Origin of the sequence: Pseudomonas sp. SMV71, from assembly GCF_052042015.1 — a bacterium.
GTDB lineage: Bacteria > Pseudomonadota > Gammaproteobacteria > Pseudomonadales > Pseudomonadaceae > Aquipseudomonas.
Map to the genome: position 1 here is coordinate 53,884 of NZ_JBKGGU010000015.1, position 113,842 is coordinate 167,725.

The 113,842-nt window shown below is 61.9% G+C and carries 100 protein-coding genes (2 of these 100 running past the window's edge); 50 read left to right on the plus strand and 50 right to left on the minus strand.

Annotated features, from left to right (window positions below):
• The 6 genes from ACLEJQ_RS16905 to ACLEJQ_RS16930 all read right to left on the minus strand — a co-directional run.
• Positions 1-64 carry the beginning of a GNAT family N-acetyltransferase gene (locus ACLEJQ_RS16905; RefSeq protein ID WP_440796682.1) on the minus strand. The gene continues 374 nt to the left of window position 1, outside the view, so the window shows 64 of its 438 coding nt (coding positions 1-64); it begins with the start codon at positions 62-64; its stop codon lies off the left edge, out of view.
• Between the two features lie 13 nt (positions 65-77).
• Positions 78-824, minus strand: a complete 747-nt coding sequence (locus ACLEJQ_RS16910; protein ID WP_440796683.1) for a 2OG-Fe dioxygenase family protein — start codon at positions 822-824, stop codon at positions 78-80.
• A 361-nt stretch (positions 825-1,185) separates the two neighbouring features.
• Positions 1,186-2,472: an OprD family porin gene (locus ACLEJQ_RS16915; protein WP_440796684.1), complete on the minus strand. Its 1,287-nt coding sequence runs from the start codon at positions 2,470-2,472 to the stop codon at positions 1,186-1,188.
• Positions 2,473-2,949: 477 nt separating this feature from the next.
• Positions 2,950-3,150, minus strand: coding sequence for a hypothetical protein (locus ACLEJQ_RS16920; protein WP_440796685.1), 201 nt, complete (start codon positions 3,148-3,150; stop codon positions 2,950-2,952).
• Positions 3,151-3,386: 236 nt separating this feature from the next.
• Complete coding sequence (gene aguA, locus ACLEJQ_RS16925) at positions 3,387-4,493, minus strand: agmatine deiminase (RefSeq protein ID WP_440796686.1); 1,107 nt, start codon at positions 4,491-4,493, stop codon at positions 3,387-3,389.
• Positions 4,494-4,759: 266 nt separating this feature from the next.
• Positions 4,760-7,672, minus strand: a complete 2,913-nt coding sequence (locus ACLEJQ_RS16930; RefSeq protein ID WP_440796687.1) for an aminotransferase — start codon at positions 7,670-7,672, stop codon at positions 4,760-4,762.
• Between the two features lie 154 nt (positions 7,673-7,826).
• Between ACLEJQ_RS16930 and rfbC the strand changes: the two genes are divergently transcribed.
• From rfbC to ACLEJQ_RS16950, 4 genes are read left to right on the plus strand one after another with little or no spacing between them, the layout of a single operon-like run.
• A complete protein-coding gene (rfbC, locus tag ACLEJQ_RS16935; RefSeq protein ID WP_440796688.1) occupies positions 7,827-8,375 on the plus strand; it encodes a dTDP-4-dehydrorhamnose 3,5-epimerase in 549 nt (182 codons plus the stop codon).
• A gap of 58 nt (positions 8,376-8,433) precedes the next feature.
• Complete coding sequence (locus ACLEJQ_RS16940; RefSeq protein ID WP_440796689.1) at positions 8,434-10,248, plus strand: sensor histidine kinase; 1,815 nt, start codon at positions 8,434-8,436, stop codon at positions 10,246-10,248.
• On the plus strand, positions 10,245-11,636 hold the full coding sequence (locus tag ACLEJQ_RS16945; protein WP_440796690.1) for a sigma-54-dependent transcriptional regulator: 1,392 nt from the start codon (positions 10,245-10,247) through the stop codon (positions 11,634-11,636). Before ACLEJQ_RS16940 ends, ACLEJQ_RS16945 begins: the two co-directional genes overlap by 4 nt.
• A gap of 37 nt (positions 11,637-11,673) precedes the next feature.
• Positions 11,674-12,129: a thioesterase domain-containing protein gene (locus ACLEJQ_RS16950; RefSeq protein WP_440796691.1), complete on the plus strand. Its 456-nt coding sequence runs from the start codon at positions 11,674-11,676 to the stop codon at positions 12,127-12,129.
• A 123-nt stretch (positions 12,130-12,252) separates the two neighbouring features.
• Here the strand turns inward: ACLEJQ_RS16950 and cysQ are convergent, their stop codons facing one another.
• Entirely contained in the window at positions 12,253-13,080 is an 828-nt protein-coding gene (cysQ, locus tag ACLEJQ_RS16955; protein WP_440796692.1) for a 3'(2'),5'-bisphosphate nucleotidase CysQ, read from the minus strand.
• Positions 13,077-13,643 (minus strand): ADP compounds hydrolase NudE, encoded by a 567-nt coding sequence (gene nudE / locus ACLEJQ_RS16960; RefSeq protein ID WP_440796693.1) that lies wholly within the window; start codon positions 13,641-13,643, stop codon positions 13,077-13,079. Before nudE ends, cysQ begins: the two co-directional genes overlap by 4 nt.
• An 89-nt stretch (positions 13,644-13,732) precedes the next feature.
• On the opposite strand from nudE, the gene yrfG reads away from it, so the two are divergent.
• The gene (yrfG, locus tag ACLEJQ_RS16965; RefSeq protein ID WP_440796694.1) at positions 13,733-14,395 is read left to right on the plus strand and encodes a GMP/IMP nucleotidase; all 663 of its coding nucleotides are present in this window, start codon (positions 13,733-13,735) and stop codon (positions 14,393-14,395) included.
• A gap of 127 nt (positions 14,396-14,522) precedes the next feature.
• On the opposite strand, the gene lysM is transcribed toward yrfG, so the two are convergent.
• Positions 14,523-14,963 (minus strand): peptidoglycan-binding protein LysM, encoded by a 441-nt coding sequence (gene lysM, locus ACLEJQ_RS16970; RefSeq protein WP_440796695.1) that lies wholly within the window; start codon positions 14,961-14,963, stop codon positions 14,523-14,525.
• A 134-nt stretch (positions 14,964-15,097) separates the two neighbouring features.
• On the opposite strand from lysM, the gene ACLEJQ_RS16975 reads away from it, so the two are divergent.
• The 4 genes from ACLEJQ_RS16975 to ACLEJQ_RS16990 all read left to right on the plus strand — a co-directional run bounded on the left by ACLEJQ_RS16975 (position 15,098) and on the right by ACLEJQ_RS16990 (position 20,169).
• A complete protein-coding gene (locus ACLEJQ_RS16975) occupies positions 15,098-15,985 on the plus strand; it encodes a LysR family transcriptional regulator (RefSeq protein ID WP_440796696.1) in 888 nt (295 codons plus the stop codon).
• Between the two features lie 93 nt (positions 15,986-16,078).
• Positions 16,079-16,918, plus strand: coding sequence for a formate dehydrogenase accessory sulfurtransferase FdhD (fdhD, locus tag ACLEJQ_RS16980; RefSeq protein ID WP_440796697.1), 840 nt, complete (start codon positions 16,079-16,081; stop codon positions 16,916-16,918).
• Complete coding sequence (locus ACLEJQ_RS16985; protein ID WP_440796698.1) at positions 16,915-19,263, plus strand: FdhF/YdeP family oxidoreductase; 2,349 nt, start codon at positions 16,915-16,917, stop codon at positions 19,261-19,263. The genes fdhD and ACLEJQ_RS16985 overlap by 4 nt, the downstream gene beginning before the upstream one ends.
• A gap of 426 nt (positions 19,264-19,689) precedes the next feature.
• Complete coding sequence (locus ACLEJQ_RS16990; RefSeq protein WP_440796699.1) at positions 19,690-20,169, plus strand: glycine zipper domain-containing protein; 480 nt, start codon at positions 19,690-19,692, stop codon at positions 20,167-20,169.
• 76 nt (positions 20,170-20,245) lie between these two features.
• Here the strand turns inward: ACLEJQ_RS16990 and ACLEJQ_RS16995 are convergent, their stop codons facing one another.
• The 6 genes from ACLEJQ_RS16995 to ACLEJQ_RS17020 all read right to left on the minus strand — a co-directional run bounded on the left by ACLEJQ_RS16995 (position 20,246) and on the right by ACLEJQ_RS17020 (position 24,229).
• Entirely contained in the window at positions 20,246-20,665 is a 420-nt protein-coding gene (locus ACLEJQ_RS16995) for an acyl-CoA thioesterase (protein WP_440796700.1), read from the minus strand.
• Between the two features lie 51 nt (positions 20,666-20,716).
• The gene (locus tag ACLEJQ_RS17000; protein ID WP_440796701.1) at positions 20,717-21,943 is read right to left on the minus strand and encodes a 3-hydroxyacyl-CoA dehydrogenase NAD-binding domain-containing protein; all 1,227 of its coding nucleotides are present in this window, start codon (positions 21,941-21,943) and stop codon (positions 20,717-20,719) included.
• A gap of 134 nt (positions 21,944-22,077) precedes the next feature.
• Positions 22,078-22,314 (minus strand): pyocin S6 family toxin immunity protein, encoded by a 237-nt coding sequence (locus ACLEJQ_RS17005; protein ID WP_440796702.1) that lies wholly within the window; start codon positions 22,312-22,314, stop codon positions 22,078-22,080.
• A 101-nt stretch (positions 22,315-22,415) separates the two neighbouring features.
• Positions 22,416-22,739: a DUF7683 domain-containing protein gene (locus tag ACLEJQ_RS17010; protein WP_440796703.1), complete on the minus strand. Its 324-nt coding sequence runs from the start codon at positions 22,737-22,739 to the stop codon at positions 22,416-22,418.
• Positions 22,717-22,971 (minus strand): colicin E3-like toxin immunity protein, encoded by a 255-nt coding sequence (locus ACLEJQ_RS17015; RefSeq protein WP_440796704.1) that lies wholly within the window; start codon positions 22,969-22,971, stop codon positions 22,717-22,719. Before ACLEJQ_RS17015 ends, ACLEJQ_RS17010 begins: the two co-directional genes overlap by 23 nt.
• Before the next feature lie 7 nt (positions 22,972-22,978).
• On the minus strand, positions 22,979-24,229 hold the full coding sequence (locus ACLEJQ_RS17020; RefSeq protein ID WP_440796705.1) for a colicin E3/pyocin S6 family cytotoxin: 1,251 nt from the start codon (positions 24,227-24,229) through the stop codon (positions 22,979-22,981).
• A 403-nt stretch (positions 24,230-24,632) separates the two neighbouring features.
• Here ACLEJQ_RS17020 and ACLEJQ_RS17025 point away from each other — a divergent pair, with 403 nt between their 5' ends.
• Both ACLEJQ_RS17025 and ACLEJQ_RS17030 read left to right on the plus strand, forming a co-directional pair.
• Positions 24,633-25,697, plus strand: a complete 1,065-nt coding sequence (locus ACLEJQ_RS17025) for a S8 family peptidase (RefSeq protein WP_440796706.1) — start codon at positions 24,633-24,635, stop codon at positions 25,695-25,697.
• Between the two features lie 83 nt (positions 25,698-25,780).
• Positions 25,781-25,912 (plus strand): hypothetical protein, encoded by a 132-nt coding sequence (locus ACLEJQ_RS17030; protein ID WP_440796707.1) that lies wholly within the window; start codon positions 25,781-25,783, stop codon positions 25,910-25,912.
• Positions 25,913-26,089: 177 nt separating this feature from the next.
• On the opposite strand, the gene ACLEJQ_RS17035 is transcribed toward ACLEJQ_RS17030, so the two are convergent.
• From ACLEJQ_RS17035 to ACLEJQ_RS17045, 3 genes are all read right to left on the minus strand, one after another.
• Entirely contained in the window at positions 26,090-27,634 is a 1,545-nt protein-coding gene (locus ACLEJQ_RS17035) for a phosphoenolpyruvate carboxykinase (RefSeq protein ID WP_440796708.1), read from the minus strand.
• A gap of 178 nt (positions 27,635-27,812) precedes the next feature.
• Positions 27,813-28,715, minus strand: a complete 903-nt coding sequence (gene hslO / locus ACLEJQ_RS17040; protein WP_440796709.1) for an Hsp33 family molecular chaperone HslO — start codon at positions 28,713-28,715, stop codon at positions 27,813-27,815.
• A 215-nt stretch (positions 28,716-28,930) separates the two neighbouring features.
• Positions 28,931-29,335 (minus strand): RNA-binding S4 domain-containing protein, encoded by a 405-nt coding sequence (locus ACLEJQ_RS17045; protein WP_440796710.1) that lies wholly within the window; start codon positions 29,333-29,335, stop codon positions 28,931-28,933.
• Between the two features lie 227 nt (positions 29,336-29,562).
• Between ACLEJQ_RS17045 and rimB the strand changes: the two genes are divergently transcribed.
• Together rimB and rimK are read left to right on the plus strand one after the other, a co-directional pair.
• Positions 29,563-30,045, plus strand: coding sequence for a retropepsin-like aspartic endopeptidase RimB (gene rimB / locus ACLEJQ_RS17050; protein ID WP_440796711.1), 483 nt, complete (start codon positions 29,563-29,565; stop codon positions 30,043-30,045).
• Positions 30,042-30,947, plus strand: a complete 906-nt coding sequence (gene rimK / locus ACLEJQ_RS17055; RefSeq protein ID WP_030141550.1) for a 30S ribosomal protein S6--L-glutamate ligase — start codon at positions 30,042-30,044, stop codon at positions 30,945-30,947. The genes rimB and rimK overlap by 4 nt, the downstream gene beginning before the upstream one ends.
• A 68-nt stretch (positions 30,948-31,015) precedes the next feature.
• Here rimK and ACLEJQ_RS17060 read toward each other — a convergent pair whose 3' ends face one another.
• Together ACLEJQ_RS17060 and ompR are read right to left on the minus strand one after the other, a co-directional pair.
• Complete coding sequence (locus ACLEJQ_RS17060) at positions 31,016-32,329, minus strand: ATP-binding protein (protein WP_440796712.1); 1,314 nt, start codon at positions 32,327-32,329, stop codon at positions 31,016-31,018.
• A 111-nt stretch (positions 32,330-32,440) separates the two neighbouring features.
• A complete protein-coding gene (gene ompR, locus ACLEJQ_RS17065) occupies positions 32,441-33,181 on the minus strand; it encodes an osmolarity response regulator transcription factor OmpR (RefSeq protein WP_260961483.1) in 741 nt (246 codons plus the stop codon).
• A 355-nt stretch (positions 33,182-33,536) separates the two neighbouring features.
• Here ompR and ACLEJQ_RS17070 point away from each other — a divergent pair, with 355 nt between their 5' ends.
• The 7 genes from ACLEJQ_RS17070 (at position 33,537) to tauD (ending at position 41,925) form a co-directional block, all read left to right on the plus strand.
• Complete coding sequence (locus tag ACLEJQ_RS17070) at positions 33,537-35,861, plus strand: Tex family protein (RefSeq protein ID WP_440796713.1); 2,325 nt, start codon at positions 33,537-33,539, stop codon at positions 35,859-35,861.
• Entirely contained in the window at positions 35,861-36,244 is a 384-nt protein-coding gene (locus ACLEJQ_RS17075; protein WP_440796714.1) for a PaaI family thioesterase, read from the plus strand. The genes ACLEJQ_RS17070 and ACLEJQ_RS17075 overlap by 1 nt, the downstream gene beginning before the upstream one ends.
• Positions 36,245-36,526: 282 nt before the next feature.
• A complete protein-coding gene (gene gshA / locus ACLEJQ_RS17080; protein WP_440796715.1) occupies positions 36,527-38,110 on the plus strand; it encodes a glutamate--cysteine ligase in 1,584 nt (527 codons plus the stop codon).
• Positions 38,111-38,407: 297 nt separating this feature from the next.
• The gene (gene tauA, locus ACLEJQ_RS17085) at positions 38,408-39,385 is read left to right on the plus strand and encodes a taurine ABC transporter substrate-binding protein (protein WP_440796716.1); all 978 of its coding nucleotides are present in this window, start codon (positions 38,408-38,410) and stop codon (positions 39,383-39,385) included.
• A gap of 21 nt (positions 39,386-39,406) precedes the next feature.
• A complete protein-coding gene (gene tauB, locus ACLEJQ_RS17090; RefSeq protein WP_440796717.1) occupies positions 39,407-40,201 on the plus strand; it encodes a taurine ABC transporter ATP-binding subunit in 795 nt (264 codons plus the stop codon).
• A complete protein-coding gene (tauC, locus tag ACLEJQ_RS17095) occupies positions 40,198-41,037 on the plus strand; it encodes a taurine ABC transporter permease TauC (protein ID WP_440796718.1) in 840 nt (279 codons plus the stop codon). The genes tauB and tauC overlap by 4 nt, the downstream gene beginning before the upstream one ends.
• A gap of 45 nt (positions 41,038-41,082) precedes the next feature.
• Entirely contained in the window at positions 41,083-41,925 is an 843-nt protein-coding gene (gene tauD / locus ACLEJQ_RS17100) for a taurine dioxygenase (RefSeq protein ID WP_440796719.1), read from the plus strand.
• Between the two features lie 175 nt (positions 41,926-42,100).
• Here the strand turns inward: tauD and mgrA are convergent, their stop codons facing one another.
• The 4 genes from mgrA to ACLEJQ_RS17120 all read right to left on the minus strand — a co-directional run bounded on the left by mgrA (position 42,101) and on the right by ACLEJQ_RS17120 (position 44,893).
• A complete protein-coding gene (mgrA, locus tag ACLEJQ_RS17105) occupies positions 42,101-43,138 on the minus strand; it encodes an L-glyceraldehyde 3-phosphate reductase (protein ID WP_440796720.1) in 1,038 nt (345 codons plus the stop codon).
• A gap of 61 nt (positions 43,139-43,199) precedes the next feature.
• Positions 43,200-43,601, minus strand: coding sequence for a type II toxin-antitoxin system HicB family antitoxin (locus tag ACLEJQ_RS17110; RefSeq protein WP_440796846.1), 402 nt, complete (start codon positions 43,599-43,601; stop codon positions 43,200-43,202).
• Positions 43,602-43,693: 92 nt separating this feature from the next.
• A complete protein-coding gene (locus ACLEJQ_RS17115) occupies positions 43,694-43,876 on the minus strand; it encodes a type II toxin-antitoxin system HicA family toxin (RefSeq protein WP_440796721.1) in 183 nt (60 codons plus the stop codon).
• Positions 43,877-44,002: 126 nt separating this feature from the next.
• Positions 44,003-44,893, minus strand: coding sequence for a LysR family transcriptional regulator (locus ACLEJQ_RS17120; RefSeq protein WP_440796722.1), 891 nt, complete (start codon positions 44,891-44,893; stop codon positions 44,003-44,005).
• Between the two features lie 126 nt (positions 44,894-45,019).
• On the opposite strand from ACLEJQ_RS17120, the gene ACLEJQ_RS17125 reads away from it, so the two are divergent.
• Complete coding sequence (locus tag ACLEJQ_RS17125) at positions 45,020-45,760, plus strand: SDR family oxidoreductase (RefSeq protein WP_440796723.1); 741 nt, start codon at positions 45,020-45,022, stop codon at positions 45,758-45,760.
• Positions 45,761-45,925: 165 nt separating this feature from the next.
• Here the strand turns inward: ACLEJQ_RS17125 and betT are convergent, their stop codons facing one another.
• Complete coding sequence (betT, locus tag ACLEJQ_RS17130) at positions 45,926-47,887, minus strand: choline transporter BetT (protein ID WP_440796848.1); 1,962 nt, start codon at positions 47,885-47,887, stop codon at positions 45,926-45,928.
• A gap of 493 nt (positions 47,888-48,380) precedes the next feature.
• On the opposite strand from betT, the gene ACLEJQ_RS17135 reads away from it, so the two are divergent.
• From ACLEJQ_RS17135 to ACLEJQ_RS17190, 12 genes are all read left to right on the plus strand, one after another.
• Positions 48,381-49,373: a D-cysteine desulfhydrase gene (locus ACLEJQ_RS17135; RefSeq protein WP_440796724.1), complete on the plus strand. Its 993-nt coding sequence runs from the start codon at positions 48,381-48,383 to the stop codon at positions 49,371-49,373.
• A 307-nt stretch (positions 49,374-49,680) separates the two neighbouring features.
• Complete coding sequence (gene tcyJ, locus ACLEJQ_RS17140) at positions 49,681-50,475, plus strand: cystine ABC transporter substrate-binding protein (protein WP_440796725.1); 795 nt, start codon at positions 49,681-49,683, stop codon at positions 50,473-50,475.
• Positions 50,475-51,140 (plus strand): cystine ABC transporter permease, encoded by a 666-nt coding sequence (gene tcyL, locus ACLEJQ_RS17145; RefSeq protein ID WP_144930408.1) that lies wholly within the window; start codon positions 50,475-50,477, stop codon positions 51,138-51,140. Before tcyJ ends, tcyL begins: the two co-directional genes overlap by 1 nt.
• Positions 51,141-51,143: 3 nt before the next feature.
• Complete coding sequence (gene tcyN / locus ACLEJQ_RS17150) at positions 51,144-51,902, plus strand: L-cystine ABC transporter ATP-binding protein TcyN (protein ID WP_440796727.1); 759 nt, start codon at positions 51,144-51,146, stop codon at positions 51,900-51,902.
• Positions 51,903-52,351: 449 nt separating this feature from the next.
• Complete coding sequence (locus ACLEJQ_RS17155) at positions 52,352-53,116, plus strand: hypothetical protein (RefSeq protein ID WP_440796729.1); 765 nt, start codon at positions 52,352-52,354, stop codon at positions 53,114-53,116.
• A gap of 384 nt (positions 53,117-53,500) precedes the next feature.
• Positions 53,501-54,742, plus strand: coding sequence for an SfnB family sulfur acquisition oxidoreductase (locus ACLEJQ_RS17160; RefSeq protein WP_440796730.1), 1,242 nt, complete (start codon positions 53,501-53,503; stop codon positions 54,740-54,742).
• 23 nt (positions 54,743-54,765) lie between these two features.
• Positions 54,766-55,959, plus strand: coding sequence for an SfnB family sulfur acquisition oxidoreductase (locus ACLEJQ_RS17165; RefSeq protein WP_440796732.1), 1,194 nt, complete (start codon positions 54,766-54,768; stop codon positions 55,957-55,959).
• Positions 55,959-57,317, plus strand: coding sequence for an LLM class flavin-dependent oxidoreductase (locus tag ACLEJQ_RS17170; protein WP_440796734.1), 1,359 nt, complete (start codon positions 55,959-55,961; stop codon positions 57,315-57,317). The genes ACLEJQ_RS17165 and ACLEJQ_RS17170 overlap by 1 nt, the downstream gene beginning before the upstream one ends.
• Positions 57,318-57,476: 159 nt before the next feature.
• Positions 57,477-58,286 (plus strand): MetQ/NlpA family ABC transporter substrate-binding protein, encoded by an 810-nt coding sequence (locus ACLEJQ_RS17175; RefSeq protein ID WP_440796736.1) that lies wholly within the window; start codon positions 57,477-57,479, stop codon positions 58,284-58,286.
• 2 nt (positions 58,287-58,288) lie between these two features.
• Positions 58,289-59,413 (plus strand): methionine ABC transporter ATP-binding protein, encoded by a 1,125-nt coding sequence (locus ACLEJQ_RS17180; protein ID WP_440796738.1) that lies wholly within the window; start codon positions 58,289-58,291, stop codon positions 59,411-59,413.
• Complete coding sequence (locus tag ACLEJQ_RS17185; RefSeq protein WP_440796740.1) at positions 59,403-60,047, plus strand: methionine ABC transporter permease; 645 nt, start codon at positions 59,403-59,405, stop codon at positions 60,045-60,047. Before ACLEJQ_RS17180 ends, ACLEJQ_RS17185 begins: the two co-directional genes overlap by 11 nt.
• A 170-nt stretch (positions 60,048-60,217) precedes the next feature.
• Positions 60,218-60,844, plus strand: a complete 627-nt coding sequence (locus tag ACLEJQ_RS17190; RefSeq protein ID WP_440796742.1) for a class I SAM-dependent methyltransferase — start codon at positions 60,218-60,220, stop codon at positions 60,842-60,844.
• A 155-nt stretch (positions 60,845-60,999) separates the two neighbouring features.
• Here ACLEJQ_RS17190 and ACLEJQ_RS17195 read toward each other — a convergent pair whose 3' ends face one another.
• Positions 61,000-61,566, minus strand: coding sequence for a transporter substrate-binding domain-containing protein (locus ACLEJQ_RS17195; protein ID WP_440796744.1), 567 nt, complete (start codon positions 61,564-61,566; stop codon positions 61,000-61,002).
• 133 nt (positions 61,567-61,699) lie between these two features.
• On the opposite strand from ACLEJQ_RS17195, the gene ACLEJQ_RS17200 reads away from it, so the two are divergent.
• On the plus strand, positions 61,700-62,125 hold the full coding sequence (locus tag ACLEJQ_RS17200) for a DUF4399 domain-containing protein (RefSeq protein ID WP_440796746.1): 426 nt from the start codon (positions 61,700-61,702) through the stop codon (positions 62,123-62,125).
• Between the two features lie 200 nt (positions 62,126-62,325).
• On the opposite strand, the gene serA is transcribed toward ACLEJQ_RS17200, so the two are convergent.
• Entirely contained in the window at positions 62,326-63,555 is a 1,230-nt protein-coding gene (gene serA, locus ACLEJQ_RS17205) for a phosphoglycerate dehydrogenase (RefSeq protein WP_440796748.1), read from the minus strand.
• A gap of 205 nt (positions 63,556-63,760) precedes the next feature.
• Here serA and ACLEJQ_RS17210 point away from each other — a divergent pair, with 205 nt between their 5' ends.
• The 4 genes from ACLEJQ_RS17210 (at position 63,761) to ACLEJQ_RS17225 (ending at position 67,958) form a co-directional block, all read left to right on the plus strand.
• Entirely contained in the window at positions 63,761-65,155 is a 1,395-nt protein-coding gene (locus ACLEJQ_RS17210) for an FAD-binding oxidoreductase (RefSeq protein WP_440796750.1), read from the plus strand.
• A gap of 41 nt (positions 65,156-65,196) precedes the next feature.
• A complete protein-coding gene (locus ACLEJQ_RS17215; protein ID WP_440796752.1) occupies positions 65,197-65,862 on the plus strand; it encodes a fumarylacetoacetate hydrolase family protein in 666 nt (221 codons plus the stop codon).
• A 127-nt stretch (positions 65,863-65,989) separates the two neighbouring features.
• Entirely contained in the window at positions 65,990-66,922 is a 933-nt protein-coding gene (locus ACLEJQ_RS17220) for an SdiA-regulated domain-containing protein (RefSeq protein WP_440796754.1), read from the plus strand.
• 118 nt (positions 66,923-67,040) lie between these two features.
• On the plus strand, positions 67,041-67,958 hold the full coding sequence (locus ACLEJQ_RS17225; protein WP_440796756.1) for an SdiA-regulated domain-containing protein: 918 nt from the start codon (positions 67,041-67,043) through the stop codon (positions 67,956-67,958).
• Positions 67,959-68,125: 167 nt separating this feature from the next.
• Here ACLEJQ_RS17225 and rpiA read toward each other — a convergent pair whose 3' ends face one another.
• Positions 68,126-68,797 (minus strand): ribose-5-phosphate isomerase RpiA, encoded by a 672-nt coding sequence (gene rpiA / locus ACLEJQ_RS17230; protein ID WP_440796758.1) that lies wholly within the window; start codon positions 68,795-68,797, stop codon positions 68,126-68,128.
• 283 nt (positions 68,798-69,080) lie between these two features.
• On the opposite strand from rpiA, the gene ilvA reads away from it, so the two are divergent.
• A complete protein-coding gene (ilvA, locus tag ACLEJQ_RS17235) occupies positions 69,081-70,595 on the plus strand; it encodes a threonine ammonia-lyase, biosynthetic (protein ID WP_440796760.1) in 1,515 nt (504 codons plus the stop codon).
• A gap of 176 nt (positions 70,596-70,771) precedes the next feature.
• A complete protein-coding gene (locus ACLEJQ_RS17240; RefSeq protein ID WP_440796762.1) occupies positions 70,772-71,200 on the plus strand; it encodes a DUF2269 domain-containing protein in 429 nt (142 codons plus the stop codon).
• A gap of 93 nt (positions 71,201-71,293) precedes the next feature.
• Here ACLEJQ_RS17240 and ACLEJQ_RS17245 read toward each other — a convergent pair whose 3' ends face one another.
• On the minus strand, positions 71,294-71,950 hold the full coding sequence (locus tag ACLEJQ_RS17245; RefSeq protein WP_440796764.1) for an HAD family hydrolase: 657 nt from the start codon (positions 71,948-71,950) through the stop codon (positions 71,294-71,296).
• A gap of 143 nt (positions 71,951-72,093) precedes the next feature.
• Between ACLEJQ_RS17245 and ACLEJQ_RS17250 the strand changes: the two genes are divergently transcribed.
• Both ACLEJQ_RS17250 and ptsP read left to right on the plus strand, forming a co-directional pair.
• Positions 72,094-72,573: an RNA pyrophosphohydrolase gene (locus ACLEJQ_RS17250; RefSeq protein WP_003186867.1), complete on the plus strand. Its 480-nt coding sequence runs from the start codon at positions 72,094-72,096 to the stop codon at positions 72,571-72,573.
• Between the two features lie 22 nt (positions 72,574-72,595).
• Positions 72,596-74,875, plus strand: a complete 2,280-nt coding sequence (gene ptsP, locus ACLEJQ_RS17255; protein WP_440796767.1) for a phosphoenolpyruvate--protein phosphotransferase — start codon at positions 72,596-72,598, stop codon at positions 74,873-74,875.
• Between the two features lie 129 nt (positions 74,876-75,004).
• Here ptsP and ACLEJQ_RS17260 read toward each other — a convergent pair whose 3' ends face one another.
• Positions 75,005-75,751: an NRDE family protein gene (locus ACLEJQ_RS17260; RefSeq protein WP_440796769.1), complete on the minus strand. Its 747-nt coding sequence runs from the start codon at positions 75,749-75,751 to the stop codon at positions 75,005-75,007.
• Between the two features lie 263 nt (positions 75,752-76,014).
• Between ACLEJQ_RS17260 and ACLEJQ_RS17265 the strand changes: the two genes are divergently transcribed.
• The 3 genes from ACLEJQ_RS17265 (at position 76,015) to ACLEJQ_RS17275 (ending at position 78,695) form a co-directional block, all read left to right on the plus strand.
• A complete protein-coding gene (locus ACLEJQ_RS17265) occupies positions 76,015-76,797 on the plus strand; it encodes a sulfite exporter TauE/SafE family protein (protein ID WP_440796771.1) in 783 nt (260 codons plus the stop codon).
• A gap of 68 nt (positions 76,798-76,865) precedes the next feature.
• Complete coding sequence (lgt, locus tag ACLEJQ_RS17270) at positions 76,866-77,675, plus strand: prolipoprotein diacylglyceryl transferase (RefSeq protein ID WP_440796773.1); 810 nt, start codon at positions 76,866-76,868, stop codon at positions 77,673-77,675.
• 48 nt (positions 77,676-77,723) lie between these two features.
• A complete protein-coding gene (locus ACLEJQ_RS17275) occupies positions 77,724-78,695 on the plus strand; it encodes a thymidylate synthase (protein ID WP_440796775.1) in 972 nt (323 codons plus the stop codon).
• 139 nt (positions 78,696-78,834) lie between these two features.
• On the opposite strand, the gene cadR is transcribed toward ACLEJQ_RS17275, so the two are convergent.
• A complete protein-coding gene (gene cadR / locus ACLEJQ_RS17280) occupies positions 78,835-79,281 on the minus strand; it encodes a Cd(II)/Pb(II)-responsive transcriptional regulator (RefSeq protein ID WP_440796777.1) in 447 nt (148 codons plus the stop codon).
• An 87-nt stretch (positions 79,282-79,368) separates the two neighbouring features.
• Between cadR and ACLEJQ_RS17285 the strand changes: the two genes are divergently transcribed.
• Positions 79,369-81,588 (plus strand): heavy metal translocating P-type ATPase, encoded by a 2,220-nt coding sequence (locus ACLEJQ_RS17285; protein WP_440796779.1) that lies wholly within the window; start codon positions 79,369-79,371, stop codon positions 81,586-81,588.
• 213 nt (positions 81,589-81,801) lie between these two features.
• Here the strand turns inward: ACLEJQ_RS17285 and ACLEJQ_RS17290 are convergent, their stop codons facing one another.
• The 12 genes from ACLEJQ_RS17290 to ACLEJQ_RS17345 all read right to left on the minus strand — a co-directional run bounded on the left by ACLEJQ_RS17290 (position 81,802) and on the right by ACLEJQ_RS17345 (position 102,147).
• Positions 81,802-84,849, minus strand: coding sequence for an efflux RND transporter permease subunit (locus ACLEJQ_RS17290; RefSeq protein ID WP_440796781.1), 3,048 nt, complete (start codon positions 84,847-84,849; stop codon positions 81,802-81,804).
• Entirely contained in the window at positions 84,846-85,910 is a 1,065-nt protein-coding gene (locus tag ACLEJQ_RS17295) for an efflux RND transporter periplasmic adaptor subunit (RefSeq protein WP_440796783.1), read from the minus strand. Before ACLEJQ_RS17295 ends, ACLEJQ_RS17290 begins: the two co-directional genes overlap by 4 nt.
• Positions 85,907-87,010 (minus strand): efflux RND transporter periplasmic adaptor subunit, encoded by a 1,104-nt coding sequence (locus ACLEJQ_RS17300; RefSeq protein ID WP_440796785.1) that lies wholly within the window; start codon positions 87,008-87,010, stop codon positions 85,907-85,909. The genes ACLEJQ_RS17295 and ACLEJQ_RS17300 overlap by 4 nt, the downstream gene beginning before the upstream one ends.
• Before the next feature lie 420 nt (positions 87,011-87,430).
• On the minus strand, positions 87,431-88,213 hold the full coding sequence (locus ACLEJQ_RS17305) for a MetQ/NlpA family ABC transporter substrate-binding protein (RefSeq protein WP_440796787.1): 783 nt from the start codon (positions 88,211-88,213) through the stop codon (positions 87,431-87,433).
• Between the two features lie 265 nt (positions 88,214-88,478).
• The gene (locus ACLEJQ_RS17310; protein WP_440796789.1) at positions 88,479-89,414 is read right to left on the minus strand and encodes a sigma 54-interacting transcriptional regulator; all 936 of its coding nucleotides are present in this window, start codon (positions 89,412-89,414) and stop codon (positions 88,479-88,481) included.
• Between the two features lie 48 nt (positions 89,415-89,462).
• Positions 89,463-90,044 (minus strand): alpha/beta hydrolase, encoded by a 582-nt coding sequence (locus tag ACLEJQ_RS17315; protein WP_440796791.1) that lies wholly within the window; start codon positions 90,042-90,044, stop codon positions 89,463-89,465.
• Between the two features lie 232 nt (positions 90,045-90,276).
• Entirely contained in the window at positions 90,277-90,525 is a 249-nt protein-coding gene (locus ACLEJQ_RS17320; RefSeq protein ID WP_440796793.1) for a DUF2789 domain-containing protein, read from the minus strand.
• Between the two features lie 205 nt (positions 90,526-90,730).
• Positions 90,731-91,675, minus strand: a complete 945-nt coding sequence (locus tag ACLEJQ_RS17325; RefSeq protein ID WP_440796795.1) for a sulfotransferase family protein — start codon at positions 91,673-91,675, stop codon at positions 90,731-90,733.
• Positions 91,663-92,451, minus strand: coding sequence for an aspartyl/asparaginyl beta-hydroxylase domain-containing protein (locus tag ACLEJQ_RS17330; RefSeq protein WP_440796797.1), 789 nt, complete (start codon positions 92,449-92,451; stop codon positions 91,663-91,665). The genes ACLEJQ_RS17325 and ACLEJQ_RS17330 overlap by 13 nt, the downstream gene beginning before the upstream one ends.
• 13 nt (positions 92,452-92,464) lie before the next feature.
• Positions 92,465-93,976, minus strand: coding sequence for a TolC family protein (locus tag ACLEJQ_RS17335; RefSeq protein WP_440796800.1), 1,512 nt, complete (start codon positions 93,974-93,976; stop codon positions 92,465-92,467).
• A 43-nt stretch (positions 93,977-94,019) separates the two neighbouring features.
• The gene (locus ACLEJQ_RS17340) at positions 94,020-101,249 is read right to left on the minus strand and encodes an Ig-like domain-containing protein (RefSeq protein WP_440796802.1); all 7,230 of its coding nucleotides are present in this window, start codon (positions 101,247-101,249) and stop codon (positions 94,020-94,022) included.
• Positions 101,250-101,301: 52 nt separating this feature from the next.
• Positions 101,302-102,147 (minus strand): sulfotransferase family protein, encoded by an 846-nt coding sequence (locus tag ACLEJQ_RS17345; RefSeq protein ID WP_440796804.1) that lies wholly within the window; start codon positions 102,145-102,147, stop codon positions 101,302-101,304.
• Positions 102,148-102,452: 305 nt separating this feature from the next.
• On the opposite strand from ACLEJQ_RS17345, the gene ACLEJQ_RS17350 reads away from it, so the two are divergent.
• From ACLEJQ_RS17350 to ACLEJQ_RS17360, 3 genes are read left to right on the plus strand one after another with little or no spacing between them, the layout of a single operon-like run.
• Positions 102,453-103,040, plus strand: coding sequence for a phage tail protein (locus ACLEJQ_RS17350; RefSeq protein ID WP_440796806.1), 588 nt, complete (start codon positions 102,453-102,455; stop codon positions 103,038-103,040).
• 46 nt (positions 103,041-103,086) lie between these two features.
• Positions 103,087-103,398: a DUF6916 family protein gene (locus tag ACLEJQ_RS17355; protein WP_440796808.1), complete on the plus strand. Its 312-nt coding sequence runs from the start codon at positions 103,087-103,089 to the stop codon at positions 103,396-103,398.
• Positions 103,399-103,437: 39 nt separating this feature from the next.
• On the plus strand, positions 103,438-104,025 hold the full coding sequence (locus ACLEJQ_RS17360; RefSeq protein ID WP_440796810.1) for a phage tail protein: 588 nt from the start codon (positions 103,438-103,440) through the stop codon (positions 104,023-104,025).
• A gap of 144 nt (positions 104,026-104,169) precedes the next feature.
• On the opposite strand, the gene ACLEJQ_RS17365 is transcribed toward ACLEJQ_RS17360, so the two are convergent.
• From ACLEJQ_RS17365 to ACLEJQ_RS17380, 4 genes are read right to left on the minus strand one after another with little or no spacing between them, the layout of a single operon-like run.
• Positions 104,170-104,661: a GNAT family N-acetyltransferase gene (locus ACLEJQ_RS17365; protein ID WP_440796812.1), complete on the minus strand. Its 492-nt coding sequence runs from the start codon at positions 104,659-104,661 to the stop codon at positions 104,170-104,172.
• Positions 104,662-104,669: 8 nt separating this feature from the next.
• Entirely contained in the window at positions 104,670-106,766 is a 2,097-nt protein-coding gene (locus ACLEJQ_RS17370; RefSeq protein ID WP_440796814.1) for a biotin/lipoyl-binding protein, read from the minus strand.
• A gap of 1 nt (position 106,767) precedes the next feature.
• On the minus strand, positions 106,768-108,087 hold the full coding sequence (locus ACLEJQ_RS17375) for an efflux RND transporter periplasmic adaptor subunit (protein WP_440796816.1): 1,320 nt from the start codon (positions 108,085-108,087) through the stop codon (positions 106,768-106,770).
• Positions 108,084-108,863: an efflux RND transporter periplasmic adaptor subunit gene (locus tag ACLEJQ_RS17380; RefSeq protein WP_440796818.1), complete on the minus strand. Its 780-nt coding sequence runs from the start codon at positions 108,861-108,863 to the stop codon at positions 108,084-108,086. Before ACLEJQ_RS17380 ends, ACLEJQ_RS17375 begins: the two co-directional genes overlap by 4 nt.
• Positions 108,864-109,340: 477 nt before the next feature.
• Between ACLEJQ_RS17380 and ACLEJQ_RS17385 the strand changes: the two genes are divergently transcribed.
• Positions 109,341-110,030 (plus strand): NYN domain-containing protein, encoded by a 690-nt coding sequence (locus tag ACLEJQ_RS17385; protein WP_440796820.1) that lies wholly within the window; start codon positions 109,341-109,343, stop codon positions 110,028-110,030.
• Here ACLEJQ_RS17385 and ACLEJQ_RS17390 read toward each other — a convergent pair.
• The 3 genes in view from ACLEJQ_RS17390 to ACLEJQ_RS17400 are tightly spaced (at most 16 nt apart) and all read right to left on the minus strand, a layout consistent with a single transcriptional unit that may run on beyond the window.
• Positions 110,011-111,597: an efflux transporter outer membrane subunit gene (locus ACLEJQ_RS17390; RefSeq protein ID WP_440796822.1), complete on the minus strand. Its 1,587-nt coding sequence runs from the start codon at positions 111,595-111,597 to the stop codon at positions 110,011-110,013. The genes ACLEJQ_RS17385 and ACLEJQ_RS17390 overlap by 20 nt on opposite strands.
• A complete protein-coding gene (locus ACLEJQ_RS17395) occupies positions 111,594-112,664 on the minus strand; it encodes an HlyD family secretion protein (RefSeq protein ID WP_440796824.1) in 1,071 nt (356 codons plus the stop codon). Before ACLEJQ_RS17395 ends, ACLEJQ_RS17390 begins: the two co-directional genes overlap by 4 nt.
• 16 nt (positions 112,665-112,680) lie before the next feature.
• A protein-coding gene (locus ACLEJQ_RS17400) for an MFS transporter (RefSeq protein WP_440796826.1) crosses the window boundary here: on the minus strand, positions 112,681-113,842 show its 3' portion. 362 nt of this gene lie beyond the right edge of the window; only the last 1,162 of its 1,524 coding nucleotides appear in the window; the start codon falls outside the window, past its right edge; the stop codon is at positions 112,681-112,683.

A 113,842-nucleotide genomic window follows, 5' to 3' on the forward strand; every position in this document is an offset into this window, starting at 1 on the left:
CCATTCGCTCGGCATCCCTGACCATGGCCCGACGCAACAGCACCTCCTGCGTCGGGTCGTCCATGGGTTCGAGCCATTCAGCGAACAATGTCGAAAGCGGTCCCGGGCCGCGAGAAGGAGATTGCCAGGATCTGCCGGTACGCCATTTCATGGCTATGGACATTGCGCGCCGGGGTCACATAGTGGCGCATGTCACGATCCAGGAAGAACGTGGTGTCGAGGATATCCTCGTAGGTGGTCGCCGCCAGTTGTTCTTCCTGGGCGCTGTACAAACGGCTCTCGGCGCCGGCCACGTTGTTGCGGCCCCAGAAGTGCACGCCGCTGAACGGATAGCCGTCGCAATGTATCCCTTCGGGCGTGATTTCCAGCTCCTTGCCCGGCTTGATCTCGATGCGGATCTGATGGATCTGGCACTGCCAGATTTCCTCGTGCAGTTCCGGCGGCAAGACGTGCTTGTACACCTCGAAGTCGGTGTCGATCAGGCTGCGCATCACCGGTGAGTTGATCACTTCGTTGGAGAAGTCCTGGAAGTGCCGTTCCAAGCCGCCGACATAGCTGTTGTTGGCCTTGGACTGGATGTAGGCCCGGTGTTCGAGCTGCTTGAGCTCGCGGGTGGTGGGGTTGTATTCGAAGTCACTGTAGCGGCGAAAACGCATGCCTGACTCGGCCTGGCCGTAATAACTGTCGGGCTCCATGTTCTCCCAGCTTTTGGTCAACCGGACAAAATCGCCGAAATGACCGTAGAGGTTGAAGTCTCCACCGCGAACGTTAACGTACTTGTCACGTCTTAGCGCTTCGCCCACTTCCCTGTTCAGAACGATCATTTTTATCAGGTCTCCACTGCATTGAGCGGCCTAATCTAGTGGGTGCAGAATTTACGTCCATGAGAAAGAATTTGAGGCATTTCAAGCCGTGCTTGAAACGAAGGCAGAAGTGAAATAAGTAGGACTTTTTCTCGGGTAAAAGAGGGGTTTCAAAGGGATTTTTGGCCCATTCGGGCGCAAGACACCCGAACTCGAAAACATTGCCAACAAACCGTGGCAAGGGAGCTTGCTCCCGCTGGACCGGGCTGGCGCTCCAGTGCGCAGCGCTCCCCAAAAAGGGGCTGCTACGCAACCCAGCGGGAGCAAGCTCCCTCGCCACGGGTCATTGCAGGCCCTGGACCACCAAGGCCTTCTTACACCATCAGAAGACGTTGATCGGGTAATCCACGAATACCCGCAGCTCGTTGCCGCTGACGTTGTACTCGCTGGACTTCTGCGACACGCGCAGCACCGAACTGCGCAACCGCACGCTCAGGTCCTTGGCCGGACCGCTCTGGACCACGTACTTGAACTGGTTGAAGATCTCGCGCTCGGTCCCGCCTTCGCTGGTGGAGGTAGTGATATTGTCGCCACGCACATAGGCAACGTTGTAGCTCAGGCCCGGTACGCCGAAGGTGGTGAAGTCCAGGCCGTAGCCCAACTGCCAACTGCGCTCGTCCTCAGCGTTGAAATCGGACCAGTAGGAGTTGGCGAGGTAAATGGTATTGCCACCGTCACCCACCCGATTCTGCCCGCGCTGATAGCCGCCATAGGCGTAGCCCAGGTTGCTGTCGCCCGTGCTGCGCTGGTGGGCGAGCGTGAAGCTGTGCGGGCCGGTGGCGAAGGTGGCCGCCAGGCTCCAGATCTTGTTGTCGTCGCCGGTGACGTTGTTCTCGCGAACGTAGCTGTTGTCCAGCTTGGTCCGGTAGCCGTTGAAGTCCAGGGTCAGGGACTGATCCTTGGCCAGCGGGAACACATAGTTGGCGTTCACGTACTGCTTCTTCAACACGTCTTCGACGTCCGACGCGTAAAGCGATGCCTTGAACTGCTCGGTGAACTGATAGCTGCCGCCCAATACATTGATCGACTTCAGGCCACCGCTGTCACGGCCTTCGGCGCTCTTGCGCGATTCGGCGGTGAAACGTCCGGCATTCAGTTCCAGGCCCTTGATCTCTTTGGACGTGATCAGTGTGCCGGTGTAGCTTTCCGGCAACAGGCGCGAGTTGTCATAGCTGAGCACCGGCAGGGCCGGCATCTGGTCACCGTAGGCCAGTACGGTATTGGAGACGCGGAACTTGACCGCTGCGCCGAACTTGGACAAATCATCGGCGGCGTTTCCGCTGTCGCCTTGCTTGAAGAAGTCGATGCCTTGGGCCCCGCTGCGCCCCTTGCCACCGTCCAGGCGCAAGGCATACAGGCCGAAGGCGTCCACACCCACGCCGACGGTGCCTTGGGTGAAACCGGACGAGAACGTACCGATGACCCCTTGGCCCCACTCGGCCTTGTCTCTATTGCCATCTTTGTAGTCGCGGTTGATGTAGGCGTTGCGCAGCAGCACTTTCAAGCTGCTGTCTTCAACGAACCCCTTGGACTCCGCCTGGTCGTTGGCCATGGCTTGTGTCGTGCTCAAAATCCCCAGTGCGATCAGACCGATGCGCTTGTTCAACATGATTATTTTCCTTATATGGGTTGATACGCACTGCAACCGGCAGCCGAAATGGCGCTTTTCGCGCTCTTTTTCGGACTCTTGCTCCTGAAATAATGAAAAGGCCCGCCCACGATCGTTCGTGTCGGGCCTTTTTATTATTTAAGAGTCATGGCTGTTAGCCACAGGCGTGGGCGAATCCTAGTCGCGCCCTCAATATCATGTCAATTTCATGAATCGTCTGTAATTAGGCGAAAAACGTCTAAGAATTGTCCTATTGGCTCACGGCGACCAAGCTGTTTAATCACCGTGGCGAGGGAGCTTGCTTCCGCAGGCTGCGTAGCGGCCCCATTTTGTGAGCGCTTCGCGCTCAAGCGCGAGCAAGCTCCCTCGCCATGGGTTCACGGCTACCCCCATTGGACGCGTTTAACCCCGGACGCCATTCGCACACAAAAAAAGCGCTGCCATCCCGGCCAGCGCTTTTTATCAATCCGTCGAATTCTATCCTTGCATGACATCCCACAACGCTTCCAGCTCCGCCTCGCTGAACAGCCCGGCAGGGTAGCGCTCAACGATCAACCGGCGTGGGTCAGGTTCCCGGACCTGACGCGTTCCGTTGGATTTCAACCACTGCGCCAAAGCTTGAAGCGACTCACCATTGACAGCCAAGGGATGGCATGTGCGCTCGCCTATCATATTCATTCCAGCGCCCTCTCCTGGTTGATGAGCGGCCAATGTATCCAAGGTTTATGACAGAACAACTCAGTCGCTGAACTGCCGGAACACTGATACAAGAGCTATGCCAAAGTGCCCACGCCGCTGATCGACAACCGCAAAAAAGCCCGCGTGCCAATCAGGCCGCGGGCTTGCAGGGATGGATCCAAAATGCCCGACCCAGAGCCGGCGCAGCGCCTGTCACCAGGCTGTTACAACCGCACTCATTTTGTCCGCGGGGCGGGCTGTTGTTGGGTAAGGCAATGGATGTTGCCACCACCCAGTAACAGTTCTCGCCCAGGCACCATGACCACTTCATGCTCCGGAAACAGCTTCTGCAGGATTTCCCGGGCCGGTGTATCCAGCGGGTCGTCAAAACTCGGGACAATGATGCCGCCGTTGACGATCAGGAAATTCACATAGGACCCGGCCAGGCGGACACTCGGGTTGCGTTCCTGGGAACCTTCCACCGCATCCACGCCGGCACACTCTTGCTCGGTGGCGAACAACGGCCCCGGAATCGGCATCTTATGCACGATGAAAGGACGACCCTTGGCGTCGGTGCTGCCCTGCAACACTTTCATGGCAGCCTGGCAGCGGCTGTAGTTCGGATCCTGAGGATCGTCGGTCCAGGCCAGGAGCACTTCGCCGGGGCGCACGTAGCAGCAGAAGTTATCCACATGCCCATCGGTCTCATCGTTAAACAGGCCGTCCGGCAGCCAGATGACCTTGTCCACCGACAAATGCGCGCTGAGCACCGCTTCGATTTCCTCGCGGCTCAGGTGCGGGTTGCGATTGCGATTGAGCAGGCATTCCTCGGTGGTGATCAGAGTGCCTTCACCGTCGACATGGATCGATCCGCCTTCAAGCACGAAACCTTCGGTGCGATACCGCGGGCTGCGTTCGATTTCCAGGACCTTGCCGGCCACCTGTGAATCGCGGTTCCACGGTGCGTACAGCCCGCCGTCGAAACCACCCCAGGCGTTGAAATCCCAGTCGACACCGCGAACCTCGCCGTTGTCGTTGATGACAAAGGTCGGACCGGTGTCGCGAACCCAGGCATCGTCGCTGGACATCTCCACCAGGCGGATATTCGGCACGTCGAGACGGGCCCGAGCGTTTTCGTACTGGGCGGCGGACACGGCCACGGTCACCGGTTCGAAACGCGCAATCGCCTTGGCCACCGCAACGTGGGCCGCCTGAGCCGGCTTGCCACCCAGGCGCCAGTTGTCCGGACGCTCGGGCCAGATCATCCAGACCTGAGTCTGCGTCGCCCACTCGGCAGGCATGTGAAAACCATCGGCGCGGGGAGTGCTGCGCAACGTTGTCATGAATCAGGACTCCAGTGAGCGATGTGAAAAAAGAATGCACGTAGTGCGTGCTGGGAAAGACTTTATAAGCGATAAAAATCGGCTTTAAAAGGACAAAAAAATAATCGGGAAGAAAAAAACGCCTAAAACACCGACAAAAATCGATATTTCAACACTATGGGGACGAGCCTGCTCGCGATAGCGGTCAGCCAGACGACTATGGCGTCGAATGGAAAATCGCATCGCGAGCAGGCTCGCTCCCACAGGAAAGGTCTACGTCCCGGCGGTTACAATCCCTCCTCCAACACCTTAGTCAACATATCCACAAAAAAGTCCACGCTCTGGCGAGACGTGACCATCGGCGGCTTGATCTTGAGGATGTTCAGGTAATCGCCCGTCGGTTGCATGAAGATCCCCAGTTCGCGCAGGCGGTTGCACAGCGCCATGGTTTCTTCAGTAGCCGGCTCCAGGGTGTCGCGGTTGCGGATCAGCTCGACGCCCAGGTAGAACCCGGAGCCATGCACTGCACCAACCAATGGAAACCGGTCGATCAAGGCTTCGAGCCGGGCCTTGAAATGTCCGCCCACCACTTTCGCGTTTTCCCAGAGTTTTTCTTCTTCCATGACGTCCAGCACGGCCATGCCGATCTGGCAACTGACCGGGCTGCCGCCGGCCGAGGAGAAGAAATAACCCTCGGCCTCCAGCGCCTCGGCGATTTCCCGTCGAGTGATGACCGCACCCAGCGGCTGGCCGTTGCCCATGCCCTTGGCCATGGTAATGATGTCCGGCACCACGCCTTGCTCTTCAAAGCCCCAGAAGAACTCACCCATGCGCCCATAGCCTACCTGCACTTCGTCGGCGATACACACGCCGCCGCGCTCACGGACCATGGCATAGACTTGCTTCAAGTAGCCGGGCGGCAGCGCAATCCCACCCGCGTTACCGTAGACCGGCTCGCAAATGAACCCGGCAAGCTGGCGCTTCTGCTCGGCAATTTTCGCCAGGTTGTGCTCGACACTGCGCACGTAGTCCGGGGCGCTGTCGCGGCCACGGAATTCGCCGCGGTAGGTATTGGGCGCAGTCACCGGATGCACCCAGTCCGGGCGACTGCTCAAGGCCTGGGGGTTGTCGGCGATGGACGTGGACACCGCATCGGCGGCCACGGACCAACCGTGGTAGGCCTCCAGCACGCTGAGCATGTCCCGCCCGCCGCTGTAGGCCCAGGCCAGGCGGATCGCCAGGTCATTGGCCTCGGTGCCGCTGTTGACCAGGAACACCCGGTCCATGTTGGAGGGTGCCAGCGCCAGCAGACGTTCGGAAAACTCGGCAATCGCCGCGTAGTGAAAGCGCGAATTGGTATTGAGCAGCGACCACTGCCGGGCGGCCACCGCCGCCATGCGCGGATGTCCATGCCCCAGCACCGCGACATTGTTGAGCATGTCGAGGTAGGAGCGGCCCTGCATGTCGATCAGATGATTGCGCCAGCCGCGCTCGATCCGTGGCGGATCGACATAGTAGTGCTTCTGGGAACGGGCAAAGCTCGCATCGCGACGAGCCAGCAGGGCTTGCGGATCGACCTCCGGCTCGGCGTCGCAAGCCAACCCCAGCAGCACCGCCGGCGAAGGGCAAAGCGCTTGCCAGGCCGGCGCCCTGGACGGCGTGCAGAACAACGGCGGATTCAGTTGCGCGCTCCGGCACAATTGGACCCGCAGCAACCCGCTCACTTCGCCCAGTATCTGGCCCTTGACCAGCGCCGCGCCCGCATGCAGCGGCGAGGCGACACCCCACAGCCGCACGCTCAACTGCGCGCTGTCCAGCTGCAGGCCACCATCGGCGGTCTTGTGCACCACACCGGCGAACGGTGACTCCAGCGGCGTCCCCTGAGGGACGCTCAATTCCACGTGCAATGCAAAGGTCTCGGGCTCCACGGCGCTGTCCGGCCGGGTGCGGGACAAGCGGTACTGCCCGTAGCGGCTGGCGGCCAGCCCATGAACGCCAGCGGCCTCGATCAACAAGCGCTGGTCGATGTCCGGCTGTTCCCAGTTACCGGCCTCGAAATGCGGGCTCAGCACGCCGAGGTCGATCAGTGCGAACTCACGCCCCACCAGCGTCGGCAGTAGCGGTGCGAAACCTGCACTGGCAATCGGTGGCAGGCTGTGACCGGCGGCGTTGAGGATCGCCGCTTCCATCAGCTCGAAGGGCACCGAGTGGGCCACCCGGAAAATCTCCCATTCGTGCTCCAGGTTGTCGCGACTGTATTGGTTGTCCGGATCGATGCCGACCTGCTGCTCGCCACTGAGCACCAGCACGGCGGCACGCGCCACGATCAGCGGCCAGAGCGCCAGCAGCTCTTCATGTTGCAACGGGTTGACCGCGTGATAGGCCTTGACGGCCGGCAGGATAAAGAACGGATCGCCGTCGGCATGGTGCAGCAGGGCCGCGCAGGTCACCGACAGGTCGGTGATGCGCCAGGTGCGGATCAGGTCGCCGAAATCGATGACACCCTGCAATTGCCACTGGCGCTGGGCATCGCGCTGCCAGACCACATTGTCATCGGTGATGTCCATGTGGATCGCCTGCACCGGCAACCGGGCCTTGAGCGGTTGCAAACGCCGCTCGGCCTGCTGCGCGATATCGGCGATCAGGTTGCGCTGCTGCTCGTCGTGGATCACCGGCAGCAGGTGGTCGATCAGGGTGGTGGCGTGGCGGGCGTCCCATTGCAACGTCCGCTCCAGCCCCGGATGTTCAAACGTTGCCAATGCCAGGTCGATCTGCGCGCACAATCGACCCAGGCCGGTCACCAGCTCTGGCCCCAGGTGATTGAGTTGGGTCAGGGACTGGCCGTCGATGTATTCAAGCAGACGGACATGGACCGCTTGCCCGTCGACGTCCAGGGTCAACAGATCCTGGCCGTTACCAGCCGGCATCACCTTCGGGACTTTTACCACGCCGTGCTCGGCCAGCCGCTTGAGCGCGGCATGTTGCGCTTCAAGCTCCTTGAGGGCGTAGTCGCCATGGCAAATCTTGAGCACGAACCGCCCGCGCTCGCTGTCGACGCGGTAATTGAGGTCCTGCTGGCTGCCAAGGGGTCGCAGGTCACCGCTGAGTCCGTAATTCGAGCGCAGCAGCACCAGGGCCTGTTCGGCGCTGATCTGTGGGCTTGGCAAACTGGCACGGTGAACCAACGTAGCGAGTGGCATACAACGACCCCTTTTGGGTGGTTTTATTGAATGCCTATCTCGCCATTGAGCAAGAGGATAAGCAACCCCCTGCTTACTGAGAACTCGCGCCGTCCGCCACTTTTGGGCAAGAATAGGCGCCATTGTCCTATTCGATCCGCCGGAGAAACGCCCGATGAACGTAATCGCCACCGACCTGCCTGATGTATTGATCATCGAACCGAAGGTATTTGGTGATGACCGCGGTTTTTTCTATGAAAGCTTCAACGCCAAGGCATTCAAAGAACTGACCGGAGTAGAGACCCAGTTCGTACAGGACAATCACTCCCGCTCGCAGAAGGGCGTCTTGCGTGGCCTGCATTATCAGTTGCAGAACACTCAGGGCAAACTGGTACGGGTCAGCGCAGGTGAAGTACTCGACGTGGCTGTCGACATTCGTCGCAGCTCGCCCAATTTCGGTAAGTGGGTGGCCGTGCGACTGTCCGCCGACAATCACCGTCAGCTCTGGGTGCCGCAAGGCTTTGCCCATGGTTTTGTCGTACTGAGCGAATATGCCGAGTTCCTCTACAAGACGACTGACTATTACGACCCGTCTTCAGAGCGCAGCCTGCTATGGAATGACCCACAGCTGAATATCGACTGGCAACTGGGCGATATCACGCCGCAATTGTCGGGCAAGGACCTGGCTGCGTCATTGCTTCAGGATGCCGACGTCTTCGCCTGATCGCAGACTCCAACGTTCGTCGTAGGCATAATGCGCTTGTCCCCACAGGCGCACGCTCATGAACTCCACCCTTCCCCGCAGACCCCGTTGGCGCAGCCTGGCCTGGCTTGCGCTGTGCCTCGCGCCGCTGTTATGGCCGCTGGAGCATCTGGCCGAACGTTATTACCGCAGTGAATTGGCGGGGCAGAACCGTCAGACGCTGGACCTGTATGTCGCCAACCTGCTCGGCACACTGCACCGCTACGAGGTGCTACCGCAGATCCTTGGCGACCTGCCGGCGCTGCGCGCGGCGTTGCAGTCCCCGGACGACGGCGTCACCCAGGATAACGCCAACCGGCTGCTGAAAAATATCAGCACCCAGACCGGTGCCGAGGTCATGTACCTGATGGACCCCACCGGCAAGACACTGGCGGCGTCGAACTGGGACAAACATGACAGTTTCGTCGGACGCAATTTCGCCTTTCGCCCCTATTTCATCGAAGCCATGGCCGGACGCCTGGGACGCTTCTTTGGCTTGGGCACCACCTCGGCCAAGCGCGGTTACTTCTTCGCTGCCGCTGTGCGCGAGCACGAGGGCGAGAAAGTCATCGGCGTGCTGGTGGTCAAGGTCGACCTGGACCACACCGAAAGCTTGTGGGGCAAGACCCCGGAGCAACTGCTGGTCACCGATCACAATGGGGTGGTCATCCTCACGTCGCGCCAGGATTGGCGATTTCGCGCAACCCGGCCCTTGAGCGACGACGAACGCAAGGCCATCAGTGCCGTTCAACCCTATCCGACCCGTGATCCCAAGCCGCTGAACCTGGAAAGCAAGGCCTGGCTGACCCAGACCCAGTCCATCGAAGAGACTGGCTGGAGCGTGAGCATCCTCGCGCCACGCACACTGATCGACCGTCCGGTACGCACGGTGGTCGCCACCGGTGGCGCGGCGTTGCTGGTGTTGATGCTGCTGCTCGGGTTGATGATGCAGCGCCGACGTCACTATCTGGACCGGATCGCCTTCGAAGCCAAAGCCCGTCACGAGCTGGAGGGCCGCGTGGCGGAGCGTACCAGCGACCTGGAAGGCCTGAACCGGCGACTGCGCCAGGAAGTCCTCGAGCGTGAGCAGGCCCAGCAGGAACTGGTCCGCGCCCAGGATGATCTGGTGCAGGCCGGCAAATTGTCCGCCCTGGGTACCATGTCGGCGAGCATCAGCCACGAGCTCAACCAGCCATTGGCGGCCATTCGCAGCTACGCCGAGAACGCCGAAATATTGCTCGACCACCAGCGCACCGAGGACGCCCGGGGCAATCTCAAGCTGATCAGCGAATTGACCGGGCGCATGGCGTCGATCATCGCTCACCTGCGCGCTTTCGCCCGCCGCGACCGCCACGCCCCGGAAAGCGTCGCCCTGCAACCGGCGCTGGACGATGCCCTGGCGCTGCTTGCCAAACGCCGCCGCAGCATGGAAGTGGAGCTGATCCGCGACCTGCCGGCCGCTACGCTGTGGGTCGAGGCCGGCGAGACCCGCTTGCGCCAGGTCCTGGGCAACCTGCTGGCCAATGCCCTCGACGCCCTGACCGAAAAAGGCCCGCCGCGCAAACTCTGGCTCAGTGCCCAGGCCCATGAAACCGGCGTCAACCTGTACATCCGCGATAACGGCCCGGGGTTCTGCATGGAAGCCCTCGGCCGCGCCGGGGAGCCGTTCTACACCACCAAGACCCGCACCCAGGGCCTTGGCCTGGGGCTGGCGATCTGCGACACCCTGATGCGCGCCTTCGGCGGCGAACTGTCATTCGCCAACCACAAGGAGGGCGGCGCCCTGATCACTCTGAAGCTGCGTCCCGGCGCGCCCGGGGTGAGCCTGCAACCTTCCGAGGACCGTAGTGTATGACCATCGACAACCGGATAGAGGTGGTGTTGATCGACGATGATCCCCACTTGCGTCAGGCCTTGAGCCAGACCCTCGACCTGGCCGGTCTGAAGATCCTGCCCCTGGCCGAGGCCAGGGGCGTGGCCGGACAACTGCCCCGCGACTGGCCAGGCGTGGTGGTCAGCGACATTCGCATGCCGGGCATGGACGGCCTGGAACTGCTCAGTGAACTTCACGCCCAGGACCCGGAGCTGCCGGTGCTGCTAATCACCGGCCACGGCGACGTGCCGCTGGCGGTGCAGGCGATGCGTGCCGGGGCCTATGATTTCCTGGAAAAACCGTTCGCCAGTGACCATCTGCTCGACAGCGTGCGCCGCGCCCTGGCCTTGCGCCGATTGGTGCTGGATAACCGCAGCCTGCGCCTGGCACTGAGCGATCGGCATGAACTCAGTGCCCGTCTGGTAGGCCAATCAACGCCGATGCTGCGCCTGCGCGAGCAGATCGGCGCACTGGCGGCGACCCGCGCCGACGTGCTGATCCTCGGGGAAACCGGTGCCGGCAAAGAAGTGGTCGCCCGGGCGCTGCATGACCTTTCAGGTCGGCGCAACGGGCCGTTCGTGGCGATCAATGCCGGCGCCCTGGCCGAGTCAGTGGTGGAGAGCGAGCTGTTCGGCCACGAGCCCGGCGCATTCACCGGCGCGCAGAAACGCCGCATCGGCAAGTTCGAGTTCGCCAACGGCGGCACGCTGTTTCTCGATGAAATCGAAAGCATGAGCCTGGACGTCCAGGTCAAGCTGCTGCGCCTGCTGCAAGAACGGATGGTGGAGCGGGTGGGTGGCAATCAACAGATCCCATTGGACATCCGCGTCATCGCCGCCACCAAGGAAGACCTGCGCCAGGCGGCCGATCAAGGGCGGTTCCGCGCCGACCTGTATTACCGCCTGAACGTCGCTCCGCTGCGCATACCGCCGCTGCGCGAACGGGGCGAGGATGCGCTGATGCTGTTCCAGCATTTCGCCAACGAAGCCGCCGCTCGCCACGGCCTGCCGCCCCATGAACTGCAACCGGCGCAACGGGCGTTGCTGTTGCGCCACAGCTGGCCGGGCAACGTACGGGAATTGCAGAATGCCGCTGAGCGCTTCGCCCTGGGCCTGGAACTGGCGCTGGATAACAGCGCACCCGATGGCAGCCCCGGCGCGCCGGTGGAGGTGATCAGCGGAGGTCTGAGCGAGCAGGTGGAAAACTACGAGAAAACCCTGATCGCCGCCGAACTGGCCCGTCCCCACAGCTCGGTACGCAGCCTCGCCGAAGCCCTGGGTATCCCGCGCAAGACCCTGCACGACAAGCTGCGCAAACACGGGCTGACCTTTGGCGACAGCAACCACGGCGCGTCCGATGAGCCCGATTGAGCGTTCTTCATTGTCCATTCAAGCAAGAGGCCCGGCCATGAACCGTGACAGCCGCTACCTGGAATCCGTCCTGCACCACGACATCCCGCTGACTCGGAACATGGGCCTGAAAGTGCTCGATTGGCAGGCCCGCCAGCTGCGCCTGTTTTTGCCGCTGGAGGCCAACGTCAACCACAAGAGCACCATGTTCGGCGGCAGCCTGTACTGCGGCGCCGTGCTCGGCGGCTGGGGCTGGCTGCACCTGGCGCTGCGCGAGGAGGGTATCGAGGATGGGCACATCGTGATTCAGGAAGGGCAGATCAGCTACCCGCTGCCGGTCACGGACGATGCCACCGTCGTCTGCGACGCGCCTGAGGAAAAGGTCTGGAAACGCTTTTTGGCGACCTACCGACGCTACGGACGGGCACGGCTGAGTTTGCAGACGCAGGTGCTCAATACAGGGAGTGACGAAGCGGCGGTGCGATTCGAGGGGCAGTATGTGCTGCACCGCTAGAGGCACCGCAATCGCTGTGGCGAGGGAGCTTGCTCCCGCTGGACTGCAAAGCAGTCCCGGTATTTGGCGGTTGCTGCGCAACCGAGCGGGAGCAAGCTCCCTGGCCACTGAGACAGGTGCGAATCAGGAACGCGCCAGTTCCAGTAGCTTCCCACGCCACGCGGCCTTCGCCGGCAACGCCAGAAACGACTCATTCAGCAGCGACTCTCGGGCCGGATAACAGAACGGCTCGCCACGCAGATCCAGCACCTCGCCACCGGCCCCTTCCAGCACGCCCTGGGCGGCGGCGGTGTCCCATTGAGAGGTCGGGGCCAGACGTGGGTAACAATCCGCCGCACCCTCGGCCAACAGGCAAAACTTCAACGAGCTACCGATATTGGTCAGTTGCAATTCACCCAAGATCGCGCTCAAGCCTTCCAATAGACGCTCCTGCTCCACACTCGTGTGACGGCGGCTGGCGACCACCGTGAAGGCCTCACCCGGCGCCAGCACATTGCGAACCGTAATCGGCAAAGGCTCGTCGTCCTTGTCGCCACGCCACGCCCCCAGCCCTCCGCCGCCGACATAAAAGCGTCCATTGGTGGGCATCGATACCACGCCAAACACCACGCGCCCCTGCTCCACCAGCGCGATATTGACGGTGAATTCCTCGCTGCCCGAAATGAATTCCTTGGTCCCATCCAGCGGGTCCACCAGCCACCAGCGTTGCCAGCCGGCACGCACGCTTTGCGCGATATCGGCGTCTTCTTCGGAAAGAATCGGGATATCCGGCGCGAGGGCCGTCAGCCCGGCCACGATCACGTCATGGGCGGCCATGTCGGCGGCGGTCACCGGCGATTCGTCGGCCTTGCGGTTGACCTGCACATCGGCGCGCCAGAACGGCAGGATCGCCTCGCCAGCCTTGAGCGCCAATTCGATGACCGGGGCAATCAGGGGATGGGAAAAATTCATGACAGCACCGCTGCGCGCTGGGCCAACACATCGCGGGCCAGGTATAACGCGGCCAGGGCCCGACCTTCGGTGAACTGAGGGTTCTGCGCCAAGATCGACAACTCTCGCAGGTTGACCTTGTCCACACGCATCGGCTCGGGCTCGTCACCCTCCAGCCGCTCTTCATACAAATCGGTCGCCAGCACTACCTGAATCTTCTGGCTCATGTAGCCGGGAGACAACGACAGTTCGGTCAGATGCTCCAATTGCCGCGCACCGAAACCCGCCTCCTCCTTGAGTTCCCGCTCGGCGGCCGCCAGCACGTCTTCACCCGGCTCGATCAGGCCTTTGGGCAAGGACAGCTCGTAGGCATCGGTGCCACCGCAATATTCTTCCACCAGTACCGCATGGTCGGCATCGAGCATCGCCACGATCATGACCGCGCCGTACCCCGCCCCCTTGCTCGCCAGACGTTCATAGGTACGCTCCACGCCGTTGGAAAAACGCAGTTTCAGTTCTTCCACGCAAAACAGGCGGCTGGTGGCGACGATCCGGCGATCGAGGATAGTGGGTTTCTGGCGCATAGACGGCTCCCTGGGCGATAGCAGGCTACTATACCCGGCCTATCCTGATTGTTTGTGTCGGATATCCGTTTACCGCTGGAGAAGTTTTTATGGCCTTGTTGCCCTGGCACGAGATCGATACGGTGCTGCTGGACATGGACGGCACTTTGCTGGACCTGCATTACGACAACCATTTCTGGATGGAACACCTGCCCCAGCGCTACGCCGAACTGCACGGCGTGAGCCGGGCGATGGCGGAGATGGAGTTGCAGCCGCTGTTCGAGCGCAACGCCGGGCAGTTGCAATGGTACTGCCTGGATTTCTGGACAGCCGAACTGAAGCTGCCGGTGCGCGAGCTGAAGCTGGAAACCGCGCACCTGATCGCCTTGCGCCCGGACGCCGACACCTTCCTGGCGGCGATCCAGCGGGCCGGCAAGCGCGTGGTGATGATCACCAACGCCCACCGCGACTCGCTGTCCCTGAAGCTGGAACGTATCGAACTGGCGCCCTACTTCGAACGCCTGATCAGCTCCCACGACTACGGTTTCCCCAAGGAGAACCGTCAATTCTGGGACGCCCTGCAAGCCGACCTGAATTTCGACCCGGCCCGCAGCCTGTTCATCGATGACACCCTGCCGGTGCTACGCAGCGCCCGGGACTTCGGCGTGGCGCACCTGCTGGCGGTCAGCGAGCCGGACAGCCGCAAGGGGCCGAAGGATACGGGGGAGTTTGCGGCGGTGACGGACTACCGGACGCTCATCGAAGGGCTCTGACGCGATCAGTGTGGCGAGGGAGCTTGCTCCCGCTGGACCGGGCTGGCGCTCCAGTGCGCGGCGCTCCTCCAAAAATGCGACTGCTACGCAGCCGAGCGGGAGCAAGCTCCCTCGCCACAGGTATCGGTTACTCAGGAATACGCAGCACCTGTCCCGGATAGATCTTGTCCGGGTGCGTGAGCATCGGCTTGTTGGCCTCGAAAATCTTGTTGTACTGGTTCGCGTCGCCGTATTCAGTCTTGGAGATGGCGCTGAGTGTGTCGCCCCTCTTCACGGTGACGAAACGCGCAGCTTTCGCCACTGGGCCGGTCACCGTGATCTGGTCATCCACACTGCCAACCCCTGCGATATTACCTACGGCCAACAGGATTTTTTCCTTTTCTTCCTGGCTGCTTACTTCACCGGTCACCGTGACTTTGTCACCTTCGATGGTTGCGTGAACATTCGGATTACCCAGCCCGACCTGCTTGATGTGCTCTTTCAACTGCTCGCTGGCATTGGCATTGCCAGGCGTCAGCAGGTCGATCAGTTTTTCGCCTGCTTCCTTCACAAAGTTAAAAAGACTCATGGTGCACACTCCTTGGATTTAAGTGTCCAAACGCCAAGACTAGACCAACCCAGACGAACCCGGTGCCCAGCCGACCAATGACCCCGTCACCCGCAAGCGCTAGAATCCGAAACTTCCTGCGCTCTGGAGCGAAGATGGACATCAAGCAGCTGAAATTTCTTATCGCACTGGATGAAACCCGCCACTTCGGCCAAGCCGCCGCCCGCTGTCACATCACCCAACCGACCCTGTCGATGCGCCTGCGCAGTCTCGAGGAAGAACTCGAGCTGCCATTGGTCAATCGCGGCCAGCGCTTTGAAGGGTTTACCGCGCCGGGAGAGCGGGTGCTGGCCTGGGCGCGCACGGTGCTGGCGGCCTATGACGGCCTGCAGGCCGAAGCGGCGGCCTGTCGCGGTAATCTGGTGGGCACGCTGCGCCTGGGTGTGGTGCCGCTGTCGGATTTCGATCCGCTGGCGATGATGCAGCGCTTGCACACCGAGCACCCCAACCTGCGTTTTGAACTGTCCTCCCTGAGCTCCGAGCAAATCCTCGAGCAATTGGCGAACAACCGCATCGACCTGGGCATTTCCTATCTCGAGCGCCTGGACAGCGAGCGTTTCGAGGCCCTTACGTTCAGCCATACCCGCATGGGCCTGCTGTACGACCAGCGATTTTTCTTTTTTGGCGAGCAGCCGCTGACCTGGCAGGCACTGATCGAATTGCCCTTGGGCATGCTCACCAGCGGCATGCATTTTCGTCAGTCCATCGACTACAACTTTCACAGCCGGGGCCTGACGCCTCAGCCGCTGTTGCAAACCGACGCCGTGCATCAATTGTTACAAGCTGTGCACGGCGGACTGTGTTGCGCAGTGATGCCCTTGGAAAACGGCCTGGATGTGCTGACCGAAGACCTGCGCATCCAGCCTATCGAAAGCGCACAGACGCTGGTCCCGCTGGGAATGATCATGCGGCGCGGCGCGCCACGTTCGGCGCTGGCGGAGGCCTGCTTCGCCCTCTACCAGAAATCAATGACAGGAAGTTGATCGACGTCATCTATTGAAAGATCAGTAATAGCGATTAGACGTGGCAGATTGCCGCATTTAGTCTTACCACTATTCCTACTTTCAGTGATGCCCATGAACGACAAGCCCCCTGCTTGCCCGGCACCCTCGGTGGAAACACCCGGGCCGGCCGCCAGCCAGAGCTATCGCTACTGCAATCTGGACCGCTCGCAATCGGACAGCACCGCGCTGGCCGAGGAAGTGGCGCTGGCGATTGCCTATAACGGCATCAGCCAGGCCGTCATGCTGGTCACCCCGACCGACCTTGAAGACTTCATCGTCGGCTTCAGCCTGGGCAGCGGCATCATTGAAGACGCGACGGACATCTATGACCTGCAACTGATCGGCGCAGGTTCCGCGCACCATGCCCAGGTGACCATCGCCAACCGTGCGTTCTGGAACCTCAAGCAACAACGCCGACAACTGGCTGGTACCAGCGGCTGTGGCCTGTGCGGCGTAGAAGCGGTGGAGCAGGCGTTGCCCAACCTCAAGGTCTTGCCAGGCGCGCCGCTCCCACCTGCGCAATGGCTCGATGGCCTGCGCCAGCGGATCAGTAAGTTCCAACCCCTGGGCCAGCACTGTGGGGCGGTCCACGCAGCGCTGTTCATGAACGCCCAGGGCGAGTTATTGCTGGGCCGCGAAGACATTGGCCGGCATAACGCCCTCGACAAGCTGATCGGCGCGCTGGTCCGGCAACAGATCCCGGTCGCCGGGGGCCTGGCCATCGTCACCAGCCGTTGCAGCCTGGAATTGATCCAGAAAGTGCTGCGCGCCGGTGTCCAGACCCTGGTCAGCCTGTCGTCGCCCACCGGTCTTGCCGTGCAGTGGGCCCGCCAACACAACCTCAACCTCATCCACCTGCCGCAAAAAAGTGCGCCGCGGGTCTACAGCCCTGCGATGGAGAATCAAGCGTGAGCAATCATCAACAAGCCGACCAGAAACCAGTACCGCGCTACAAGCCCTACAAGGGCCCGGCCGGCGGTTGGGGCGCGCTGATCAGCGTCGCCCAGGCCTGGCTGACCAGCGATAACGCGCTGAAAAACATCCGCATGATGCTCAAGACCAACCAGAACGGCGGGTTCGACTGCCCCGGCTGTGCCTGGGGCGACTCGCCGGAAAGCGGCATGGTCAAGTTCTGCGAAAACGGCGCCAAGGCCGTGAACTGGGAAGCCACCAAGCGTCGCGTCGATGCTGCCTTCTTTGCCCGTCACAGCGTGACCTCGTTGCTGGAACAGAGCGACTACTGGCTCGAATACCAGGGCCGCCTGACCGAGCCGATGAGCTATGACGCCGAAACCGACCGCTACAAGCCCATCAGTTGGGAAGCGGCGTTCGCACTGATTGGCAAGCACCTGCAAGGGCTGTCCAGTCCGAACCAGGCCGAGTTCTATACCTCCGGCCGGGCCAGCAACGAAGCGGCCTACCTGTACCAGCTGTTCGTACGCGCCTTCGGCACCAACAACTTCCCCGACTGCTCGAACATGTGTCACGAAGCCAGCGGCGTGGCGTTGTCCCAGAGCGTCGGCGTGGGCAAGGGCACGGTGACCTTCGACGACTTCGAGCATGCCGATGCCATTTTCGTCTGGGGTCAGAACCCCGGCACCAACCACCCACGGATGCTCGAGCCGCTGCGTGAAGCGGTGAAGCGCGGCGCCCAGGTGGTGTGCATCAACCCGCTCAAGGAGCGTGGCCTGGAGCGTTTCCAGCATCCGCAGCACCCGTTCGAAATGCTCACCAACGGCGATAAGCCGACCAACACCGCCTATTTCCGCCCAGCCCTGGGCGGCGACATGGCAATCCTGCGGGGCATGGCGAAGTTCCTGCTGCAATGGGAACGCGATGCGCAGAAGGCCGGCGAGCCGGCGGTGTTCGACCACGTATTCCTCAACGAACACAGCGCCAACGTGCTGGATTACCTGGCGGTGGTCGACGACACGCCGTGGGAGCAGATCGTCGCGCAATCGGGCATGAGCCTGGCTGAAATCGAACAAGCGGCGCGCATGTACGCCCGGAGCAAGAACGTGATCATGTGCTGGGCGATGGGGCTCACCCAGCATCGTCATTCGGTGGCGACCCTGCAGGAACTCGCCAACGTCATGCTGCTGCGCGGCAACATCGGCCGGCCAGGCGCCGGGCTGTGCCCGGTACGCGGTCACAGCAACGTCCAGGGCGACCGGACCATGGGCATCAACGAACGTCCACCGGTGGCGTTTCTCGACACCCTGGAGCGCCGCTTCCAGTTCAAGGTGCCGCGGGAAAACGGCCACAACGTGGTCGAGGCGATCCATGCCATGGCCGAAGGGCGGGCGAAGGTATTCATCGGCCTGGGCGGCAACTTCGCCCAAGCCACGCCGGACAGCCAGCGGACCTTCCAGGCCCTGACCAACTGCGACCTGACCGTGCAGATCAGCACCAAGCTCAACCGCAGCCACCTGGCCCACGGCAAGCAAGCGCTGATCCTGCCGTGCCTGGGGCGCACCGACATCGACCTGCAATCCGAAGGCGCGCAAGCGGTGACCGTGGAAGACTCGTTCAGCATGGTCCACGCCTCCAAGGGCCAGTTGCAACCGCTGTCGAACCAGATGCGCTCCGAACCCTGGATCATCGCCGGCATCGCGGCTGCCACCCTGGGCAGCCACCCGGTGGACTGGAACTGGCTGGCGGCCGACTACAGCCGCATCCGCGACCTGATCGCCGATACCGTCCCCGGCTTCAAGGATTTCAACGAAAAAATCCAGAACCCCGGTGGCTTCTACCTGGGCAACAGCGCCGGTTCGCGTCGCTGGAACACGGCGTCGGGCCGGGCCAACTTCAAGCCTAACCTGCTGCCGACCGACCTGGTGCACGAACGCACCCGTGCCACCGGCCAGTTGCCGGACCTGATCATGCAATCGATGCGCTCCCACGATCAGTACAACACCACCATCTACGGCCTCGATGACCGTTATCGCGGTGTTAAAGGCCAGCGCGACGTGTTGTTCGCCAACGAGGCCGACATCATTCGCCTGGGTTTCCGGCCGGGGCAGAAAGCCGACATCGTCTCGCTCTGGGATGATGGTCGCGAACGTCGGGTCAAGGGTTTCACCCTGCTGGCGTTCGACATTCCGGCCGGGCAGGCTGCTGCCTACTATCCTGAAGTGAACCCGTTGGTGCCCTTAGAGAGCATCGGCGACGGCAGCCACACGCCAACGTCGAAGTTCGTGGCGATTCGCCTGGAAGCGGCCAGTGAGGATGGCTTGATCCTGGCCAAGTCGGCCTGACGTTCCTGTGGGCAAGGGGCAAAAAACCTTGCCCACTACGCAATACTGTCCACTTAAGCACATCGCTGAACCGTGGTGAGGGAGCTTGCTCCCGCTTGACCGGCTGGCGTTCCAGTGCGAAGCGCGCACAAAAAAGGGCTGCTGCGCAGCCCAGCGGGAGCGAGCTCCCTCGCCACGATGAGTTCATACGCGTCAAGTGAACGGTATACGCCATCCATTGCACTTTTCGACCACCCACAAAAAAGGCCGCTTTCCCTAGAAAACGGCCTGTCCGAAGTAGCTAAAGACCGGGTAAAACGGCTTAAGTTCCAGACTAAAAACAATAACTTAGAGAATTGTGCACAAGTCGTGTTACTCGTCGGATTTCGATTGTCACGCAGCGAAGCCAGCCTCAGGATCGCGCCGTCATCCCTTTGAGGCTCCTCTATGAAGTTCTCCTCCATTCTCTTGTTGTCCCTTGGCCTGGTCAGCGGCATCGCCTCTGCGGGTGGTACTGCCGAAGCAGGCGTTGGCGGCGCATTGGGCGGGGTTTTGGGTTCGGTCGTCGGCCAGTCCCTGGGCGGCAACACCGGCTCCACTATCGGCGCGGCCCTGGGCGGCGCGGGCGGTAGTGCGGTCGGTGCAGACAAACACAGCCGCGGCGAAGCAGCCATCGGTGGTGCGCTGGGCGCAGCCGGCGGTAACGTGGTCGGCCGCAGCGTAGGCGGTACCACCGGCAGCCTGATCGGCGCGGCAGCGGGCGGCGGTGCCGGCGGCGCGCTGGGTAACTACATGGGCAAGGACGACGACGATGATCGTCGTTATGACGGCCGCCGCGGCGATCGACGCTACTACCGTGACGGCCATCCGGGTCGCGGCCATGCCTATGGGCATCGCAAGCATCACCATCGCCACTACCGCGACTAACGGCTGACTGATAACGCCGTTGACAATCGCAGCCTCCGACAGCGCCTGGCGCTGATCGCAGGCTGCGATTTTCGTTTCAGACCACCAGTCGCTGCAAAGCCCCGCGCAACCGATCCGGAATCGCCACCGGTCGATTCGACGCCCGATCCACGAACACATGGACAAACCGTCCCGCTGCGCACGCCTCCTCTTCACCTTCCTTGAACACCGCCAGCTCGTACTGCACCGAGCTACTGCCCAGCTTGGCAACGCGCAAGCCGACTTCAATTTTTTCCGGAAAAGCGATCGAGGCAAAGTAGTCGCAGGAGGAACTCACCACAAACCCCACCACCTCGCCGCCATGAATATCCAGGCCGCCGGTTTCGATCAGGTAGGTGTTCACCGCCGTATCGAAAAAGCTGTAGTAGGTGACGTTGTTGACGTGACCGTATACATCGTTGTCATGCCAGCGCGTAGTGAGCGGTTGCAAGTGCAGGTATTCGGAACGTTGGGGCATCAGTTGTCCTTGTGGGGGGCTCGTTGATGGGTTCGTGGCGCCGGGCCGGACCTAGCGCTGGGCGAAGCCCTTGCCCTGGGCTGCCAGTTCGCTGATCAGCCGTGCAGGCTTCCAATGATCGCCCTGCTTCGTTTCAAGCTCCAGCAGCCGCACGTGAATGTCATCCAGGCCCTGTTCATCGGCCCAGGCCATCGGGCCACCCTTGTCCGCCGGGAATCCATAGCCATTGAGGTAGACCAGGTCAATATCGTGGGCCGACTCGGCAATGCCTTCCTGCAGGATCTTCGCCCCTTCGTTGACCAACGCCAGCAGGCAGCGCTCGCGGACTTCTTCCGGTCCAATTTCGCGACGCTGAAAACCCAGCTCTTCACTGACCCGCAGCACCAACGCATCGACTTCAACATCATGCTCGGCCTGTCGGCTGCCAGGTTCGTAGTGATAGTAACCGTTGCCGCTCTTCTGCCCGAACCGCCCCAATTCGCACAAGCGATTATCCACTTGCACCTCGGGTGCATCCTGGCCTTTGCCCGCCAGCTCACGGGCGCGCCATTCCAGATCGATCCCAACGACGTCGTACATACGGAACGGGCCCATGGCGAAACCGAAAGCCTGCAATGCCGCATCCACCTGATGGGGAAATGCCCCCTCCAGCAGCATCTTGCGCGCCTCCAACACGTAGGGGTGCAACATGCGGTTGCCGATGAAACCGTGGCAATTGCCAGAAATCACGCTGACCTTGCCCATGCGCTTGCCCAACACCAGGGCCGCCTCCAGCACCGCCTTGGAAGTCTGCGCACCGCGTACGACTTCCAGCAATTTCATGATGTGCGCCGGGCTGAAAAAATGCAGGCCCAGTACCTGGGTGGGCCGCTGCGTGACTGCAGCAATGGCATCGATGTCCAGGGCCGACGTGTTGCTTGCCAGGATCGCCTCGTGCTTGAGCAGGCCATCGAGTTCGCGGAAAATTTTCTGCTTCAGTTCGAGGTTTTCATACACCGCCTCGATCACCAGGTCCACGTCGCGGATTGCCGTGTAGTCATCGGCGGGGGTCACCCGCGCGATCCGGGCATCGGCTTCGCCCTGGTCAATACGTCCCTGGCGCACGCTGTGGGCGTAGGTCTCAGCCACCGCGATCAGTGCCTGCTCAAGCATCTGTGGATTGTTGTCGACCCACTGCACCGCTACTCCGGCATTGGCCAGGCACATCACAATGCCCCGCCCCATAGTGCCTGCACCGACCACGGCGGCGCGCTGAATATCGAAGGGTGTCTGGCTCATGTTGGCTCTCTTGTTGGCGATCCAAAGACAGCCTTCACCTTAGCCAGCGTGAGATTTTTTTTGAAATTTATTCGTGTGATGGTGGGCATTCAGCGGATGGATACCCCCCCGCTTTTACCATAACCAGAAGACAGTCAACCATACGACGTTAAATACAGATCCAATTCTTTGCAGAAGGACATCCTTCCCAACCGTTCAATTTCCAACACTTGCTTCGCAGAAAGCTTAAAGTCCGCGCCAACGTGACTATCGACATTTTTCCATTGCATCACCGACATCAGCTGCTCCATCGGCAACTGGATGCATTGCTCAAATACCAGCCCATTCTTATCTGGAGAAAAGCCCAAAATATTAAAAGTCCCCCACTCCACAACTTTCTTCCATTTTCATCATCCACCTAATCTGCTAAAGCTGTTCAGCAGACACCTAAGTCCTTAAAAAAACACTAACCATGCAGTTTAATAATCATAAACTACAGCTGATTTGAAAAATAAGCAGGATCATGGATACTTTTCCCCAGTATAGTTTCCAAAATTTCAAGCTGATACCTTGATAAATCATAGCCCTCCCAACCCTGCTGTTCAGCAGCCCACCCCATAATTACTCTCAGAACCTCGTCATAACCCTCGGGGAGCCTTTCTTCAAAAGCGAGCAACCCAGTAGTATTGTAAAAAGCTTCAACTGTGTAGAGCATGGCCTGACGCTCAGATTTAATATGAGCTTGGTTTGTACGGTATGTGATATCAGAAGATTGAACAAATTTGAATTCATGCTCACCAAATATCCCGATAATCAAATGACACTTGATAGTCGTAGGCAGACAAATCAAGAACATGCACAAAATGGGGCTGTAATATGACGACCCACTCATCATTCACGTCAAAACCGCCTACATTTACATTGTCCTCAACCGGAACACCGAGAGCATCCATCACCCAAGGATCATCGCCAAAATCCTTGGTATACTCACGACCTTGACCAAGTTCTGTTTTCTTGTCGTACCAATCCAATTTGAGTTTTAAACCCATCATTCTCTCACAAATATTTTTTGATATTACGATCTGGTTTGGGACCATCAATTTGCTCGCCTGTTAAATAATCATAGGCCCCCAAATGACTTCCATCGCTTGCACGGTATGCCTCCAGCTCGCCGTGCATGAAATCCCACTCATAAATTATTCTGCCTTTTTTATCGGCCCACCGCTCTCGAAAGCCGCCGCCTCCCTGGCGAGGAGTCTTCTTTTTAACAACTCTTAAGTCAGGGAACCCTGCAATCTCCGTCACCTTGGGTGCGACATGGTATTCATGCCCTACGTCCGGCAACCCTTTACGCCGAATACTAAAAACTATGTATAGCGGCGAAACCCCGGAATCCGCCGGAAACACAAGAATGAAATCCTTGTACTCCGGTGGATAAATCGGATTGACGATAATGCTGTCCGCCGCGGGGGTTGGTGGAAAGATCCAGATATGAGGTGCCTGGGGAGCGGCCTCCAAGGCCGGAATTCCCAGCGTCGCCGAAGGATCTTGCGCTGGCGTCCAGATCAATTCGACCCCATCGCCAAAGTCCGCGACATAGAGGTCGCCGCGAACCTGGAAGGTCACCACTGGAATCATTTCCCAGTCAGGTCGTGCCTGGGTGTTGTAGCCATACCCTTTCAGCGTCCCGTCGGCTCGGGTTTCGATATGCAAGCGAACACGGGTGCGAGCGTGTGCCAGGGAGCGCAATTGATCTTCGGTATAGAGTGAGCCATCACCCAGGCTGGTAGGCGCCAACAAGCCCACCAGCCCCAGCAACGCACCCGCCGCCACAGGTGCGGAGATCGCGCCGACAGCGGCACTGGTGCCGGTACCCATGGCATTCAGTGCCGTCCCGCCCAAGGCAAACGTACCGAAGCTGGCCGGTAACGTACCGGTGATTCTTTTCAGCGGTACGCGTCCCGACTCGTCTACCTGGCGCCCACCCAGCAGCGTCACCGTGCCGTACTCTTTCACAAGCTCCGTAGGGATGTAGCCGGTTGGATTGCAGTAGTCGATAACCGCATCGGGCAACTTGCAGGACTTGGTGAATACGCAGCCCCGTATGGCCGGAGCGTGCTCTTGGTGCAGTTGGGCCAGGCGCGCCTTCATGTAAGCGTCCTGTCTGCCGAGCATGGCGTCGTGGCGTTGTTGATCGACTTCTCGCTTGGCCAGCTCGGCTGGGGTCATATCCCGCAGCTTCCTGTAGCCCCAATCGCCACCATGGTGCTCCCAGACCTGAGGCTCACCGGGTTTTCCTTTGCTCATCGTTCGTCCTTGCCCGGCCGTATCAACCCGGATTGAAAGGGAGGGACAAACCTTACCGACCAATTAAAAGAACGCTTACCAGACGCTTCCTGAATCGTTGTGGGATCGTTCCTCTTTGTTCCGGTACAACGATTTCCCCCTGGCATTTCCCATCCAGACGCGCCCTTCGGCCCGGACTCCGCCATGCACCTCACCCCAGGCTTCCTGCGTCAGTTCGTCGAGCCTCAGAAACGCTACCGGATGGTGCAGCGCCAACCCTTTTCTCTATGCCACGAAGTGATACAAATCCGAGCACTTTGATGCCTCGTCCATGGCTCTCCAGCGGGTTAAGGTGCGCCATCATTCATGCGTTACGCCGAGGCTTGGAAGCCGGGCGTTCAACACTCTGTTCAAGGACCGAACCATGCCCTACCCGTTTTCTGCGCCATGCGCGCTGGCGATTGCGTCAACCTTCCTATTGAGCGGCTGCCTGACCCTGCCCGCCTCCTCCGGCATTGAACCCGCCGAGTTCGAAACCCCGGAGTATCACGCCCAACCTGGCTTGGCCGTGGTCAAGGCTTCGTCCCTGTACGCTCGTGGAGGCAGCGGCCAGAACGTAACCGTGGCGCTGGTCGATTCGGGGCTCGCGGGTGATTTGAAGGAGTTCGAAGGCAGGCTGGCCGACCCTGGGTTCGATTATGTCGAGGGGCGCGCCGCTACGATTGACCGGATCGGCCACGGCACGCAAATGGCCGGCATCCTTGCCGCCAACAAGGACGACCGGGGCATGCATGGCATCGCGTTCAATGCACGGCTGATCCCCTTCCGTTTCGGCGACGATAACGAGCCGTTCTTCTTCGACAACAACATCGCACAGTCCTGGCAAAGTGGCTTCGACAAGGGCGCCCGAGTGTTCAACAACTCGTGGGCCAACGCCATTCCGGCCACTGAAATCAACGAAGCGCGGTACAACCAGGTGATGCCAGATTCCCTGGCGGTTGCCCGGAAACTGGTAGCGGACGGCGCCGTATTTGTCTTTCCGACCGGCAACGAACTCAAGCGCGAGCCATTGGCCGAGCCCGGATTGCCGGTCGCATTACCTGAACTGGAAAAGGGTTGGATCGCAGTGGTGGCCTTGAAGAGCGACGGCAGCGCCATCAATGGAAAATCCAACTATTGTGGTGTTGCAGCCGCCTGGTGCATCGCTGTCCCTGGCGGCGACGCCGGCGCAGAGGCCGGTCTGCTCACCGTAGGCAAGGACGGTCGCTACCTGCAAACGGCCGGCACATCACCGGCCGCCGCCCTCGTCAGCGGCGCCCTCGCGGCGCTACAAAGTCTGTATCCGGCACTCAGCCCGCACGAGGTACGTGAACACCTTCTGGCGACGGCCAACCGCTCGGGTATCTATGCCAACAGCGAAGCCTATGGCAGAGGGTTGATGGACCTTGAGGCTGCCGCGTTACGCCGGCCTGAACAAATGACGAACTGAACGAAAATCCAGCAAACACATTGCATCGAAACCGCCAGCGGCAAGACGCCCACGGCTCGCAACCTGGAAAAAAGGAAATGACCATGTCGTACAAACTCGCCTTACCCGCCACCCTGCTCCTGTCCCTGTTGCTGGGCGGATGCATGGAAATACCGGAGGAGCCGCCCATTCTGGCGACGCTCGAAACTCCAGTTGCTGGGTCTGCAACATCCTGACGATCCGATTAGCTTTTCCAGAATGCTCGAAAGTCGGTGAAGGCTTTATCGCAGCGGCTTGCTTGGGACTGTCCAGGCGCGAGCAGGAAACCATGGCGCCCGCATTTATCTATCGAACAAATAACCCCTATAAAAAAACCGCCCCTAAGGGCGGTTTTTTCATTCACTGTCCGAGCTTTACAACTGCGGGCCAGCGGCCTTGATCGCGTCGCTCACGTCGAACTTCTTGAAGTTCTCGATGAACAGACCAGCCAGTGCCTTGGCCGCTTCGTCGTAGGCAGCCTTGTCAGCCCAGGTGTTGCGTGGGTTCAACAGGCCAGTCTCGACGCCTGGAACAGCCAGTGGCACGTCCAGGTTGATGATGTCCAGGTGTTCGGTTTCAGCACCGACCAGCGCGCCGCTCTGGATAGCGGCGATCACCGCACGGGTGGTCGGGATGTTGAAACGCTTGCCGACGCCGTAGCCGCCGCCGGTCCAGCCGGTGTTGACCAGATAGACCTTGGAGCCGAAGCCACGGATACGCTTGATCAGCAGTTCAGCGTATTCACCGGCAGGGCGCGGGAAGAACGGGGCGCCGAAGCAGGTGGAGAAGGTCGACTTGATGCCGCTGCCCGAACCCATTTCGGTCGAACCTACCAGCGCGGTGTAGCCGGACAGGAAGTGGTAGGCGGCCTGTTCTTCGCTGAGGATCGACACCGGGGGCAGCACGCCAGTCAGGTCGCAGGTCAGGAAGATCACGGCATTTGGCTCGCCACCGAGGTTCTTCGGTGCGCGTTTTTCGATCAGTTCACGCGGGTAGGCCGCACGGCTGTTCTGGGTCAGGCTGTCGTCGGCGTAGTCGGCTTTCTTGGTCACCGGGTCCAGAACGACGTTTTCCAGCACGGCGCCATGCTGGATGGCTTTCCAGATGACCGGCTCGTTCTTTTCGGACAGGTCGATGCACTTGGCATAGCAGCCGCCTTCAATATTGAAGACCACACCCACGCCCCAGCCGTGTTCGTCGTCACCGATCAGGTAACGGCTTTCATCGGCGGACAGGGTGGTCTTGCCGGTGCCCGACAGACCGAAGAACAGGGTCACATCGCCCTCTTCGCCCATGTTGGCGGCGCAGTGCATCGGCAGCACGTCGGCGGCTGGCAGCAGGAAGTTCTGTACGGAGAACAGGGCTTTTTTCATTTCACCGGCGTAGCGCATGCCAGCGATCAGCACTTTCCTGGCCGCGAAGTTGATGATCACGGTGCCATCGGAGTTGGTGCCGTCGCGCTCAGGCTCGCAGACGAAGTTTGGCGCGTTGAGGATCTGCCACTCCTCCTTGCCGCCGGCGTTGTACTGCTCGGGGTTGATGAACAGGCAGCGGCCGAACAGGTTGTGCCAGGCGGTTTCGGTGGTCATCTTGACCGGCAGGTAGTGGGCAGGATCGGACCCTACATGCACGTGGGAGACAAAACGCTCGCGCTCGCCCAGGTAGGCTTCGACGCGGTTCCACAGGGCATCGAACTTGTCGGCCGGGAACTTGCGGTTGATCGGGCCCCAGGCAATGGCGTCCTGGGTGGTTGGCTCTTCGACAATGAAACGGTCGACTGGCGAACGGCCGGTACGATGACCGGTACGAACAACCAGTGCGCCGGTATCGGCAAGCTCGCCTTCACCGCGATTCAGGGCTTCTTTGACCAGTTCATCGACACTCAGATCGGTGTACACGGCGTTATTGGCTTGCGTCATGAGATTCCCCGTCGGCCCGTGGCCGAGTGCTCCAAACGTTTTGTAGTAGGAAGTCGCGCACTACTACCCGAAAAAAGTGGGCCGGATTATGCCAGAAAAGCCCAAAAAGAGTAGGGCCCTCCCGTCAGTACGGCGTAAATCCGGCGTTTGCCAGGAGATTTACCTGCGCTGAAGCGTTTTAGTGACGAGTATCTGACGGCGTGTCGACACCCGCGCCCGCGAACAACTGAACGATGTCCGCGGCATCGAACAGGTAGCGCTCGTTGCAAAACTGACAATCGATCTCGATGGCACCGCCATGTTCGATCACCAGTTGCTGCGCATCTTCCAGACCCAGACTGACCAGCGCATTACCGGAACGTTCACGGGAGCAACTGCATTGGAAGCGCAACGGCTGGCCGTCGAACAGGCGCACCTGTTCCTCATGGTAGAGGCGGTGCAGCACGGTTTCGTTGTCCAGGCTCAACAGTTCATCGGCGCTCAGGGTGCTGGCCAGGGCGGTGACGTGCTGCCAGCTGGCGTCACGCTCTTCCGGATCGCGGATACGATCGGCGGGCAATTGCTGCAGCAGCAAACCACGGGCACGTCGCCCGTCTGCGTAGAGCCAGAACCGCGAGTTGGTCTGTTGGGACATGACGAAGTAGTTGGTGAAGCAGTCGGCCAGGGTCGCCCCATCGAGATCGACGATGCCTTGGTAACGCTTGCCATGGGTCGGGTCGACCGTCAGGGCCAGTACACCGTTGGGCATCAGGTCCGCCAGGGTCGCATCGGGCGCGATCTGCGCGGCGTCGTAACGAGCCAGGCCGCGGATCTCGCGCTCGCTGGAGCACTCGATCATAAGCAGGGGCACCGGCCCCTCGGAACGAGCCTGGAGAATCAGCAAGCCATCGAACTTCAGGGTGCCGACCAACAGCGCCGCAGCCGCCATCAGTTCACCGAGCAACTGCGCGACCGGCTCCGGATAAGCGTGTTTGGCGAGGACTTCCGCATAGCTGCGCTCCAACGACACCAGCTCACCACGGGCGTCGCTGTCATCGAAAATGAAACGTTGGGTGAAGTCGGTGTCCGGTAAATCAGTCATAGGGTCTGGTATCTGAGGTGATGACAAATGATGGTGGGCATTTTATGGGCATTGACGGTGGGTTCCAAGCAAGGCGAGGGGTGGACTGACGCGTAGCCTGCACCGCTCGCTCCATTAGGATGCTGATTGAACCTGTGGCGAGGGGATTTATCCCCTCGCCACAATTTTTCACTCCGCCGCCGCCTCGCTAGATTGGCAAACAATCCGTTCAGGACCTACTCGCTGTTGTCGCCCCGAAACTTGAACAGGTCCCGACGCTGCTTCTTGCTCGGCTTGCCATCGGTGCTGACGCCCAGGGCCCCCGCCTTGCGTTGGGCAGCCGCGGCTTCGCGCCTGGCGATGCTCGCCTCGGTTTCGCGGTACAGCGTCTGCGCTTCAGGCGCCCCGCGACGCACGATCGACAGAGCTTCGACCACCACAGTCTTTTCATCGAACCCGGCACGGATCACAAACTCATCGCCGACCCGAGGCTCCTTGCCCGGCTTGCAACGCTCGCCCCGGTGATGAACCTTGCCACTTTCAATAGCCGCCTTGGCCAAGGCCCGAGTCTTATAGAATCGCGCCGCCCACAGCCACTTATCGAGCCGGACCTTGTCGTCCTCTGCATTTTTTTGTGTCACTGCAATTCCTCTTTCCGCGAACAGTCAGAACTGTACTACCGTTTTTGTCGAGCGCACGAATCGGGCCCGACAGATAGAATGCCGCCGAGCCGACTCCAGCCCCCTGGCCCTGAAAGTTACGACCGGAAACAGGTAGGTAGATAACTGTCGCCATTTTGGGATTATTCTGCGTGAATACCGCGATTCGCGGAGTCCACGATCCGATGTACTGATCGCAGGTTTTTTTATTGAAGACTTTTGACCATTTGACCGTTGTCGGTCTACGCGAGTGGGTGGCGCTCCCGGATCTGGGAGTCGCGGGCCTGCGGGCCAAGATCGACACCGGCGCCAGCACCTCCAGCCTGCACGCCACGGACATCGAACCCTTCGAGCGCGACGGCGAGAAGTGGGTACGCTTCACGGCGCACCTCGGCACGGTGGTGCAACTGCGCCATCGCCGTTGCGAGGCCCCGCTGGTGGCGCGCAAGACCATAAAAAGCTCCAACGGCCACGCCCAGGTCCGCTACGTGATCAGCACCACGTTGGCACTGGGTGACCGGATCTGGCGGGTCGAATTCACTCTGGCCTGCCGCAAGTCCATGCGATATCGCCTGTTACTGGGTTCCAAAGCCTTGATCGACGGCCAGTTGGTGGTCAATCCAGGCACCAAATACGTTCAAGACAAGCCGGTGTTCCCGGTGTCCACTACCTCTGCCACAGGTGTTGCATGAAGATCGCTGTGCTGTCGCGAAATCCGCGTCTGTATTCCACTCGTCGCCTGGTTGAAGCCGGGACCGAACGTGGCCATGAAATGGTGGTGATCGATACCCTGCGCGCCTACATGAACATTGCCAGCCACAAACCGCAGATCCATTACCGTGGCAAGCCGTTGGAAGGCTTCGATGCGGTGATCCCGCGCATCGGCGCATCAGTGACGTTCTATGGCTGCGCCGTATTGCGTCAGTTTGAAATGATGGGCGTGTATCCCCTCAACGAGTCCGTGGCCATCGCCCGCTCCCGGGACAAGTTGCGCTCGCTGCAACTGCTGTCGCGCCGGGGTATCGGCCTGCCCGTGACTGGTTTCGCCCACTCCCCGGACGACATCCCCGACCTGATCGCCATGGTCAACGGCGCGCCGCTGGTGATCAAAGTGCTGGAAGGCACCCAGGGCATCGGCGTGGTCCTGTGCGAGACCGCCACGGCGGCGGAATCGGTGATCGAGGCATTCATGGGTTTGAAGCAGAACATCATGGTCCAGGAGTACATCAAGGAAGCCGGCGGCGCGGATATCCGCTGTTTCGTCGTGGGCGACAAGGTAATCGCCTCGATGAAACGCCAGGCCCGGCCCGGAGAGTTTCGCTCCAACCTGCATCGTGGCGGCAGCGCCAGCCTGATCAAGATCACTCCGGAAGAGCGCATGACCGCCCTGCGTGCCGCAAAGGTCATGGGCCTGGCTGTTGCGGGTGTAGACATCCTGCGCTCCAACCACGGGCCGCTGGTCATGGAAGTCAACTCATCGCCCGGCCTGGAAGGAATCGAGACCACCACCAGCAAGAACGTGGCGGGGATCATCATCGAGCATCTGGAAAAGAATGGCGGGCCGAACATGACCCGGACCAAAGGCAAAGGATAGGGGGAGCTGTAAGCTGTAAGCTGCACTGCCTGAGCTTGTAGCTTGTAGCTTGTAGCTTGTAGGCGCCCCTAGACCGCATCCCGAGGCAGCATCAACCCCAGCGGCAAGCGCACCCGCGCTTCCAGGCCGCCACCGACGCGGTTGCGCAACTCTACATTGCCGCCATGCATCGAGGCGATGCGCTTGACGATGGCCAGGCCCAGCCCCGTGCCCTTCCCACCTCGGGCGCGGTCGCCGCGGGTAAATGGATTGAAAATCGCTTCCAGCTCCGACGGATCGATGCCCGCGCCACGGTCCATGACGCTCAGCACCACATAAGGCGCACTAGTGTCGCCGGAAACATAAGCCGCGACTTCGACGTCGGATCCGGCGTGGTTCAGGGCATTGCCGATCAGGTTGTTCAACAGCCGTTTCATCGACACCCTGCGCAACGGGAACGGCTGGATCGGCTCCAGTCGCAGATGTACTTTTTCACCGTTCTGGTTATAGGGTGCAGCGACTTCCCGCACCAGATCGCTGAGGTCCACCTCTTCCACCGACTCATCGCGACCATCGCGGATGAACGCCAGGAACTGGTCGAGGATCGCATCCATGTCCTCGATGTCGCGCACCATTTCGTCCGTCAGGTCGGTGTGCTCGCCCATCAGCTCCAGGGATAGTCGCAGCCGCGTCAGTGGCGTGCGCAAGTCGTGGGAAACACCCGCAAGCATCAGCTCACGCTCGCGCCCGGCCTGCTCGACATCTTCGGCCATCTGGTTGAAGGCACGGTAGACCTCGGTCATCTCGCTGGGCGTGTCGCTGATGGGCAATCGGACGCTGCGGCCCTGGCCCAATTGGCGGGCAGCGTAGACCAGCCGCTTCAACGGCTGGTTGAGCTGACTGACGAAGATCCACGCCGAAGCCGTCGACAGCAGGCCGATGGCCAGGAACCAGCCGAGTACGTTCCAGATTTTCTGTCCGCGCAAAGGATGCGGGTACAACGGCACCTTCAGCCAGCCGTCTCCCAGGCTCGGAGCCCGTACCCACAGCGCCGGAGGTGAATGCATGCGCAAGCGGACCTCGGTGTCGGCTCCCAGCTCAGCCTGCATTTGTCGTTGATAGATCTCGCTGTAGGGCCAGTGCTGTTCACCTTCCGGCACGCCGGCACCGACCACGCGGATCAGCGTCGCCGCCTCGGCGATCTTCGTCCGGTTGGTTTCGTCCGCCGCCCAGTAGGCCCGTAAGGTCAAGGCCACACCATGGCTGTACTGGCGGTCCACGAGAACGTCCTCGTTCATCAGCAGGTATACCAGCGTCAGAGCCTTGGAAAAGAGCACGACGATCAAAACCAGCCAGAGGGTGCGGGAGAAGAAGCTCTGGGGGAACCAAACGGGGGTTTTCATGGATAACCGCTACACACTTGCAGGAGCGAGCGATACTCGCACAATGACGGACCGCGGGTCGCCTGAAGGAAGACAATTCCCGACAGGCCACCCGCTCCTACAAATCACCGATCACTTGCTGGCGGCGCCATCCGGCACGAAGACATAACCCACGCCCCAGACCGTCTGGATGTAACGCGGCTTGGATGGATCAGGCTCGATCATCCGACGCAGACGGGAAATCTGCACGTCGATGGAGCGCTCCAGTGCGTCCCACTCGCGACCCCGGGCCAGGTTCATCAACTTGTCGCGGGTCAGCGGCTGGCGAGCATTCATCACCAGGGCCTTGAGCACCGCGAACTCGCCGGTGGTGAGCATGTGGACCTCGTTGCCGCGCTTGAGCTCGCGAGTCGCCAGGGACAACTCGTAGTCGCCGAAGGTCACGCTCTCGTCTTCGCTGCCCGGGGCGCCAGGCACCGGAGCCGACTGGCGACGCAGGACAGCCTTGACGCGGGCCATCAGCTCGTCCGGGTTGAACGGCTTGGCCAGGTAATCGTCGGCGCCCAGTTCGAGCCCCTTGATACGACTCAGCTCGTCGCCCTTGGCGGTGAGCATGATGATCGGGATCTGGTTGTTCGCGCCACGCAGCCGGCGGCAGGCGGTCAGGCCGTCTTCGCCGGGCAGCATCAGGTCGAGCACCACCAGGTTGAACACTTCACGGGCCAGGAGCCGGTCCATCTGTTCGGTATTGGGTACGGTGCGGGCGCGGTAGCCCTTGCTGACGAAAAAGCGCTCCAGCAGGCTGCTCAGCCCTGGATCGTCGTCAACGATAAGAATTTTTTCGCCTTCAGCAGTTTGTGCAGTGCTGCTCATAGGAAGCTCCTTTGATCTTGGCGCGCATTATGGCCTAGCTGCCGTTATACGCACCCGTGTGCATTGTTAGCAGATTTTTCCTCTAACTCCACAAATCCGCGGATCGAGCCTACAACCACACACCCCTCCCTAAGGACAGAACGCTGGTTATAATGCGCGGCCTTTTATGCCAGGGGATGTCGGTTCTTGATCAATCGACATGTATGTACCCCGGCCGGCAGCACTTTCTGAATTTCGCGGATCGACAGGCAGCCTGTCGATCCAGGCAGCGACCCATGCCAGGCCGCTCAACCAGTCTCGCCGAGCCCCGCTAGCGCGGCGGCGAGCCTGATTTCATCATTTGTCAGGTGGTTTTATGGACAGCATCAACAGCCGCATCGCCGAGGAACTCGGCGTACGCCCGCAACAGGTCGAAGCGGCCGTCGCGCTACTCGATGAAGGCTCCACGGTGCCTTTCATCGCCCGTTACCGGAAAGAAGTGACCGGCAGCCTCGATGACACCCAGTTGCGTCATCTGGAAGAGCGCCTGCGCTACCTGCGTGAACTCGACGAGCGGCGCATCAGCATCCTGGCCAGCATCCAGGAGCAAGGCAAGCTGACCCCGGCGCTGGAGCGCGACATCAAGCTGGCTGACACCAAGACCCGCCTCGAAGACCTCTACCTGCCGTACAAGCAAAAGCGCCGCACCAAGGGCCAGATCGCCCTGGAAGCCGGTCTCGGCGAGCTGGCCGACGGCCTGTTCAACGATCCGAGCCTGGCCCCGGAAACCGAAGCGGCGCGCTTCGTCAACGCAGAAAAGGGTGTGGCGGACGTCAAGGCCGCCCTGGAAGGCGCCAAGTACATCCTCATGGAGCGTTTCGCCGAAGACGCCAACCTGCTGGAAAAACTGCGCAACTTCCTCAAGCAGGAAGCCATCCTCAGCGCCCGCGTAATTGCCGGCAAGGAAGAGGAAGGGGCCAAGTTCCGCGATTACTTCGAACACGACGAACCGCTCAAGAGCGTGCCGTCCCACCGCGCTTTGGCGATTTTCCGCGGCCGCAACGAAGGCATTCTCAGTTCCGCATTGAAAGTCGGCGATGAGCTGCCCGGCACGATGCATCCGTGCGAAGGCATGATCGGCCAGCAGTTCGGCATCCAGAACCAGAACCGCCCCGCCGACAAGTGGCTGGCCGAGGTGGTGCGCTGGACCTGGAAGGTCAAGCTCTATACCCATCTGGAGACCGACCTGCTGGGCGAATTGCGCGACAGTGCCGAGACCGAGGCGATCAACGTCTTCGCCCACAACCTGCACGACCTGCTGCTGGCCGCGCCGGCCGGCCCGCGTGCCACCCTGGGCCTGGACCCGGGCCTGCGCACCGGTTGCAAGGTGGCGGTGGTGGATTCCACCGGCAAGCTGCTGGACCACACCACGGTCTACCCCCACGTCCCGCACAACAAGTGGGACCAGACCCTCGCCGTGCTCGCCGCCCTGTGCGCCAAGCACTCGGTGGACCTGATCGCCATCGGCAACGGCACCGCCAGCCGTGAGACCGACAAACTGGCTGCCGAGCTGATCAAGAAATACCCGGCCATGAAAATGACCAAGGTGATGGTCTCTGAAGCCGGCGCCTCGGTTTATTCGGCGTCGGAACTGGCCGCCAAGGAATTCCCGGACCTGGACGTGTCGATCCGTGGCGCCGTGTCGATTGCCCGGCGCTTGCAGGATCCGCTGGCGGAACTGGTGAAGATCGATCCGAAATCCATCGGTGTCGGCCAATACCAGCACGACGTGTCCCAGCTGAAGCTGGCCCGCGGCCTGGACGCCGTGGTCGAGGACTGCGTGAACGCCGTGGGCGTGGACGTGAACACCGCGTCGGTGGCGTTGCTGGCGCGGATCTCCGGCCTGAATGCCACGCTTGCGCAGAACATCGTCACTCACCGCGACGAACACGGCGCATTCAAGTCCCGCGCCGCGTTGAAGAAAGTCCCGCGCCTGGGGGAAAAAACCTTCGAGCAGGCGGCCGGTTTCCTGCGCGTCATGAACGGCGACAACCCGCTGGATTCCTCGGCGGTCCACCCCGAGGCCTATCCGTTGGTGCAACGCATCGCCGCCCAGACCGACCGCGATATCCGTTCGCTGATCGGTGACGCCGCGTTCCTCAAGCGCCTGGATCCGAAGAAGTTCACCGACGAGACCTTCGGCCTGCCGACCGTGACCGACATCCTGCAAGAACTGGAAAAACCGGGCCGCGACCCGCGTCCGGAGTTCAAGACTGCCGAGTTCCAGGAAGGCGTCGAAGACCTCAAGGACCTGCAACCCGGGATGATTCTCGAAGGCGTGGTGACCAACGTCACCAACTTCGGTGCATTCGTCGACATCGGCGTGCATCAGGACGGCCTGGTCCATATTTCGGCGCTGTCGGAGAAATTCATCAAGGACCCGCGCGAAGCGGTGAAGGCCGGTGATGTGGTGAAAGTGAAGGTCATGGAAGTCGACATCCCGCGCAAACGCGTCGGCTTGTCGATGCGCATGAGCGACACGCCGGGCGAAAAAGTCGACGGTGCCCGTGGCGCTCGTCCAGGCTCCACGCCGCGCCAGCCGCAGAGCTCCGCTCCACGCAAGGAAACCGCTACTGCGGCCCCGGCCAACAACGCCATGGCCTCGTTGTTCGCCAACGCCAAGCAGTTGAAGAAACGCTGATGGACATACCGGCCGGGTTGGTGGAAAGCGCGTTTTTCAAGCTGCTCGGCTGCCGTCTGCACAGCCTTGCTGACGGGGTGGCGCAAGTCGCCCTGGGCCTTGAGGCGCCATTGCGCAATCGTGGCGGCAAGCTGCATGGCGGGGCGTTGTTCAGCCTGGTGGACATCGCCATGGGGCTGGCCTGCTCCAGCGTCCATGGTTTTGACCAGCAGAGCGCGACCATCGAGTGCAAGATCAACTACATACGCGCCGTGTCCGAGGGCGAAGTGCTGTGTACCGCCCGGGTGATTCACCCGGGCCGACGCACACTGGTGGTCGAGGCCGAGGTCGTGCAAGGCGACAAACTGGTCGCAAAAGCGCAAGGCACGTTCGCTGTCCTATAGCTCCCCACCCTCGATTTGAGTTAATTTCGGCGCTGCGAATGCGGCGTCGAAGCTCGCCATGACTCTCTGTGGGAGCGAGCCTGCTCGCGATGGCGGTGTGCCAGTCGACATGACTGTTACTGATCCACCGCTATCGCGAGCAGGCTCGCTCCCACGGAAAGACCAGCGGCAATGATGTCTCGGCCGCACAAAACCAGGCGAAAACGCCAGTTTTAACTTCACCCTTGTAGACCGTCCTGCCCACCCCCATATTGGGGCGACTGACGCGTGAAGGAATTCAACTTGAGCGACCTTTTAAACCGCCGCCTGGCCCTGCTCGGTGAGCGCGCCAACCTCTCTCTGCTCGAACAATGCCTGCACGGCATCGAGCGTGAATGCCTACGCGTCACGGAGGATGGCCACCTGGCCCAGACGCCGCATCCCAAGGCCCTGGGCTCGGCGCTGACCAACGAACAGATCACCACCGACTACTCCGAGTCGCTGCTGGAATTCATCACTCCGGCCCTGGCCGACCCGGCCGACACCCTGCACAGCCTCGACCGGATCCACCGTTTCGTTTACAGCAAACTGGGCGACGAGTACCTGTGGAGCCCCTCGATGCCGTGCCCGCTGCCGGCCGAGGAAGACATTCCGATTGCGTACTACGGCACCTCGAACATCGGTCGGCTCAAGTATGTCTACCGTCAGGGCCTGGCCTTGCGCTACGGCAAGACCATGCAATGCATCGCCGGGATCCACTACAACTTCTCGTTGCCGGAAAAGCTCTGGCCACTGCTGCGCCAGGACGAAGCCACCGAGGTCAGCGACCGCGACTTCCAGTCTTCGGCCTACATCGCACTGATCCGTAACTTCCGCCGCTACAGCTGGCTGCTGATGTACCTGTTCGGCGCCTCGCCGGCCCTGGACGCCGGTTTCCTGCGCGGCCGCCCGCACCAGTTGGAACAACTGGATCCGGACACGCTGTACCTGCCCTACGCCACCAGCCTGCGCATGAGTGACCTGGGTTACCAGAGCAACGCCCAGGCCGGCCTCACGCCTTGCTACAACGACCTTGCAAGCTACACCGACAGCCTGCGCAAGGCTGTGGCGACACCCTATGCGCCGTACGTCGAGGTGGGGACCCACCAGAACGGTGAGTGGGTGCAGCTCAACACCAACATCCTGCAGATCGAAAACGAGTACTACTCCAACATCCGTCCCAAACGCGTGACCTACACCGGCGAGCGGCCGATCCAGGCTTTGATGGCCCGGGGTATCCAGTACGTCGAAGTGCGCTGCCTGGATATCAACCCGTTCCTGCCGATGGGCATCGATCTCACTGAATCGCGTTTCATCGATGCATTCCTGCTGTATTGCGGCCTCAACGACAGCCCGCAACTGGAAAACAACGAATGCGGCAACGCCACGAGCAACTTCCTGACGGTGGTCAAGGAAGGCCGCAAGCCTGGGCTGCAATTGCAACGTCAGGGCCAGGCCGTTGACATGCAGGCCTGGGCCATCGAATTGCTGGAAAAAATCGCGCCGCTGGCTTCGTTGCTCGACCAGAGCAACGGTGGCGATGCCCACCGGCAGTCATTGGAGGCGCAACTGGCGAAGGTCCGTGACCCGTCCCTGACCCCGTCCGCCCAGGTGCTGGCCGCCATGGCCGAGCATCAGGAAAGCTTCGCCCAGTTCTCCCTGCGCCAGAGCAAAGCCCACGCCGAATTCTTCCGCGCCGAGCCGTTGCCTGCCCAGGAGCAGGACACATTCGACGAAGCCGCCCGCCAATCGCTGGTCCAGCAAGCTGAGCTTGAGCAGAACGAGGTGGGGGATTTCGATGTGTTCGTCGGTTCGTACCAGGCGAGCATTCTGGCGATCAGTAACTGACGGCTGTCGTGTCGATCCGTTACTGAACGGCTTTTGTGGCAAGGGAGCTTGCTCCTGCTCGGCTGCACAGCAGCCGCAAAATCCCGGGCCTGCTTCGCAGTCCAGCGGGAGCAAGCTCCCTCGCCACAGCAAGCTCCCTCGCCACAGCAAGCCCCCTCGCCACAAGAGCATGTGCTTGCCATGCGCTGAGTTTTTCGCTGATAAGCTCATTCTAAAAAGTTATTTATTTCTGAATTCTTAGATCATTTAGTCTCCTTCCATACCAACCATTTCGGTGGCCTGTTGAGGAGCTTTGCCATGACTTTGAGTTTCCCCCTTCGCCTTCTCGCGGCCGCCTCCCTGGCCGCTGCGAGTCTTTTCGCCCAGGCGGCCGACCTGACCGTTGCGTACCAGACCACTGTCGACCCGGCCAAAGTGGCCCAGGCCGACGGCGCCTATGAAAAAGCCACCCAGGCCAGGATCGACTGGCGCAAGTTCGATAACGGCGCCGACGTCATTACCGCCATCGCCTCGGGTGATGTGCAGATCGGCTACCTCGGCTCCAGTCCGTTGACCGCAGCCATTACGCGCAAGGTTCCGGTGGAAACTTTCCTCATCGCTACCCAGATCGGTGCCGCCGAGGCACTGGTGGCTCGTGATGGTTCCGGGATCAAGAGTCCGCAAGACCTGATCGGCAAGAAGGTCGCGGTACCGTTCGTATCCACCGGGCACTACAGCCTGCTCGCGGCGTTGAAACACTGGAACATCGATCCTGCGAAAGTCACCATCCTGAACCTGGCGCCACCGGCCATCATCGCGGCCTGGAAGCGCGGCGATATCGATGCCACTTACGTCTGGGACCCGGCCCTGGGCGTGGCCAAGGAAAACGGCAAAGTGCTGATCACCTCCGCCGAGCTGGCCCAGTTCGGTGCGCCGACCTTTGACGCCTGGATCGTGCGCAAGGACTTCGCCCAGAAGCATCCGGAAATTGTGACCGCCTTCGCCAAGGTCACCCTGGACGCCTATGCCCAATACCGCAAGGACCCACAAGCCTGGTTGGCCGATGCGTCCAACGTCGAAAAACTGGTGAAGCTCTCCGGCGCCAAGGCCAGTGACATCCCGCTGTTGCTGCAAGGCAACGTCTATCCCCTGGCCGCCGACCAGGTGGTGAGCCTCGGCGCACCGACCACCCAGGCCATTACCAACACCGCGGCGTTCCTCAAGGAGCAAGGCAAAGTCGAAGCCGTATTGCCGGACTACGCGCCGTACGTCAGCGCCAAATACATCACTCGTTGATCACATTCGGGAGACATCGCGATGGCCTTGCTACAGCTGGAGCGCATCAGCGCACAGTACCCCGGCGCAGCGGAACCCGTGCTGGCGGATATTTCACTGACCCTGGGGCCCCGGCAATTGCTGGTGGCCCTCGGCCCGTCCGGCAGTGGCAAGACCTCATTGTTGAACCTGATCGCCGGGTTCGTCGAGCCCAGCGCCGGGCAGATCACCTTGGACGGCGTGCCCATCAAGGGCCCGGGCGCCGAGCGCGGCGTGGTGTTCCAGGACGACGCGCTGCTGCCCTGGCAAGACGTGCTGGCGAACGTCGGGTTCGGCCTGGAGCTGGCCGGGGTCCCCAAGCCAAAGCGTGAAGCCCGGGCCCGGGAAATGCTCGCCCTGGTGGACCTGGCCGGTTTCGAGCAACGCCGCGTCTGGCAGCTGTCCGGCGGCCAGAAACAGCGCGTCGGCCTGGCCCGGGCGCTGGCGGCTGACCCGCGTCTGCTGTTGATGGACGAGCCGTTCGGTGCCCTGGACGCTTTCACCCGTGAACAGATGCAGGAGCTGTTGCTGCAAGTCTGGCAGCGCACCGCCAAACCGGTATTCCTGATTACCCATGACATTGAAGAGGCGGTCTTCCTCGCCACCGATCTGGTCCTGCTGGCGCCCAACCCAGGGCAGATCGTCGAACGCTTGAGCCTGGATTTCGGTCGCCGCTACGGGGACGGGGAATCGGCACGCTCGATCAAGTCAGACCCGCGCTTTATCGAAACCCGCGAGCATGTACTCGCCAAAGTATTCTCCCAACGCAGCGCCACTCGGCAACAGGAGCGCGCATGAGCAGCTACGAAGTGCCTGCCCTGGTCCGTGAGCCCACGACCAGGCGCACGACTATCGGCCCACGATTCACACTGAGTATCCGCTGGATCAGCAGCCTGACGTTGATCGCTTTGCTGACCCTCTGGGGGGCAATCACCGCCAGCGGGCTGATCGAACCGCTGTTCCTGCCGTCGCCCTTCGCGGTGCTGCAAAAAGGCTGGCTGCTGGCAACCAGCGGCTACATGGACGCCACGCTCTGGCAACACCTGGCCGCCAGCCTTCAGCGAATCGGCCTGGGCCTGCTGTTCGCCATTTTGACGGCGGTGCCGGTGGGCATCGCCATCGGTGCCAACCGTATTGCCCGGGGTGTGCTCGATCCGCTGATCGAGTTCTACCGACCGATACCACCGCTGGCCTATCTGCCATTGATCGTGATCTGGTGCGGCATTGGTGAGTTGTCAAAAGTGCTGCTGATCTATCTGGCGATCTTCGCGCCGATTGCCATCGCCACGGCCACCGGCGTGCGCACCGTCGATCCGGCCAAACTGCGGGCCGCGCAGTCGCTGGGCGCTACACGCATTCAGTTGATTCGCCATGTGATCGTGCCCAGCGCCCTGCCGGACATTCTCACCGGGATTCGCATCGGCCTGGGCGTGGGCTGGTCAACGCTGGTGGCCGCCGAGCTGATCGCCGCCACCAGTGGCCTGGGGTTCATGGTGCAGTCAGCCGCGCAATTCCTGGTCACCGATGTGGTGGTGCTGGGCATCCTGGTGATCGCACTGATCGCCTTCGCCATGGAAATGGGCTTGCGCGCGCTGCAACGCAAACTGGTGCCATGGCACGGCCAGGCCCATTGAGACCAATGACCACGCCGACGATTCGGCGCCAAACGAGACATTGCGATGAACCGTCCGAGCATTACCCCGTTGAGCAGCGCCCTCGGCGCGCAAATCGACGGGATCGATATCAGCCAGACCTTGAGCCCGCAGGATCGCGATACCATCGAGCAGGCGCTGCTCGAACATCAGGTGCTGTTCTTTCGGGACCAGCCGATCGAACCGCAGCAACAGGCGCGTTTCGCCGCCTGCTTCGGCGACCTGCATATCCATCCGATCTACCCTAATGTGCCGGAGCAGCCGGAAGTCCTGGTGCTCGACACTGCCGTGACCGATGTCCGCGACAACGCCGTGTGGCACACCGACGTAACCTTCCTGCCCACCCCGGCCCTGGGCGCGGTGCTCAGCGCCAAGCTGCTACCGGCATTCGGCGGCGACACCTTGTGGGCCAGCGGCATCGCGGCATATGAAGCCCTGTCGACGCCCCTGAAGCAGATGCTACAAGGTCTGACGGCGACCCACGATTTCACCCGGTCCTTTCCGCTGGAGCGCTTTGGCAACACCGCACAAGACTTGGCGCGCTGGGAAGAAGCGCGCCGCAAAAACCCACCGCTGTCCCACCCGGTGATCCGCACCCATCCGGTGAGTGGACGCCGCTCATTATTCGTCAACGAAGGCTTCACCACGCGCATCAACGAGTTGTCGGAAAGCGAAAGCGAGGCGATCCTGAAACTGCTGTTCGCCCACGCCACCCGCCCGGAGTTCACCCTCCGCTGGCGCTGGCAGGCCAATGACGTGGCGTTCTGGGACAATCGCGTAACCCAGCACTTCGCGGTGGATGACTATCGCCCGGCGCGGCGAGTGATGCACCGGGCGACGATATTGGGGGATGTGCCGTTTTTCAGGTGAACAGCCCCCACCCGTGGCGAGGGAGCTTGCTCCCGCTGGGGTGCGCAGCAGCCCCAAGACCTCCCGGATTATTCAAAAACCCGCTTCTGGCACAGTTCTGGGGCCGCTTGGCGGCCCAGCGGGAGCAAGCTCCCTCGCCACAGCCAGTTCCCCGCCACAGTTTGTCTTTCGCTCGTCACTCCGCCAACGAAGGCTTCTCCCAGAGATTGATCCCGCCTTCCTGGGCAAACCGATCGATCTGCGCCAGTTCCTGCGCGCTGAAACTCAGATTCTTCAGCGCGCCGACATTCTCGATGATCTGCTCCGGACGGCTGGCACCGATCAGCGCCGAGGTGATCCGCGGGTCGCGCAGGGTCCATGCCAGGGCCATTTGCGCCAGGCTCTGGCCGCGCTGCTGAGCGATCTCATTGAGGGCGCGCACATGGGCGATGTTGTTTTCCGACAGGTGCGACGCCTGCAACGAGCCACCTCCCGGACGATTGACCCGCGCATCTTCCGGAATGCCCTTGAGGTATTTGTCGGTGAGCAGGCCTTGGGCCAACGGAGTAAAGGCAATCACACCGGTGCCCAGTTCCTCGGTGGCGTCCAGCAGGTCTTTTTCCACCCAGCGATTGAGCAGGTTGTAGGCCGGCTGGTGGATCAACAGCGGGACTTTCCATTCCTTCAACAGCGCAGCCATTTCTCGGGTCTTCACGCCAGAGTAGGAAGAAATGCCCACGTACAACGCCTTGCCCTGCTGCACAGCCGTCGCCAGCGCACTGGCGGTTTCCTCCAGCGGGGTGTCAGGGTCGAAACGGTGGGAATAAAAAATGTCCACATAATCCAGGCCCAGGCGCTGCAAGCTCTGGTCGAGACTGGCGAGCACATACTTGCGCGAACCGCCACCCTGCCCATAAGGACCCGGCCACATGTCCCAACCGGCCTTGCTGGAAATGATCAACTCATCGCGGTACTGCTTGAAATCCTCGCGCAGCAACCGACCGAAATTGATCTCGGCACTGCCATAGGGCGGGCCATAGTTGTTCGCCAGGTCAAAGTGGTTGATGCCCAGGTCGAACGCCGTACGCAACAACGCGCGCTGGGTATCGATCGGCGTGCTGTCACCAAAGTTGTGCCACAACCCCAGTGACAGCGCCGGCAGCACCAGCCCGCTGCGACCGACGCGGCGATAAGGGATGGACTCGTAGCGGTTTTCGGCAGCGGTGTAAGTCATCGAAAAACTCTCAGTTCGGACGGACGCGGATGGCAACGCTAACATTTCACAGACGCCCGGGTCAGGCTGAAAGTTCGCGCAAGGCTGCCGCCGCCAGAAAACCTGAGCGCGAGCGGTAGCGCTGGTCCCGTCGTACGGTCTGATCAATGCGCTCCAGCAACTGCTCAGGCAGCGTCGCATTGAACCGTACCGATTTTCCGAAATACGGCGTGACGTCAAATTCCACCACGGCCCAGATCCCACCCGCGTAATCCGGGTTCTCAAGGTGATCGTCAATCTCATGGATCTTCGGCAGCGGCTCGCCATCAGCCACCAAACCCTCGTAGTGCAGGGAGAGTGCTTCTTTCACATTCTCGATAGCTTGCGCCACAGTGCCGCCAGCAGAAAAACACCCTGGCACATCCGGGACCGTCACCCCGTATTCAGAATCGGCATCCTTATGCAGAACGACCGGAAATTTCATTTGGATGAATCCTTCCTCCAGATCCGGCAGCGGTATCAGCCGGTCTGATAACAATGTATCCCCGCCGGGGATGACGTCATCGATCATAGGCCTCATTTCAGGCCCGCCTGTTTCAATATGCTATTGATCGTGCCTCTCGGCAGGTCAGAGTCGGGGTGTTTGATCGTCACCCTTCCCGCCTTGAAAGAATGCTTGTACTGATGATGGCTACCCTTCACCGCTACCAGATACCAACCGTCCTCTTCGATCTTCCTGATCATTTCCCTGCTTCGCATCACCTTTGCCTTATTCGCCAGCTCTGCCGGAAAACTCTAGCTGCGAAAGGCACCGCCCATACACACAATACACATCATGAAAAATATTAGCCCAACTCTTCAGCGAATACACCGCTCCGACTGTCGTTAGCGCACTTGCGCAAACACCTCCGCCAACCAATCCACAAACACCCGGACCCGTGGCGACAGGTGGCGGTTGTGGGGATAGAGCACCGAGATCGGCATGTCGGGGGGTGGCGTGGCGGTGAGGATTTCCTGGACCAGGCCTTGCTGGATCTGGGTTTGCATCCGGTAATGCGGACATTGGATCAGACCCAGGCCGGCGATGGCCGAGGCGGCGTAGATTTCGGCGCCGAACACCGACAGTGCACCATCGATGGCGACTTCCTGGAGTTCGCCATCGACCATGAACTGGAATGGATAGAGCTTGGCGGTGACGCGCGAAACGTAGTTCACCGCCCGATGGGCGCTCAGGTCATCAAGGCTTTTCGGTTCACCGTATCGGCGCAGGTAAGCAGGGCTGGCGCAGGTGATCTGCCGCAGGCTGGCGACGCGCCGGCCGATCAAAGACGAATCTTTCAGGGTGCCGGCGCGCAGGACGCAGTCGACCCCTTCTCCAATCAAGTCGACGAACCGGTCGGCCTCGCTGATGGACAGCTCGATGTCCGGGTAGCGCGCCATGAAGTCCGGCAACGCCGGGATCACGAAATGCCGCGCCAGGGTGCCATGCATATCCACCCGCAAGCGGCCCTTGGGCGCGACGCTGCGGAACGCCAGCTCGGCTTCTTCGAGTTCCGCCAGCAGTTGTACACAGCGCGGGTAATAGGCCTCGCCATCGAGGGTCGGTCGCACTTTGCGGGTGCTACGCTCCAGCAGGCGAACCCCGAGCCAGGCTTCGAACTTGTTGAGGGTGTGGGTCAGCGTGGCGCGGGGCAGGTTCAGGTCTTCGGCGGCCTGAGTAAAACTGCTGCGCTCGTAGATACGCACGAACGCCTTCATTGCCTTGACTTGATCCATTGCAGTCGCGCCCGGATTGTTGGTGATTCATGAACAGTCAAGGCAACTCTCCGGCATTTATCCCCCAGAGTAAACATGTGAATCTGACTTCACTTCCTAACCCCCTCTATCCGAAGGAATCCAGCCATGACGATCCAGAACTCCAAAGTCGCCATTGTCACCGGTGCGTCTCGCGGTATCGGCGCCGAAATTGCCAGGCACCTGGCGGGCGAAGGCTATGCCGTTGCCATCAACTTCGCCAACAGCGCCAGCGAAGCCTCGAAGCTGGTGGTACAACTGCGCCAGGCGGGTCACCAGGCCATAGCGGTCAAGGCCGATGTGGCGGCCGCCGCCGATGTCCGCCGGATGTTCGATGAGGTCGAAGCGCAACTGGGCAAGGTCGATGTGTTGATCAACAACGCCGGTATCCTGCAAGTCATGCCCCTGGCCCAGCACAGCGACGAGCTGTTCGACCAGACCTTCGCCATCAACACCCGCGGCACCTTCAATACCCTGCGCGAAGCCGCGACCCGCTTGAACGACGGTGGTCGGATCGTGAATTTTTCCAGCAGCACCGTGGGCCTGAACCTGCCGGGCTATTCGGTGTACATCGCCAGCAAAGCGGCCGTGGAATCGCTGACCCAGGTATTCGCCAAGGAGTTGCGCGGTCGCCAGATCACCGTGAATGCCGTGGCCCCAGGTCCGGTCGCCACCGAGCTCTTCACCCATGGCAAGAGTGAGGAGCAGATCCAGCATTACGCGAAGATGCCGCCGCTGGAGCGCCTCGGCCAGCCGCAAGACATCGCCAGCATCATCTCGTTCCTGGTGAGCCCGGCCGCCGGCTGGGTCAACGGACAGATCTTGCGGGCCAACGGCGGGCTGGTCTGAGGCTTCGCACGACAGCGTCCGCCAGGCCGCTATCGCGAGCAAGCTCGCTCCCACAAGGGAATCAGCATCCCTCCAAGAAGGAATCACTTGTCCCTGTGGGAGCGAGCTTGCTCGCGATGGGGCCGGCGCGGCAGATGAAAACGCTCGGCTGTGTCAAAGCCTCAGTCAACGCACCAGGTGCAGGAATTGCATGTGCCGCTCGTACTGGTCGAGGATGTCGTTGATCACCTGTTCCTTCGTGTAGCCCACCAAGTCATAGTCCTGGCTACCCTCACTCAGATGCACCTCGGCGCGGTAGTAACGGCGGTTGTTGAGTTCCTTGGAACCCATGCCGCCACGGGCAAACGACGGCGTGAAGTAACCGCGCATCTGCACCTGGTAGATGAACGGGTGCTGCTCGCCGTGACCGATTTCCAGGCTGACACTGTCGCTGGCCGGGTCTGGCTGGGTGATCACCGCCAGGCCCTTCTCGGCGAACACTGCCTTCACCTCTTCAATGGCCGGGCGCACCGTGGTGTCGAGGAAGCGGTACACCTCGTCGCGGGACGGGAAATGCACCGCCTGGCTCAAGCGCTGGCGCCAGCCGCCCGTGCCCCGGCGGGAACCGGATACCGGTGCCAATGAATACAATTGCGCGATCTGTTTCTGCGACTCCAGATAGAACGCCTTGTGCAAGCCCCACATCATCAACAACAGGATCAGCGAGAACGGCAGGGAGGTCAGCACCACCGCTGATTTCAGGGCATCGATGCTGCCGGAAAACAGCAGCGCGCTGGTGACCAGGGCGGTCATCGCTCCCCAGAACACCCGCAGCCATTTCGGCCCATCTTCATCCGGGCTGCCGCCCTTGGCCGAGAGCGTCGAAAGCACCACGGTACCGGAGTCGGCAGACGTGACAAAAAAGACGAAGCTGATGAACACCGTGACCGCGATGACGGTCTTGCTCCAGGGATAGGTTTCCAACAGCAGGTACAGGCTCATCGACGGGTTTTCCAAGGCCGACATACCCAACGCGCTCATGCCATGGTTCAGCACCTGGTCGATGGCGCTGTTGCCGAAAATCGACATCCAGGCGAGGGTGAAACCCAGGGGAATCAGCAACACGCCAAACACGAACTCGCGAATGGTACGGCCGCGGGAAATCCGCGCGATGAACAGCCCCACGAACGGCGACCAGGCAATCCACCAGGCCCAGTAGAACACCGTCCAGCCACCCAGCCAGTCGCTGGGTTTGTTGTAGGCGTACAGGTCGAAACTCTTCATCGGCAGGGCGCCGAGGTAGTCGCCCAGATTCTGGATCAGCGTGTTGAGCAGATGCTGGGTTGGCCCGGCGAACAGCACGAACAGCAGCAGCGCACAGGCCAGCAGCATGTTGATGTCGGACATGACGCGCACGCCCTTGTCCACGCCCGCCACCGCCACGATGATCGCCGCGCCCATCATCAATACGATCAGGCCGACTTGAATCCATTGGGTGTGGGCGACGCCGAACAGGTAATCGAGGCCGGAGTTGAGGTGTAACACCCCAAAGCCCATGTCCGCGCCGAGGCCGAACACGGTGGCAATGATGCCGAAGCCATCCACGGCATAGCCGATGGGGCCGTTGATGCGCTTGCCGATCAGCGGGTACAGCGCCGAACGCAACGCCAGCGGCAGGTTGTGCCGATAGGCGAAGTAGGCCAAGGCCATGCCGACAAACGCGAACACGCCCCAGCCGTGGAGGCCCCAGTGCAGAAACAGGATCTGCATGGCCTGGCGTGCGGCCTGGGCGGTTCCGGCCTCACCTTGGGGCGGCTGCACCATATGGGTCAGCGGCTCGGAGACGCAGAAGAAAAACAGGGTGATGCTGATCCCGGCGGCGAACAGCATCCCGGCCCAGGACAAATAACTGAATTCGGGCTCGTCGTGGTCGGCACCGAGCTTGATCTTGCCGTAGCCGGACAAGGCGGTGACCACCACGAAGACCAGATACAGCGTCATCGCCAGCAGGTAGTACCAACCGACCGTGTTGGCCGCCCAGTTCTGCGCTGCCAGCAGCCAGGCGCCGGCCTGCTCGGGCAGGCTGATCACCACCAGGCCGAACAGCAGGATGAAGGTCGCGGCGAAGTAAAACACCGGCGGATTCATGCGGACCAGGCCGCTGGATGGAAGGGACGAGGCACTCATGGGCAACGTACCCCGACAAGCGAGGGAGCGACGATCGAAAACGGACTCGGCAAAGGCAAGCCTCCTGTTGTGAGCGGGCAGCAAACCGACGGTTAACTTGAATGAACGTTCAAGTTAAACATACTGAGGTAGCTAAGGACCAATCGCAGGGCTCGACGGCACCTTTCCTACACTAGTCCACGGGAGGGTATGACGCTGCCTGGGGTGTGTTCGTTCAGTAATGGCAAACAACGCCCAGCCCCTTTGGGAGCGAGCTTGCTCGCGATAGCGGTGTGTCAGTAAAAAGATATGCCAACTGGACCACCGCAATCGCGAGCAAGCTCGCTCCCACAGGTCCGTGTCGTTTGGCAATACGAGGTCACTGGCTTTTTACTCACACCTAAACGATTGCCAGTTGCCCACCCACACCCGCCCTGCCTATAGTCCGGTCATCTCCTGCAATCAGTACGGACTCATGATCAAACAACAGCTGGCCCGCTTTAACCGCCTGGATCTGCTCGGCCACCCGACCCCGCTGGAAAAGCTCGACCGCCTCTCCAGCTGGCTCGGCCGGGATGTCTACATCAAGCGCGACGACCTGACGCCCCTGGCGCTGGGTGGCAACAAACTGCGCAAGCTTGAATACCTGGCCGCCGATGCCATCGCCCAAGGCGCGGACACGCTGATCACCGCCGGCGCGATCCAGTCCAACCATGTGCGCCAGACGGCCGCCATCGCCGCTAAGCTGGGCCTGGGTTGTGTGGCCCTGCTGGAAAACCCCATCGGCACCGACGACCACAATTACCTGGGCAACGGCAACCGGCTGCTGCTTGAACTGTTCGATGCCAAGGTCGAGCTGGTGGAAAACCTGGATAACGCCGATGAGCAGTTGCAGGCCCTGGCCGGCCGCCTGCGCAGCAACGGAAAAAAGCCCTACCTGGTGCCAATTGGCGGCTCGAATGCCTTGGGCGCGCTGGGGTATGTGCGGGCCGGCCTGGAACTGGCCGAGCAGATCAAGGACACCGGGCTGGATTTCGCCGCCGTAGTGCTGGCCTCCGGCAGCGCCGGGACTCATAGCGGCCTGGCGCTGGCGTTGAGCGAAAGCCTGCCGAACCTTCCTGTCATTGGTGTCACGGTTTCGCGCAGCGAAGAGGATCAGTTTCCCAAGGTACAGGGCCTGGCCGAACGCACCGCGCAGCTGCTCGAGATCAAGCTGCCGGAGGCGTTCAAGGTCAACCTGTGGGACGAATATTTCGCCCCTCGCTACGGCGAGCCAAACGCCGGGACGCTGGCGGCGGTCAAGCTGCTTGCCAGCCAGGAAGGCCTGTTGCTGGATCCGGTCTACACCGGCAAGGCCATGGCCGGGCTGCTCGATGGCATCGGCCGCGACCGTTTCGACGAGGGTCCGATCATCTTCCTGCACACCGGTGGCGCACCTGCGCTGTTCGCCTATGACGCAGTGTTCTAAGACCTGAGAAAGTCTCCCTGTGGGAGCGAGCCTGCTCGCGATGGCGGTGGGTCAGTGACGATGGATTTAACTGACCCACCGTCATCGCGAGCAGGCTCGCTCCCACAATGGGATCATTTCATATTGGAATATGTGCAGGATTTAATATTATTTTCCAATCTATAAAACCCATCCTATAGTCGCGCCGAAGGCGCATTTGCCGCGAGACGCCCAAGCTGCTTTGAGGCAGGATGTGGCAATCTTTTCGAATCGCGGCTACGCCTTTCTCATCCACATAATGTTTCATAAGAAAACACAGGGGCTTGTCATGAATTTTTCCGCATTACGTCGCAACCTGCTGGTGGGTTCGCTGGGCCTGGCATTGAGCGCCGGCCTGCTGGGGCAAGCGGTTGCCGGTGAGCAGCTGCAAACGATCAAGGACAAGGGCGTGATCAACGTCGGCCTGGAAGGCACTTACCCTCCGTTCAGTTTCGTTGATGCCGACGGCAAGCTGACCGGTTTCGAAGTGGAATTTTCCGAAGCCCTGGCCAAGGAACTGGGCGTGAAGGTCAAGCTGCAGCCAACCAAATGGGACGGCATCCTCGCGGCGCTGGAGTCCAATCGCCTGGACGCGGTGATCAACCAGGTGACCATTTCCGAAGAGCGCAAGAAGAAGTACGACTTCTCCAAACCGTATACCGTTTCCGGGATCCAGGCACTGACCCTGACCAAGAACAAAGACACCATCAAGACGGCGGCCGACCTTGCGGGCAAGAAAGTTGGCGTGGGTCTGGGCACCAACTACGAACAGTGGGTCAAGGCCAACGTACCGGGCGCTGACGTACGCACCTACGAAGATGATCCGACCAAGTTCCAGGACCTGCGTGTCGGCCGTATCGACGCCATCCTGATCGACCGCCTCGCCGCCCTGGAGTACGCCAAGAAAGCCAAGGACACTGCCGCCGCCGGCGAAGCGTTTTCTCGCCAGGAGTCCGGGATCGCCCTGCGCAAAGGCGAACCTGAACTGCTGGACGCGGTGAACCAGGCCATCGACAAGCTGCGCGCCGACGGCACGCTGAAAAAGCTTTCGGAAAAATACTTCAGCGCTGACGTCACTCAATAATGGAAGAGGCTTTCCAACTCGCGCTGGACTCCGCGCCCTTCTTGCTCAAGGGCGCGTATTACACGGTGATCCTTAGCCTGGGCGGCATGTTCTTCGGCTTGTTGCTGGGGTTCGGCCTGGCGCTGATGCGCCTGTCGCGCTTCAAGCTGGTGAGCTGGGTCGCTCGCATCTACGTGTCGTTCTTTCGCGGCACGCCGCTGCTGGTGCAACTGTTCGTGATCTATTACGGGCTGCCGCAACTGGGCGTCGAGCTGGATCCGCTGCCGGCGGCGCTGATCGGCTTCTCGCTGAACATGGCCGCCTACGCCTGTGAAATCCTGCGGGCCGCCATCAGTTCCATCGAGCGTGGCCAGTGGGAAGCGGCGGCCAGCATCGGCATGACCCGCGCCCAGACCCTGCGCCGGGCCATCCTGCCGCAAGCCGCACGCACGGCCCTGCCACCGTTGGGCAACAGCTTCATTTCCCTGGTCAAGGACACCGCGCTGGCGGCGACCATCCAGGTGCCGGAGCTGTTCCGCCAGGCGCAGCTGATCACCGCGCGAACCTTCGAGATCTTCACCATGTACCTTGCCGCCGCGCTGATCTACTGGGTTCTGGCAAGCGTGCTCTCGCACCTGCAGAACGTCCTGGAAGCCCGGGTCAATCGGCATGACCAGGAGTCCTGATCCATGATTGTCGTGGAAAAACTGACAAAGCAGTTCAAGGGTCAGGTGGTGCTCAATGGCATCGACCTGAAGATCGAAGAAGGCGAAGTGGTTGCGATCATCGGTCCCAGTGGCTCGGGCAAGACCACCTTCCTGCGCTGCCTGAACTTCCTCGAAGAACCCAGCAGCGGTCGGATCAAGGTGGGTGACATCGAAATCGATGGCAGCCGCCCTTTGAACCAGCAGCAGAACCTGGTGCGGCGCTTGCGCCAGCAGGTGGGATTTGTGTTCCAGAACTTCAATCTGTTTCCCCACCGCACTGCGCTGGAGAACGTCACCGAAGGCCCGATGGTGGTGAAAAAGACCCCGCGGGCCGACGCCGAAGCCCTGGGCCGCAAGCTTTTGGCCAAGGTCGGGCTGGCGGGCAAGGAAAACGCTTACCCACGACGCCTGTCCGGGGGTCAGCAACAGCGCGTGGCCATTGCCCGGGCACTGGCGATGGAACCTGCGGTGATCCTGTTCGACGAGCCGACCTCGGCCCTCGATCCGGAACTGGTGGGTGAAGTGCTGTCGACCATCCGTGGCCTGGCCGAAGAGAAGCGCACCATGGTCATCGTGACCCACGAGATGGGCTTCGCCCGGGACGTGGCCAACCGCGTGGTGTTTTTCGACAAAGGCGTGATCGTCGAGCAAGGCGAAGCCAAGGCCTTGTTTGCCGCACCAAAGGAAGAGCGTACCCGGCAGTTCCTCAGCAAATTCCTCTCTGCCGGAAACGGCGCCTAGTAAGTTGCTTCAAGCTTCATCACTTCCAGGGATGGAAGTGAGGCAACTTATTCAAGACCGCACTGCATCAGTTATCAAAGACGAAACAACTGGCAACTTTGTGCCTATAAATAATTTCCATTGATCATTGCGCACATAACATATCTCTAGCAACACTTTCTCCTGATCTTTTTTGAACACCAACAAGTCTCCTCAGCTTTCCCGCCTCAAACGGCCAGCCTAGGAAAAAGGCGCCTGACGCCAAGCATTCTTAACAATGGGGCGTAGGACGTTTCTGAAGAACTTCCCATCGAACCATTAAGCAAGCCCCTCTATTGACACTGCAACTAGCGAACCTTTATCTAGTGATCGACAGGCGATGCACATTAACTCAATTCCATACACTGGCTAATAAAGTCAGCGCCTAGTGCCGCGCAAATAAAATATGTAGCGTTATCAAGGAGAAGATCATGACATGTACGTCGAATATTCCTGGACTGGCTGCACCCACCGTGGCCAACATCCACCCTGCCGGTATCAATATCGCCAGTGCCACGCACCTGGAAGTCGCCATTGCACCCTACCCCGGCATGGACGCGGGCGACCTGATCGAGTTGTTCTGGGACGACTGCTACGTGGGCTCTCGCCTGCTCACATCGGCCGACGTACAAACCAGCGTCACGCTACGGGTGCCGGAAAGCTTCATCGTCAATGGAACTTCGCGCATTCACTACCGCGTGATGCAAGTGGGGCGTGGGCCGGCGTTGTCCGTCGCGCAACGGGTACAGGTGAAACTCGATTGCCCAGGCGGCCAGCCTTCGGCCTTGAGCGGCACTGAAAACCAGGGGTTGGCGCCGGTCAGGATACCCGCGACCATCCGCCGCCAAGGGGTGAACCCGAGCCAGATCAAGCGCGGTGTACCAGTGACCATCGAGCCCTACCTGAACATGGCCGCCGACGATGCAATCACCTTGCGCTGGGGCGATGTGCGCATGGACTTGCCCCGCATCAAGCCGAGCGAGATCGGCCAGCCGATCAACATCTGGGTCCCGCCGCACGTCATCCTCGAAGCCGGGGAGGACCTGCGCCTGGAAGTGACCTACTGCATCCTTGATCGGGTAGGCAATAACTCCCAGTGGGCGCCGCCGCGGACGTTGAAGATCGGCTGTGCCAGGCCTTGTCAGAAAAGTGCCTCGAACGAAGCACTCATGGCGGCCGGGGCTGGCCGCCATTGAATGACCGAGATTGTTGCTGCCAGAGGCGTTTCTGTGGCGAGGGAGCTTGCTCCCGCTTGGGTGCGCAGCGCCCATAAAAAGCTTGGGGTCGCTGCGCAACCCAGCGGGAGCAAGCTCCCTCACCACAAATGCCTTGGTACCAAGGCAAGCTCGGTAAAGCATTCAATCCAACCTATCTATATTCCTAAAAGTTAGTTCATAAATAATTTATACGCGTTTAGGGTATATACACCGGACCACCGGACATTCTTGTTTTTACACGCCGCATTCATCGCGGCGTTTCTTGAGATGTGAGGTGGGTATGGTACGGAACACAATCACCCCAGTGCAGGGCACAAAAGCGCAGCACGCCAAGGCACTGCCAGCAGCCACGGAGTGGCTGTGATGTCAGACCTGGCACAAGCAAAGGTCCAGAGCGACCAGGACATCGCACCGCTGTTGCTGCCCGCGCAAATACTGCGCAACGATGCCGAGGCCATCGAGGCCGCCCGTGAACTGGCGCAGGTCGCCCGTCAGCAGGCGGCGCGGCGCGATCAGCAGCGCAAACTGCCGTGGTCGGAAATCGAACAATTCACCCGCAGCGGGCTAGGCAGCATCGTTATTCCCCGGGAATACGGCGGCCCCCAGGTTTCGTTCGTGACCGTCGCCGACGTGTTCGCGATCATTTCCGCTGCCGACCCGGCCCTCGGGCAGATCCCCCAGAACCAGTTCGGCGTGCTCCAGCTGATTCTCGCCACGGGCACCGAGCGGCAAAAGAAAATCCTCCTGCAAAGCGTGCTCGAAGGCTGGCGCATCGGCAATGCCGGGCCGGAACGGGGCGTGCGCAATACCCTGGAGCTCAAAACACGGATCACCGCTGACGGTGACGGGTATGTCATCAACGGGCAAAAGTTCTATTCCACCGGCGCGCTGTTCGCCCACTGGGTGGCGGTCAAGGCACTGAATGACGATGGCCGTCAGGTGTTGGCGTTCGTGCCGCGTGGTACGCCGGGGCTGCGGATCGTCGACGATTGGTCGGGTTTCGGGCAACGCACCACCGCCAGCGGCACCGTGCTGTTGAACGACGTCCGGGTTGACGCCGAACGGGTCCTGGACAACTGGCGCGTCAACGAAAAGCCGAATGTACAGGGCGCAATTTCCCAGCTGATCCAGGCCGCCATAGACGCCGGCATCGCCCGTGGCGCCATTGATGACGCCATTGCATTCGTCCGTGAACGGGCCCGGCCGTGGATCGACGCCAAGGTCGAACGGGCCAGCGACGACCTCTACGTGATCGCCGATATCGGCAAGCTGAAAATCGACCTGCACGCCGCCGAAGCGCTGCTGCGCAAGGCCGGGCAAGTGCTGGACCAGGTCAGCGCCGCGCCCATCACCGCGCAATCCGCCGCCCGCGCCTCGATTGCCGTGGCCGAAGCCAAGGTGCTCACCACCGAGATCGCCTTGCAGGCCAGCGAAAAACTCTTCGAGCTGGCCGGCAGCCGCGCCACCCTCGCCGAATTCAATCTCGACCGCCACTGGCGCAACGCGCGGGTCCACACCCTGCACGACCCGGTGCGCTGGAAGTATCACGCGGTTGGCGCCTATCACCTCAACGGCACGTTGCCGGCGCGACATTCCTGGATCTGACGACCCGACCTCTGGAGCAGCACATGACGTTTTCTCAACACGTCGCGGTAATCACCAGCGATGAACAAGCCCTCATCGTCGCCAGCGACCTGGCCGATGACTTCAAGCGCGACAGCGTCCTGCGCGACCGCGAACGACGCCTGCCCTATCCGGAACTGGAAGTGTTCTCCCGCTCCGGCCTGTGGGGCATCAGCGTGCCCAAGGCCTACGGCGGTGCCGGGGTTTCCAACGTCACGCTGGCCAAGGTCATCGCCTTGATCGCCCAGGCCGACGGTTCCCTCGGGCAGATTCCGCAGAACCATTACTACGCCCTGGAAGTGTTGCGGGTGAATGGCAGCGAAGCGCAGAAGCAACGGTTATACGCCGAGGTACTGGCCGGCCAGCGCTTCGGTAACGCATTGGCCGAGCTTGGCACCAAGACCGCCCACGAGCGCACCACTCAGCTGCGTCGCGATGGCGACGGCTACCGGATCAACGGGCGCAAGTTCTATGCCACCGGGGCGATCTATGCCCAACGCATCCCCACTTCGGTGGTGGATGAAAACGGTGTGCAACAGCTGGCGTTCGTCCCGCACGACAGTAAAGGCCTGACAGTGATCGACGACTGGAGCGGTTTCGGCCAACGCACCACCGGCAGCGGCTCGGTGGTGTTCGACGACGTGTATGTCGACGCCGAAGACGTCGTGCCATTCCAGAGTGCCTTCGAGCGCCCGACGCCGGTGGGGCCGCTGGCGCAGATTCTCCACGCCGCCATCGACACCGGTATCGCCCGCGCCGCCTATGAAGATGCATTGCACTTCGTGCGCAGCAAGACCCGGCCATGGATCGACGCCACCAGCGACATTGCCACCGAGGACCCGCTCACTCTCAAGAGTTTCGGCCAGTTGAGCATCCGCCTGCATGCCGCCGAAGCGCTGTTGGAGCGCGCCGGCGAGTTCCTCGACCGGGCCCAGGCCGACACCCAGGCCGATTCGGTCGCCGCCGCCTCGATTGCGGTGGCCGAGGCCCGCGCCATCAGCACCGAAATTTCCCTGGCCGCCGGCAGCACCCTGTTCGAGCTGGCCGGCAGCCAGGCGACCCTGGCCGAACATGGCCTGGACCGCCATTGGCGCAACGCGCGGGTGCACACCCTGCACGACCCGGTGCGCTGGAAATATCACGCGGTCGGCAACTTCTATCTCAACGACGAGAAGCCGCCGCTGCGGGGGACGATCTGATGGCGTCCGGCAAGAAAAAAATCCTGCTCAATGCGTTCAACATGAACTGCGTCGGGCACATCAACCATGGCTTGTGGACCCATCCCCAGGACACCTCGACCCAGTACAACACGATCGAATACTGGACCGGCCTGGCGCAGCTGCTCGAACGCGGCCTGTTCGACGGGCTGTTCATCGCCGATATCGTCGGGGTCTACGACGTCTATCAACAATCGGTGGACGTCACGCTGAAGGAGTCGATCCAGCTACCGGTCAACGACCCGTTGCTGCTGGTCTCGGCGATGGCGGCGGTCACCCGGGACCTGGGTTTCGGCCTCACCGCCAACCTGACCTACGAGCCGCCGTACCTGTTCGCCCGGCGCATGAGCACCCTCGACTACCTGAGTCGCGGCCGGGTCGGCTGGAACATCGTCACCGGCTACCTGGACAGCGCCGCCAAAGCCATGGGCCTGACCGCGCAAGTCGAGCATGACCGGCGTTACGACCAGGCCGACGAGTACCTGCAAGTGCTCTACAAACTGTGGGAAGGCAGTTGGGAAAACGACGCGGTACTCAATGATCGTCAGCAACGGATCTATGCCCGGCCGGAGAAGGTGCACAAGATCCGGCACCAAGGCGAGTTCTATCAGGTCGAGGGCTATCACCTGTGCGAACCCTCGCCCCAACGCACTCCGGTGCTGTTCCAGGCCGGCAGTTCGGAACGCGGCCTGTTGTTCGCCGGGCGGCATGCCGAGTGCGTGTTCATCAGCGGCCAGAACAAACCGGCGACCAAGGTCCAGGTGGACAAGGTCCGCGCCAGCGCCGCCCGTGCCGGGCGCAACCCCGAGGACATCAAGGTGTTCATGGGCCTGAACGTGATCGTCGGCGAGACCGAAGCGGCGGCCTGGGCCAAGCATGCCGAGTACCTGAGCTACGCCAGCGCCGAGGCCGGGGTGGCACATTTTTCCGCATCGACGGGGATCGATTTTTCCCAGTACGAACTGGACGAGCCGATCCAGTACGTGAAGAGCAACGCCATCCAGTCCGCCACCAAGACCCTGCAAAACAACGACTGGACCCGACGCAAATTGCTGGAACAGCACGCCCTTGGCGGCCGCTACATCACGGTGGTCGGTTCAGCCGAACAAGTGGCCGATGAGTTGGAATCATGGATCGCCGAGACCGGCCTCGATGGCTTCAACCTGACCCGCATCGTCACGCCGCAAAGTTATGTGGACTTCATCGACCTGGTGATTCCCGAGCTGCAGCGACGCGGCTCGTACAAGACCGCATATGACCACGGCACGCTGCGCGAGAAGTTGTTTCATGCCGGGGCTCATTTGCCCGGGCAACACACCGGCTCGGATTACCGGCACTGAGTTATTAATCAGGGGGCTGGCTGAATCCCGCTCGGCTGCGCAGCAGGCGCGAAATCTTGAGGCCTGCTGCGCAGTCCAGCGGGAGCAAGCTCCCTCGCCACCGCAAGCTCTCTGCCCACAAAGGCACCGACTTTTAATCAAGATGACTGGAAAAAACTTATGACCAAGCACTCCCTTTCCTTGCCAGTCAAAGCACTGGCCCTGGCCCTCGGCTTGTTCAGCTCAGCGCTGTTCGCCGCCGATGCGCCGCTTAAAATCGGCACCACCGCCGCGTTCGCCATTCCGCTGGAAGCGGCCGTCGAAGAAGCGGGCAAGCAAGGCCTGAAGGTCGAGCTGGTAGAGTTCAGCGACTGGATCGCACCGAACGTCAGCCTGGCCTCCGGGGATATCGACGTGAATTATTTCCAGCACATCCCGTTCCTGGAAAACGCCAAGGCCGCCGCCGGGTTCGATCTGGTGCCCTTCGCGCCGGGGATCATCAACAACGTCGGCCTCTACTCGAAGAAATACAAAAGCTTCGCCGAGCTGCCCGAGGGCGCCAGCGTCGCCATTGCCAACGACCCGATCAACAGCGGACGCGGCCTGCAACTGCTGGCAAAGGCCGGGCTGATCACGCTCAAGCCCGGCGTGGGCTACAAGGCCACCGAGGACGACATCGTCGCCAACCCGAAAAACATCAAGATCCTCCAGGTCGAAGCCGTGCAACTGGTGCGCGCCTATGACGACGCCGACCTGGTACAGGGTTACCCCGCCTACATCCGCCTGGCGAAAACCTTCGATGCCACCTCTGCCTTGCTGTTCGACGGCCTGGACCACAAGGAATACGTGATCCAGTTTGTGATCCAGCCCAAGAGCAAGGACGACCCACGCCTGATCAAGTTCGTCGACATCTATCAACATTCGCCCGCCGTACGCGCCGCCCTGGACAAGGCCCATGGCAAGCTCTACCAGGCCGGTTGGGAAGGCTGATCATGAATGCCGTCAACGCCCGACTCCGGGATGAACCCGCCACGCCCCAGAGCGCTGAACAGACCGAACTGCACCCTGAACTGAACCGCGCCCATGTGCGCTTCATTGGCCTGGGCAAAACTTATAACGGCGCGCAAGGACCGGTGGCCGCGCTGCACAGCATCGACCTGGCGATCCAGCGCGGCGAGGTGTTCGGCATCATCGGCCGCAGCGGCGCCGGCAAGTCGTCGCTGATCCGCACCATCAACCGACTCGAACAACCTACCAGCGGACGCGTGCTGATCGACCAGGTGGACATCGGCGAGTTCGATGAAGACCGCCTGGTGGAGCTGCGCCGACGCATCGGCATGATCTTCCAGCACTTCAACCTGATGTCGGCCAAGACCGTGTGGCAGAACGTCGAGTTGCCACTGAAAGTCGCCGGGGTGCCCAAGGCGCAGCGCCAGCGCAAAGTCCGCGAGCTGCTGGAACTGGTTGGCCTGCAAGGCAAGCATGAGGCCTATCCGGCGCAACTTTCCGGCGGCCAGAAGCAGCGCGTCGGGATCGCCCGGGCCTTGGTGCATGATCCGCAGATTCTGCTGTGCGACGAGGCCACTTCGGCCCTGGACCCGGAGACCACCCAGTCGATTCTCGGCCTGTTGCGCGAGATCAATCAGCGGCTGGGCCTGACCATCGTGCTGATCACCCATGAAATGGCGGTGATTCGCGAAGTCTGCGACCGGGTGGTAGTGCTCGAGCAAGGGCGCATCGTCGAACAGGGGCCGGTCTGGGAAGTGTTCGGCAACCCACAGCATGAAGTCAGCCGGACACTGCTGGCGCCCTTGCAGCATGCGCTGCCCGAAGAACTGCAAAACCGCTTGCAAGCACAACCGGCGTCGGCGGATGCCGCCACCGTGCTGCGCCTGCAATTCACCGGCAGCGGCCACGACGAACCGGACCTGGCGGCCTTGTTCAGCGCTCTGGGTGGGCGCGTGCGGCTGCTGCACGGCGGCATCGAACGGATCCAGGGCCATGGGCTGGGGCAATTGCTGCTGGCGGTGAGCGGTTCTTCGTGGGGTGCCGAAGAGTTGCGTCAACGCGCCGGCAATTGGGCACAACGGGTAGAGGTGCTGGGTTATGTGGTTTGATCGGTTGTTACAGGGCTTCATTGACACCTTTTTGATGGTGGGCGTGTCGTCGTTGATCGCGCTGCTGGTGGGTATCCCGATGGCGGTGATCCTGGTGACCAGCGGCAAGGGCGGGATTTATGAGGCGCCTGTTGTGAATAAAATCCTGGGGGCGTTCGTCAACCTGTTCCGCTCGATCCCGTTTTTGATCCTGATGGTGGCGCTGATCCCGTTCACCCGGCTGATCGTCGGCACCACCTATGGCGTTTGGGCCGCCGTGGTGCCCCTGACCATCGCCGCCACGCCGTTCTTCGCGCGTATCGCCGAGGTCAGCCTGCGGGAGGTCGACCATGGCCTGATCGAAGCCGCCCAGGCCATGGGTTGCCGGCGCTGGCACATCGTCTGGCACGTGCTGCTGCCTGAAGCCCTGCCGGGCATCGTCGGCGGTTTCACCATTACCCTGGTGACCATGATCAACTCCTCGGCCATGGCGGGCGCCATCGGTGCCGGCGGCCTGGGCGACATCGCCTACCGGTATGGCTACCAGCGTTTCGACAGCCAGATCATGCTCACGGTGATCGTGTTGCTGGTGGCGCTGGTGGCGGTGATCCAGTTGGGCGGGGATCGTCTGGCGCGGGGGTTGAACAAGCGCTGAGGCAGCGCCAGGGTTGATACTTCTTCCACCGCTATTGTCGGATCGCCACCCTGAGCAGGCTGCTCCCACAGGGTTCTGTGAACGACGCAACCCCTTTGTGGGAGCGAGCCTGCTCGCGATGGGCGCCTGCGGTATAGTCAGTCCAACGTTCCCCACCCAAGCCAATACCCATGAAACACACCCCCGAAGACCTGCACACCATCACCAGTACGACGCTGGGCAATTACAACGCCGTCGCCGAGAGTTTTCGCGAGGGCACCCGCGATCACGACGTCAGCCAGAACATCGACGCCCTGCTGCGGCACATCAAGGGCCAGGCCCCGTTGCACATCCTGGATTTCGGCTGCGGGCCCGGACGCGACCTGCGCACGTTCACTGCCATGGGCCACGTGGCGGTCGGCCTCGACGGCTCGGAGGCATTTGCCCGCATGGCGCGCCAGGACAGCGGTTGTGAGGTGTGGCAACAGGATTTCCTGAAACTCGATCTGCCGGCGGAACGCTTCGACGGGATTTTTGCCAACGCCGTGCTGTTTCATATCCCGGTCCAGGAACTGCCGCGGGTACTCAAGCAACTGCGCGCTACGCTCAAGCCCGGTGGTGTGCTGTTCAGCTCCAACCCCCGTGGCGAGAACCAGGAAGGCTGGAACGGCCAGCGCTTCGGCGCCTACCACGACCTTGCGGCCTGGCGCACGCTGCTGGGCGAAGCCGGTTTTGTAGAGCTGGAACATTACTATCGGCCGGCGGGGCTGCCGCGCGAGCAACAGCCTTGGCTGGCGAGTGTCTGGCGCAAGTCTTGAAAGCGGACCTGTTTCTACCGACTGAACGCTGAAGCCGTGGCGAGGGAGCTTGCTCCCGCTCGGCGGCGCAGCCGTCGCAATCCTGGGCCTGCTTCGCAGTCCAGCGGGAGCAAGCTCCCTCGCCACAGGGGACCGTGTGTAATTACAGGTTTAGGTTATTCCCGCTTGACCAACCACTTCTGTGACAACTGCTCCAATCGCCCATCTTCCTTGATACGCATCAAAGCGTTGTTCAGGCTGGCCTTGAATGCCGGGTTGTCCTTCTGGAACGGGATCACCAGGCTCGGCGCCGGACCGGTTTTCTCTTCAGGCTGGAAAGACTGCGCCAGCACCATCGGACGCTGCGCCTCTTCCTTGCTCGCCAGCAACTGTGCATCCGGATGGCTGTAAGCGGCGCTGGTGTCGAAACGTTCTGCCAGTTCCGGGGTCAGTGCTATGTGGTTGATGGCGACATCGTACTTGCCACTTTCCACACCGCTCAGCAGATCCGCGGCATCGGTGACCACGAAGTCGGCGCGCACATCGAGCTCGGCGGCCAGCATCTGGCCCAGTTCCACTTCAAAGCCGGCGAGCTTGCCGTCCTCCTTGAAGTTGAACGGGGCGGCGTCGGCTTCCAGGGCAATGCGCAGCTCGCCACGGTCGTTGATGTCGTCGATCAGTTCGGCATGGGCCAGGGGGCTCAGAAGGGGTAGCAGGCAAATCAGGCCAGGCAGAAAACGCATGGTCACTCCTAGGTATTTATATAAGCGACGCTCGTTTCAGGCTCGCTTTGCTATGGTTGTTGCAGGCTTCGACAACGATTGGTCATGAAGTTGTCACGACCAGGCGGATTTCATGGAAAAACTGGAGAAAAAAATGAAAAGCTTTATGTCTCGTGCCGCGTTGGCCGGCCTGTTGCTCGGCACTTCGATGCTGGCGGCCGCCGCGACCCCGGCTCCGAAAGGTGCTGAAGTCTTCATCGTTTCCCCGAAGGACGGCGCCACCGTCGCTCAGGAATTCAAGGTCAGGTTCGGCGTCAAGGGCATCGCCCTGGCCCCGGCGGGTGACGTGACAAAAAATACCGGGCACCACCATCTGCTGATCGACGTCGACAAACTGCCCGCCAAGGACGCACCGATTCCCAACGATGCGAACCACATGCACTTCGGCAAGGCCCAGACCGAAGCGACCATCAAGCTGGCGCCGGGCGAGCACACCTTGCAGCTGGAACTGGGCGACAGCGGCCACATGCCGTTCGATCCACCGATCGTGTCGAAGAAAATCACGGTGACCGTGAAATAATCCAGAATAGCTGACAACACGGCACCCTGTGGGAGCGAGCCTGCTCGCGATTGCGGTGGATCAGCTGGCATGTCTGTAGCTGAAACACCGCTATCGCGAGCAGGCTCGCTCCCACAAGGGTTTGTGTTGTGTCAGGCAGAAAAAAGGGAGCCTTGTCAGGCTCCCTTTTTTGCTTCAAACCAGCAGTTGATCACTGCCTGTCAGAACAGCACGCGGCAACGAATAGTGCCCTTGATGTGTTGCAGTTTCTCTTGTGCCAGGTCCGAGTATTCGGCGTCGACGTCGATCACGACGTAGCCGACCTTCTCGTTGGTTTGCAGGAACTGACCGGAAATGTTGATGCCGTTTTCGGCGAAGACCTTGTTGATCTCGCTCATCACACCCGGAATGTTTTCGTGGATGTGCAGCAAGCGGTGCTTGCCAGGGTGCGCCGGCAGGGCCACTTCCGGGAAGTTCACGGACGATACCGAAGTACCATTGTCGCTGTACTTGACCAGTTTTTCCGCGACTTCCAGACCGATGTTGGCCTGGGCTTCAGCGGTGGAACCACCGATGTGCGGGGTCAGGATCACGTTGTCCAGGCCACGTAGCGGGCTCTCGAAGATGTCGTCATTGGAGCGCGGCTCCACCGGAAACACGTCGATGGCGGCGCCGATCAGGTGCTTGTCCTTGATCGCTTCGGCCAGGGCTTCGAGCTTGACCACCGTGCCACGGGCGGCGTTGATCAGGATCCCGCCTTTCTTGATGGCGCGGATTTCTTTCTCGCCGATCATCCATTGGGTCGCAGGGGTTTCCGGAACATGCAGGGTCACGATGTCGGACATGCCCAGCAACTCGTGCAGGTCATTGACCTGGGTGGCGTTGCCCAGCGGCAGCTTGGTCACGGTGTCGTAGAAGAACACCTGCATGCCCAGGCCTTCGGCCAGGACCGACAATTGCGTACCGATCGAACCGTAGCCGACGATACCCAGCTTTTTGCCGCGGATTTCAAAGGAGTTGGCCGCGCTCTTGATCCAGCCGCCACGATGGCAGGACGCGTTTTTCTCAGGGATGCCCCGCAGCAGCAGGATCGCTTCGGCCAGCACCAGTTCGGCAACGGAACGGGTGTTGGAGTACGGAGCGTTGAACACCGCGATACCGCGCTCGCGTGCTGCGTTGAGGTCGACCTGGTTGGTGCCGATGCAGAAGCAGCCGACCGCGACCAGTTTCTTGGCGTGATCGAAAATCTCTTCGGTCAATTGAGTGCGCGAGCGGATGCCGATGAAGTGCGCATCGGCGATCTTTTCCTTGAGCTGGGCCTCCGGCAGAGAACTGGTGATGTACTCGATGCTGGTGTAGCCCGCCGACTTGAGGACGTCGACAGCCGATTGGTGGACGCCTTCGAGAAGAAGGAACTTGATCTTGCTCTTATCGAGAGAAGTCTTGCTCATCTGCGTAAACCTGTGTCCCGGAGAAAAATGGCAGGGAATCGGGCAGCGCATGCTGGCCCGACCGGCGTGAAAGCCGTCGCCGCAGAACAGCCTTTGAGCACTACGCTGCGGGGTCGGTATGCTAGCATAGCCACCCCGCTAAACACTCATTCCTGCGACGTGAAGCGTTCTCAGGATGACCATGAATTGTTCGAGAGTTCTGTCGATGACCAATCCTGCCCTGTTAGATGAGCTGAAGACCCTGGTTGAGCCTGGCAAGGTCCTGACCGACGCCGACTCCCTGAACGCTTACGGCAAGGACTGGACCAAGCATTTCGCCCCTGCGCCGACCGCTATCGTCTTCCCCAAGACGACCGAGCAGGTCCAGGCCATCGTTCGCTGGGCCAACACGCACAAAGTAGCCCTGGTGCCATCGGGCGGGCGCACCGGGCTTTCGGCGGCGGCCGTGGCGGCTAATGGCGAAGTGGTCGTGTCATTCGACTACATGAACCAGATTCTCGACGTGAACCTCACCGACCGTACCGCCGTCTGCCAGCCGGGCGTGGTCACCGAGCAGTTGCAGAACAAGGCCGAGGAACATGGCCTGTACTACCCGGTGGATTTCGCTTCAGCCGGCTCCAGTCAGATTGGCGGCAATATCGGCACCAATGCCGGCGGGATCAAGGTCATTCGCTACGGCATGACCCGCAACTGGGTTGCCGGCATGAAAGTCGTCACCGGCAAGGGTGACCTCCTGGAATTGAACAAAGACCTGATTAAGAACGCCACCGGCTACGACTTGCGCCAGCTGTTCATCGGCGCCGAAGGCACCCTCGGCTTCGTGGTCGAAGCCACCATGCGCCTGGATCGCGCACCGAAGAACCTCACCGCCATGGTGCTCGGCACGCCGGACTTCGACTCGATCATGCCGGTGCTGCATGCCTTCCAGGGCAAGCTCGACCTGACCGCTTTCGAATTCTTTTCCGACAAGGCCCTGGCCAAAGTCCTCGGTCGTGGGGACGTGCCGGCCCCGTTCGACACCGAGTGCCCGTTCTACGCCCTGCTGGAATTCGAAGCCACCACCGAAGAAGTCGCCAATCACGCCCTGGAAACCTTCGAGCACTGCGTAGAGCAAGGGTGGGTGCTGGACGGCGTGATGAGCCAGAGCGAAACCCAGTTGCAGAACCTGTGGAAACTACGCGAGTACATCTCCGAAACCATTTCCCACTGGACCCCGTACAAGAACGACATCTCGGTCACCGTCTCGAACGTTCCAGGTTTCCTTCGGGAAATCGACGCGATTGTCGGCGAACATTATCCGGACTTTGAAATCGTCTGGTTCGGCCACATCGGCGACGGCAACCTGCACCTGAACATCCTCAAGCCGGAAAACCTGAGCAAGGACGAGTTCTTTGCCAAATGCGCGACCGTCAACAAGTGGGTGTTTGAAACCGTCGAGAAGTACAACGGCTCGATTTCGGCCGAACACGGCGTGGGGATGACCAAGCGCGATTACCTGACCTATAGTCGTTCGCCTGTGGAAATCGACTACATGAAAGCAGTAAAGGCCGTATTCGATCCGAACGGCATCATGAACCCAGGCAAGATCTTCGCAGTTTGATGCCCTGAAGCACCTGATGAATCCCAGACCCAGGAGTCGTAATGAGCTATCAGCACCAGTATGTCGACGGCACACGCATTCATTTCCCGGTAGGAAAACTCGTGTGCATCGGCCGTAACTACGCCGAACATGCCAAGGAACTGGATAACCCGGTGCCCACCGAGCCCCTGCTGTTCATCAAGCCGGGCAGTTGCGTGGTACCCATGGAGGGCGGCTTCAGTATTCCTACGGACCGTGGCTCGGTGCACTACGAGGCGGAAATCGCCGTGCTGATCGGCAAGCCATTGTCGACCCGCCCGAGCGTTGAGGAAGTGCTGGACGCCATTTCCGGCTTCGCCCCGGCCCTGGACCTGACCCTGCGGGACAAACAGGCCGAGCTCAAGGCCAAGGGCCTGCCGTGGGAAATCGCCAAGTCATTCGACGGCGCGGCGGTACTCGCCCCCTTCGTGCCGAACGGCACCTTCGCCGACCTTACCGATATCCCCGTGCGCCTGACCATCAACGGTGAAGTGCGCCAGGACGGCAACAGCAGCCTGATGCTCAACCCCATCGTGCCGATGATCCAGCACATGGCCGGCTGCTTCTCACTGCAAGCCGGGGACGTGATCCTCACCGGCACCCCGGCGGGCGTCGGGCCGCTGAACGTCGGCGATGAACTGGTGATAGAACTGCCCGGAACGAGCCGCTTCGAAAGCAGCGTTCGCTGACTGCAACCTCGCTCCCGCAGGTATGCGCTATTTACTGTTTTTTCACATGCCATCCGGATAATTCAGCGGATAGCGGCATCTGAGCCAGCCGTATCCTTAATCCGACTGATCTGGAACACCCTCACTGATGGCCAATACCCAATCACCGTCTCCCGCCAAAGCCCTTCGCCGCTCTCGCTTCGCCCTGCCCTGGTATGCCTGGTCGCTGCTGGCCGTCGCGGCGGCCTATGGCCTGGCGTTTGCGATGCATTGGGATGATCGTGGCCTGCTTTGGCTGTCGGAGCACTTCCAGAGCCCGGCCCAGCGCCAGGAAAGCACCTGGTTGCCGGACTACCGCGCCGTGATCGACGCCAAGCCGCTGCCCGGCATGGAGAAGGACGAAGCGTCGGACATCACCTATAACCCGCAGACCAAGACCCTGTTCGCAGTCATGGGCAAACAGCCCTTCCTGGTTGAGCTGACCCTGCAGGGCGACGTACTGCGCAAAATGCCCCTGGTGGGCTGGAGCAATCCCGAAGGCGTGACCTACATGGAAAACGGACTGCTGGCGATTACCGATGAGCGAAGCCACACATTGACTATCGTCCAGGTGGACGCCGACACCCGTGAGCTCAACAGCGCCAACTTCCCTCACTATGACCTTGGCCCATCGAAGAACCAGAACAAGGGCTTCGAAGGGATTGTCTGGGACCCGCACAATCAGCAACTGGTGCTCGGGGAGGAACGCCCGCCGGCCCTGTTCACCTGGAAAAGCGACGGCAGCCAGCAGCTCAGCGGCGAGAAGCACATCCACGTCAGCGATGAACTGGACCTGCGAAACCTCTCGGCCCTGGCGATCGATCCTCGCACAGGCCACATGCTGGTGCTTTCAGCCGACTCCCATCTGCTGCTGGAGCTGGACGACAAAGGCGACCAGGTCAGCTTCATGACCCTGTTGGGGGGCTTCAACGGCCTGAAGGACACCATCCCTCGCGCCGAGGGCGTGACCATCGATGAAGCCGGCAACCTCTACATGGTCAGCGAGCCGAATCTGTTTTATCGTTTCGAAAAACAACGCTGATCGCCCTGACCCTGTAAGATTATTCCGTCTTCGTTGTAGGACGTGGCAAACGGCCATTAAGCTTCAGTTCAGGCAGTCGTGGTATTTCCGTCCACCTGTCTTATCAGAGCCCACCCACATGCGCCGATTCGCCCGTCCCAAACCCCTATTCATGATATTGCTGACGACCCTGCTGGTTGCACTGATCGCCGGCGGCCAGCACTTGCGCCTGTTCGAACGTGCCTGGTTCAACCTCAATACGCTTTGGAAACCTATCGACGAGCAGGCCATTGCACTGGATCAGTACCAGGTCGCCATCGAGGCGCAGGTGATCGAAGGCCTCGACGATGACGTTTCCGCGCTGACCTACGACCCGGTACGCAAGAGCCTGTTCACCGTTACCAATCAGGATTCGGAGCTGGTCGAACTATCGCTGGATGGCAAGGTGCTGCGGCGCATCGCCCTGATCGGCTTCGGCGATCCGGAAGCGGTGGAGTTCATCAGCGAAGACATCTACGTCATCACTGACGAGCGCGAACAGCGGCTGATCAAGATCCATCTGGACGATGACACCCGGTTCCTCGACGCAGCCGACGCCGAACAGATGACCCTGGGCTTGCACATGAGCAGCAATAAAGGCTTCGAAGGACTGGCCTACGACTCGGTGGGCAAGCGACTGTTCGTGGCCAAGGAACGCGACCCGATGCTGATCTATGAAGTGCACGGGTTTCCTCACCAGAATCCGGAAAAATCCTACGCCGTGCATGTGGTCAACAACCCCAAGCGCGATGCAGGGCTGTTCGTACGGGACCTTTCGAGCCTGCAATACGACGAGCGCAGCGGCCATTTGCTGGCGCTGTCCGAGGAGTCACGGTTGATTATCGAGTTGGATATCAATGGCCGGCCATTGAGCACGCTGTCATTGAACAAAGGCCGCCATGGCCTACAGAAAACCGTGCCCCAGGCCGAGGGCCTCGCCATGGACGATGACGGCAATCTGTACTTGGTGAGTGAGCCGAATCTGTTTTATGTGTTCAAGAAGCCGCAGCGCGATTGATCAGGCAGGCATCTCTGTGCCTGCAGCGCCGATCATTCAAGCGCCGCCCGAATTACCGTGGCGAGGGAGCTTGCTCCCGCTGGGGTGCGTAGCAGCCCTCTGTGAGTGCTTCGCACTCAAGCGGGAGCAAGCTCCCTCGCCACAAGAGTGCCAATCACAACATCGGATCAGGCCTTGAGGGTTTTCACCCCTTCAGGTGTACCCAGCAGCAACACATCCGCCGGACGCGCCGCGAACAGGCCGTTGGTGACCACGCCCACGATCGCGTTGATCTGGCTTTCCAGCGCCACCGGGTCGGTGATTTGCAGGTTGTGCACATCCAGGATGATGTTGCCGTTGTCGGTCAGCACGCCCTCGCGGTACACCGGGTCGCCGCCCAGTTTCACCAGTTGCCGGGCCACGTGGCTGCGGGCCATCGGGATGACTTCCACTGGCAGCGGGAATGCGCCAAGGACCGGCACCAGCTTGCTGGCGTCGGCAATGCAGATGAAGGTCTTGGCCACTGCCGCGACGATTTTTTCCCGGGTCAGGGCCGCGCCGCCGCCCTTGATCAGGTTCAGGTGGGCATCGCTTTCGTCGGCGCCGTCGATGTAGAACTCCAGATCGCTCACGGTATTGAGCTCGTACACCGGGATCCCGTGGCCCTTGAGGCGCGCAGCAGTGGCTTCGGAGCTGGCGACCGCGCCATCGAACGCGCCCTTGTGTTTGGCCAGTGCGTCGATGAAGCAATTGGCCGTGGAGCCGGTGCCGACCCCGACGATGCTCTTGTCATCCAGTTTCGGGAGGATGAGGTCGACGGCAGCCTGGGCCACAGCCTGTTTGAGTTGATCCTGGGTCATGCGGGCTCCGAAGGTGCCGAGTGGGAACGAAAGGCCGGCATTATAGGCGCCGCAAGCGCCTCGGTCATTGCTTGATTGAACGCAGATCCCCTTGGCGAGGGAGCTTGCTCCCGCTCGGTGGTGCAGCCACCGCAAAATCCTGGGCCTGCTTCGCAGTCCAGCGGGAGCAAGCTCCCTCGCCACGGGGGGCTTGTCCCTTGAAGCCTTCAATTCGTGTGGTCGCCCGGCCAAAAGCCGGGTTAGACTCCCAGGCCCTGCCCAACCCGCCCAGTGATGCTTTCCGATGCTCGAACAGTACGTCAAGAAGATCCTCACCTCGCGCGTTTACGACGTTGCCGTAGAAACCCCGCTGCAGACCGCTCGCCAGCTTTCCGAGCGGCTGGGCAACAACATCTGGCTCAAGCGCGAAGACTTGCAGCCGGTGTTCTCGTTCAAGATTCGCGGGGCGTACAACAAGCTGACCCAGCTCAGCGACGAAGAGCGCGCCCGCGGGGTGGTCACGGCTTCGGCGGGCAACCATGCCCAGGGCCTGGCCCTGGCGGCGAAAGTCCTGGGCGTGAAGGCCACCATCGTGATGCCCAAGACCACCCCGGAAATCAAGGTCGAAGGCGTGCGCTCCCGCGGTGGCAAAGTCGTGCTGCACGGCGACTCTTTCCCGGAAGCCCTGGCCTATTCGCTGAAACTGGTGGACGAAAAGGGCTACGTCTACATTCACCCCTATGACGATCCCCACACCATTGCCGGGCAGGGCACGGTGGCCATGGAAATCCTGCGCCAGCATCCTGGGCGCCTGGACGCGATCTTCGTCCCGGTCGGTGGCGGCGGGCTGATCGCCGGCATCGCAGCCTATGTGAAATACCTGCGCCCGGAGATCAAGGTGATCGGCGTCGAGCCGGACGATTCCAACTGCCTGCAAGCGGCCCTGGCCGCCGGGGAACGTGTGGTGCTCCCAACCGTGGGGCTGTTCGCCGACGGCGTTGCCGTGGCCCAGATCGGCCAGCACACCTTTGATATCTGCAAACACTATGTGGACGAAGTGATCACCGTCAGCACCGACGAGATCTGCGCCGCCATCAAGGATATCTACGACGATACCCGCTCGATCACCGAACCTGCCGGCGCGCTAGGCGTGGCCGGGATCAAGAAGTACGTCGAATCGCGCGGCGTCAGCGGCCAGACCCTGGTGGCCATCGACTCGGGTGCCAACGTCAACTTCGATCGCTTGCGCCACGTCGCCGAGCGCGCCGAACTGGGTGAAGGCCGCGAAGCAATCATCGCCGTGACCATCCCCGAGAAACCGGGCAGCTTCAAGGCGTTCTGCGAGGCGGTCGGCAAGCGCCAGATCACCGAATTCAACTACCGCTACAACACCGGCAGCGAAGCGCACATTTTCGTCGGCGTGCAGACGCACCCGGAGAACGACCCGCGCAGCGCACTGATCGCCAGCCTGACCGAGCAGGGCTTTCCGGTGCTGGACCTGACCGACAACGAACTGGCGAAACTGCATATCCGCCACATGGTGGGCGGGCATGCGGCCCATGTGATCGACGAAGTGGTGCTGCGCTTCGAATTCCCGGAACGCCCCGGCGCGCTGTTCAACTTCCTCAATAAACTGGGCGGGCGCTGGAACATCTCGATGTTCCACTACCGCAACCATGGCGCGGCAGATGGGCGTGTGGTCGCGGGGCTGCAAGTGCCTCACGATGAACGCCATCTGGTGCCGGCTGCCCTTGAGGAGATCGGCTATCCGTACTGGGATGAAAGCGATAACCCGGCGTACCAGCTGTTCTTGGGGTGAGCTTGCGCAATTGTGACCGTTCGGTCTGGGTACTGGATGGACCTGTGGCGAGGGAGCTTGCTCCCGCTGGGGCGCGAAGCGCCCCCAGAAAAGGTGAGCGCTTCGCACTCAAGCGGGAGCAAGCTCCCTCGCCATGGGGGTCTAAGCTGTTGAGCAAGTCATAAGGACATTAAACAATGGAAACGTTGACTGCGCTGAAGATCGCTCACGTCCTGGCCACTGCTTTGCTGCTGGTGGGCGCCGTGGGGCTGGCTATCTGGGTCTGGCGGACACGCCGCAATGGCGACGCCACGGCACCTGCCCGCACACTGCAACGCCCGCGGGTATTTATCTGGCTGGTGATGGGGCTTGCCCTGGCGAACCTGCCCTTCACCGGCTGGTGGATGGTTCATCAGGTCGGCTGGCCGCTGGGGCAGACCTGGCTGCTGGCCTCCAGCGTGCTCTATACCCTGGCGGCGCTGGCGGGGTTCTGGCTGCTGGCGCGGCTGAACAAAGCGCGCAAGGCGCCCACGGCGGGTGTTGGCAGGTTCACTTTTGCCTTGGCGTTGTTCAGCGTGGTCTGCTTGATCGCCATTGCCGGGTTGATGGGGGCCAAGCCGGTTTAGGGCTTGGAACCGAGTCGACTGCATCGCGGGCAGGCTCGCTCCCACATTGGAATGCGTCCCCTTATGGGAGCGAGCCTGCTCGCGATGACGATTTCAACCGCGCAGCGAAATCACCGGCCAACCCCGCTTCTGGGCCTCGGCCCGCAGGTTCGGGTCCGGGTCCACGGCCACCGGATGCGCCACCACCTCCAGCAACGGCAGATCATTCATCGAGTCGCTATAGAAGTAGCTGTCTTCGAGTGAGTGGCCGGTCTCTTCCAGCCAGCGGTTCAACCGCGTCACCTTACCCTCGCGAAAGCACGGGATGTCGGTGCTTCGACCACTGTAGCGGCCATCGATCATTTCGCACTCGGTGGCGATCAGGGTTTCGACCCCCAGGCGCTCGGCGATGGGCGCGGTGACGAAACGGTTGGTGGCGGTGATGATCACCAGCTTGTCGCCGGCGTCACGGTGCTTTTTCAGCAGCTCGATGGCCTGGGGCAACACGATTGGCTCGATGCAGTCGCGCATATAGTCCAGATGCCACTGGGCCAGGACGTCCATCTCGGTGCGACCGAGGATTTCCAGGCAAAAATTCAGGTACTCGGCGTTGTCGAGCTTGCCGGCCAGGTAATCCTGGTAGAACTCATCGTTGCGCGCCTTGTACGTGACGGCGTCGAGGAAACCGCGCTCACACAGGTAATCACCCCACGCGTGATCGCTGTCGCCGCCCAGCAACGTGTTGTCCAAGTCGAATAAAGCCAGCCGCATTGCAGTTACTCGCTGAAATTTCTGAGGAAAGGCGTCCAGAATACGGACTTTTCACAAGAGTGCACATAAGGTAGGTAGCCTCGTTGCTGCTTTCACAACCTTTGTGGAACAATGCGGCGACATGCGTTTGCGAGGTTGTTGCCGTGATCGATCCCGATGGTTTCCGACCCAATGTGGGGATCATTCTTACGAATGATGCAGGGCAGGTGCTATGGGCTCGCCGTATCAATCAAGACGCCTGGCAGTTTCCCCAGGGTGGAATCAATCCCCAGGAGACGCCGGAAGAGGCCTTGTACCGCGAGTTGAACGAAGAAGTGGGGCTTGAGCGAGAGGATGTCGAAATACTTGCCTGCACCCGGGGCTGGTTGCGCTATCGTTTGCCGCAACGCCTGGTCAGGACGCACAGCCAGCCGCTGTGCATCGGCCAGAAGCAGAAATGGTTTCTCCTGCGCCTGATCTCCAATGAGCAGCGGGTGCGGATGGATTTGACCGGTAAACCGGAGTTCGATGGCTGGCGCTGGGTCAGCTATTGGTATCCGTTGGGCCAGGTGGTGACATTCAAGCGCGAGGTGTACCGGCGCGCCCTCAAAGAGCTTGCCCCGCGCCTGCTGACGCGCGACTGACGACGGAGTTCGACCCCGAGCCATGCTCAATACGCTGCGCAAGATCGTCCAGGAAGTTAACGCCGCCAAGGATCTCAAGGCGGCGTTGGGGATTATTGTGTTGCGCGTCAAAGAGGCCATGGGCAGCCAGGTCTGCTCGGTCTATCTGCTGGACCCCGAGACCAACCGTTTCGTGCTGATGGCCACCGAGGGCTTGAACAAGCGCTCGATCGGCAAGGTCAGCATGGCGCCCAATGAAGGTCTGGTCGGCCTGGTCGGCACGCGCGAAGAGCCCCTCAACCTTGAGAACGCTGCGGATCACCCACGCTATCGCTACTTCGCCGAAACGGGCGAGGAACGCTACGCCTCTTTCCTCGGCGCACCGATCATCCACCACCGCCGGGTCGTCGGCGTGTTGGTCATTCAGCAAAAGGAACGCCGCCAGTTCGACGAAGGTGAAGAAGCCTTCCTCGTGACCATGAGCGCGCAGCTGGCCGGCGTGATCGCCCATGCCGAGGCCACCGGCTCGATCAGCGGCCTGGGGCGCCAGGGCAAGGGCATCCAGGAAGCCAAGTTCGTCGGCGTACCGGGCTCGCCAGGCGCGGCAGTCGGTACGGCGGTGGTCATGTTGCCGCCCGCCGACCTGGACGTGGTGCCGGACAAGCCAATCGCCGACATCGACGCTGAGCTGGCGCTGTTCAAGACAGCCATCGAAGGTGTACGGGCCGACATGCGGGCCCTGTCAGCCAAGCTGGCGACGCAACTGCGCCCCGAAGAGCGTGCGCTGTTCGACGTCTACCTGATGATGCTCGACGACGCCTCCCTCGGCAGCGAAGTGACCACCGTCATCAAGACCGGCCAGTGGGCCCAGGGCGCGCTGCGCCAGGTGGTGACCGACCACGTCAACCGTTTCGAACTGATGGACGACGCCTACCTGCGCGAGCGCGCCTCGGACGTCAAGGACCTGGGTCGCCGGCTGCTCGCGTACTTGCAGCAGGAGCGCCAGCAGACCCTGGTCTACCCCGACAACACCATCCTGGTCAGCGAGGAGCTGACCCCGGCCATGCTTGGCGAGGTGCCGGAAGGCAAGCTGGCGGGCCTGGTCTCGGTACTGGGCTCGGGCAACTCCCACGTCGCGATCCTCGCCCGGGCGATGGGCATCCCGACGGTGATGGGCCTGGTGGACCTGCCGTACTCCAAGGTCGACGGCATCCAGATGATCGTCGACGGCTACCACGGTGAGGTCTATACCAACCCCAGCGAAGTATTGCGCAAGCAGTTCGCCGATGTGGTGGAGGAAGAAAAGCAACTGTCCCTGGGCCTGGACGCGCTGCGGGACCTGCCCTGCGTGACGCTCGACGGCCACCGCATGCCGCTGTGGGTCAACACCGGCCTGCTGGCCGACGTGGCCCGGGCGCAGAAGCGTGGGGCCGAGGGCGTGGGCCTGTACCGCACCGAAGTGCCGTTCATGATCAACCAGCGCTTCCCCAGCGAGAAGGAACAACTGGCGATCTATCGCGAGCAACTGGCCGCGTTCCACCCGCAACCGGTGACCATGCGCAGCCTGGACATCGGCGGCGACAAGGCCTTGTCCTACTTCCCGATCAAGGAAGAGAACCCGTTCCTCGGCTGGCGCGGCATCCGCGTGACCCTCGACCACCCGGAAATCTTCCTGGTCCAGGCCCGCGCCATGCTCAAGGCCAGCGAAGGCCTGAACAACCTGCGCATCCTGCTGCCGATGATCTCCGGCACCCACGAACTGGAAGAGGCTCTGCACCTGATCCACCGGGCCTGGGGTGAAGTGCGCGACGAAGGCACCGACGTGCCGATGCCGCCCGTGGGCGTGATGATCGAGATTCCGGCGGCGGTGTACCAGACCAAGGAGCTGGCGCGGCAGGTGGACTTCCTGTCGGTGGGCTCCAACGACCTGACCCAATACCTGCTGGCGGTGGACCGCAACAACCCACGCGTGGCGGATTTGTACGACTACCTGCACCCGGCCGTGCTGCAAGCCCTGCAAACCGTGGTGCGCGACGCCCATGCCGAAGGCAAGCCGGTGAGCATCTGCGGTGAAATGGCCGGCGACCCGGCGGCCGCCGTGCTGTTGATGGCGATGGGCTTCGACAGCCTGTCGATGAACGCCACCAACCTGCCGAAAGTGAAGTGGATGCTGCGCCAGATCAATCTGAGCAAGGCACAGGATCTGCTGGCGGAGGTGATGACCATCGACAACCCGCAGGTGATCCACAGCTCCCTGCAACTGGCGCTGAAGAACCTTGGGTTGGCGCGGATGATCAATCCGGCTTCGAACAAGACGCTCTAATTTGCGGCGATCTCATCGCGAGCAAGCTCGCTCCCACAGGGATCCCGGTTGTTCACAAGTGTGTGCTCGCCGAAGATCCAATGTGGGAGCGAGCTTGCTCGCGATAGGGTCAGCAAAAACGCCACATGACTAAACCCTGACCTCCACCTCCCCCAAATGCCCCCCATGCGGCCCAAAGCTGCGCTCGACCATCCGACGCGTCCCATCGGCCTGGACAATCAACGCCGTACTCGCCCGCGTCCCATAAGCCGGGCTGGCAATGAACACACTGGACAACAGCGCCTCGGTCGCCAGGCCCACGCCGGTGTCCGGCAAGTCCGCCACCGGGGCCGGTTGCGGGTCGTTGAGCAGCGCCAGCAAGGCCTGGGGCTGCGGATCGTCCAGCAACTCGCCCAGCGCCGCGCGCGCCTTGAGCAGTTTCGGCCACGGTGTGTTCAGCCCGGCGTTCGATAAGCCGTAGAGGCCCTCGGCCAGGCGCTGGGGCCGCGCCTCTCGGGCGTTGTAGTGCCACAACTCGGTGCCGTCGCCGAGCAGCAGGTTGAAACCGCCGTATTCCGAAGCCCTGGGCACGATTTCACTCAGATAGTCGGCAATCGGCAGATCGCCGGTGAGAAACCGCGCGACCAGTTCGCCCCGCGACTTGAGCGCCGGAAGCTGGCCTGGGTCACGGATGTTGGTCAGGGCCGCAAAGCGACCCTGGGCGCCAACGCCGAGCCAGGTACCGCCGGCCTCCAGATCGCGGCCGGCATGGACATGGGGCGCATCAGGCCACTGCGCCAGGGGCAGGGTCGGGCGGGCGTAGAACTCGTCACGGTTGGCCGCCACGATCAGCGGTTGGGCGTGACCGGGCCGCCAGGCAAATACGATCAGGCACATCAGGTAATCCCCAGCCAGTTGGACGGATTTAGCGAAGCCCCGTGGCGAGGGAGCTTGCTCCCGCTGGAGGGCGCAGCACTCCCCGGCGATTGTTGGGCTACTGCGTAGCCCAGCGGGAGCAAGCTCCCTCGCCACAAAAGCGATCGGTGTTCGAACCCACTCTACCCACACATCGCCCTCGCTTCCATCGCCTTCAGTGGAGCCCGAGGCCATGGATCCGTTACCATGCCGCTCTTGTTTCGGGGATGGGTGGGGAGACGCTGGTGGAATTTGTGCTCTATCTGCTGCTCGGCGCCTGCGCCGGCGTACTGGCCGGGCTGTTCGGCGTGGGTGGCGGGATAATCATCGTCCCGGTACTGGTGTTCAGTTTCACCTTGCAAGGCTTCGACCCGCAGGTGCTGACACACCTGGCGGTCGGCACGTCCCTGGCATCGATTATCTTCACCTCGGTCAATGCAGTGCGCGAGCATCAGCGCAAAGGCGCGGTACGCTGGCCGATTTTCGCCTGGATGACCGTGGGCATCCTGATCGGTGCCGGTGTCGGCGCGCTCACCGCCGAAGCGATTTCCGGCCCGAACCTGCAAAAGATCATCGGCGTGTTCGCCATCATCGTCTCCGTACAACTGGCCCTGGACCTCAAGCCCAAGGCCAGCCGCACGGTGCCGGGCAAGGCCGGATTGACCCTGGCCGGCACGGTGATCGGCTGGGCTTCGGCGATCTTCGGCATTGGCGGTGGTTCGTTGACCGTACCGTTCCTGACCTGGCGCAGTGTGCCGATGCAGCAGGCGGTGGCGACGTCATCGGCCTGCGGCCTGCCGATTGCCCTGGCCAGTGCTTTGAGTTTCATGATTCTGGGCTGGCACGATCCGCTGTTGCCGGCCCATAGTCTCGGTTTTGTGTATCTGCCGGCGTTGTTGGGCATCGCCCTGACCAGCATGGTCTTCGCCCGCTTCGGTGCGCGACTGGCCCATCGCTTGTCACCGCGCTTGCTCAAGCGGCTGTTCGCCGCTTTGCTGTTCTGCGTCGGCACAAGTTTCCTGTTCTGACGCAATCCTGGCTTAATCCCGAGGTGGCAGCGTCGCCCGGGTATTTTTGACGTTTACGAGGAATATCAATGCTGCCTTACCCGCAGATCGATCCGGTGGCCCTGGCCATCGGCCCGCTGAAAATCCACTGGTACGGCCTGATGTACCTGGTGGGCATCGGCGGCGCCTGGCTGCTGGCGTCGCGCCGGCTCAACCGCTTCGACCCGACCTGGAACAGAGAGAAACTCTCGGACCTGGTGTTCTGGCTGTCCATGGGCGTGATCGTCGGCGGACGCCTGGGCTATGTGCTGTTCTACGACCTGAGCGCCTACCTGGCCAACCCGACGCTGATTTTCGAAGTCTGGAAGGGCGGCATGTCGTTCCACGGTGGTTTCATCGGGGTGATGCTGGCGGCGGTGTGGTTCGGCAAGCGCAACAACAAGTCGTTCTTCGAGCTGATGGATTTCGTCGCGCCGATGGTGCCGATCGGCCTGGGTGCCGGGCGCATCGGTAACTTCATCAACGCTGAATTGTGGGGCAAGCCGACTGACGTACCGTGGGCGATGGTCTTCCCACCGTTCAGCGACCCGGCACAATTGCCACGCCATCCGTCGCAGTTGTACCAGTTCGCCCTTGAAGGTGTGGCGCTGTTCCTGATTCTCTGGCTGTTCTCACGCAAGCCACGGCCAACGATGGCGGTGTCGGGCATGTTCGCGCTGTTCTACGGAATCTTCCGGTTCATCGTCGAATTCGTCCGTGTACCGGACGCCCAGCTCGGCTACCTGGCGTGGAACTGGCTGACCATGGGCCAGGTGCTGTGCCTGCCGATGATCATTGGTGGTCTGGTGCTGATCTGGCTGGCCTATCATCGTGCGCCGGCTGCGGCGGCCAAGGTTTAAATTCGAACCCCGGGGCGCAGGCCCCGGGTTCAAGGACACAGGTAACCCATGAAGCAATATCTCGATCTGGTGGCCCACGTCATCAAGAACGGCACCAAGCAGGCCAACCGCACCGGCGTGAACACCATCAGTTTCCCCGGCGCCATGCTGCGCTACGACCTCAAGGACGGCTTCCCGGCCATCACCACCCGCAAGATGGCCTTCAAGTCAGCTATCGGCGAGATGTGCGGCTTCCTGCGGGGGGTCAACAACGCCGCTGAATTCCGCGCGCTGGGCTGCAAGGTCTGGGACCAGAACGCCAACGAAAACGCCCAGTGGCTGGCCAACCCGTTCCGCCAGGGCGACGACGACCTGGGCGAGATCTACGGCGTGCAATGGCGCAAATGGCCGGCCTACAAGCAGATCCCGGTGACCAACCGGGCGGCCATCGAACAGACTCTGGCTCAGGGCTATCGGCAGATCGCCGAAGGTGAAGAAAACGGCCAGGCCTACGTGGTGCTGTACAAAGCCATCGACCAGGTGCGCCAGTGCGTCGACACCATCATCAAGGACCCGGGCAGCCGGCGCATCCTGTTCCACGGCTGGAACTGCGCCCAACTCGATGAAATGGCCCTGCCGCCGTGCCATCTGCTCTACCAGTTCCACCCGAATGTCGAGACGAAGGAAATTTCCCTGACGCTCTACATTCGCTCCAACGACCTGGGCCTGGGCACGCCGTTCAACCTCACCGAAGGCGCTGCCCTGCTGAGCCTGATCGGCCGCCTCACCGGCTACACGCCGCGCTGGTTCACCTATTTCATCGGCGACGCCCACGTCTACGAAAACCATCTGGACATGCTCAACGAACAGCTCAAGCGCGAGCCGTTTCCGATGCCCAGACTGGTGATTTCCGAGCGCGTGCCGGAGTTTGCCAAGACCGGCGTTTACCAGCCGGAGTGGCTGGAGCTGGTCGAGCCGAGCGACTTCTCCCTCGAAGGCTACCAGCACCATGCGCCGATGACGGCGCCGATGGCGGTCTGATCGCCACCATCCCCCTGTGGGAGCGAGCCTGCTCGCGATAGCGTCCTCACATCAGCTATTGAAGTGACTGACACACCGCCATCGCGAGCAGGCTCGCTCCCACAGGGAATCCGGGTGGTTCAGAACATATGGGGCGCCCTCAATGCCCATGACTCCTGCCCACATGTGAATGCTCCACCTCCGGCGCCACCGCCCCGCTGACTTCCAACCGCTGCAAGATCCCGCATTGCTCCAGGTCCGGCCCTTCGCCACAGCGATGGCGCAGGTCGATCAGTTGCGCCTGCAGGGCCAGCAGGCCATCGATGCGGGCCCTGACGTGGTGGATGTGTTCGTCGATCAGCGCGTTGACGCTCTCGCACTGGTCCTGGGGGCTGTCGCGCAGCGCCAGGAGGCTGCGAATTTCTTCCAGGGTCATGTCCAGGGTGCGGCAGTTACGGATGAACGTCAGCCGCTCGGCGTGGGCCTGGGTGTAGACGCGGTAATTGCCGTCGCTGCGGGCTGGTTCCGGCAGCAGCCCTTCGCGTTCGTAATAACGGATGGTCTCGACCTGGCAGTCGGTGATTTTCGCCAGTTCTCCGATCTTCATGACGCCGCCTCTCAGATAGGTGCTTGACCCTATAGTGGCTACAGGGTCTTTACTGTGCAACAAGCACTTTTCATGGACGTAAATCCAATGAGCGATTCCCTTCACATCCATAAGCCCGCCCACGGCCATGACCACGGGCATTCCTGCTGCGCATCGAAAGCAGCGCCGTCAGTGGTCAACCTCGGTAAAGCGTCGACGGACGGCGCCCGGCTGAGCAGCTTCCGCATCGAAGCGATGGACTGCCCCACCGAGCAGACGCTGATTCAGAACAAGCTCGGCAAGCTCGACGGCGTGCACCAGCTGGAATTCAATCTGATCAACCGAATACTGGGTGTGACCCATGCGCTGCCCAGCGACGCACCCATCATCGAGGCGATCCAGTCCCTCGGCATGCAGGCCGAGCCGCTGACGCCGGGCCAGGAAAAAACTACAAACTCACTGCCCGCCCCGGCCAAGCCCTGGTGGCCATTGGCACTGTCCGGTATCACGGCCCTGGGCGCCGAGGTGATCCACTTCACCAACGCCGCGCCAGACTGGGTGGTTGCGCTGGTAGCGCTGGTGTCGATCCTCAGCGGCGGCCTCGGCACCTATAAAAAGGGCTGGATTGCCCTGAAGAACCTCAACCTGAACATCAACGCGCTGATGAGCATCGCGGTGACCGGCGCGGTGTTGATCGGGCAATGGCCGGAAGCGGCGATGGTGATGTTCCTGTTCACCGTGGCCGAATTGATCGAGGCCAAATCCCTGGACCGCGCCCGCAACGCCATCAGTGGCCTGATGCAGATGGCCCCTGAACAAGCCACGGTGCAACAGGCCGATGGCAGCTGGCGGGAGCAAGAGGTGAAGGCTATCGCGCTCGGGGCACGGGTTCGGGTTCGCCCGGGCGAGCGGGTCGGCCTGGACGGCGATGTGGTCGCCGGCCGTTCGACCATCGACCAGGCGCCAATCACCGGCGAGAGCCTGCCGGTGGAAAAAACCGTAGGCGACAAGGTTTTCGCCGGCACCATCAACCAGGCCGGTGAATTGGAGTTCACGGTCACCGCTGCAGCCGACCAATCGACCCTGGCGCGGATCATCCACGCCGTGGAGCAGGCCCAAGGCTCGCGCGCACCGACCCAGCGCTTCGTCGACCGGTTCTCGAAAATCTACACCCCGGCAGTGTTTGCCCTGGCCCTCGCGGTAGCGGTCATCCCGCCGCTGTTCATGGGTGCGGCGTGGTTCGACTGGATCTACCGGGCGCTGGTGCTGCTGGTAGTGGCGTGCCCTTGTGCATTGGTGATTTCCACTCCGGTGACCATCGTCAGCGGTCTTGCCGCTGCCGCGCGCAAAGGCATCTTGATCAAGGGCGGTGTGTATCTGGAAGGTGGCCACAAGCTTGACTACCTGGCCCTGGACAAGACCGGCACGCTGACCCACGGCAAACCGGTGCAAACCGATTACCTCGCCCTGGACCCGAGCGTGGAGAGCAGTGCCCCGGCCCTGGCCGCCAGCCTGGCCGCCCGTTCCGACCACCCGGTGTCGAAGGCCATTGCCAATACGGCTGTGGATAAACAACTGGCGCCGCAGGTTGTGGATAACTTCCACGCATTGCCGGGACGCGGAGTGCGCGGCGACATCGACGGCAAGACTTATCACCTGGGCAATCATCGCCTGGTGGAAGACCTGGGCTTGTGTTCGCCGGAGCTGGAAGAACAACTCTTTGCCTTGGAAAAACAGGGCAAATCGGTGGTGTTGCTGCTCGACAGTTCGGGCCCACTGGTCTTGTTCGCCGTGGCCGATACGGTAAAGGACTCCAGCCGCGAAGCCATCCGGCAATTGCATGACCTGGGCATCAAGACCCTGATGCTCACCGGCGACAACGCCCACACCGCTGAGGCGATCGCCGCGCAGGTGGGCATGGATCAGGCTCGGGGCGATCTGTTGCCGGAAGACAAACTGCGGGCCATCGAGGACTTGTACGCCAAAGGGCATCGTGTCGGCATGGTCGGCGATGGCATCAACGATGCCCCGGCCCTGGCCCGCTCGGAAATCGGCTTCGCCATGGCTGCGGCCGGGACCGATACAGCCATCGAGACCGCCGACGTCGCCTTGATGGACGACGACCTGCGCAAGCTCCCGGCATTCATTCGCCTCTCGCGGCAGACTTCAAGCATTCTGAAACAGAACATCGCCCTGGCGCTGGTGATCAAGGCGATCTTCCTCGGGGTGACCTTTGCCGGGTTCGCCACTATGTGGATGGCGGTTTTTGCCGATATGGGAGTCAGCTTGCTGGTGGTGTTCAATGGGTTGCGGTTGGTGCGTAAGTAAAAGGCCAGAGTGACTGGGCGGGCCCTATCGCGAGCAGGCTCGCTCCCACAGGATTTCGCTGAGCCTCAAGCGTCGCAGAAACCCGTGGCGAGGGAGCTTGCTCCCGCTGGGCTGCGAAGCGGCCCCATAAGCGATGAGCGCTTCGCACTCAAGCGCGAGCAAGCTCCCTCGCCACAGAAGCAGCGCATGACCAGTTCTCATTGCAATGGGCGATCAATCGCGCTTCGGCTCGCGAATCTTGTACCAGGCCACATACAGCGCCGGCAGGAACAACAGCGTCAGTAGCGTGGCGATGATGATCCCGCCGATCATCGCGTACGCCATAGGCCCCCAGAACACTTCCCGGGCAATCGGGATCATCCCCAGGCTCGCCGCCGCCGCGGTGAGCAGGATCGGCCGACGCCGGTGTTCGGTGGCTTCCACCACAGCATCCCAGGGCTCGTAGCCGTCGCGCTCGTACTCGTCGATCTGGGTCACCAGGATCACCGAGTTGCGGATGATGATGCCGATCAGCGCCAGGATCCCGAGGATCGCCACGAATCCCATGGGTGTGCCCGTCGGCACCAGCGCCAGCACCACGCCGATCAAGCCGAGGGGCGCCACGCTCGCCACCAGGAACAGCTTCTGCACGCTGTGCAGTTGGATCATCAGGAAGGTCGCCATCAGAAACAGCATCAACGGCACGACGCTGGCGATCGGCCCCTGGGCCTTGCTGCTCTCTTCCACCGTACCGCCGGTGGCGACCTTGTAGCCCACCGGCAGGCCGGCGGCAAACTTGTCGATGTCCGGTTGCAGCTGCTTCACCAGGTCGGTGGGCTGGATCTCATCGCGCACGGCAGCCTTGATGGTAATGGTCGGCTTGCGATCTCGCCGCCACACCAACGGTTGCTCCAGCTCATAGCGCACAGTGGCGAATGCCAGCAGCGGAATCGAGGTGCCGCCCGGCGTGACGATCTGCAGGTTCTGCAAGGTTTCCGGCGAGCCACGCTCGGCGTCGATGGCGCGCCCCACCACGTTGATCAGGTAGATATCGTCGTCGACCTGGGTCACTGGCGAACCACTGACGATGCTGTTCATCAGCCGGGCGACGTCATCGGAGGACAAGCCCAGTTGCCGCGCCTTGTCCTGGGCAATGTCGATGCGCAGGACCTTGCCCGGCTCGTTCCAGTCGTAAATGATCTCACCGATGTGCGAGTTCTTGTCCAGTTCGGTGGCCAGTTCGATGGCGTGCTTGCGCACCTGGTCGATGTCCTTGCCGCTGATTCGATATTGAATCGGCCGCCCCACCGGCGGGCCCATTTCCAGAGACTGCACGTAACTGCCGATTCCGACGAAGTCTTCGCGCAGGCGCTTTTGCAGACGCTCGGTTAGCGCCGTGCGCGACTCCAGGCCCTTGCTGACGATCACCAGTTGCGCGTAGTAAGGGTTCTGCAGTTGTTGGTCCAGCGGCAGGTAGAAACGAATCGCGCCCTCGCCGATGTAGGTGCTCCAGCGCTCGATGTCCGGGTCGTCCTTGAGCGTCGCCTCCAGACGGTCGACGGCCTTGCGGGTTTCGTCCATCGAAGCGTTTTGCGGCAGGTTGAGGTCCACCAGGATTTCCGGGCGATCCGAGGATGGGAAGAACTGGTTCTGCACGAAACGCATGCAGAACACCGCCAGCACGAACAGCACTATCGTGATGCCGATGGCCCACCAGCGATTGCGCATCGACCACAGCAGGCCACTGTTGAACGCCCGGCCGATCCGTCCCGGTTCCTTGTCGTGGGGCTTTACGTTGGTGCTGAGGATGTGCACGCCGATCACCGGGGCGAACAGCACCGCGACGATCCACGACACCAGCATCGCCACGGCAATCACCGCGAACAGGGTGAAGGTGTATTCGCCCGCCGAGCTGGCGTTCAGGCCGATGGGCACGAAGCCGGCCACCGTCACCAGGGTTCCGGTGAGCATCGGGAACGCGGTCGAGGTATAGGCGAACGTGGCCGCCTGGTCCTTGGTTTCGCCTTTTTCCAGGCGCGTGACCATCATTTCCACCGTGATCATCGCGTCGTCCACCAGCAGGCCGAGGGCAATGATCAACGCGCCGAGGGAGATGCGCTGCATGGTGATGCCGCTGTATTCCATGAACACAAAGACCATCGCCAGCACCAGTGGAATCGAGCAGGCCACCACCAGTCCGGCACGTATGCCGAGGCTGACGAAGCTGACAATCAGCACGATCACCACCGCCTCGAACAAGGCGCTGGTGAAGCCGCCGACCGCTTCCTTCACCACTTCGGCCTGATCCGACACCGTGTGCACGCCAACGCCTACCGGCAGGTCGGCGGTCAACTCGTTCATGCGTGCATGCAGGGCCTTGCCGAATTGTTGGATGTTGCCCCCTTTCTTCATCGCGATGGCAAGGCCGATGGCCGGCGTACCGTTGAAGCGGAACATAGGCGTGGCCGGGTCGACGTAGCCGCGACTGATGTCCGCGATATCCGCCAGTCGATAGAACCGGTCATTGAGTCGCAGATTGACGTTCGCCAGGTCTTTCTCCGACTGGAACTGCCCCGACGTGCGCACGGAAATCCGCTCCGGTCCGGCGTCGATCACCCCGGCGGGTGTCACTGCGTTCTGCGATTGCAGGCTTTGCACCACCTGGCGCTGGTCGATCCCGAGCGCGGCGAGTTTGCGGGTGGAGAAGTTCAGGTACAGCACTTCGTTCTGCTCGCCGATCATCTCGACCTTGCCCAGACCGGGCACGTCGCGGATCTCGGCGCGCACTTGCTCCACATAGTCGCGTAGCTGGCGCATCGACAGGCCGTCGCCGGTGAAGGCATAAACCGAACCGTAGACATCACCGAACTCGTCGTTGAATCCCGGCCCCTGCAGGCCCTCGGGGAAATCGCCGCGAATGTCGTTGATCTTCTTGCGCACCTGGTACCAGATCTCAGGGATGTCCTTGGCGCTGGTGGTGTCGCGCAGATACACGAACACCGTCGATTCGCCAGGCCGGGTGTAACTTTTCACATAGTCGAGGGAATCGAGTTCTTCGAGTTTTTTCTCGATGCGGTCGGTGACCTGCTTGAGGGTTTCTTCCTGGGTCGCGCCGGGCCAGCGCGTCTGGATGATCATGGTCTTGATGGTGAACGAGGGGTCCTCTTCACGCCCCAGGTTCATGTACGAGAACACGCCCATCAACAACGCGACGAACATCAGGTACCAGACGAACGACTGATGCCGCAGGGCCCATTCGGATAAGTTGAAAGGCCCTTTCATCGTGCGTCCTCGTCGAGTTTCACTTTCTGCCCCGGCTTGAGGCTGTTCACCCCGGCGCTGACCACCCGGTCGCCGGGCTTGATGCCGTTGGCCACCAGCACCGAGTCGGCCGAACGTTCCAGGATCTTCACGTCGCGGGGCGAGACGGTCTGGCTCTGTGGGTCGATCAGCCAGATCCGCGCCTTGCCGTCGACCTCTTGCAATGCACTGAGCGGCAGCTCGATACGCGGCTCGATGGCCGAGCTCAGGGTCACGCTGATGGCGGTGCCCAGGCGAAAACCGGGCGGGGTGTCAGTCAGGGTCAGGCGTGCGCGACGAGTCCGGGTGGCGCTCTGGGCCTGGGGCTCGATCTCGCGCACGATGGCGGTGGTGTGGGTGGTCGGGTCAAGTTGCGCGGCGACTTCGAACACCACATCGGCGGGCAACCGATCAACGAGGTCGGCCGGCAGGTCGATCACCGCCTCCTTGATATCGGGGCGGGCGAGGGTCACCACTTGCTGGCCGGCGGTCACCACCTGCCCGGCTTCGGCATTCCAGGCCGTGACGACGGCATCGTGATCGGTGCGCAGCTCGCTGTAGTTGAGCTGGTCGCGGGCTTGCTCCACCGAGGCGCGCGCCTGTTCGAGGGCGGCACCGGTAGTTTTCAGGTCGGTCTGGGCAATGTCCAACTGCGCCTGGGCACCGACGCCCCGGTCGAACAACTGTTGCTGGCGACGGGCATTGGCCTGGGCGTTGATGTACTGCGCTTCTATCCGCGCCAGATCGCCCTGGGCGGCACGTAACTGGTTCTGTTGATCGGTGGGATCGAGGGTGGCGAGCAAGTCGCCTTTCTTCACCTCGGCGCCGACATCGACGTTGCGGCTGGCGATCCGTCCCGGCACGCGGAAACCGACATTGGTTTCGTAACGCGCCTGGATGTTCCCGGCAAACCGTCCCAGGGCCTGTTGATCCAGGGCCCGGACTTCGACCGACAACACCGGGCGGACCGGCTCCGGTGGCGCTTCTTCCTTCGAACAGGCCGCCAGCAACAGGCCAGCCGAGACCATCCACAAGCGCTTCATGGCTGGGCTCCTGTCGGGGATTTGTCCTGGGTGTTTTCGGCAATCTCGACCCGCACGCCAGGGTGAAGCAATTGCCCGCCCGCGGTGACAACTTTCTCACCGCCCTTGAGGCCGTCACTGATGATGACCTTGCCGGTCAGGTAGCGGCCGACGGTGACGGTCTGCAACTGCGCCTTGCCCTCGCCATCCACCAGCCACACGGCCGGCTCACTGACGTTCTTGGTCAACGCCGACCACGGCAACTCGACGGCGGTCTTGCCTGCGGCCTTGGCCGTGGCGCTGACCACCGAGCCGAGACGCATGCCCTCGGGCAGGTCGTTGAGGGTGACCTTGACCTGCACCGTGCCGGTCTGGGCGGACACCGCCGGGGTGATCTCGCGCACCGTGCCGGTGGTCTGGATCGCCGGATTGTCCAGCAGGCTGATGACAATCCCCCGATCCGACGGCGGTTCGCGCAACAGCGACTCGTAGATGTTGAACACCGCGTCGCGCTCGCCATCGCGGGCCAGGCTGAAAATCGGCTCCGTGGCCTGTACCACCTGACCGACCTCGGCCTGGCGCGCCGTGATGATGCCGGGGGCATCGGCGATCAGCGCGGTGTAGCTCAGTTGTTCACGAGCATTGGCCAGTTGAGCCTGGGCCGCGGTCAGCGCGCTCTGGCTGCTGCGCAATTGCGCCTGGGCCGCGTCGTATTCGCTCTGGCTGGTGTAGCCCTTGGGCAGCAGTTTCTGCTGGCGCACGAACGCCGCTGCACTCTGCTTGACCCGCGCCTGTTCGGCCGCGACCTGGGCCTCGGCGGAATCGACATTGGTCTGCAAGTCCCGGGGATCGAGACGGGCCAGCACTTGCCGGGCCGAGACCCGGGCACCGACATCGACCTTGCGCTCGATGATCTTGCCGCCCACGCGAAACGAAAGATCAGTCTGCACCCGCGCCTGGACATCGCCGGTGAGCGTCACCGATGCTGCATATTCGCTGGGCACGGCCTGTTGCACGAGCACCCGTGGCAGGGCTTTTTCGGCAGGTTTTTCATCACCGCATCCGGCCAACAACGCGCACAAGCCCAAGCCAACTACCAGTTTGATTCGGGGACCAGCCATGCAGACTCCTTTGCGTAGTACGGACGTACCAGTGACGGATACGACTGTGAGCTTAGAGCAGGGTTCAACGGGCGCACAGTTCCACTGTAGGCGCTATTGAGCCAAGCGCAGCGGATTGATCGACGGTATTTGCAGCGGCCCTGCAAGCAGGCTATTTTCCCAGACGCTGCGGGACAGGTTCCAGCAACCTTTTCCCAGGAACCGCAGTGCATGGCCGGACTCCATGGCCCATCACAAGGAAGATAACAATGGCTGACGTGAAAGCCCCGCAACCGCTCGACCCGCAAGACATCGTCAAACTGCTCGTGGCCCTGCGCCGCGCATTGAAGGTACGACCCGCATAGCCGAAGCGTTTGCATAAAAAAAACGCCGACGCTGGCAAAGCCGTCGGCGTTGTCACTTAAAGCACGCTTCGTTCGATCAGAACGCCGGCAGTACCGCGCCGCTGTATTTCTTCTCGATGAACGCCTTCACTTCAGGGCTGGTCAGGGCCTTGGCCAGTTTCTGGATAGCCGGGCTGTCCTTGTTGTCCGGACGGGCCACCAGGAAGTTCACGTATGGCGAATCCGCGCCTTCGATCACCAGCGCGTCTTTAGCCGGGTTCAGGCCTGCCTCCAGCGCGTAGTTGGTGTTGATCAGGTCCAGGTCAACCTGATCCAGGACCCGCGGCAGCATGGCCGACTCCAGTTCCTTGAACTTGAAGTTATGCGGGTTCTTGGCGATGTCTTTCGGCGTAGCCAAGGCGTTTTTCGGGTCCTTGAGCTCGATCAGGCCAGCCTTCTGCAACAGGATCAGTGCACGCCCGCTATTGCTGCCTTCGTTAGGCAGCGCGATGGTTGCGCCATCCGGCAGTTCGGCCAGGGTCTTGTACTTCTTCGAATAGCCGCCGAACGGTTCAACGTGCACGCCAATCACGGTGACCAGATTCGTGCCTTTGCCTTCGTTGAAGTTCTTCAGATACGGCAGGGTCTGGAAGTAGTTGGCATCCAGACGCTTCTGGTCAACCTGTACGTTGGGTTGCACATAGTCGGTGAAAACCTTGATCTGCAGGTCGACGCCTTCTTTGGCCAGGGCCGGTTTGATCAGTTCGAGGATCTCGGCGTGTGGCACCGGAGTGGCTGCCACTACCAGTTTCTCTGCTGCCTGGGCCAGGCCCGAGGTCAGGGCTGCCGCCAAGGCGGTGAACAACAGAACCTTTTTCATGCAGTGTCCTTATCGAAAATCACTGCCGTCTTGGACGACGGCCAACGGAGTAAGTGCCAGCGAAGTGCTATCGCTGGCGTGAAGCGGAAGATACCGATATTTTTTATGCCTTAACAATATCTTTTATTCAAGTTCATATTCATTTTACTCATATAGACAAACAACCTTGTGGCGAGGGAGCTTGCTCCCGCTGGGCTGCGAAGCGGTCCTTAAATATTACGGCTGCTGCGCAACCGAGCGGGAGCAAGCTCCCTCGCCACAGGTTTTATAGCGTCTGGTCCAGCCGGGCGAGCAACGCTTTGAGCGCCGTGCGTTCAGCCTCGGTACCACGAGCAACGACATGCCTCACTTGCTGCTCGATCGTCTCCAGCGCCGAGGGCTGCGCCGGCAGGTTCAGATGCTCCGGCAGGATCTCATCGCCACCGCTGACCAGCAACGCGAAATGAATGACGTTTTCCAGCTCGCGGGTGTTGCCCGGCCAGCTGTGTCGCTCAAGAGCCCGTTGCGCCGCCTCGCTGATCAACGGCACGCCCAGATCCAGGCGCTGACTGTAGATGCCCAGGAAATACTCGGCCAAAGACAGAATATCGCCCACTCGCTCACGCAGGGCCGGCAGCTCGAGTCGGCCTTCGCTGAGATAATGGTAGAGCCGCTCGTTGAATTTTCCGGCGGTCACCGCTTGCGCCAGGTCAATGCTGGTGGCCGCTACCAGGCGCACATCCACCGGGCTTGGCTGCGGTGCGCCGACGCGGGTGACTTCGTGATTCTCCAGGGCAGCCAGCAACTTGGCCTGGATCGGCAACGGTAAATCGCCGATTTCGTCCAGGTACAGGGTGCCGCCATTGGCCGAGCCGAACCAGCCAGCGCGGCTGCTGGCCGAGCCGCTGTAGTTGCCGGCGGCGTAGCCGAACAGTTCGGCGTCGGCGTAGGTCGGGCTGATGGCGCCGCAGTTGACCGAGACAAACAACCCGCCTCGATCACTTTCGCGATGGATGTGTCGGGCCAGCAACTCCTTGCCGGTACCGGTTTCGCCGCGGATCAGCACCGAGATCGCTCGCGGGGCCAGCTGTTCCAACTCCTGGCGCAGCTGTCGCGAGCGCGGGTCGACGAACACCAACGCCTTGGCGCGAATGCTCAGGGGGCTTTTTTCCGCGTCGGGAAAGGTCAGCAAGGGCTGACCGAAGGTTTCATGCAGGCTCATGGCAGTCTCCCGCCCCAAACCGCCGGGAGACGGGAGGGCGTAAAAAATTCAGGCGCGTCGCAAGGCGTGATGCTCCATGCGGTTTTGCAGACGATAGAGATAGGCGAAACCCTGCTCCCAACGGTGATGACCGGACTTCACATTGATGTGCCCCGCCCCGGCCAGGATCCCGGCCTCGGCCCCCCAATTACGAGCCAGCTCCAGGGCGCGCGAGGTGCTCACGGCAGCGTCGTTGTCGGAGCTGACGACCTGGCTGGGGAACGGCAGCAGGTCGGTGGGAATCGGTGCGAAATTGCGCAACGCCGGGACGCATGCCGGCCGCTCGACGTCCGCCGGCGCCACCAGCAACGCCCCGCGCACTTGCCGCAAGAACTGCACCGGCGCGGTGGCGGCCCAATGGGCGACGGTGATGCAGCCCAGGCTATGGGCGATCAGGATCACCGGGGAGCTGTCGGCGGCAATCGCTTCGGCCAACGCCGCCACCCAGTCTTCACGCCGAGGCGTCAGCCAGTCGGCCTGCTCGACCCGGGCACTGTTGGGCAGGCTGTTCTGCCAGTGGCTCTGCCAATGATTTTCCGGCGATCCTTGCCAGCCCGGCACAATCAGGTAGCGAATCGTTTCGTTGCGCATGGGTGCTCTCCTGCGTGTCTGTTCACGGAGGAGTATAGGGACGAGATTTATATTGTTTAAGGAATAAGAAGCTATTTATTAATAACCAAAAAACCATCCGCATGATCAACACGGTCAACGGTGGGGAGCGAGCCTGCTCGAGATAATGGTAGGCAAGTCACCGAAAATGTTGAATACAATGGCCTCATCGCGAGCAGGCTCGCTCCCAGAGGAGGCCGAACTTCTTCAGAAGTCATGATTCGCTGCGCCCCTTTCTCAACATCACATCCAGCTGATCCACCACCACCGCCCAGTCGGCATCTACGAGGATTTCGTCGCGCAGCAATTGTTTCTGGCTCTTGCTCCAGAAAAACGCATCCGCCAGGCGCAAGTCGGGCTCGAGGGGTGAATGGGTGACGATGAACTGGTCGATGCTGACCGCATCGTCGGCCAGGCCCAGCTGTTTGAACAGCGCTGGAAGGCTGTGGATCGGGGTGTCCATGCAGAGCTCCTGAACAGAATGTTCTCTCGCAGTCTAGCCCCTGGATCGCCGCCAGACTGATCAATATTCAATCAAGTCTTCACTGCGCACATCCCCTGTGGCGAGGGAGCTTGCTCCCGCTCGGTTGCGCAGCGACCGCAAAAATCGGGGGCTGCTGCGCACCCCAGCGGGAGCAAGCTCCCTCGCCACAAAAAGCGACCATGCTTCAAGCGTTTCTAAACCTCTCCAGCGCGTCATAAGGCCCCTGCGCCCAATGCTCCACCCGTTCGCACAGCAGTTGTGAAGCCTCCCGGCGTTTGTCTGCGCTGTCGCCGATGAACACCTGCGCCGGCTGCTTGGCATGCTGCCCCACCGCCGCGAACGCTTGCCGGCATTGCGCTTCATCCAGACGAAAGAACGTCGCCAACCTGCCCGTCATTGCAGCGGGTAGTTCGCTGTAGTTCACCGCCATTCCGGCAAATTCCCGACAATGCGCCAGGGCCCGTTGAAACAGCCGTCCCAAACGTCGTGCAATGAAGTCTTCCTGACCGACGAAGGGCAAGCCGTCGTCCAACACACTGGCCCCTATCATCCCTGACACCATGTGCATGCCGGGACGGCGCAGGTGGGACACGGCGATTTCCAGCGGATCACGGTACAGAAACAGCCAGGGCGTGTCGGGAAAGCACTCTCGCAGCAGCGGCAGTTCACCGAGGTTCCAGGCGTCGAGCTTGATCATCAGCCGTTGCTCGACGCCTCGGCAGCGCTGCCCGTAGGCCGACAACAAGCCCTTGAGCGCGGCGGTGCGCTCGATATCAGGCAACTCAGCGCGCAGCAGCGCGTCCAGCGGCGGCGGTTCGGAAACGACAATGTGGTCGTCCAGTTGCGCCAGCATCTGGCTGATCAATGTCGAGCCGCAACGCGAGGCATGGAAAATGAACGCGCTGGGCGCCAGGCCAGCGCTCTGCTGCTGCCACTGACTGAGCACGCTCAATGGGGTCTGGCGGCGGAACACCTGGTTGAAGGGCAGGCGCAGCGCGTCCTCCACGGCGTCGCTAAAGAACGGCTGCGACAATCGCTTCTCACCGAACCAGCACCAATCCACCTGCCACCGCCCGAGCGTTTGTCCTATGCGCATCGGCAACCAACCCTGCAGGTTCAAGCCTTCCATTGATCACTCCACTGCCGACGGCCGTGGCGCATGGCCGAGCGTAGTTCTTCCTGAGTGAAGTGCAGTCCCAATTCGGCACCGAGCACGATGGCCCGCTCCACGAACGCATCTACGTCATGCAACTGCTGCAAGGTACGGGCGAGTCGCGGATCGGCCTCTACGCGCTGCTGGAAACGAGCCAGGTCGCTTTGCCCGGCACCGACAGCGGGCGTGGCAGCCAGCCCTTGGGCAATCTGTTGGTTCAGCCAGGGCCCGGGACGACAATCGAGCACCAGGTGAATGCGTGACGTCTCAAGGCTGCGATTGGCGACACGATGGGGCCGCGACAGGTCGAGAAACCAGCATTCGCCCGCACTCATCGGAATCAGCTGACCATCCAGCCAGAAATCCACTTCCGGCGAGCTGAGCAGCGGAACGTGCAGGCGCAGGTCGGCATCCGGCCCGCCCAGGTCATAATCGCGATGTTCGTGGATCCGCCCGCCCGGCCCCAGCCGTAGCAGCCGGGCCGAGACTATTTCCAATGGCCAATCCAGCAACGCCTGGCGCCAGCGGTCGTCCCTAGACCACGGCGCCCGGTGCAGGGGGGCGGCGGCGCCCGGTGACAGCTCGGTCAAGGCATCGGCCGCCGAAATCAGCGCCACGCCGCTCCAGTCGCCGCTGTAATACGCGTTGTTGAAGTGCCCTTGCCACCGCTCGTCCTCAACGGCGGCCAGGGCCTGCAACAGCAGCGGCAGGTTTACCGTCAGCGGCAGCCGGGAGAAGGCCGGGCGGTTCAATGCCGAGCGCCGGTTATTGCGTCACCGGAGCAGTCGGCACGGCGATATTGCCCTGGGCCCAGGCGGCTTCGCGGCTGGCCAGGGCGGCGGCAATCGACTGGACTTCGGTCGATTGCACCTCGTTCGGCAGCGGGTCGAGGCCGGCGCTGGCGAATATCTGGCCGTAGGCGTTGCGCAGGTCGGCATAGGACAGGTCCCGCCGCAGGTCGGCCTGCAAGGTATTGAGTTCCCCCTGGATCAGCTCCAGCTCGCCGATACCGGCGGCCTGGTGACGGCTGCGCAACTGGCCGACGATCTGCCCATCGATGTCCGACAGCTGCTGGTTGGTCTTGAACTGGCGCATTGCTTCCCGATAGTTGGCATTGGCGACGTACAACTGCGCCAACACGGCAATCGACATCGCCTGGCGCCGCGCCGCCGCCACTTCTTCACCGGCCTTGGCCACGTCGATGGCCGCCGGGGCGGAGATCACGTTGAACAGGTTCCAGGTGACCTTCACGCCATAGTCTGCCCAACCCTGCTCCACCAGGAACGAGTTGCTGTCGTAATGTCCGCCGGCGGAGAACTCCAGCCCTGGGAGCAGACGCAACATGGCCTTGCGGGTTTCGGCGGCGGTGATGCGTGTCTGGTAATCCTGTTCGCGCAGTTCCGGACGACTGGCCAGGGCTTCCTGTTCGAGGCGGGCCATGTCGACCTTGAGTTCCGGAATGTCATATTCATCCGGTGTCGCCAGGGTCAGCTCTGTGCCCAGCGGCAGGTTGATCAGGGTCGCCAGTTCGGTCTTGGCCAGGGACAACGCCCGACGCTGCTCTTCGAGCTGGCGGGTGGCCTGGATCAGCGAGCGCTGGTAACCGAGGGCTTGCACCGGGTCACCGATGCGCTGTTCGCTCATGCTCTGGCTGTTGCCCCGCGCTGCTTCGACGCGGGCCATCAGGCTGTCGATCTGCTTGAGCAGACGCTCGGCGGCCATGGCACGCCAGTACGCCGAACGCACGTCCTGGACGATGGTGTTGATCACCTTGCGCCGACGCTCCTGCACGATCAGGCGCTGGTCCCCGGCCTGCTTGGCGCTGATGTAGCTGACGCCGAAGTCGAGCACGTTCCAGACCATGGTCAGGTCCGCCACCTCACGGTCGCGGTCCTGGGAGGTCGACGGTTCCAGGGACTGGGTACCGGTTTCCACGCTCTGGCTGCTGGACGCGCTGACGTTGTTGCGCCCGACATAACCGGCGTCCAGGGCCATGCGTGGCAGCATGTCGAAACTGGCCAGGTCCAATTGCCGCTTGGCCAGGGCCTCCTCCATGATTTTCAGGCGGCCTTCAAGGTTGTACTTCACCGCACGTGCCATGGCCTGATGCAGGGTCAACGGGCCACTCAGAGGCTCTTGATCCTTGAACATGTTCTGCAGATCGGTGCGGGCCCGCTGTTCGCTGACGCTACGATCGATCGGCTCGCTGGTGACCGCACATCCGCTGACCACCAACGCCAGCGCACTCATTACGAATAACTTGCGACTTCTATTCATTCCCTGGATTGCCCCTGGCTGCCCAACATGTTTTTTAGTTTTTTCAGGCCTGCACGACCTGTTGCAGAGCCATCGCCAGGCTTTCGACCCGGCGCTGCTCAGTGTCCTTGATATGTTGCAACTGCTGGCCGAGCGTCGGTGCGCCAAAGACACCGCGCACGCCTTGGGACACATCCCCACCCTGCATCGATTGGCTGCCGAAGGCGTTCAGCGTTTCACTCTCGCCTGCAGTGTCCTGATTGAACAGGGACGACAGCGTGCTGCTGCCGAACACCCCGCCGTCTCCGCCACCGAATCCCAGGAAGCCATGGCCCGAGCCATCGCCGGCGGCGTCGTTGCTGAACACCTGGGCGATGTAGCTCGGCGCGAGCGCGCCACGGTTGATGAAAATATCCCCGATCGGACGCAGCCCCCCACCCACATCCCGCTGTTCGAACAGCGGCGGGAAACCCAGCGGCGAACCCAGGTTGCCGGTAGGCGGCGCGAAGACGATCGGTTGCAACGGCACCTCGGACGGCGGCGTAACCGTGACCGGGTCCGAAATCAGGTACTCCGGCGGCGGCTTCACATCGTTGGGCACCACAGTATCGATCGCATAATTATTCGACACCGCTACGCTGGCCCCGGCATTGCCCGTCAGGTCGCTGACATTGCTGGTGTCCAGGGCGATGAAGTTGCTCGGATCGGTGAGGTTAGCCGCCGGGGTGAACGTTGCGGTCCAGGTCCTGCCTCCGTCGCTGCTGGTCAGGTTGGTCAACACACCGTTGGTGACGCTGAGGTCCGACAGGTCGAAATTGCTGACGGCTTCACTGAAGGTGATTGTCACCTGGGTGCTCTCGCCCACGGTCAGGTTCGAGTCGGCGACCACGATAGTCGCTGTCGGCCGGGTAGCGTCGAGTGCGTAGTTGCTGGAAATCGCGATGCCTGCCCCGGCATTGCCGGCGATGTCCTGCACAGTGCTGGCGTCGAGCAGGATCAGGTTGGTGGCATCGCTGACGCCAGCGGTCGGCGTCAGGGTCGCGGTCCAGGTCAGGCCGCCATCGCTACTGGCGAGGTTAGACAACACGCCATTCGCCACGCTGATATCGGATAGATCGAAGCCGGTCACCGCCTCGGTGAAGCTGATGGTCACGGTGGTGGTCTGGCCGATGCCCAGGCTGGTATCGCCCAAGGTGATGGTAGCGCCCGGGCGGGCCGTATCGATCGCGTAGTTGTTGGAACTCACCACGCCAACCCCGCTGTTGCCCGAGACGTTGACCACGCCGCTGGTGTCCAGGCTGATCAGGTTGCTGGTGTCGGTGATATTGCTCGCCGGCGTGAAGGTTGCCGTCCAGGTGATGCCGCCATCGGAAGAGGACACATTGCTCAGGGTGCCGTTGCTTACATTCAGGTCGGCGTTGTCGAAACCGCTGACCGCTTCCGAGAAAGTGATGGTCACCAGAGAGGTTTCACCCACCCGCAGTGCACTGTCGGCGACCACCACCGTGGCCGTCGGCACCCGGGTCTCGACCGCGTAGTTGGCCGAATCAGTGGTGCCGGTCCCGGCGTTGCCGGCGGCATCGCTCACGCCACTGTTGTCCAGGCTGATCAGGTTGGTCGCGTCAGTCACGCCCAGGGTCGGTGTGAATGTCGCGGTCCAGGTCAGGCCGCCGTCACTGCTGCTGACAGTGCTCAAGGTCCCGTTACTGACACTCAGGTCGTCATTGCTGAAGCCGGTCACCGCTTCGCTGAAGGTGATGGTCACCTGCGCGGTTTCACCTGGCCGCAAGGTCGAATCGCTGAGCACGATGGTGGCCGTCGGGCGCTCGGTATCCAGCGCATAGTTGTTGGAATCGGTGGTGCCACTGCCGGCGTTACCCGCCAGGTCGGCAACGCCGCCGTTGGTGAGGGTGATGATGTTGCTGGTGTCGGTGATGCCAGCGGTCGGCGTGAAGGTGGCGGTCCAGGTGATGCCGCCGTCGCTGCTGCTCAGCCCGCTCAGGGTACCGTTGGCAACCGTCAGGTCGGCCGTGGTGAAACCGGTCACTGCTTCGCTGAAGGTGATGGTGACCAGTGACGTCTCGCCGGCGGCAATGGCCGCGTCGGCGACGACAATGGTCGCGGTCGGGCGCACGGTGTCGATGGCGTAGTTGTTGGAGTCGGTGGTGCCGACCCCGGCGTTGTTGGCGCCGTTGCGCACCCCGGTATTGTCCAGCGTGATCAGGTTGCTGGTGTCGGAGATGCTCGCGCTCGGCGTGAACGTCGCCGTCCAGGTCACACCGCCGTCCGACGACGAAACGTTGCTCAACGTGCCGTTGCTGACAGTCAGGTCGCTGTTGTCGAAACCGTTTACCGCTTCGCTGAAGGTGATGGTCACCAGCGACGTTTCACCGATGCTCAGGACGTTATCGGCCACCACGATGGTCGCGGTCGGCACTTGGGTGTCGACGCTGTAGTTGGCGGAATTGGTGGTGCCCGTCCCGGCATTGCCGGCCGCATCGCTCACGCCGGTGTTGTCGAGAATGATCAGGTTGGTCGCATCCCGCGTGCCGGCCGCCGGGGTGAAGGTCGCCGTCCAGGTGATGCCGCCATCGCTGCTGCTGACCGCGCTCAGGGTGCCGTTGGCAACACTCAGGTCATCGTTGGTGAAACCGGTCACGGCCTCGCTGAAGGTGATGGTCACCAAGGAGGTTTCGCCCGCACTCAGGCTGGCGTCGGTCATGACGATCGTCGCGGTCGGGCGCTGGCTGTCGATGCTGTAGTTATTGGAATCGGTGGTGCCGCTGCCGACGTTGCCCGCCAGGTCGGCAACGCCACCGTTAGTGAGGGTGATGACATTGCTGGTGTCGGTGATACCAGCGGTTGGCGTAAGGGTGGCGGTCCAGGTGATGCCGCCGTCACTGCTGCTCAGGCCGCTCAGGGTACCGTTGGCCACCGTGAGGTCCGCCGTGGTGAACGCCGTCACCGCTTCGCTGAAGGTGATGGTCACCAGTGACGTTTCGCCAGCGGCAATCGCCGTGTCGGCGACAACGATGGTTGCAGTCGGGCGCACGGTGTCGATGGCGTAGTTGTTGGAGTCGGTGGTGCCCACGCCAGCGTTGCTCGCGCCGTTGCGCACGCCGGTGTTGTCCAGGGTGATCAGGTTGCTGGTATCGGACACGCCGATGCTCGGAGTGAAAGTTGCGGTCCAGGTGACGCCGCCGTCCGACGACGAAACGCTGCTCAGCGTGCCGTTACTGATTGTCAGGTCACTGTTATCGAAGCCGTTCACCGCTTCGTTGAAGGTGATCGTCACCAGCGAGGTTTCACCGATGCGCAACGACGAATCGCTCACCACGATGGTCGCCGTCGGCACATTGGTGTCGATCTGGTAGTTGTTGGAGTTGGTGGTGCCGGTCCCCGTATTGCCGGCCGCGTCGCTGATGCCGGTGTTGTTCAGCACGATGACGTTGGAAGTGTCGACGACCCCGAGGGCCGGGGTGAAGGTGGCGGTCCAAGTGAAGCCGCCATCGCTGCTGCTGACCGCACTCAACGTGCCGTTGGCGACGGTCAGGTCGGAATTGTCGAAGCCGGTCACCGCCTCGCTGAACGTGATGGTCACCAGCGAGGTTTCACCGACGCTCAGCACGGTGTCGGCGACCACGATGGTCGCGGTCGGCCGCAAGGTATCGACGACGTAGTTGTTCGAACCGGTGGTGCCGGTGCCGGCGTTGCCAGCCCCATCCGTGACACCGGTGTTGTCCAGGGTGATCAGGTTGCTGGTGTCGGTGATGCCGGCCGAAGGCGTGAACGTCGCGGTGTAGGTGATGTTGTCGCTGGTGGTCAGTCCACTCAACACGCCGTTGGCCGCGGTCAGGTCGGCCAGGGTGAAACCGGTCACGGCTTCGCTGAAGGTGATGGTCACCAGCGAGGTTTCGCCCACGCTCAATGCGCTGTCGGCCACCACGATGGTCGCGGTGGGGCGTAGCGTGTCGATGGCGTAGTTGTTGGAATCGGTGGTGCCGCTGCCGGTGTTGCCGGCCGCGTCCTGCACGCCACTGTTGTCCAGGGTGATCAGGTTGCTGGCGTCGCTGATGCTGGCCGTCGGCGTGAAGATAGCCGTCCAGGTGATGCCGCCGTCGCTACTGCTCAACCCGCTGAGCGAACCGTTGGCGACGGTCAGGTCGGCGGTGGTCAGCCCCGTTACGGCTTCGTTGAAGGTGATGGTCACCACCGAGGTTTCGCCCACGCTCAATACGGTATCGGCGACCACGATGGTCGCGGTCGGGCGCTGGGTGTCGATGGCGTAGTTGTTCGAGTTGGTGGTACCAGTGCCGGCGTTACCCGCCGCATCCTGCACGCCGGTATTGGCCAGGACGATCAGGTTGGTCGCATCGCTGACACTGGCGTTCGGCGTCAGGGTCACGGTCCAGGTGATGCCGCCGTCGCTGCTGCTCAGCCCGCTCAAGGAGCCGTTGGCCACCGTCAGGTCGGCCAGGGTGAAACCGGTCACGGCCTCGCTGAAGGTAATGGTCACCAGCGAAGTTTCGCCAGCGCTCAGCGCAGTGTCGGCGACCACGATGGTGGCCGTCGGACGCAACGTATCGATCGCATAGTTATTCGAGTCGGTCGTGCCGATATTCCCGTTCCCGGACAGATCGGCAATGCCGCCGCTGTTCAGCGTGATCAGGTTCGTGGTGTCGCTGATACTGGCGGTCGGGGTCAGGGTGGCGGTCCAGGTGATGCCGCCGTCGCTGCTGCTCAACCCGGTAATCGTGCCGTTGGAGACCGTCAGATCGGCAGCGGTAAAGCCAGTGATCGGCTCGCTGAAGGTGATGGTCACCAGCGTGGTTTCGCCCACGCTAAGGGCAGTATCGGCGACCACGATGGTGGCCGTCGGACGGGCAGTGTCGATGGCGTAGTTGTTCGAGTTGGTGGTGCCCACACCGGCGTTGCCGGACAGGTCGGCGACCCCGGTCTTGTCCAGCACCACCAGGTTCGTGGTATCGGTGACGTCGGCAGTCGGTGTCAGGGTCGCGGTCCAGGTGATACCGCCGTCGGCGCTGCTCAGGCCGCTGATCGTGCCGTTCGCCACCGCCAGGTCGGCGGTGGTGAACCCGGTCACCGCTTCAGAGAAAGTGATGGTCACCGCCGAAGTTTCACCGCTTCTGAGCGCGGTGTCGGCCACCACGATGGTCGCGGTGGGCGCCACGGTGTCGTTGACGACATAATTGTTCGAGTTGGTAGCGCCCACGCCCGTGTTGCCGGCCAGGTCGGCGACGCCGGTATTGTCCAGCGTGATCACGTTGGTGGTATCGGCGATGTTGCTGGCCGCCGTCAATGTGCCGGTCCAGGTGATGCCGCCGTCGCTGCTGCTCAAGCTACCGACGCTGCCGTTCTGCACCGTCAGGTCGGACGCGGTAAGGCCGGTCACCGCTTCAGAGAAGGTGATCGTCACCAGCGACGTACCGCCGGAGTTCAAGTTGGTGTTCGCCACGACAACGGTCGCCGTGGGAGGCGTCGTGTCGGGCACATAGTTGGTGTTGATGGTGCCGCCGTCGCCATAGACGTTGGCGACGGAAGCCGGCGAAGTACCGGCGCTACCGGCGCTGCCGCCACCGACGCCGCTGCCGCCGACGTTGCCGGACAGGGCCGCAAAGTTGGCCGCGGTAATCAGGATCGCGCCCTTGTTCCAGATGGCGCCAACGCCGACGCCGCCCGCACCGCCGGTGTGGGTGTAGCCACCGCCGGCACCGCCGCCACCACCCCCACCACCGGCGCCGATGTTGTTGGAAATCACCGAGTTGCCGATGATGCGCAAAGTCGCACCGGTGTCGTTGTAGATACCACCGACGGCGCCGCCGCCCGCCCCGCCCACGGCGTTGTAGCCGTCACCGCCACCGCCGCCGCCAATGGACAAGCCCGCGCTGGCCGCCGTGCCGCCGGCCGAGCCGGTACTGTAGCCTGGATACGCCGCACCACCGGCACCACCGCTGGAGTTGCCGCCCCGCCCGCCCATGTTGAAGAAGCCACCGCCGGCGCCGCCCTGTCCGGTCGAGCCTACGGAGCCGGTGGCGTTGAGGGTGTCGCCGCCGCGACCGCCAATGCCACTGCCGACCGCGCCGCCACCACCACCGCCGCCACCGGCATATTGCGGCGTCACGCCGCCACCGCCGCCGCCACCCGATGCGGCGTTCGCGGTCACCGTGACGTTGCGCAGGGTCAGGGTCCCGGCGTTATAGATCCCGCCGGCCTTGGCGACTGCCGCATCGACGCCGCCATTGCCACCGTCGCCCGCCACCAGGCCGCGGGTGATCACCAAGCCATCGAGCGTCGCGGTCGTACCGGAGGTCACGTTGAGGACCTGGGTGCGGAATTGCCCGTCGAGGGTGACATCGGCGACGTTGTCATTATTGAGATCGCCGTCGATGGTCACGTTTCTGTTGACCACCAGCACCTGGGTCAGCGCGACGGTCATACCGCTGCTGAAGGTCACGATGTCGCCGTTCTGTGCCGAAGCCAGGGCCGCACGCAGCGAGCCCACGCCGGTGTTGGCGTTGTTGGTGGCGGTCCAGGTGGCGAGACCCCATTGGTAGTCGCCCATGGCATTGGCCGAGAGCGCATTGGCGCTCTCGATATTGCCGGTGGCGATTTCCAGGTCCCAGTCGCCGCCCAGGCCGGTGCGGTCGTTGGACGCCGCCACGTCGCGGCCGGTCAACTGCGCCAGCGAATCCACGAAGCTCAGGCCACGGTCGCCCTCGGCGGTGTAGCAGCCGTAGATCAGGATATCGCCGCCCGCGTTCATGTCCTGGCCGATCTGCGCCAGCACCTCACTGCGGGCCTGGACGTTATCCGCCGACAGGTAGGCGGTGCCCAGCCACAGGTCGCCGGCGTTACCGTGGGCGATGATCTGCACCGAGCTGACGCCCTGGTGGGTGTCCAGGTAATCGGCAATCTGTTGCAGGCCATCCTTGGTCGCATCCAGCTGAACCACCTGGGTACCAGGCGCCACGCCTTCGAGCAGACTGGCGGAATCCTTGACCCGGGAATCGACGAACACCACCGATTTGCCGGGGACGGCGGCCTGGGTAGCGTCGGCCTGTCCTTGAGGGGCGTGGCTGTTGTCAGCCGACTGATCGGCCGTGGGCGTCTTCGCCGCTTCGGCGGTGGGATGGGCGTCCGGTTGCGCGGCGTCGGCCACGGTCGCGGCCACCGCGCCGTCGAACAGCATGCGCGGCTCCAGGGACATGATCATTGGCGATGCCAGGGCCTGTGCGCCCTCGGTTACCCGCGATTTACCTTTGCTCCACCACATGACGTTCACCTGGACTCGAACTTCTTGAACACGCAAATGAAGAAAACCGCCATCAGCTGAGGGCGGCGTCGGTTTTCATACGAATGACATTGGCCGCGCTGGCAGACCCATCGCGCCAGAACGACAACTCGGCATACTTTTCAAACAGATCCGGCGGCAACAGGGTGCGCCGGGCTTGCGGCGCGACCTTGGGCTTGACCTTGTGCAGGCCGGCAACGCCCAGGGCCTGGTCGAAGGCCGGCGCGTCGTAGGTCAAGTGATTGAAATCGTGCTCGAACCAGGGCTCGCCGATGAACTCGTACACCAGGCGCATCACCCGCTCCGGGGCCTGGCTCAAAAGGTCGTAATCGACGATCAGCAGCGACTCGGCGTTTTCGCCGTAATAGGCTTCCTTGAGCGCCGTCCAGGCAAACCCCACCAGGCGGTTGCGCTGGGCCAGGGTTTCGCAGCGGCTGTAGACGGTGTTGCGCTCATCATCGTCGTTGAACAGCTTGGTGTTCTCGAACGGGTTGGCGCGGTATAGCCGTTCCAGGCTGTCGAGCACCCAGGCGACGTTGCGTACGCACGCGATGGTCTTGGCCTGGGGAAAGAGGTCCTGCAAGGCCGGCAGACGCGCGCACCATTGGCGGTTGGTGTCGAAGATGACCGGTTTGTCGGCCTTGTCAGCGTAGTAGGAATCAAACAGGCCGCGCAGCAGCCGACGACGCTGGTCGGTGTCGATCACCGAACCGAACTCACTGCCGGCGCTGCATTGTTGCAGGACGCTGCTGAACAGCGAGCCGACCGGGCTGGTCATGCCGGCGTGGAAGCGCGGATTCTGCAGAAGAATCGCGGAAAGAAGGGTCGAGCCCGAGCGCGGCAAGCCGGAGATAAAGTGAAACTGCGACAATCCCTTCACCGTGTGTAGTCCATTTTTACCCAGAGCGTAGCCGAGGAAATAATCCGCGCCTAGTACTACTTTGATATCAAGTGCCGTACCGTCTGTAAAAAAGATGGACGGTATAGACGACCAGGCGCGCCTGAATCGATTAAGCCAGCCGGCAATGTTTTTCCGCTGTCGTTGCTCGGCAAAATCCGTTATCCGCGTCTACGCTCAGCCGTGCGTGACCAGGCCAGGGAAAGAAAGGAGTCGGACTGATCGCACTCCTTCGCGCTATCCCGTCCGGCACCACCAGACCAAATAACCTGAGGGATGAGGATTCCATGGAAGTATTCATCGGCACTATCCAGCCGTTCGCCTTTAACTTCGCACCCAGGGACTGGGCGCTGTGCAACGGGCAGACGCTCAGCCTTGCCCAATACCAGACCTTGTTCGCGCTGATCGGCGTGACGTACGGAGGAGACGGCCAGACCACTTTTCTGCTCCCCAACCTGCAAGGCCGCATGCCCATCGGCCAGGGCAATGGGCTGGGCCTGACCCCACGGGTCATCGGCATGGTTTCCGGCACCGAGAACGTCACGGCAACCATCAACAACCTGCCCAACCACACCCACGCTCTCACCGGCGTCACGGCCAACACCACCCTGCAACTGGCGAACCCGGCCAGCAATCCACTGAACACACCCACGGCCACCAACTCGTTCATCGGCACTTCGGGCACCGGGCCGGGCGCGGCGAATATCTATTCCGACCAGCTCGGCGCCTCGCCAGTGCCCTTGCAAGGCGTCAGCACAACCGTCAGCGGGACGATTTCACCGACCGGCAACGGTTTGCCAATGGCAATCATGAACCCGTTCCTGGCGATCAATTTCAGCATTGCCCTCCAAGGCATTTTCCCGTCCCGCAACTGATGGTCCGCCGGGGGGCGCGAGTCCTCCGGCCTTTTGGAGTTTCGACATGCTGCATGAGGTTCATAGCCACCATTTCCAACCGTTGCTGGGCCAGACCAGCGAGCTCACCCTGCCCGATGGAAGCCGCCTGCCCGTACGGATCGAATCCCTTGAACAGACCCCTCGAGCGAAGATGCCGCACGCGCAACGCATGCCGTTCTGCGTGGAGTTCAACAGTCTTGGAACCACGGAATTCGTCGACGGGCTCTGTGCGCTGGAGGTGCCCGAACTGGGACGCCTCGAAGGGCTCTTCGTGTCGCGCATACCGCCCATGGGACGCGATCCCACGGTGGGGTATTTCTACATAGCGTTCAACTGAACCCAGCATCAGACCAATAACCTGAAGGACGAGGAATCTATGGAAGTCTTCATGGGCACCATCCAGCCGTTTGCCTTTAACTTTGCACCCAGCGGTTGGGCGCTCTGCTATGGGCAAACGCTTGGCATCGCGCAATACCAGGCGCTTTTCTCCCTGCTCGGCACCTACTACGGGGGCAACGGCCAGACCAACTTCATGCTGCCCAACCTGCAAGGCCGGCTGCCCCTGGGCCAGGGTAGCGGCGCAGGCCTGAGCACACGGGTGATTGGCGAGGTTTCCGGCACCGAGAACGTCACCGCGACCCTGAACAACCTGCCGAACCACACCCACACCCTCACCGGCATCACCGCCAATACCACCCTGCAACTGGCGAACCCGGCGAGCAACCCGGCGAACACGCCAAGCGCTACCAACTCATTCATCGGCACCTCGGGCACCGGGCCGGGCGCGGCAAATATCTATTCCGATCAGATTGGCGCTTCGCCGGTGCCGCTCAAAGGCGTGAGCACGACCGTCAGCGGTACGGTTGCGCCGACGGGCAATGGCTTGCCGATGTCAATCATGAATCCGTTCCTGGCGATCAACTTCAGCATCGCCCTGAACGGCCTGTTCCCGTCCAGGAACTGAAGACCCACTGCAAAGCTGCCCGCAGCAATGTGGGAGCGAGCCTGCTCGCGATAGCGGTGTGTCAGTGACCAGTGGCTCGACTGACCCGGCGCTTTCGCGAGCAGGCTCGCTCCCACAAGGGACAGGCGACGCATCGGCGATTCATCAGTTGCCCTTCGGATACCAGACCAACCGCTGCGCCGCCGGGTTGCTTTCCTGCACCTGGAAGCCCAGCGCCAGGTAGTGCTGGCGTGCGTGGGGATTGCTGGCCCAGACCACGGTCGCCACCGGGCAGCGGATCTGTTGCGCGGCTTTCTGCACTCCCTGCAACACGGCCCGGCCATAACCCTGCCCGCGGGCCTGGGGGATGAAGGCCAGATACAGCACGCGGATTTCATTGGGTCCGAAATCGGTACTCAGCGCGCCAATGGCGGTGCCGAGCTTTTCCACCACGTAATGCATGGCATTGGGGAAATTCTCCCCCAACCCCTGCTCCTGCACCTGGAACTGTTGGGCGATTACCTGTTGCACCTGCTCGTGCTCACCATCGATCCATTGCAGATCCGGTCGCGCCGCCTGGTAAAGGCTCTGTAAAAACGGCCCGTCGCTGACCTGTGATGGGCGCACTACCAATCCTTCTGCCGCCACTGCTTGCATGTTCGCTCCTAGAACCCGCTTTCCCTCACACCCAGCGCCGCCAACCGGCGCCAGGCCGCTCCCAATACCGACTCGCCCTGCCCCTGCAACACCACCACGCCTCGCAGCGGTTGCACCGGCGCTGACGAGTCGTCGACGGCGCTCAAGCGCACGCCATATTGAGCCTGCACCGGTTCAGCCCGTTGCTGCGAATCGCGACGCACGGCAATTGGACCGTGGTGATCGGACGTGAGTGCCTGCTGCTCGACCCAGGCCACGCCGTTGGTATCGACTTCATCCAGCCGTACGGCAATCGAGGGATGCATCGGATCGTCGGCGATAAACCGACCCGTGGCACCAGCCCCGACCCGCCACAGTTCGGCTTCGGTCAGGTAGCCGCGCAACCGGGAATCGGTCTGGACCACTCGCGCCAGCGCTTGCGTGGGTGACAACCAGCGACCGGGCACCAGCTCCGGCAACAGATCTCGCACCTGGCCGGCGTGGGGCGCGCGCAATGACAGGCGTTCGCGCTGGGCCACCAGGCCGCGGAACTCGGCCACCGCTTCGGCCAGTTGCTGTTCGACGATGCCGGCGTCGGCCGCGGTTTCGCTGCGCCCGGCCTGGCGGCGCATTTGCAACTGCTGGATTTCGATTTCCCGGCGCACGATGGACAGGCGCGAGGCCATGTCCGGTGACTCCAGTTCGATCAGCACATCGCCCTGCGCCACGGTCTGACCGTCGTGCACGTTGACCTGTTTGACCCGCGCCGCGACAGGCGCATACAACGCACTGGCGCGTCCGGCCTCCAGCATGGCCGGCACCTCCACGGCGCTACGCCAAGGCAGCAATAACGCCACCAGCAAGGCCAGCAGTACCAGGGCGCTGAACAGCACTCGCGGCGTGTGGGCCTGTTCGCGGCGGCTCCACCATTGCCGCCATTCGTTCACGATGGGCATAAAGATGAACCAGACCAATTCCACCATCATCAGAAAAATGCCCAGCACCTTGAAGAACAGGTGATAGACCGCCAGGGCAATCCCGAAGAACAACACCGCGCGCCATAACCACGAGCCGTATCCCCACAGCAGCAGACGGCGGCGCATCTTCGGCGACCAGGGTTCCGGTGCCGCCACGCCATAGCCGAACAAGGCCTCGCGCAGGCGCCAGCGGCACAGGGCAAATGCGCGCCCCTGAAGGTTATCCACCGCCCAGAAATCGCTGAGCAGGAAATATCCATCAAAGCGCATGAACGGGTTCAGGTTGATTATCAGGGTGGTGATCCAGGTCGCACTCGCCAGCATGAACGCCGCCGTGCGCGCCGGCCCATCGGGCAACAACGACCAGGCCAGCAGTGCAACGCACGCCAGCAACAGCTCCGCCAGAACCCCACCGGCGCCGATCAGCAACCGGGCCCGACGATCGTTGATCCTCCAGGCGTCGCTGACATCGGTGTAGAACATCGGCAGCAACACCATGAACGCCACGCCCATGCTTTGCACCCGGCAACCGGCGCGCTTGGCCATGAAAGCATGGCCGAACTCATGGCACAGCTTGGCGAAAAACAACGCTGCCCCGAACGCCAGCGCACCACCGAGGCTGAACAGGTGCGGAAACGTTGCCACGAACCGCTGCCAGTCCCGCGAGACCAGGAAAATACCCAGGCCCAGCGTCAGCGGCATGCCATAGCGCAGGATGGCCGGACCGAATCGCGCCAGCCAAGGCCAGGCGCGGTTGAGAAACGCATCCGGGCGCCACAGCGGGATACGGAAAAACAGATATTGGTGCAGCAGCACCTGCCACAGGCTCTGGCGCTGGGCGGCCAGCTTGAACTGATAGCTGTCGCGCTGTTGCGGGTCCGTCGCGCTGATCAGGTCATGCCCGCGCAAGAAGCCCAGCAGTTGCTCCAGCGACTCGTCATTGAGCGGCAGGCCCGGCTCGCGATTGGCCGCTTGCAGCACCTGTTGCGGATCCCCCAGAGACCAATGCCGCAACATGCGCATCGCCGCCGCGCCAAGTTTGAAATAGCGGCCACGAACCGGGTCGGCCAAGGTCCATTGGGGCGAGCCATCCGGGTCCGGGGCTGCCGGCGACAATTGCAGGTCCGCCCGCAAGCTCGGCAGGTTCATACTACAGGCCTACACTCTGACGCAGGCCAGCCAGTGGCCGACGCAACAGGTACAGCGCCAGCGGGGCGCGGTCGCCAAAAATCTTTGCCGTGCCCCTCAAGCCGATACGCGGCGCCGTCGCTTCGAAACGCGCATCGAGCCGATACGCCAGTTGTCCGGCGGCGGTGGGCTGCGCTTCGTAGGCCGACCGTTCGAGTCGGGCCAGGTGGCGCTGCAACGGATCGCTGTCGAGAAACAACGCCACTTGCGCCCCGGGGGCCAGGGTGATCGCATCGCCCACTGCCAACTCGATACGCAACTCGGCCTGGTTCGGGTCAGCGATTTCCATCAGCCGCTCGCCGGTCTGTACCGGTTTACCCAACCAGCGTTCGGCGTCGGCGAACACCGCGATGCCGTCACGCTCGGCGCGCACTTCGCTGCGCTTGAGCAGCTCGATCGCGTAGTTGCGCTCGGCGCGTTTCTGCTCGACGCGGGCGGCCAGCAGGTCAATTTTCGAACTGGATTCGGCGTCGGCAAACGCACGCTGGGCGTTGGCCTTGAGTTCAGCCTCGGCCACCCCCAACGCACGCTCGGCGACATCGGCCTGGGCCTTGAGGCTGGTGCTTTCGAAGCGCAGCAGCAGGTCGCCGTTCTTGACGCTCTGGTTGGGCTTGACCAGGAATTCGGCGATCACGCCGTCCAACGGTGCCGCCACCACCTGCCCACCCAGCGGCACCACCTCGGCGGGGGCCAGTACCGACTGGCGCACCGGGATCAGCAGCCCCAGCAACAGCACTGCCACCAGCGCGACCTGGCGTTTGCGGGTCCAGCGCAGACGCCACGGCTTGCGCGGTTGCAGCGCCAGCCAGGCGTGGCTGTAGGTGTCGCCCAGTTGCGACAACAGCACTTGCTCCGGCGGCGTCCACGGCAAGTCGCGGGCCAGCCACAAGCCACCAAACACCTGCCCCTGATGATCGATCAACGGCAACCAGAACACCTGCCCCGCCGACAGGCTCTGCCAATCCGAACGGATCGATTCACTCAACCCCTCGGCGGCGATCACCCGGGCCTGGTTCAATTGGCCTTGCTTGAACAACTGCGCCACCGCCTGCTCGACAAACGCCACGAACGGCGCATTCGGCTCGATGACGCTGACGCCGGTCACCGCCTGGACCTTGCCGGCAATCAACAGTGCGGCGTGGCGAAAGCCGAACAACGCCTGGCCGTCGTTGACCAGGCTGTAGCTCAACTGCGCCGGCGTACGGGCGGCCCGCGTCTGGCGTTCAAGGTCGAGGAAGCGGGCAAACACCTGCTCGGCGCTGCCCATGACCGGGGCGTTCACTTGGGCTCCGCGAAACGCGCCGTGCCGCTCATGCCCGAGAGCAGGCCGCTGGCATCCGGCACGCTCGCCACCAGCAGCAGGGTCTGGCTGCCCTCATCGATACGTGCGCCCAGGCGCTTGACCGTCGCTTGCAACGGCTTGCCGGTTTCATCAGGAATGAAGGTAAAGGGTTGGCCGGGCTTGAGCTTGTCCATCCAGCGCGACGGCACCAACAGATGGATCTCCAGGGTGCGGTTGTCGACCACATCCAGCAGCGGCGCGCCGGCTGCGACGCTTTCATAGCGCTGGACCTTGCGCGCCACCACCTGCCCGTCGAACGGCGCGATCACGCTGCAACGCTTGACCTGCACCTGATACACCTGGGACTGCGCCTGCGCCTCGCTGAGCCGGGCTTCGGCTCGCGAAACTTCGAAGCGCCCGACCGACTTCAACTGCTCCAGCTGCCGGTTGTGGGCCAGCTCTTCACCGGCACCGCGACTGGCCGCCTGGGCCGCATTGAGCTGGGCCTGGTACGCCGAGCAATCGAACCGCGCCAGGGTATCGCCCTTCTTGAACGACTCGCCTTCGCTGAACGGCAATTCGACGATCCGCCCGGCCAACTCACTGGCCAGCACCGCCTGATCCCGCGCCCGCAGCACCCCACGCGCTTCATTGCCACCCGCCGAGTCGGCGGTGACGTTACTTTGCAGCAATGGATCGTCCGCCACAGGCGTTTGCGCCTGGACACCACACGTTACAAAGGCCAATCCCACAACCCAACTACTCAAACGCCACATGACCGCTACTCCCTGACGGATGGGCGGAGTCTACGACAGCGGTGGGGAGCGTCAAGGGCGTTGCCTTGGGAAGTGGGAAAACTCTTGTTTCAAAAAGGCTGGACGAGCGCTCAACAGCACTTAATTATTTGCCTAAAGGTAAAGGGAAAATTTCTTACGAAGATGCCGGAAGATCCGCTCGTTCAAAACAGCAGGAAATGATGGACTATTTTTGACATTAAACCTCTCCAGCTATTTTGAATGGCCGCCGTAATAATGACTGACAAATCAGCTTGAAAATGCCTTGACCCTTCACAGCGAGGCTGCACAAAACTCAACTCGCCGGTGCTGATGCTTGCCCACTTGCTGTTGACGTAATGTCAACTCAGGCTTAGGATTCGCTCACTGCTCAACCCCGTACGCAGAGATTAAGTTCTCTGGCCGTTGGGGTGAAAAAACCGGCTTCGGCCGGTTTTTTCGTCTCTGGGGGTTGAGTTTGTGCGCACCGCTTTCTTCGTCGATGGTTATAACGTTTTTTATGGTTTGCTCGCCGGCACGCCTTATAAATGGCTGAACCTTGCGCAGTTGCTCGCACACATTGTTCGAGTCGAAAATCCTCTGAACACACTCGCCTCCGTTGAGTACTTCACGTCCTCCGTAAAACCGGAACTGGCGACGCGTGGAATCACGTCCAAAGAGGCTCAAGACTCATATGTCCGTGCGTTAAAGGCCAGCAACGTCATCGTTCATTATGGGCGCCATCAGCTGGAACGTGCCAATGCCCCCCGTTTTGTGAACAGAGAAGTCGGAGCATCACGCCAGGACACGGTTGCTATCTGGAAACTGGAAGAAAAGGAAACCGACGTCCATATAGCAATCAGCATGTACCGCACAGCTTCCAGACAAGAAAAACTGCCACGGGACAAACGTATCGAACAACTGGTGCTGGTCTCTGGGGATACAGACCTGGCTCCTGCTCTTAGAGCCATTCGGGAGGATTTCCCTCACGTGAAAATTGGCGTTGTGCTTCCCTATCGGAGCGGATCCAGACGCTTGGCGCCCGGTTCTTTACAACAGCACGCCCACTGGATGCGCCGCGTAGTCACCTGTGAAGAACTCCAATCCAATCAATTCCCAAACCGAGTTCCCACTCACAAAGCCCCCGCCATCAAGCCGGATTACTGGTAACCCCAGCCGCCAGCGGATACACAGACTCCCATCCCCCACCCAACGCCTTGTACAAGGCAACCATGGCCAACGACACGCCGGTCGAGCTTTCGACCAGTTGTTCCTGGGTCGCCAGCAAGGCGCTCTGTACGGTGAGGACGTTGACGAAGTCCACCACGCCTTCGACGTACTGTTGTTGCGCGGTGCGCAGGGCGATCTGGTTCTGGCGCACGGCTTCGGCAAGGCTGTCGCGGCGTAGTTGGCTGGTGTTGTAGGCGTTCAGTTGGTCGTCGATTTCATGCCAGGCCTTGAGCACGGTCTGCTGGTAAGCGACGGCGGCTTCCTGTTGCTGGGCCTGGCGCAGGTGCAACATGCCGCGCAAGCGCCCGCCATCGAACAACGGCAGGCTGAACTGCGGACCGATGCCGAATGCCCGTGAACCCCATGATCCAAAATCGCTGAGTTGCATGGCCTGGGAGCCGATGTTTCCCGACAAGGTTATGCGTGGGTAAAAATCGCCTTCGGCCACGCCGATATTGGCGGTGGCAGCGTGCAACCGGGCCTCGGCCTGGCGGATGTCCGGGCGGCGTTCGGCCAGTTGCGACGGCAGACCGATGGCGACCTGACGCGGGGCCTGGGGCACCGGTGCGTCATTGGAGAGTTGAGCCTGCAATGCTTGCGGTGGCTGGCCGATCAGCAGGCTCAGGGCGTTGATCAGTTGTGACTGGCGCTGCAGCAATGCGGGCAATCGCGCCTCGATGGCCGCGACCTGGGCCGCCGCTTCGGCCACGTCCAGATCCGTAGCAACGCCATCGGCCAGGCGCAGCTGTGTGAGCTTCAAGCTGTGGCGTGCCACGTCAAGATTCTGCTCGGTCACCGCCCGTGTGCTTTGCACGCCACGCAATTGCAGATAGTCCTGGGCTGTCTCGGCGAGCACCGCCAGCAGCGCAGCGCGACGCTCGTTCTGCGCGACTTGCAGATGAGCGTCCGCCGCTTCAGTCTCGCGTCGCACCCGCCCCCACACATCCAGCTCCCAGGCCGCGGAAAACCCAGCATCCCACAGATTGAAGGGCGCATCGCCGGCGTTGCCCGAGGGGTCGTTCAAGCCTTCACCGCTGTTGCGCCTGCGGGCATAACTGCCGGTGGCCGAGCCGCTGGGGTATTGCGCCGAGGTGACGACCTGACGCGCGGCGCGGCTTTGTTGCAGGCGGCTGCCGGCGAGTTTCAAGTCGAGGTTGTCGGCCACGGCGCGGCGGGTCAACGCAGATAAGGTCGGGTCGTTGAAGACTTCCCACCAGCGCTCGTTCATATCGGCACTGACCAGTTGGCTGGCAGCGGCACGGGCCGGCGTCGGCCATTGCGCGATCCGCTGCGTCTCGGGACGCTGGTAGTCCGGGCCGACGGTGCAGGCCGACAGGGCTGCCATGAGCAAGACTGTGACTGATTTGAGAGGCCAATGGCCCCATCGCGAGCAAGCTCGCTCCCACAGGGGATCTGGGTTTGGCTCAAGGCCTCCTGTGTGACGCAGGCCCAATGTGGGAGCGAGCCTGCTCGCGATGGGGCCTGAGCAGCCAATGAATCCTTTCATCGCTGTGTCACCTCCCGGCCACCACTCCCCGATCCTGCGGTATCGATACGCGCCTCCACCGACATTCCCACCCGTAACCGCTCCACCAGCGGCTGGCCGGGATCCAGGACAATCTTCACCGGGATGCGCTGCACGACCTTGGTGAAGTTGCCGGTGGCGTTGTCCGGCTTGACCGCGGCGAAGGTCACGCCGGTGGCGGGAGCGATGCTCTGCACAAGACCATGCAGGCGTTCGCCTCCCAAGCTGTCGACCCGCACCTCGACACGCTGGCCCGGCTGTACATCGGTGAGTTGAGTCTCCTGAAAATTCGCCACCACATATGCCTGAGCCAGCGGCACCACGGCCAGCAGCTTGCTGCCCGGCGTCACATAGGCGCCGACCCGCACCGCCCGCTCGCCGACCATGCCGTCCTGGGGCGCGACGATGCGGGTGTACGACAATTCATAGCTGGCTATTTCCAACGCCGCCTGGGCCCGCTTCAATCCACCTTCGGCGGCGTCGCGTTGGGCGGTGAGAATCTCCACCTGTTTGCGCTCGGCCGCCAGGACCGCCGTGGCGCTTGCCAACCGTGCACTGGCCTGATCGATGCGGGTCTGGGCCTGCTGGGCATTCTGCACGGTACCGGCGCCCACCCCGGCCAGGTGCTTGTAGCGGTTGAGTTCATGGTCAGCAAACGCCATTTCGGCCTTGGCCGCCATCACATTGGCCTGGGCCTGGGCGATGACCGAGGCCTGGCGCTCCAGGGTCGCCCGGGCATTTTCCAACTGGGCCCGCGCCACCACGGTCTGGGCGTCGGCGGCCTGGGCGGCGGCGTGCAGATCGCGATCGTCGATCAACGCCAGCAACTGCCCGGCCTTGACCTGCTGGTTATCCTCTACCAGCACTTCTTTGATGAAACCGGCCACGCGGGGCATCACCAGGGTGTAATCCGCCGCAACGAACGCGTCGTTGGTGCTCTGCTGCAGGCGCCGGCCAAACAGGCCCGGCGTGAGTAAATACATCGATGTGCCGAGCACTACCATCGCCGCAACGCCAATGGCGAGTGGTCTTTTCAATTGAGTCTTCATGGAAAACCTTCCGGGTTCAGCGTGGCGCGCCAGGCGGATAGATCCGCGTCGGCAACCAGAAAATAAGCAGGATCAGGGCGAGCGCGACGCCCGCCATGCACAGGTAAAGATCCGAGGAAGTCAGCACCACCGCCTGTTCATGCAGGCGGTGGGCAAGGCCGGGCATGGCGCTGTCGGCCAGAGGCGAATTGCCGAGGCTGTCCACCAGCATCGTCGAGTGGAAATGCAGTCGCGAGGTGGTCAGCGCGTCGAGTACGCCGGTGGCGATCACCGCAGCCAGGCCCTTCACCGTGTTGAACCAGGCCGATGCGAGCGGCCCTTCCATCGGTGAAATACTCCCGGTCGAGAGCATCAGCAGCGGCAGTACGGCCATGGGTTGGCCGAAGATCTGCAACAGCTGCAGCCCGTAGAAATCATCGCGAATCCACGCCGAGGTCAGCTGCGAACCGCCCAGACACGACAACACCAACATGCCCAGGCCGATGCCCAGCACCCAGCGGCAATCGACCCAACGCAAATTGCACAGCGCCGCCACCAACGGCAAGGCGATCAACTGCGGCAGCGCCATCAGCAGCATCACCGGCGCGGTCTGCACCGGCCGATAACCCTGCACCTGCGCCAGATAACTGGAGGGAATGATGATCACCGCCAACAGCACCACCAGCACCCCGGCCAGGGTTATCAAAGCGAACAACAGGTTACGTATGCCAAGCATCTGCAGCTTGAAGAACGGCACCGGTTGCGACCATTCGTTGATCAGGAACAGCACCAGCAACAACAACCCGCCACCGAGCAAGGTGCAGATCAGGCTCGACTCGAACCAGTCCAGCCGGTTGCCTTGCAGGATGCCGATCACCAGCATGCAGATCGCCGGGAAGCCCAGCAGCAGGCCGCGCCAGTTGAACTGCTTGAGACGCTCCAGGCGCAGCGGATCCTGGGGCAGACCGTAGGCCACCGCCGCCATGGCGATCAGGCACGGCACAATGATCTGCCAGAAGGTCCATTGCCAGCCGAAGTATTCGGTCCACAGGCCGGCCAATGGCGTGCCCAGGCCCGGCCCGAAGGTGGCGGTCAAGGCGTAGCCGGCCAGGCCATAGAGTTTTACCTCGGCCGGCAGGAAGCGCAGGGCGACCGTCATCAGCATCGGCGGTAACGCGCCCCCCGCCAGACCTTGCAGG

Excerpts from the sequence above, each read along its gene's own strand:
- ACLEJQ_RS16910 (WP_440796683.1), bottom strand. The coding sequence starts at position 824 with ATGATCGTTCTGAACAGGGAAGTGGGCGAAGCGCTAAGACGTGACAAG.
- ACLEJQ_RS16915 (WP_440796684.1), bottom strand. The coding sequence starts at position 2,472 with ATGTTGAACAAGCGCATCGGTCTGATCGCACTGGGGATTTTGAGCACG.
- ACLEJQ_RS16920 (WP_440796685.1), bottom strand. The coding sequence starts at position 3,150 with ATGAATATGATAGGCGAGCGCACATGCCATCCCTTGGCTGTCAATGGT.
- aguA (WP_440796686.1), bottom strand. The coding sequence starts at position 4,493 with ATGACAACGTTGCGCAGCACTCCCCGCGCCGATGGTTTTCACATGCCT.
- ACLEJQ_RS16930 (WP_440796687.1), bottom strand. The coding sequence starts at position 7,672 with ATGCCACTCGCTACGTTGGTTCACCGTGCCAGTTTGCCAAGCCCACAG.
- rfbC (WP_440796688.1), top strand. The coding sequence starts at position 7,827 with ATGAACGTAATCGCCACCGACCTGCCTGATGTATTGATCATCGAACCG.
- ACLEJQ_RS16940 (WP_440796689.1), top strand. The coding sequence starts at position 8,434 with ATGAACTCCACCCTTCCCCGCAGACCCCGTTGGCGCAGCCTGGCCTGG.
- ACLEJQ_RS16945 (WP_440796690.1), top strand. The coding sequence starts at position 10,245 with ATGACCATCGACAACCGGATAGAGGTGGTGTTGATCGACGATGATCCC.
- ACLEJQ_RS16950 (WP_440796691.1), top strand. The coding sequence starts at position 11,674 with ATGAACCGTGACAGCCGCTACCTGGAATCCGTCCTGCACCACGACATC.
- cysQ (WP_440796692.1), bottom strand. The coding sequence starts at position 13,080 with ATGAATTTTTCCCATCCCCTGATTGCCCCGGTCATCGAATTGGCGCTC.
- nudE (WP_440796693.1), bottom strand. The coding sequence starts at position 13,643 with ATGCGCCAGAAACCCACTATCCTCGATCGCCGGATCGTCGCCACCAGC.
- yrfG (WP_440796694.1), top strand. The coding sequence starts at position 13,733 with ATGGCCTTGTTGCCCTGGCACGAGATCGATACGGTGCTGCTGGACATG.
- lysM (WP_440796695.1), bottom strand. The coding sequence starts at position 14,963 with ATGAGTCTTTTTAACTTTGTGAAGGAAGCAGGCGAAAAACTGATCGAC.
- ACLEJQ_RS16975 (WP_440796696.1), top strand. The coding sequence starts at position 15,098 with ATGGACATCAAGCAGCTGAAATTTCTTATCGCACTGGATGAAACCCGC.
- fdhD (WP_440796697.1), top strand. The coding sequence starts at position 16,079 with ATGAACGACAAGCCCCCTGCTTGCCCGGCACCCTCGGTGGAAACACCC.
- ACLEJQ_RS16990 (WP_440796699.1), top strand. The coding sequence starts at position 19,690 with ATGAAGTTCTCCTCCATTCTCTTGTTGTCCCTTGGCCTGGTCAGCGGC.
- ACLEJQ_RS16995 (WP_440796700.1), bottom strand. The coding sequence starts at position 20,665 with ATGCCCCAACGTTCCGAATACCTGCACTTGCAACCGCTCACTACGCGC.
- ACLEJQ_RS17000 (WP_440796701.1), bottom strand. The coding sequence starts at position 21,943 with ATGAGCCAGACACCCTTCGATATTCAGCGCGCCGCCGTGGTCGGTGCA.
- ACLEJQ_RS17015 (WP_440796704.1), bottom strand. The coding sequence starts at position 22,971 with ATGGGTTTAAAACTCAAATTGGATTGGTACGACAAGAAAACAGAACTT.
- ACLEJQ_RS17020 (WP_440796705.1), bottom strand. The coding sequence starts at position 24,229 with ATGAGCAAAGGAAAACCCGGTGAGCCTCAGGTCTGGGAGCACCATGGT.
- ACLEJQ_RS17025 (WP_440796706.1), top strand. The coding sequence starts at position 24,633 with ATGCCCTACCCGTTTTCTGCGCCATGCGCGCTGGCGATTGCGTCAACC.
- ACLEJQ_RS17030 (WP_440796707.1), top strand. The coding sequence starts at position 25,781 with ATGTCGTACAAACTCGCCTTACCCGCCACCCTGCTCCTGTCCCTGTTG.
- ACLEJQ_RS17035 (WP_440796708.1), bottom strand. The coding sequence starts at position 27,634 with ATGACGCAAGCCAATAACGCCGTGTACACCGATCTGAGTGTCGATGAA.
- hslO (WP_440796709.1), bottom strand. The coding sequence starts at position 28,715 with ATGACTGATTTACCGGACACCGACTTCACCCAACGTTTCATTTTCGAT.
- rimK (WP_030141550.1), top strand. The coding sequence starts at position 30,042 with ATGAAGATCGCTGTGCTGTCGCGAAATCCGCGTCTGTATTCCACTCGT.
- ACLEJQ_RS17060 (WP_440796712.1), bottom strand. The coding sequence starts at position 32,329 with ATGAAAACCCCCGTTTGGTTCCCCCAGAGCTTCTTCTCCCGCACCCTC.
- ompR (WP_260961483.1), bottom strand. The coding sequence starts at position 33,181 with ATGAGCAGCACTGCACAAACTGCTGAAGGCGAAAAAATTCTTATCGTT.
- ACLEJQ_RS17070 (WP_440796713.1), top strand. The coding sequence starts at position 33,537 with ATGGACAGCATCAACAGCCGCATCGCCGAGGAACTCGGCGTACGCCCG.
- ACLEJQ_RS17075 (WP_440796714.1), top strand. The coding sequence starts at position 35,861 with ATGGACATACCGGCCGGGTTGGTGGAAAGCGCGTTTTTCAAGCTGCTC.
- tauA (WP_440796716.1), top strand. The coding sequence starts at position 38,408 with ATGACTTTGAGTTTCCCCCTTCGCCTTCTCGCGGCCGCCTCCCTGGCC.
- tauB (WP_440796717.1), top strand. The coding sequence starts at position 39,407 with ATGGCCTTGCTACAGCTGGAGCGCATCAGCGCACAGTACCCCGGCGCA.
- tauC (WP_440796718.1), top strand. The coding sequence starts at position 40,198 with ATGAGCAGCTACGAAGTGCCTGCCCTGGTCCGTGAGCCCACGACCAGG.
- tauD (WP_440796719.1), top strand. The coding sequence starts at position 41,083 with ATGAACCGTCCGAGCATTACCCCGTTGAGCAGCGCCCTCGGCGCGCAA.
- mgrA (WP_440796720.1), bottom strand. The coding sequence starts at position 43,138 with ATGACTTACACCGCTGCCGAAAACCGCTACGAGTCCATCCCTTATCGC.
- ACLEJQ_RS17110 (WP_440796846.1), bottom strand. The coding sequence starts at position 43,601 with ATGAAATTTCCGGTCGTTCTGCATAAGGATGCCGATTCTGAATACGGG.
- ACLEJQ_RS17115 (WP_440796721.1), bottom strand. The coding sequence starts at position 43,876 with ATGCGAAGCAGGGAAATGATCAGGAAGATCGAAGAGGACGGTTGGTAT.
- ACLEJQ_RS17120 (WP_440796722.1), bottom strand. The coding sequence starts at position 44,893 with ATGGATCAAGTCAAGGCAATGAAGGCGTTCGTGCGTATCTACGAGCGC.
- ACLEJQ_RS17125 (WP_440796723.1), top strand. The coding sequence starts at position 45,020 with ATGACGATCCAGAACTCCAAAGTCGCCATTGTCACCGGTGCGTCTCGC.
- betT (WP_440796848.1), bottom strand. The coding sequence starts at position 47,887 with ATGAATCCGCCGGTGTTTTACTTCGCCGCGACCTTCATCCTGCTGTTC.
- ACLEJQ_RS17135 (WP_440796724.1), top strand. The coding sequence starts at position 48,381 with ATGATCAAACAACAGCTGGCCCGCTTTAACCGCCTGGATCTGCTCGGC.
- tcyJ (WP_440796725.1), top strand. The coding sequence starts at position 49,681 with ATGAATTTTTCCGCATTACGTCGCAACCTGCTGGTGGGTTCGCTGGGC.
- tcyL (WP_144930408.1), top strand. The coding sequence starts at position 50,475 with ATGGAAGAGGCTTTCCAACTCGCGCTGGACTCCGCGCCCTTCTTGCTC.
- tcyN (WP_440796727.1), top strand. The coding sequence starts at position 51,144 with ATGATTGTCGTGGAAAAACTGACAAAGCAGTTCAAGGGTCAGGTGGTG.
- ACLEJQ_RS17155 (WP_440796729.1), top strand. The coding sequence starts at position 52,352 with ATGACATGTACGTCGAATATTCCTGGACTGGCTGCACCCACCGTGGCC.
- ACLEJQ_RS17160 (WP_440796730.1), top strand. The coding sequence starts at position 53,501 with ATGTCAGACCTGGCACAAGCAAAGGTCCAGAGCGACCAGGACATCGCA.
- ACLEJQ_RS17165 (WP_440796732.1), top strand. The coding sequence starts at position 54,766 with ATGACGTTTTCTCAACACGTCGCGGTAATCACCAGCGATGAACAAGCC.
- ACLEJQ_RS17170 (WP_440796734.1), top strand. The coding sequence starts at position 55,959 with ATGGCGTCCGGCAAGAAAAAAATCCTGCTCAATGCGTTCAACATGAAC.
- ACLEJQ_RS17175 (WP_440796736.1), top strand. The coding sequence starts at position 57,477 with ATGACCAAGCACTCCCTTTCCTTGCCAGTCAAAGCACTGGCCCTGGCC.
- ACLEJQ_RS17180 (WP_440796738.1), top strand. The coding sequence starts at position 58,289 with ATGAATGCCGTCAACGCCCGACTCCGGGATGAACCCGCCACGCCCCAG.
- ACLEJQ_RS17185 (WP_440796740.1), top strand. The coding sequence starts at position 59,403 with ATGTGGTTTGATCGGTTGTTACAGGGCTTCATTGACACCTTTTTGATG.
- ACLEJQ_RS17190 (WP_440796742.1), top strand. The coding sequence starts at position 60,218 with ATGAAACACACCCCCGAAGACCTGCACACCATCACCAGTACGACGCTG.
- ACLEJQ_RS17195 (WP_440796744.1), bottom strand. The coding sequence starts at position 61,566 with ATGCGTTTTCTGCCTGGCCTGATTTGCCTGCTACCCCTTCTGAGCCCC.
- ACLEJQ_RS17200 (WP_440796746.1), top strand. The coding sequence starts at position 61,700 with ATGAAAAGCTTTATGTCTCGTGCCGCGTTGGCCGGCCTGTTGCTCGGC.
- serA (WP_440796748.1), bottom strand. The coding sequence starts at position 63,555 with ATGAGCAAGACTTCTCTCGATAAGAGCAAGATCAAGTTCCTTCTTCTC.
- ACLEJQ_RS17210 (WP_440796750.1), top strand. The coding sequence starts at position 63,761 with ATGACCAATCCTGCCCTGTTAGATGAGCTGAAGACCCTGGTTGAGCCT.
- ACLEJQ_RS17215 (WP_440796752.1), top strand. The coding sequence starts at position 65,197 with ATGAGCTATCAGCACCAGTATGTCGACGGCACACGCATTCATTTCCCG.
- ACLEJQ_RS17220 (WP_440796754.1), top strand. The coding sequence starts at position 65,990 with ATGGCCAATACCCAATCACCGTCTCCCGCCAAAGCCCTTCGCCGCTCT.
- ACLEJQ_RS17225 (WP_440796756.1), top strand. The coding sequence starts at position 67,041 with ATGCGCCGATTCGCCCGTCCCAAACCCCTATTCATGATATTGCTGACG.
- rpiA (WP_440796758.1), bottom strand. The coding sequence starts at position 68,797 with ATGACCCAGGATCAACTCAAACAGGCTGTGGCCCAGGCTGCCGTCGAC.
- ilvA (WP_440796760.1), top strand. The coding sequence starts at position 69,081 with ATGCTCGAACAGTACGTCAAGAAGATCCTCACCTCGCGCGTTTACGAC.
- ACLEJQ_RS17240 (WP_440796762.1), top strand. The coding sequence starts at position 70,772 with ATGGAAACGTTGACTGCGCTGAAGATCGCTCACGTCCTGGCCACTGCT.
- ACLEJQ_RS17245 (WP_440796764.1), bottom strand. The coding sequence starts at position 71,950 with ATGCGGCTGGCTTTATTCGACTTGGACAACACGTTGCTGGGCGGCGAC.
- ptsP (WP_440796767.1), top strand. The coding sequence starts at position 72,596 with ATGCTCAATACGCTGCGCAAGATCGTCCAGGAAGTTAACGCCGCCAAG.
- ACLEJQ_RS17260 (WP_440796769.1), bottom strand. The coding sequence starts at position 75,751 with ATGTGCCTGATCGTATTTGCCTGGCGGCCCGGTCACGCCCAACCGCTG.
- lgt (WP_440796773.1), top strand. The coding sequence starts at position 76,866 with ATGCTGCCTTACCCGCAGATCGATCCGGTGGCCCTGGCCATCGGCCCG.
- ACLEJQ_RS17275 (WP_440796775.1), top strand. The coding sequence starts at position 77,724 with ATGAAGCAATATCTCGATCTGGTGGCCCACGTCATCAAGAACGGCACC.
- cadR (WP_440796777.1), bottom strand. The coding sequence starts at position 79,281 with ATGAAGATCGGAGAACTGGCGAAAATCACCGACTGCCAGGTCGAGACC.
- ACLEJQ_RS17285 (WP_440796779.1), top strand. The coding sequence starts at position 79,369 with ATGAGCGATTCCCTTCACATCCATAAGCCCGCCCACGGCCATGACCAC.
- ACLEJQ_RS17290 (WP_440796781.1), bottom strand. The coding sequence starts at position 84,849 with ATGAAAGGGCCTTTCAACTTATCCGAATGGGCCCTGCGGCATCAGTCG.
- ACLEJQ_RS17295 (WP_440796783.1), bottom strand. The coding sequence starts at position 85,910 with ATGAAGCGCTTGTGGATGGTCTCGGCTGGCCTGTTGCTGGCGGCCTGT.
- ACLEJQ_RS17300 (WP_440796785.1), bottom strand. The coding sequence starts at position 87,010 with ATGGCTGGTCCCCGAATCAAACTGGTAGTTGGCTTGGGCTTGTGCGCG.
- ACLEJQ_RS17305 (WP_440796787.1), bottom strand. The coding sequence starts at position 88,213 with ATGAAAAAGGTTCTGTTGTTCACCGCCTTGGCGGCAGCCCTGACCTCG.
- ACLEJQ_RS17310 (WP_440796789.1), bottom strand. The coding sequence starts at position 89,414 with ATGAGCCTGCATGAAACCTTCGGTCAGCCCTTGCTGACCTTTCCCGAC.
- ACLEJQ_RS17315 (WP_440796791.1), bottom strand. The coding sequence starts at position 90,044 with ATGCGCAACGAAACGATTCGCTACCTGATTGTGCCGGGCTGGCAAGGA.
- ACLEJQ_RS17320 (WP_440796793.1), bottom strand. The coding sequence starts at position 90,525 with ATGGACACCCCGATCCACAGCCTTCCAGCGCTGTTCAAACAGCTGGGC.
- ACLEJQ_RS17325 (WP_440796795.1), bottom strand. The coding sequence starts at position 91,675 with ATGGAAGGCTTGAACCTGCAGGGTTGGTTGCCGATGCGCATAGGACAA.
- ACLEJQ_RS17335 (WP_440796800.1), bottom strand. The coding sequence starts at position 93,976 with ATGAATAGAAGTCGCAAGTTATTCGTAATGAGTGCGCTGGCGTTGGTG.
- ACLEJQ_RS17340 (WP_440796802.1), bottom strand. The coding sequence starts at position 101,249 with ATGTGGTGGAGCAAAGGTAAATCGCGGGTAACCGAGGGCGCACAGGCC.
- ACLEJQ_RS17350 (WP_440796806.1), top strand. The coding sequence starts at position 102,453 with ATGGAAGTATTCATCGGCACTATCCAGCCGTTCGCCTTTAACTTCGCA.
- ACLEJQ_RS17355 (WP_440796808.1), top strand. The coding sequence starts at position 103,087 with ATGCTGCATGAGGTTCATAGCCACCATTTCCAACCGTTGCTGGGCCAG.
- ACLEJQ_RS17360 (WP_440796810.1), top strand. The coding sequence starts at position 103,438 with ATGGAAGTCTTCATGGGCACCATCCAGCCGTTTGCCTTTAACTTTGCA.
- ACLEJQ_RS17365 (WP_440796812.1), bottom strand. The coding sequence starts at position 104,661 with ATGCAAGCAGTGGCGGCAGAAGGATTGGTAGTGCGCCCATCACAGGTC.
- ACLEJQ_RS17370 (WP_440796814.1), bottom strand. The coding sequence starts at position 106,766 with ATGAACCTGCCGAGCTTGCGGGCGGACCTGCAATTGTCGCCGGCAGCC.
- ACLEJQ_RS17380 (WP_440796818.1), bottom strand. The coding sequence starts at position 108,863 with ATGTGGCGTTTGAGTAGTTGGGTTGTGGGATTGGCCTTTGTAACGTGT.
- ACLEJQ_RS17390 (WP_440796822.1), bottom strand. The coding sequence starts at position 111,597 with ATGAAAGGATTCATTGGCTGCTCAGGCCCCATCGCGAGCAGGCTCGCT.
- ACLEJQ_RS17395 (WP_440796824.1), bottom strand. The coding sequence starts at position 112,664 with ATGAAGACTCAATTGAAAAGACCACTCGCCATTGGCGTTGCGGCGATG.